We start from the raw sequence: 108881 nt of genomic DNA on the forward strand, positions 1-108881 counted from the left end.
TCCGGGTCTGCTCCAAAACTTGGCGCTGCTGCGCCAGCGATTCCTTGGACTGCCGGATCAGCGAATATTCGGAGCCACCCTGGTAGATCGGCACCTGCAATTGAACGTTGGCCGAGGCGCCGAACGAACGATAGATCTGCAGCGTCTGCTCGTAGGCCTGGTTCACCGAAGCCTGCAGCGCGAGCGTCGGGTACAGCGCGCCTTCGTTGACCTTGACCTGCAGGAAGTTGACATCGACGCCGTACATCGCCGCGGTCACGTTCGGGTTCTGGGTCAGACCCAGTTCAACGGCCGCGGCCAGCGTCGACGGCAAGAAACGATCGACCGGCGACCCCGGCGCGAGATTCTCCGGCTCGTTGCCGATGATCCGGCGGAAATTCGATCGCGTCGTGGTGAGGTTCGATTCCGCAGTGAGCTGCTGGGTTCGACCGGCCGCGAGCTGCGCTTCGGATTGCGCGACGTCGGTCCGCGTCACCTCACCCACGTTGAAGCGATCCTGGGTCTGCTTCAGCGTCTGCTCGAGCACGCGCGTGTTGCTGCGCTGGACCTCGACGATCGCGGAATCGCGAAGATAGTCCATATAGATCGTGGCGGCCTGCAGCATCACGGTCTGCTCAAGCACGCGCAAACCCTCGCGCGCCGACGACACCTGGCTTTCCGCGGCACGCACCCGGGGCGCGGTCTGCGCATTGAACAGCGACTGATTGAGCGTGATACCTGCGCTGCGTGGAGCGTTGAAGCCCCTAAAGTCGGACTTGACGAGATGCGTCGCGTCACCGCCGGTTGTCGATTGGGAGTCAGTATATTGGCTGCCTGCACTCGCCGTCAGCGCGACCTTCGGGCGGTAACCCGAGAGCGCCTGTGGCACGTTCTCGTCGGTAGCTCGGACCAACGCGCGCTGCGCGTTGAGCTGGGGATTGTTTTGGTAGGCCCGCACCAGCGCGGCCTCGATTGTGTCGGCCAAGGCGGGCACCGGGCCCAACTCCGCCAACAGAAGGACCGCAACCGCAGCCGTGGTGACAATCTTCACCCCTCGCATCCCCAACATTCCATTCATTTTGTAGTCGCCGACCCATCATGCCCATGAGCCTAGCGTCGCTTCAGACGAAGTGAGTCCCGCCTCACCTTAGTCCGCAGCTAAGAGCAACGGAACTCCTCCGCAATGTAAAGCGGTGGAAACTCTTCACGTGGGGCAAACGGGCCACACTTCTGATTCAGAATGGGATTTTATCAGGTGCTGCACTGCGGTAGCGGGTGGGGGCGCTCAGAAGACGAAGGCAGGAAGCCGTTCAAGCCCCGGCAAAACCGGAGCCGTGCCGTCGAACAATTCGCGATGGCCGTAGTCCTTGTTGAAGTGGGTCACGAGGCTGACTCGGGGCGGCTGCGACGGGGCGAAGACCCCAACCAGACGGCCGCCTTCCTTGAGCTGGGCATAGAGCCCGGTCGGGATAATTTCGGTCGCGCCGTTCAGGACGATCACGTCGAACGGCGCACCGGCAGCATCTCCATCGGCCGCGGCGGCAGTCCTCACGGTGACATTCTGGGCGCCAAGCTGAGCCAGCGCCGCGGTCGCCTTCGCCGTAAGGGCCGGATCGCTTTCGGTTGCGATCACCTCGGCGGCGAAGCGCGCCACCAACGCGGCGGCATAGCCGGTCGCGCAGCCGACGATCAGCACACGATCGGTGTTCTTGATGTCAGTCGCCTGGAGCATCTTGGCGAGCAGCGCGGGCTTGATCAGGCAGCGCTGGCCCGCCCCCTTCTCAGCGACGTCCAAGTCGAGGTCCAGATAGGCCAGCGCCTGCCTGTCGGCCGGAACGAAAACCTCGCGCGGCACCGTCAACATGGCATCGAGGATTCGCTCATCGGTGACGTCGCTCGGACGCACCTGACCATCGACCATATACTGGCGCGCGGCCGAAAAACCGGACATTGACGGAACCCTGCAAATCACGCGGCAGTGCCGCTGGAGGAGCTAGAACAGGGCACCTTGTGGAACAAGCTCCGCCAAAACGCAACACGCCGTTGACGCGCGCAACGGCGCCGCAGGACGCTCGCGGCGCTCCCCTATTCGATGGTGACGGCCAGCCGGCCAATCAGGCGGGCCACCTCATCGAGATGTTCCGAATCATGCGCCTCGACGGCCTTCGCCAGCCGGCGCAGGCACTCATCATCGCTGATGTCGGGAACATCACCGGGAACGAGCGTCGGCTGCAGCATCGACAGGTCGATCAGTATCTCGGACATGGAAAAAATCACCTCTCAGAACCCGGCGAGAGGAACGTTCGATAGCCATTAAGTCGATTTGACGGCCAATTGAGCCCACCCGCGGCGAGCCACAGGCTTGTGAACGATGATCCGGACTTTGTCGGTGGGGCCAGAGCTGGCTCCCCGGGCTGGATTCGAACCAGCGACCATTCGATTAACAGTCGAATGCTCTACCGCTGAGCTACCGAGGAATGGGCGAACATCTGTTCGCGAGCGGGCAGCGTATAACAAAGCCTTTCGGCCTTGCAAAGAACCAAATGACAGTCCGGGCCCAACTTTAACAGCAGCGTAAACTCGCTGCGAGGCAAGGATTTGCCTGTCTCGCAGCGTGCCCAGCGCGCCCTCCCATCTCCATTGCAGGCGGGGGCCGCGATCAAAGGCACGGGGGCCGAGATCGACGCGGCCGGTTACGACGAGCAGAGTTGTTGGTATCGAGATAGTTTTTCCCGGAATGTGATTTCTTTCACACGAAGCCGTTACTGCCGGACCTAGGGTCCCGACGTGGCAAAGACGAATCTATTTGCTGGGTTCATGCCGGCGTTCTTTAGCTAAAATTCGAACGATCGGCTCAATTCAGACACAAGACAGTTTTGCGACCATGGCGCTCTCGAACCCCGGAGAGCGCGATGAGCGAAGTCGAATTGGATCTGCTGTTGGACGCCGTGCGAACCGCCATCGCGCCTGTTTCCGAGGAGAATTTCTTGGCTCAACCCCTGCCCCGCGTTAAGCCGCCGCCGCGCGCCGCCAACGACAACCGCGCGCCGTGGCCGCTGATTCCGTTTCCCGATGGCTGGCACGCCGCCAGTTAAGGCAGCGTCTTATCTGTTGACCGCAAGTGATTGATGAGAAAGGTGGAGGCCACGACCAGAATTGAACTGGTGTACACGGTTTTGCAGACCGTTGCGTAACCACTCCGCCACGTGGCCCCGACGCGGGGCGATTGATATAGACCCTCAATGGGTTAGGCAAGCCACCTGAGGCGCTGTTCCGCAGATTTCCGAAACTCAAATTCCGTGTGATTTCCGAAACTGGCGTGCCCGGTCTGTTCTCGCTAGGCTGCGCCCATGCCCGAGCTCACCCGACGCCTCGACCCCGACGGCCGCAACTGCTGGCAAATCTGGTACGGCGACATCCATGCCGGCGCGATCGCACGCGCCGTCGGCAATCCCGGCAATGCCGAGCGCTGGAACTGGCATTGCGGCTTCTATCCGGGCAGCGAGCCCGGCGACTGCACGGCGGGGAGTGCCGACACCTTCCCGGAAGCCAGAGATGCCTTCCTCAAGGCCTGGGCGATATTTCTGTCGGAGCGTACCGAGGCCGACTTCGAAGAATGGCGCCACAAGCGGGACTCGACGGCCTGGCTGTATCGAATGTGGGACGAGGGGTTGAGGCTGCCGACGCAGGTCACCTCGGGCCAGGCGCGCTGCTTCTGCGGTGCCGAGATCACCGCGGCGACGATGCCGGCACACATCGATCAATGCCACCGCTTCGGCCAGCACCCATGAAATACGTCGATGACCGTCCCGCCGGGCAGCGCCGGCCCTACGCCAACCCGGAGAAGGCGGCGCGCCGACTGATGGAGCACGCCTTCAAGTTCGAGCCGATCCAGGACGGCCGGATCTATATCGAGGTGATCAACGGGCCGTTCATCCTCGAGGACAAGGCGACGCCGGCCGAATACCGCGCCGGCCTCAATTTCGCGATCGAGCGCGGCTGGCTCGAGCCGGTCCACGAAAGCGGGACGTTCACGAGGATGACGCAGGCCGGCAAGGACCTGTTCGCCTGACCGATTCGCAAAATGTGCCCGGAATCCCTATCTTCCCGGCATGCCCATCACCCGCAAGCCGATCGAAATCTCACCAGAAACCGCGCGCCAGTTCAGGGTTGAGATGCGCGCGTTTCATGCCGAGCAAAGTCCGATCCGGCGCGACGAGATCGCAGCCCGCGTCCGGCATATGCTGCTGCAGGACATGCCCTCCGGCTCAAAGCTGCGACTGTCCGAGGTTCTCGAGCTGTTCGAGCTGATGCGATGACCAAGGTCGCCTGCATTCTCTGCGATGACACCGGCTGGGTCTGCGAGAACCATCCGGACCAGCCCTGGACCGGCAATCACGCCTGCCGGTGCGGCGGGGCCGGTGCGCCCTGCCCGACCTGCAACAGGCCGAAGCCGGACGATGTCCCGCGGCTGCCGCGCGGGTTTCGCAACATGTTCGACAAGGACGACGAATGAAGACGCGGCTGGAGCTGCGCGGCGCGCTCACCGCGATCGCGATGCTCGCCATCCTGGTCGTGGCCGCAGGCCTCTGGCTGGCCCGCTAGGCCGCACAACCCCAGACATAGCCCTCTTGCCAAAATCCCGTAGCGCGGGCACACTGGAACCTTTCCGCCAGTCCATTTCAGAGTACCCGCATGATTAAAGCCAAGAGCATCGTCAAGGGCGCCGCCTCGAACTTCATCCCCCGCTTCAGGCATTCCGGCACCGGCACCGACGGCGCATTCAGCGCCGAGGGGGCCTATGCGATCTTCATGCGCTATCTCTTGGCGCTGTCGCGTGCCGGGACGAGCTTTGCGGACAAGACGGTCGTGGAATTCGGACCCGGCTCGTCGTTCGGCGTCGGCATCGCCGCGCTGCTTGCGGGCGCCCGGCGCTACTACGCCTTCGACCTGATCGACCACACCGATGACGAGCGCAACCTCGTGATCTTCGACGTGATCCTTCGCATGTTTCAGACGCGAGCACCGGTGCCGATTGGCGGCTGGTGTGCGCGCATCTTCCCGCTGATCGATGATCCGGCGTTCCCGGCGGACCTTCTGCCCGATGCGCTGCTCGCAAAGACGCTCGATCCGGACCGCGTCTCGCTGATCCGCCGCGATCTCGCCTCCAAGGGCGGCCTCTACATCCGGCCGCGCTCGTCGGCGAATATCGCCTCAGCCAAGCTCGACGAGCCGGCCGACGTGATCATCTCGGAATCGGTGCTTGAGCATGTCGACGACCTGAAGCCGACCTATGAGACCTTCGCCCGCTGGCTGACGCCCGACGGCGTCATGGCGCACCTGATCGACTATGGCAGCCACAACCTGTCCGACGACTGGAACGGGCACTGGACCTGCTCGCCGAAGACCTGGTCGCTGGTCCGGGGAAAACGCGCCTACCTGATCAACCGCGTGCCGCACCACGGGCATCTGAAGCTGCTCGCGGACACCGGGATGGAGGTGGTGCACAGCCAGTTGCTGCGCCGGGTCGACGGCGCGCTCATCGAAGAGTTTTCGCCGGAGTTTCGCTCAATGGACCCGCGCGATGCAACGACGGCGCTGGCTTCGGTCGTCTGCCGGAGAGCCAGTCCCGCATCGGCTTCTCGAACGCAGTGAAGATCACGATCGCAAGCGCGATCACCAGCACGACCAGGCCCGCCACGTAGACCGGGCCTGGCGCATCCTCCCTGCCCTTCCAGACGAACGTGAAGAAGGCCATCAGCACGAAGGCGTGCAGCATGTAGATGCCATAGGAGGCATCGCCCAGCGTGCGGACGATCGGTCGGTTCAGCGCATGGTCCGGCGTTGCGACCTCGCCCGAGGCCGTGAGAAACACCGCGGCGACGAAGGTCGCGATGATCAGGTAGTCGCTCGCGTGTGCGACCATCAGGATTGCGCCGGAGAGCAGCGCCAGCGCGCCCAGCGCCACGCCGTGGCGGACCTTGTTGTAGACCTGTGCGATGATGATGCCGAGCGTGAAGGTCGGCAGCCCCCGCAGCGGGCTGTAATTTTCGTCCCAGTACGGCGCGGTCATGACGCCGCGGGCCCATAGCACCTCCAGCGCGACGAAGCCGAGGCCAGCGATCGCGACCATTGAGGCAATGCCGGCCCTGCGCCGGCACAGCATAAGCAGCGGGAACAGCAGATACATCGCGAACTCGACGCTGATCGACCACGCCGGATAGTTGAACTGGAGTGGAGCGTTCAGCGGCCAGGACTGCATCAACAGGATCTGGCCCGGCAGCAGCGAGAGTGAATATTTTTCGGGGTTCGGCGGCGCCTTGTGCAGCGCCGCCATCACGGCGATCGCGCCGAGGAACAGGGACAGCGTCAGGAGATGGAGGGGATAGAGCCGCGCGAAGCGGCGGCGCATGAAGGTCGCAATGCCGGGCCAGCTATCGACCCTGTCGGCGTAGCCATGCGCAATCACAAAGCCCGACAGCACGAAGAAGAAGTCGACGAACAGGTTGAACTTCTCCACCCACGGGAAAAGCCGGCCATGTTCGTGGTCGTGCAGGGCGATATGGTAAACGACGACCGCGGTCGCCGCGATGAAGCGGTAGAAATCGAGCGCCACGAAATGGTGGCTGGAGCGATTGGACAACGTAAAAATCCCTGCCTGAAAGTGCGGCAGGATATCAGACCCTGACGGGCCGGCAACCCTTGCGGGACGGAGGGACGCGAGCCCGAAGGCCCGCGTCCAGCGTATGGTGAACGTCTCAGGACGCCGGAGGCGTCTCGGTCGATGCCGCCGGCGCAGCCGGCCCGGTCGATGCGGCCGGCTCCGTCGCGGTCGAGCTCGGCGCCGCCGGCTGCGGCATCGCCGCGGCCATCGCCGAAGTTTCGCCGGCAAGCTTGGAAGAGGCATTCGAGATCGCGGTGATCGCAGCCTGGATCGCGGGCGCATCGCCATTGTTGAGGCCGTTGTTGACGGCATTCTGCAGCACCTGGATCGCGCTCTGCACGGTGGCGTCGTGGGCCGCGATCTTGCTCGCGAGGTCGGTGACGGCAGCAGTCAGTTGGTCGGCGAGTTCGGACATCTTGGTCATCTCCTTTTGGATGGTTGCGAGGATGAATCCATGGAAGCCGCCGAGCGTCGCGACGACGGCCTCGATGAAACGGTCGGAAGGTGCTCCGGAGCGATGGATGAGCAGGTGATCGAAGTTCATGGCGTGGCCCCTTACGTCATGCTGCCGGGGATGAAGCAGTAGGTCATGCGGCCGTAGGCGTTCTCGGTGAACCACCACACCGCGTGCCCGGTCGGGTTCGGGCCCGACAGGACCTTGTAGGCCTCGATGGTGTGGCCGTCGGCCACGACCGAGCCGTCCTCCTTGACGGTATAGTCGCCGAAATAGGCGTGGCCGTCGGCTTCGTTGCAGCACCATTGCCCGACCGAGTTGTGCTGGCTTTCGTACCAGGAGTGCAGCGGCGAATTGGCGTAGCGGCCGTCGGGATCGCGGGCGAACAGAGGCGATGCCGCAAGCGCAAGGGTACCCGCAAGAATGAGAGATTTCAGCATGGCTGATCTTTCAGGATTTGATGGGGAACGCGACCAGCGCCGCACTCGGCGCGACCGGTCAGGTTATCTCGCAGCGGCGCATGCGGCCGGGGTGACCGCTCCGCTGCCGATGCGACGGCAGCGGCGCGGTGATACAAGCCTTGCTACTTCTGCTGCGCATTCCACATGATGTCGTTGTGACGGTTCATCGCCTCGGTCTGCCGCCTGGTCGCTTCCAGAAGCTGCTCCAGGGTCAGTGCCATCTTGAAGGTGTTCTGTTCGATATTTTCCAGTTGCTGGTAGGCGCCCCACTCCAGCCGCTTCTCTTCATCGGTGAAGACGAGACGCACCGGCTGCGGCTCGTCGGCGCCGGCCTCATGGCGGTTGCGGTCCTGCAGGCCTCGGCGCATCGCCCAGAATGCGGCGCCTGCAACCAGAAGCCCGATCACGATGCCCTGCACCACGGGCCACGGCGCCAGTGCCTCAACCAGATCCTTCATTGCCTGCCACCGCTCTGTATGCCACGTCGAGTTCTCCCAGCACGAACATCGACCAGAACGGGATTCCGGGCGACATGTACCCCTGATTGAAAGAGAGCTGGACCAGCGCCAGATCGAACTGCGCCCACATCACCGCGCAGAGCGCGGCCATCGAGGCGCGGATGATCGGGCCGATCCGCTGGCCGCCCACCTTGTGGCCGTTGAGCAAAAGCCCGATCAGCCGGACCCAGCCGACGCCGAACAATGCGGCGACGACGAAGGCCGGCGACATCACGAGCGTCAGCCACTGGAATGCGCTCGCATGGATGATCCCGGGCGAGATCATGATCGCGACCGCGAGCCAAAGCATCGCGATCGTGATCATCCATTCGAAGCGGCGGCCTTTGAGGTAGTAGCCGATCATGAGACGGCGCGCAGCTCCTCGTCTTGCCTAGCCGCTACCCTGCGCCGAAGGCGAGAGCGACGACGGCTGGCTCAGGATCGGCGAGTTCGGCTGGTTGGGCGTGATGTGCTGGATCATCTGGATCAGCGCGGTGAAGGCATCGCCGTTGTTGCCGTCGGCGACCGCTTTCAGCGCGTTCTCGATGAACGGCGCCATCATCACCACGGCCGGGTGCACGATGGCGGTGACGGGGGCAGCACCCGGAACGAAGGAGAGCGCGGTCATCACGATCGGCTCGACCTTCATGACGTTTTCGATGACCTGTTCGGCCTCGGCAGCCGCGGACTTGAGATCCATGTGTCTGTCTCCTAGACGACGTTTGGGGATGGGGATGCTTGCGCGGGGCTTTGCAAAAACTCCCAATCGACGAGCCCCTTGCCATCGATCTGGATTGCGTTGGCGGCAGCAATGGTGAGATCGATGCCGGCTTTGTTGGTCTTGCGGCCGGTCAGGTCGATGCCGCTCTCGGCCTGCGGCCGCGAACCGGTCTGCCAGTACGGGTCCTTGGTGTTCCAGGGACCGACATCGACGATGTCGCAGTCGATGAAGGCCTTGGTTGCGGCATTGGTGACGCGCACCCGCGGGCGCGCGCCGGAGAAGCGATAGGGCAGCGCCACACCCGGGGTATTGTCGTCGATCGCCCCGCCGTAGGCTGACTGCTGGCCGCCGAATACGGTTGCCGTGATGCCGGTCTGTTTGGCGTTGACCGCAGCGGGTGCAGCGCCCGCAGCCGCGGCGGTCTGCATGCTGGTCGAGGATCCGGCCGGCATCATCACCGCGCCGATCGCGGGCAACGCCGCCGACTTCGGCCAGAAGTAGCCGACGAGACCGAAGGACGGTGAATCCTTCGGCAGCGCCTCGATCTGCACCATGTCGTTCTCGTTGCCGCCCAGGGTCCAGATCTGGCTTGCATCCTCGCCGCGGTAGAAGCCGACATGGCCCTGCCCGCTGGCCTTTGAGATCCGCCAGTAGACGACGATGGCGCCCTTGGCGGGCCCTGAAAGCTGGACGAAGTTCGGATCGGTGCGGAACGACTGCGAGGCCGCCGAGCGGGTACCGGCAATCCCCGCCCGCTCCAGCATGGCATTGGCGAAGATCGCGCACCACGGATCGCCTGCCGCCCCGCAATGAGACAGCGCGATGTACTTCTCAATGCCCTGGTTGTTGCCGGTCTCGTGGAAGCCGATCTCTTTCAGCGCTTCCTGATACCAGGCCGGATAGTCGGCGAAGGGACCGGCCGGCGCTGCCGGCTGCGGGGCTGCCGGCGCAGGCGCGGGCTTTGCAGGCGCGGTGACCGGTGGCGCAGGTTGCGCTGGCGTCACGGCCGGCGCCGCCGGAACGGTGCACTGCGCGCGCTCCAGCGCCTTGTCGAGCGAGCGGATGATCATCCACTGCTGGATCGCCTCGCGGATGATGACGACAAGCAGCACGAGCCAGGGAACGGCTGCGAAGAACTCGGCCATTGGAAAATTCCGTGATCTGGAAGAGATTTTTGCGCGAGCGCGGTGCGACGCTTTACGTCAGCGCAGGATTCGGCCAGCTCGCATTGTCGACATCGGCCTTGGTTGACGGATTGAGCGCCTCCTCGACCGCAAAGCAGCCGGCGACGTAGTTGCGCACCGCGGTCGCAAAGGCGATCATCTGGGTGTTCGACAATGGCCCCATCCAGGTGCCGTCCGAGCACTTCCAGGCAGTGGTGAAGCCTGCACCGATCACTTGCGCCGCAACGGCTTCCGCGATGATGTTGCCGCGGCTCGCATCATCGGTTGCGATCGGGTGGCCCTGATAGGTGATGCCGCCCGAGACCTTGTTGTAGCGGACCGCGGCCGCGTAGACCTTCAGGTCCGCGAACAGGCCATAGGGCGACAGCACCGCCTGCAGCGACGCGGTGGTCTGCGCACCGGCATTGTCGCGCGGCCACACTGTCGGGCCGTTGCCCGCGGCCTTCCACGCTGCGAGCTCCGTGTCATCGGTCGCGACGAGCTCCACGCGGGCGGAGGAGAAGATGCGGCCGTCGTCGGCCTGCCAGTACCAGTCGGCCGGATTGTAGCTAGGCATACTGACCTCCATTGGTGGTGCCGGCGACCGTGCCGGGGTAGTAGTTGACGCCGCCGCCGTTGGTCTGGATCATGCCCTGGTAGTCGGACTGGTAGCGCTTGCCGCTGGCGTTGCCGGGATTGGTGGTGGACGCGTAGACGAACTGGACCTCGCCACCCTGATAGGCCCAGACCTGCGCCGTGCTGAACGTGACGGGCACTGTGTAGGTCAGGCTGACCGTCGGCGCCGAGATGTTCAGGCTGTCGACGATGCCGTTGAGGAAGCACTCGATGAAGGCGAGCATATTGCCTGCGATGCGTACCTGACCGTCGAGGCGGACGCGGGCAGCGCCAAGGCACTTGACGCCGGCATCGACGCAGGCGCCCCATTCGCAATTCGTCATCAGGAGCTGGGTCGATCCGTTGGCGATGACGCCGGCCATCTCGTCGGTCGGCGAGCCGCCGTTGGAGGCGCCCCATTTGAAGCCGTTGAACTGATGGACCTTGCTGGCATCGGTCGCGATCAGCGAGGTGCGGTTGACGGTCTGGCAGTTCACGTTGGAAGGCGTTGTCGAGTTGCCGACCCAGAACACATTGCCGCTGCCGCCCAGCGCCTTCAGCGTCAGGCCGTTGGCATAGGTGCCGTTGGCGACGTTGACTGTGATGTTGAAGCCGTTGAGATTGTACTGGGTGATGACGTCCATGGCGTGCTGCAGCGTCGCCCAGGGGCCGACCGTGCCGCTCGTATGGGTTGCGCTGGTGCCGTCGAAGGAATCGCTGCCGAGGCTCGAATTGACATAGAACGTCGCGTTGGCCTGCAGCGGGATCGTGGTGCCGGCCGATTTCGAGGCCGAGGTCAACTGGAAGCTGGTGCCGTCATAGACCAGGCGCAGGATCGCCGCCGCGGTCCACTGGTTCGAGGTGATCGGACTGCCGTCGGGGTTGACGATCGACTTGTTGCCAAGGCCGTTGACGTTGATGACGGAGGCGCCGATCGGCGCCGCGGAGACCTTGACCTTGACCTCGAGCCCGCCGACGTAGGCGAGCGGCGCCGGTGACATCGTCACGACAAGGTTGCTGGCGGTGCCGGAATCGACCACCCAGTTCCAGCCGCCGGTCTGCACGGCGCGCGGCATGTAAGGCAGCGCCGTGTTGACGAACGGCTCGAAGCCGCCGCCGACCTGGACGATGTTGCCGCTCGTGATCTGGGTCGCGCCGTTGGCGACCGTGATGTAGTAGAGCGCAGTGTAGCCCGCATCCGGCGCTGGGTTGACCTGCGTGCCCGTCGTGGCGGCAACGCCGGCCTTCAGCGCCACGGTGCAGACGCAGGTGCGCGTGGTGTTCTGCGAGATGCCGGAATTCGACGGACCGGAGAGTGGGATCGATGGGTTGGCCGAGTTGAAATATGACAGCACCGTCGAGCCGGCGTCGATGTCGGACAGGATCGCCTGCACCAGGAAGACCTGGGAGAAACCGCTGGTCGACGGCGGCGTGATCGTCAGTGTGCCGGTCGCCTCCCGGATCCCCATCTTGTAGACCTGGTTGGAATCGGTGCCGAGATCGCCGTAGGCGGTGGCATCGACCTGATCGACCGAGAAGATCACGCCGGGCCCGACATTGACCTGCAGGCTCGCCGGCAGCGTCGGCGTGCAGGCAAGACCTGCGACGACGGTCGAAGGATTGCTGCCGCTGTTGCCAAGCGTCGCCAGCGCCATGAACGCATCGCCCAACATCGCAAACTTGGACGTATTGAGGATGTCGTTCGCTTGCGGCAAAGCGCCGTCATACACGATCGTGCGATCGGTCATGCTGGTCTGCTCTCAGTTTGAAGGGAGAATGGTTAGGAGCGAAGCGTCGAGACGAACGCGACCCACACGGCGACCGAGGTCGGCCGGGTCTGGTTGATCACCTGGTAGATTTGCGCATCGGTCAGCCCGACCTGTTCGATCGAGGGCCCGATCCATTCGATCGCGCCATGCCCGTAGCCGCCGATCGAGCTGCCATAGCCGTTGACGTTCGGCACGCCGGAGGGCGCCTGGCGCTTGACCTGCATCAGGGCCTGCGCCGGCATGTTCATGTTGCCCCAGCCGCCATGGCCGACGCCGTAACCCATGGTGAAGCCGCCGTAGGAGCCGGTGTCACCGGTATTCCACGGCTCGAAGATCCACGGCGCCGAGCCGTTGAGCTTGGTCAGGATCTGCACCATTGCAGCGCGGGTGACGCGCTCTTGCAGGATGGTCGCCAGGATCAGCGCGCGATATTGCGGATCCTGAAGGGCGCCGCGCGGCAGGTTGCGGCCGAGGAAATCGTAGGAGATCAGGTCGAGCCAGGGACCGGTTGCGGTCGCGATCCGCGTCTGCAGCTTGGCGTAGGCATAGAAGCTGTAGCAGGCCGCGGCTGCATCCGAGAGGCCGCCGATCAGCGCGTCGCGCAATGGCGCGGTCCAGGCAAACCATCGCTTCGGGATGGTGGTCCAGACGCGCCAGGCGTTGTTCGCCGATGAGCCGACCGGCGCGGAATAGCCGTTCTGGATGGTCATGACACCGTGACCGTGCCGGCCTTGATGGTCTTGTAGTTGATGGTCGAAAAGCCATCGAGCGTCGGCTTGGTCGTGGTCAGCGAGGCGGCATCGCCCGACAGGCCGTTCAAGGTCACGCCGGTGACGTTCGTGACGCCGGGGACCGCATAGGCCCAGGAATAGAGCTGGCCGAACTCAAGCGGATTGCCGAGCCCGAGCGAATTGATGTTGAACTGGAGCGCGGCCGCGACCGCCGCGACTACCGTGCTGTGGGTGTAACCTGCCGCGGTCGTGATCTGCATCACGACGTTGGCGGTCACGATGGTCGGGCCAAACACCTGCCCCTGCACGCCGAGCGGCCGCACCGCATCAACCGCCCCTAGCACCGCGTTGAGGAAGGCAGATGACGGAGAGCCAGAACCATCGTCGGCGATCACGAAGAAATAGCCGTAGCGGACCGAGCCGTCGTAGTTGTAGTTCTCGGTCAGGGTCCACTGCACATTGATCGCGGTGCCCTCGATCGAGGAGGCCAGGCCGTAGATGTCGCCGCGGGCAAGACCAAGGATATAGGCCGAGAAGCGAGCCTTCAGCGCAGTGTCGCTCTCCTTGTCGGCGCCGTTGGTGAAGGCGGAGGCATTGACCACATAGTCGATGCCGGTGATCGGGCTCGTCATCACGGTGATGCCGCCGGCTGCAACGTTGCCGGCCGCGCCCGGCACGAGGTTGGCGACCGGAACGACCACGGTCGCGACCGCGGCCGGGAGTGTATAGCCGTTCAGCGTCGCCGAATAGGCCGCATTGGTGGTGTCGACGGTGACCTCAAAATTCTGCGAGCCGTCGGTCGACTGCACGGTCGCGCCGACCGGGATGAAGCACGATGACGGGCCAGCCGTGTTGCGGCCGAAGGTCACCTGCCCGCTGGAGGCCTGGGCGCCTAGCCGGGGCGAGCCGTTCGGCAACGCCGCGGTCTGGCTGCCCGCAAGAACCGGCATGAAGTCGGCGGTGAAGGTGTCGACGTCATTGCCGCTCGAGGTCGACAGCCTCGTCGCCGTGAGGAGCTGCAGCACCAGCGCCTGAAACCACAGGAACAGCCCGGCAAAGCCTTCCGCGACCGCGCGCAAGGTCGAGCCGATCGAGAAGTTGATCAGCTTCGAGGCGCGGCCCTGAATTCCGGCGACGATGTTGGACACCATCGTCTGGAAGCTTTGGGTGGGAAGGGTTGGCATTGACGGCTTCGATCCCTTGCGGGTTAAGACTTTGAAGATGGGGACAACTGCCAGCGGGGTGCGCGGGCCGACCTGTCAGGTTATCTCGCAGGCTCGCGCGCGTTGCCGGGGTGACCGCTCGGTGGCGAGGCGTCGGCAGCGGCGCCTTGAACCAGGCCTTCTTTACGCGCAGCGTCCGCCGATGCAGAACAGAAGGTAAGCGACAAGATAGAGGCCGCCGAAAAAGAGGACGGCAGCGATCGCGCAGCCGAGGCCCGTTGAAAGGTCACGCATGTGATTGCCTCACGTCGTGATCGAGAACGAAACGCTCACCCCGGTCGCCGCGTCCCAATACTGGATCGCGATGTTGACCTGTGCAGCGTTGTTCGGATTGGCCGACACCGTGAGCTGTGCCGGCGGGTTGGGCGCGACTGAAGCCTCGAGCGCGAGCTGCGAGGCGACGATCGAGCGGATCGCGGCCACCGAGAGCACGCTGCCGACCTTCTGCGGCAAGCCTGCCCCATAGTCCTTGTGCCAGACATAGCCCTGCACAGCCGTGAACAGCCGCCGCTCCAGGCGTTGCCGCACCTCGTCATCGCCGTCGACCACGAGAAGGTCGCCGGTCGAATCCACCTGGAAATCGTCGTGCCATTCGAGCGCGAGGTCAGCCATCGATCAGGGACTCCGTCTAGCCCGGCACTTCGAACGGCGGGATGCTGGGCTGGCTGCCGGCACCCGTGACGCTGCCGTCGGAGACATCGCCACCGCCCTGAACCACCACCTTCGAGCCGGCATCAATGCCGGCTGTGCCGCCCGCCTTGATCTCGACGTTGCCGCTAGCCTTGATGCCGGCATCGCTCGAGGCGACCACGGTGAAGGTCTTGCAGTCGATGATCACATTGCCGTTGCCGTCGCACTTGATGGTGGCGCCGTTGCCGTCGGTCCAGGAGATCGAGCCATCCTTCTTGAAATAGATCTGCTGCCCGGTGCCGCCCTGGCCGCCATCGGCCGCATCGGGCTGCGGGCCGCCGGAATTCTTGAACTTGGTCCACAGCATGATCTCGCCGGATTGCACCTGCGGCGGCGTGTCCTGGTCGGAATGCACCCGCTGCACGATCTTGCCGGCCTCGAAGTCGCCCTCCTGGAAACGGACGATGACCTGATCACCCTGGTTGTCGGTCGCCCCGCCACCCTGCGATCCCGCCGGCTGCGCCCCGCCGCCGCCAGGCTGCAGCCCGATCAGGATGCCGTAGCCCTCGCCGATGTGGCCGGTCTCGATCGGCAGCCAACCGGATTCCTGCCCCTCGGGCTGGAACGTGACCTTGGCGAGGTACTTCTTCGGATCGTAGCTCGTGACGATGCCGTGGCGCTCGGAATAGCGCGAGGCCCACCAGCGCTCGACGACGCCGAGCACGAAGTTTTCCAGATCACCGCTCACGAGGCCGATCTCCCGCTCTTGGCGCTGCGCGCCGTGATCGAGGTGCGATAGCCGCTCATGCCGAACTCGTGGTGCACAGTGTCGATCTCGAAGACCTGATCGAAGTACGTCGAGCCGGTCAGTTGCAGGCCCATACCGGCCGAGACCGACGGATCGCCGACCACGGTAGCGCGCACCTGCAATTCATGGCGCGCTTTCTCGGTCGCCTGTGACTTGGCGTACTTTTTGACGTGATCTTCCTGCAGGGTCGGAATGTGGTAGTTGTAGTTGATCGGCCCGCCATTGCCCTCGACATTGGAGGTGTAGGAGAACACCTTCTTCAGTTTCGGGTGCCAGGCCTTCACCGTCGCCGCGATGCTTTTTCCCGCCTGCACGTTGCGATGGATTCTGAGCACCAGACAGTCCGACGAGATCGGCTGGGCCTGCTGGTTGATGAAGATCGAATAGGATCCTTGCGGACTGCCGAGCGGCACATACTGGAACTGGCCGTTGGCATCGACCCACCAGCGCGCCCCGTCGAGCTGGGCGAGTTTGTGGATGATGTAGGCGAACGAGACGTTGTCGGCGAGATGGACGAAGTCCTGCTCGAGCTTCTTGCCCGCCATGATCGCGCTGGCCGCAACGCTGCCGGATAGACCGACCCGGCCGATCAGGTCCTGCACGATCTCGGACGGCTTCTTGTTCAGCCACTTCTCGCTCGCCTTGTTGTCGTGCAGCTTGGCCGACTTGTCGCGCCCGGTGACGTGGATGGTGCGGCCGATGAAGTCGAAGGTGGTGGAATCGACCTCGCCCGTCACCAGCGTCGCGGTTGCCCCACGCACCAAAACCGTGATCGAGGCCTCGTTGTCGCCGAGCGTTGCCAAGGTTGCCGCCGCCCCCGGATAGGACAGCGGGATCGACGCCGAGAACGACGACGACTTGCGCTTGGCCTCCTGGCTGACCTCGCCATGCTCGATCGGCAGGCTGGTGCCGTTGACGATGAGCCAGGCCGCATGCGGCCCGACGCCGGAGGTGATCGCCATTCAGAGGCCCAGGATGCCGGTCGGCTGGCCCGACGGCAGCACCGGCGGAATCAGGATTTCGGCAAGCCCAGTGACCCACGGATCGGTCAGCCCGTTGAGCTGGGCGATCGCAACCCACTGCAGCGCATCGCCGGTTGCACGCATCGCGACGTCGAACAGCGTGGTGTCTGAGACCCGCACGATCTGCGCCGGCACCGTGGAGGCGATATAGCCCGTGCTCATGTCACACCAACTGATCGAGGTTGCTGGCGACGCGCCCGACCACGCCGCGCATCAAGGACAGGTTGCTCGCATCCTCTGCCGCCACCGAGACGCCGAGCACGCCGGTGACGATCGCGGCCGGATCGGATGGCGCAACCCAACTGTCGAGCACGGAGGGCGCCACCAGCGCCGCCTGCACGTCGGCCACGAGCTGGGCGGCATTGAGCTGCATGGCAAGCACGATCGGGCGCGAGGCGCTGGAGAGCGGGCTTGCGGCCTTGACCTGTGCCTGCAGATTGGCAAGTTCAGCCGTGATGGCAGCCGGGATGCTCATAGCGAAGCCGCCAGCGCCAGATCAGAGAGCACGAGGGAATCCATCGTCGAGGGAATGCCGCCGAGCGCTCCCAACATCGGGTTCTGCACCACGGTGCAGGAGACCTCGTACATCACCCAGAGCGGCATCCGGCGCACCCGCGGCAGGAAATGACGGATGATCACGGAGCGGTACTGGCCGCCCCAGACCAGCGGCACCACCTGCCCCGCCGCCCGCATGGCGTCGATCGCGAGCGCACTCGCATAGGCATTGTCACCGAAGAAGAAGCCGAAGAAGAACACGTCGGCCTCGTCAGGCCCGAGCGTGTCGATCACGCGAGCCCCGCCCGGCAGCTTGTGCACGACCATGGCCTGCTCGCCGCCGAACGGCATGTCGCGCGGCGTCGAATACTGGTCGAAGACGATCCCGCCCAGGCTCAAGACATCGGTCGGCATTCGCTACTTGCTCGGGAAGTTGTGGTCGCCGGAATAATATTGCCCGGTGCCGTCGGCGCCGGGCGCTTGCGTCGCAAAGGTGTAGTAGGACTGCAGCACGTCAGAGACCGCCTGCGCCAGCGTGCGGCCGTCGATGTTGAGCGACAGCGAGATCGGCCGCGAGGCCTGCGGCGCGACACCGGGCGCGCCCAGCACGGCGCCCTGGTTGGCACGCTTCAGCGCCTCGACGAAGTCTTCCGTGGTCTTGGAATCCTGCGTCTTGGCCTGCTCCTTCGCGTAGCTCTCCATGAAGCCCGCCGCGACACCGGCGACGCCGCCGATCGCGGCTCCCCCCGCAACGCCGCCGGGGCCGCCGAACAGGCCCCAGCCGGCACCGATCGCCGCGCCCTCCATGCCGCGCTTGAGCACGGTCGAGGAGGTGTCGCCGCCCTTGGCGCCTGGAATGACGTCGCGGATCGACTGCAGCACTCCCTTGAAGTCGCGGAGCGCGCCGTTGACGCCGGGCAGCACATGGGCGCCGATATCCATCAAGGTGATGTTGAACTCGGCCATCGCGGTGCGCGCCTGCTGCACCGTCGAGCCTTGTTGATAGGCCTGGACGAAGCCGCCGTAGCGGTTCTTGAACTCCGCCGAGTTCATCTCCTTCGAGAGCGCCGCGATCTGCTCGCGCACCGCAGGATCGGTGAGAAGGGCAAGACCGCCCGAGCCCTGCGCGCCGAACAGCTTGCGCTCGACGCCAGCCCGTTCGGCGAGCGGGATCTTCTCAAGGTTGGTGCCGGCGGTCTCCAAGAGCTTGAAGATGTCCGGCCGGCCGTTGGTGAACCAGAGCGGTTTTCCCTTGTCGTCGAGCAGGCCGAGCCGCTTCAACAGTTCGTCGTGATGCTCGGCCTTCTTCTCGCTCTCGAAGATCGCCGTGCCCGGCATCGCGCGCAGCGCCATTTCGCGCAGCCACGTGCCCGATTTGGTCGAGGTCGCACCGGCCCGGGTCAAGGCGGTGCCGAGCAGAAGCGTCTGCATCGGATCGATCTCGAGCGAAGACTGCAGGATCGGCACCGCATAGCCCGCGGCGCGCTCGATCGAGCCGAGCGAGCTCGGATTGGCGGTCGACAGGAACGCGAACGCCGGCGCCAGCTTCTTGATCGCCTCCGGATCGTACTGCTTGGTCATATGCGCCAAGCCGATCAACGCCTTCATGGATTCTTCCGGGCTCTCGCCCTTCAGGCGGGATTCGATCGTCGCCGCCCGCAGCATCTCCGGCAGCACCTCGATGCCGCCGCCGGGCGTGCCCTGGAACATGCGGATTTCCTGCTTGGCGCTCTCGGCGACGTCATGCAGCGAATAGCCGCTCTCGGCCATGGAATCCTGCAGGATCTTGCGGAAGCGCGAACGGTTGCTGTCGTTCTGCTCCAGGCCGGAGTGATAGATCAACTGGAAGACCGCATCCTCCATCTGCGCCGCCTCATAGGCGCCGTAGCCCAGAAGACCGGTCGCAGCCGCAGCGCCGCCGCGGAAGCTGACATGGCTGCCGCCGGCAAGTGCAAGCGAGGGTCCGCCGACATGGCTATTGCCGGCAAGAAAGCGTGGCCGATGCCGGCCGCCGCCACCGCCGCCGCCCGGCGCCGTCGGCATCCCGGGCGGTGGCGGAAGCGCCCGGCGCCCCGCCGCGCGCACGGCCGTCATCGAGGTCGCAAGCTGCGTCCAGGCGTTGGCCATCGCCTGCGTCTCAGCGACAGCGGCTGCCCCGGGGCCCGCAAGGGTTGCTTGGCGTCCCGTGGCGCGGCCGATCGCGCGGTTCGCGGCGGTCGCCGACTTTGCGACGTTCTTCCATTCGTCAGCGAGCAGCTTGGTCTCGCTTATCGCGGTCGCGAGCGCTGGCGTGTCGGCAAAGCCCTTGATGGCAAGCTTGGCCTCGGCGATCTGCTTGTTGAGCTCACGGATCGTCGCCAGCATCTTCCGCAAGGCGGGAGAGGCCTGATCCAGAATCTTGAAGACGGCTCCGACTTCAAAGGAGGTAATCATCTGATCAATGCCACTCCCTTGCCGGTCAGAAGCGCAATTGCCGTCTCACCGAAGACGTCACGCGCATAGGGCAACGAATTCGATAGCGCCTTGGCGCAGACCGGGCGCGGCGGGATGCCGCGCGAGGTCCCCATCTCCTGCCACAGCGCGATTTTCTCCGTCGAGCCGATCACCAGCGCGAGCTCGGCAACATCGACCTCCTTGCGATAGGAGGCCGCCATCTCGCCGGTCCGCTTCAAGGGCGATGGCACCGGAAAACCCTTGGCTTGCTTGTCGCGGATGGTGGCCGCGGCAAGCGGCGCCCAGCCCGGCTGTTGGTGCCCCGGATATTCGGCGGCCAGGCTCTCGGCGAGATGCCCGACCTTGTCGAGCCCGATCGCAAGCCGCGGCTTGACCGTTCGCACCGCCGAGGCGAGCTGGCGCTCGAACTCCTCGAAGCTGATCATCGCCGCGCTCCCCACTGCCCGGTCAACCAGTCGAACGAGCCGCCGTTGTTCTCGCCATGCGTGACGATCCAGGCGATGACGAAGTCGTCGTCGACGGAAAACGCGACGTCGAACGGCAGGCCCACATTGGTGGCCGCGACCCGCAACTTGAACGCGGGTCGCTGGCTCAGTTTTTTGCCGCGGCCATCGCTTCGGCAGCGCCATCCGGTTGATCGGGCTTGGCAACCGGCGTGCGCAATTTCTTCAGCGCTTCCCCTGCAGCCGAAATGCCCTCGAAGCCGAGCTGCTGGATCAGGAATTCGACGTCGCGCTCGGTTGCCGGCATCGCGATGTCCTGGGCGTCGATCTTGCGCACCGTACAGGCGATTGCGGCGAGGTCCATCGCCGCATCGTTGCTGGAGGATGCCCCCATGATCTTGGTCAGGCGGAAATATTGCAGCGCATCCAGCGCCTTGGCGACGATCCGCCGCCCCTTGGCGTCGATATGGTCCCCCATCTCTTGGGCGGCCGCTATCAACATCTGCGAGGGCGTTTCGGGTTCCGGGTTTGTCATTTGAGGCCTATACTGGACAGCTTTTGATGGAATCAGGTGATGACAGATACGAAAGAACGAAAACCGGACGGCTCTGGCGTCGCGATCGTCAACGGGTGGAAACTAGCGAACGGACTACAGTTTCTGTCCCCAGAGGCGTGTCGCGATCTCGCCCATCGGATCGATAGCGCACTGGCCGCCGCCCGTGAGGTCGAGATCGGGCCAGGTTTCAGCCCGTTCGATCCGCTCAACAGATAAAGGCAAGAGCGATGGCCCAAGCCACCTTCGTCTATGTGATCTCCGGCGACCACGGCCGGCAGAAGATCGGCGTCTCCGACGATCCCAGGAAGCGGATCCGGGAATTGCAGACCGGTTCGCCGTTCCTGCTGCATTTCGTGTTCATCGGCGTCACCGAGGGCACCGCCTATGACATCGAAGGCGAGGCTCACTTCCTGTTGGACCGCCACAAGGCGCCAGGTGGCGACGAGTGGTTCGTGGTGCCGCCTGAGGTCGCGATCGCCGCCGTGATGGCCTGCGCGCATCGGCTCGGTCACCGATTGAAGCCGATCGACGCCGAGGACATCGGCCGCCACGTTGCGGGACCCGCGAACCGCCGCGCCGAGGTCCTGTTGCCCCGCTGGGTCAACGTCGCCGTGATCGGCGTTGCCGGCCTCTGTGCGCTCGCCGTGCTTGCCGGTGCCCAGCTCGGTCGCTTCGACCTGGTCCAGGTGCTGTTCCTGTTCGCCGTGATCGGCTTTGGCGCCAAGTCGGCGATCTTCCTGTTGGGCGAGATGACGAGGGGCCTGATCGAGATCCGCGACAGCGTGATCGGTGTGTTCGAGCCTAGGGCGCCATCGTCTCCGGATCGAACGTGACATTCTTCGGCGGCTCGGCCTTGGCTTCGCCACCAGATCGCGCCGCATAGCCCGCCTTGCGCCGCGCCAATTCGCGTCCCCAGCCGGCCTCAAAGCTGTCATGGGTCTGCGGACCATGCATCCCTGGATACGGGTTGCCTGCGATATTGGTCATCGCGCCCCTTGTGTAGAAGCCGAGACCCTGCTGGTGCATCAGGTACATCTCGGTGTCGGTCGGATCGCGGCCAAAGTGCTTGCGGAAGGCGTTGCGGTTGGCATCGAACATCCGCGCCGCGCCCATCGCATTCTGCTCGGCCGAATAGACGTTGCCTCCATTACCGAACCGCTCCCATTCGTTCCCCGCGCCGCGGGTTCCGATCTGGTAGAGGCCCTTGTACTGCGTCGAACGATGCGCATTCGAGGCCGGGTTCATGCCGGATTCGATCGAGGCGACCGCGCGCATGAAGTTCGGGTCGAGGTGGTGCGCGCGCGAGGCATCGACGATCGCCTGGTCGACTTCCGCCGAGCCTGCGTGAACCGGGCGGCCGCCCTCGCCATGATAGATCTCGCCGCGCGGCGCGTGCGCTGCCAGCGGCGCATCGGTATCGCCCTCGCCGCCGAATCTGGTCTTGCGCGGCTGGTGCTGGCCGCTGTGGCCGTGGCTGGCACGATGATCGCCGCCGTGACTATGACGGTCACCACCGCCATGATGACCCTGCGACGGCGCGGCCGACGCGCCATCGCCCTGCGGGCTCTCGGCCGCGCGCCCCATCGGCTCATAGCCGTCGAGATTGGGCGTGAAGGTGTCGACGACGTCGCCCTCGGTCCAGGAGACGACGCCGACCTGCTTGCCGTCGACGGTGATGACCCCGATCTGCACGCGCTTTTTCCTTTAAGCGATCTGGACCTTGGTCGAGGCGTAGCCCTCGAGCGACTGCGTCACCACCTTGTCGCGGGCGATGTCGCCGTGGTCGCCCATGAAGATCACCATGCCGGTGTACTGGTAGCGCGAGATCGAGCCGTCGGGGTTGACGGTGGTCTGCTGCAGGTAGCCCGGCTTCTGGATCTGACCGGTGTTGAAGTTCTTCTCGAATGCCACCATGGCATCCTCGAGCACCGAGCCGATCCGGGTGATGGTGAAGTCGATCTTGTAGCCGTCGGGCACGTACCCATAGCGCGGCACGTCGTTGTAGGGCTGCGACTTCACGTCGTGCTTCAGACCGGTGATCTTGACATTCTGCACGTCGCCCAGATTGACCAGCGTGCCGCTGGTGCCGTCGTAATAGAGCAGCGAGTAATCGACGCCGACGTTCATTCCGTTCACGGGCATGGATGTCTCCTAGATGGATGTCGGGTGGGAACGGAGCGCGCGGTCTCAGACCGCGGTGTTGGCCGCCGGGTTGAACTGCGACGGGCTCGGCTGGGTCGTCTGCACCGTGATGGTGACGTTGCCGCCGCCCTGGAATTTGACCACGAAGTAGCGCACCACGTTGAGGTAGCGGACCTGCCAGTACAGGAACAGGTAGCCCAGCGCCTGCAGGTAGGGCGGGTTGTTGGAGAGGTCGCAGACCACCGACCAGGGCGTGTCGATCATGCCCTGCCCGTTGATGCCGAGGCCGACCTCCGGGCTTGCGAGCTGCGCCGAGAAGCCGTCGAACAGCGCTTTCGCCTGCGCACGGGTCTGGTCGTTGGGCTGGATCGATTGCAGCCGGCCGATGAAGGATCCCGCCGCCTTGCTCTGCGCGGCGCGGATCAGGAAGTTCGTCATCCGGGTATATTCGTCGCCGTTCGCCGCGGTGTTGGAGGAGGCGTTGCGGCCGGTCGCGAACGAGAAGTAGTAGCCGCCCGGCGAGGACGACGGCGGCAGGATGACGTCGATGCCGCCGGTATTGATCTGCGACAGCTCGGTGTCGGAATAGGTCTGGCCGAGCTGCGAGCGCTGGGTTGCCGAGATGCCGAGCAAGGGCTTGTTCAGCGCCGACTGCTGCGGCGACAGGTTGCCGTAGATACCGATGCCATAGGCTGACGGATTCACCAGCCGCGACACGCCGTTGTAGTCGTCATAGAAGGTCGGCCAGTCGCCCATGATCAGCTTGAACCAGGGCGTGTCGACCCCGGCATTGATCCGGGTCGCCAGCGCGTTGGCGATCGAATCCCCCTTCTGGGTGGCGTGGATCGCGTACATCGTCTCCGACAGGCCGAACGCCGCGATCGAAGCGTAGTAGGCCGAGGTCGACAGGTCGCACAGCGTGAAGCAGTCGCAGTTCGAGTTGCGCAGCGCATACATGCCCTTGCGCGGCACGATGTCCTGCCCCATCAGCGTCGCGTCGGTGACGCCGGAGGCGCCGTCGGTGCCGCCCGACAGCGTCGTGGTGACGCCGACAACGGGTACGGCGGTCGAGACACCCGCGCTCGCCACCACCGACTGGCTCGGACCGCTGGTGGTGTTGCCGGAGTTGATCACATTGGCAAGGTTGGTCCAGAACGTCTGCCAGGTGCCGGTGCCGCCCGCCAGCGTCGCGCCCGAGAGCGTGATCACGGTTGAGGACTTCGCCAGCGCCAGCGCATTGCCTCCGGTGCCGGCATTCGTGCCGGTGCCCTGCATCTGGTTGGCCGTGATCGAGAGCACCGTGCCGGACAGGCTGTAGGTGCACTTGACGAGCCCGGCGTCAGCCGAGGCCTGCAGCATCGCGAGCAGGTTCGACAGCGTCACCGCAAGGCTCGCGCCGATGTTGACCTGCAGGCCGGTGGCGCCCGAGGCGACGAAGGTGACGGCGCTGCCCGCGATCGTCAGCGTATCGTTCGCTGCGGGATTGGCCGAGAATGACGCGGTGCCTGAGGCCGGCGTCGGGCCGACCACGTTGTTGAACTGCTCCGGCGTGCGGCCGGGGAACGCGACCAGCGCCAGGAACGAGTTGGCGAGGCTGCCGAACTGCAGCGAATAGGTGATCTGGTTGCCGAGCGTGCCGGTGTATTTCCCGGTCAGGGTCAGCGCGCCAGACTGGATCGAGGCGGTGGCCGCCAGATCCGTGCCGTCCGAGACGCGCACGCAGAGAAAGCCGATCGCCCCGCCAACCTTGGAGGCTGCCGAGACGTAGGTCGACATGTCATAGGTGCGGACCACCGGCGGCCCGATCTGCACCGCGGCGTCGACCGGCTTCGACACCGGGATCAGCGCGTTCAGCGGCCCCCAGGAGCCGACGCCGACAAGCCCCTCGATGTTGGTCGGGGTGCCGGCGATGAAGGGAGTTGGCAAAATTATGTCAGCGTATACCCCTGGCACGGTGAGTGCGGCCAAGTTTTGCGCGCCATCAATGAAGACAGGCATTTGAGCTTCCTTTCAGGGGGTTAGCTGGTATCTTCTGCAGATGAAGATCATCACGCGCAGAGAAGCGAAGGCGTTAGGTCTCAAACGCTATTTCACGGGCAAAGCGTGTCCGCGCGGACACGTCGCAGAGCGCCATGTCAATGGCTGCAAATGCATTGAGTGCGGAGCGGAAGAGCGTGCGGCCCGATCGGATTACCAAGCGCAATATCGAGCGCAGCATCGCGACAAAGCGCGCCAACACAATCGCGCATACTACAAGGAGCGAGCCGAAGAGATGCGCGCCTACGCCAAGCGATACAGAACAGAAAACGCGGAACGTGTGAGGGCCAAGGATGCCGAGCGCAGGGTCAGAGAAGCAGAAGCAAGACGCGCGAGAGAGCGACAGCGATACAAGGACGAAGGACCTCGCATTCGTGCAAGAGAAGCGCGTCGGTATCAGCGGGAGAGCGAGATCATCAAAGCCCGCATCTCCAGATATCGCGCAGAAAATCCGGACAAGGTCAGAGAACAACGGCGCCCCGGAGTGAACGCGGCCCGCGCTCGCAAGCAGGCCGCTCCCGGCAAATTCACGAAGGCCGACATATCGAAGTTACTCAACTCGCAGAACTTCATCTGTGCCGCCTGCCCCGTCGACATTTCCGAGAGCTTCCACGTTGACCACATGACGCCACTTGTGCGCGGCGGCACGAACTGGCCCGACAATCTTCAGCTCCTGTGCGGCCCCTGCAACCTCTCCAAAGGCCAGAAGACAATGGCCGAATGGATACGCTGGAAAGCCGAGACCGCCTCGATCAGGATGCTGCGGTCTTGACGACGTGGGTGTGGTTGTGGCTGGCGAGGATCGCGTTGACCTCGGCGGCATCGGTGATGCGCTGGCCCTTGGTGTAGTTGCCGAACTCGTTCACCACCGTCAGGTGATACGGCGAGGTCTCCGCTGGCGCGGTCTGCGGCGCGAGCTGCGTGTCGTCCTGCTTGGCTTGAGCCATGGCGCTCTCCTGTTGTGATCAGGCGATCGCGGTTGCGATCGCGGAAGTTGGGGTGCCGCCGCGGACGATCGAGGTCTGCGTTGACGTGATGACGTAGCCCGGGAATTGCTCGACGGTTGCGTATTCGACGTCGTAGATCAGGTCGCGGCGATAGATCGTCGCCGCCTGATATTCGTCCATCACGTTGGTGCGGTTGTAGCAGACGATCGCCTGCGAGGTGTCGGGCATCGTGACCTTGATCGAGGCCTTGATCAGGTTGTCGATCGCCGATGCAAGTTGCGTACGGACCTGCGGCGTCGGCGCCCAGACCGTCACCATCACCGACTGGCGCTGGCGGTGCGTCACCTTGCCGAGCGTCGCCTTGCCGCCCTGCCGCACCAGCAGAGCGAACTGCGCCGGGATCGTCAGCGTGGTGGCATCGCTCGCTGCCGCCGGATAGTCAGCCTGCGCCTGCGCGGCCAAGGCTGCGAGCAGCGAGGCCGTATCGCCACCGGTCTGCGAATAGACATGTGCGTCGTCGGCGATCACCGTCAGGTATTCGCCAGCCTTCGGCTCGCCGGTCACGGTGACGACGTTGCCGGCAAGCGAAAACGTCATCCCGTAGGACGGCTCGACGATGGTGTAGGTCTCGTCCAGGATCTGATAGACCTGCACGCCGGTGCCCTGCATCGGAAACACCGAGACGTTGGCGACCGGACCATTGGGCCGCACCACCGGCGCCGCCGGCTCGCCCGACAGCATCTTGCCGGCGAGATCGAGATCGAGCTGGTCCGGGATCGGCCAGCCCTCATAGATCCGGCAATCCATCGCCGCGACCGAGGGCGAGCCTATTCCGTTCGGATAGACCGCACTGGCGGCCGCCTGCGCGAGGTAGGCGGTGACGTCGGAAAGGTCGGCCATCAGCGCTGGATGAAGGCCACGTTGCCGTCAGTCGGGGTGGTTCGCACAAGCAACCTCAATGGTCGGCTCCGATGCGAGCTTGCCGCCGAGGCGATCGGCATCGCGCTGCTCGGCAGCATCTGCGGCACGCTGTTGGCTGACGCGGAACTCGTTCAACACATGCTCGGCCATCGCCAGCATCCCTTCCGCGTGCGCGGCCTTGGCCTTCGCCGCCTCGGCCAGCGCCCGCGAGCGGTCGAGCTCGGCACGTGCCTCGGTGACCATGGCGAGGAGATCGTCTTCTGCGAGCATTTACGCCTCCAGCCTGATGCACACGATCCGCCAGCCCAGAATGTTCCAGTAGGCCTGGGCCACTTCGTAGCGATAGGACTCATCGTCGACGATGATGTCGCGGTCGCGCACCGCGCCCTTCGGCAGCGCGCTCTTCGGCACGAAGATGTACCAGGTCGGTGCGAACACCGCGTCGCCGGGCAGGCTCGAGTCCTTCTTGCGGCCGGTCTGCTTGGCCTGGATCGAGGCCGGAATGGCCGTGTAGAGCACGTCCTCGCCGGCAAAGGCCGACGTCGAGGACTGCTGCATCCCCGAATAGGGTGTCAGCCCCACCACGTTGTCCGATGGACCGGCGACGGTGCGCGAGCGGTGCACCTCGATCGTGCGCGGATAGAGCCTTCGCACCTGTGGCGAGCGCACCGAGAACATGGCCCGCGCAGCCGCGCGGATCAGGGTCGCCGCCGCAACCGCCGTGAGCGGCGCAAGTCCCGTCATCTTCGCCTGCGCACGTGCACCGACCCGTGCCGCAGCCGCAAGCGACATGCTGGCCGTCAGACGGCCCTGCACGCTGGTGGCAAGCTGTGTCGCGGCCCCAAGCGCCGTCTTGCGCACGGAGGTCGCGCGTGCCGCGGCCGCGGCCAGTGTTGCCGCCGATAGGGCAACCTTGAAGGCAGCTCCTGCCTGGCCGGCGCTCGAGGTTCGCGTCGCGCCGGCCAGCGGTGCCTTCGCCAGCATGCCGGCCCTCGCCCCCGCAGCCGATTGCACAGCCGCAGATAGCGCGACCTTGCCGACGGCAGCCGCCCTCGCCGAGGCCGTCACCACCGTGCGGGCGAACAGCGCGATCGCGCCGGGCTGCACGATCCGGCCGAAGGTTGCGATCTTCGCGGTCGCTCCGAGCGCGACCTTGCCTATAAGCGTAGCGCCGCCCCGGCTGGCGAGCAGCGAAGCGGCCGCAAGCACGGTCGAGAGCGCGCCTGATGCGCGCGACGACGTCTGGACTAGCGCCTGGGCGCGCAGGACGGCCGCAGCGCTGATCGTTTCACGGGATGCGACCGCAGCATTGCTGCGACCCGCGAGGCCACCGGTCGCGGTCATTGCCTCGCGCGAGGCGACCGCAAGCCGGCTCGCCGCTGCGATATGCGTCGAGCTTTGCGGAGCGGCCAGAAGCTTCACTGCAACCGAGGTTGCGCCAAAAAGCGCGGTGATCGTCGGCCCGGACGGTGGCGGCGTGAACGCCGCCCTGCCCCGCAGATTCCAGGTCGGACCGGCGCCGGGCTTGAACAGGAAGCCCTGCGGCGTGCCGATCTGGACGGTGGGCTGCGGCGCAAAGATGCCGGCACGCCCTGCAAGATCGATCGAGCTGCGTCCGCCGAGCGCCGTGGTGACGGACACTCCAGCGCGCGCGACCGAGCGGAATTTGGCGCTGGCGGTGAGCGCAACCGACGGCGTGACCGGAAGCGGAAAGGCCTCGGTGCGCCGCAAGCCGCGTGCCGGGCCGCCCCGCGCGGCCGGGGTGAACAGGCGCCTGGATGCGGCTGCATCGTTGGGCGCGGCCGCCGATGCCGCCGCCTGGATCGCGTCGACATAATAGAGATAGTCGGACGAATTCGGGGTGAAGCCGACTGCAACGCCCGACTGTACCGACGAAACGATCCCGTACTGACCCTGCGAATACGCCTGCGCGAAATTCGGCGAGCCGGAAAAGCCGGCAATGTTGGCGGTGTCGGAGAAGCCCGCATTGTCGGTCCACGACGTCTGCGAGCCGGTGCCGTTGAAGATATGACCGATGATCGCCGTGTTGGCGTTCGTGGTCGAGATCGTGGCGGAGACCGCGTTCGCCGTCGCGGTCAGGTTCGAGGTCTGCGCCGGCAGCGAGCCGTTGGCATCGAACGGAGCGGCTGTGTTGGCGCCGGAGAACGCGAACACGGTGATGGTGGCGCCGCCGGCAACGCCGCTGAAGGTCGCGGTGACCGCCGAGGAGAACGTGCCGGCCGCGATCGCGTACCAGCACTCAAGGTCCATCTGGTGGAAGCCGGAGTTGAGCCCGGTCTGGCCACCGCGGCGCGTCCAGGTCAGGCCGCCGCCGGAAATGCTCGAAACCGTGAACGGACCGCTGGTGGCGGAGCCGTCGTCGGTGGTCGCGATCATCGCGACGATGACGCAGTTCGCAACCGTCGTCGTGAAGGTGCCGGAGGCCAGCGTGCCGGAGGCCGCGCCGTTGATGAAGCCGGTCGCGACGGTGCCGTTGAGCGCGAGCGCCATATCGTGGACCTGGGCGTTTTAAGGGTGCGTCGGCAGCGCCGGCTGGGTGGTCACATAGGACGAGATGTCGGTCGCTGTCAGGGTATGGTTGGCGATGATCTGGGCGAGATTGGTGCCGTTGCCGGTGCCGCGATAGTTGCCCTGCTTCAGATAGGCATTGATGGCGCTGGTGTCGTAGATCGGCACCCCGACCTGGTTGACGATCTTGGTCAGTGTCGTTCCGTTCTGGCCGAACCAGAGCTCGAAGCCGTCCGATCGGCCGCTGGTGCGGTTGCTGTCGAAGGTGATCTTCAGCAGCATCGCGTACCAGGTGTCGGCGAGCAGCGTCTGCGGCGAGCCCATGCTGGTGAAATCGCCGGGCGCCGGCTCCGCGGACTGCGTGAAGGCCTGGAAGGTGTTGTTGAGGACCGACACGCCGTACATGTCGGGGTCGTTCGGCAGCGCCGAGTTGTCATCCCAATGGACCTGGAAAATGTCCGACCAGACGCAGCCGGATTGATCCTGGAACGGGCCCTCGATCATGAACTGGGCGAACATGAAGCGGACCTGGCCTGGCAGGATCAGCGCATTCGGCGAGCTCCGCTCGGTGCGGTTGGCCGAGGTGATGATGAAGTCGTTGTCGCCATTGCGCGTCTCAAAGCGAACCAGCGGCTTGCCGTTGGTGACGTTGTTGGCGATCCAGCACGACCACGGATAGGAGCCGTGCTGGTTGACCCACTGCACACCCTGCGCATCGGTCGTGGTCGTAAACCACGTGGTGTCGAGCACCGGAGACCAGGTAAATCCGGGCAGCTTGGCGGTCGTCGCACCGGTCTTGCTGAGCCGCACCACGCCGAGCGAAGAATTGTCGGTCAGGAAGTCGGTGACCTGGTCGCGGAGCGTGCTGGTGAGCACCGAGCCGTAGAACGCAAAGCCGCGGATTGAGCCGGCCCACGGGTGCGCGGCGCCGTTATCGGCGCCGAGCGTCAGCTTGGTCGTGGCGGGATAGGTGATGTCGACCGAGCTGCCCGCGGCCAGCATCACGTCCTTGTCGATGCGCAGTTCCAGCGTGTTGCAGTCGAGGTCGTGGATCGACCACTTGCCCATCCGGCACTCGCCGGGATAGCCCTGCGCGGCATAGGTCACAGTCGAGGCGTTCTGCGGCAGTTGCGGTCCGGTGCCGAGGTCGAGATAACCGAGACCGAAACGGCCGTTAGTCTTGTAGTCGCCGGAGGGACCATAGGCGAACAGGCAGCACTCCACCGGATCGGTGTAGCCGGCCGCGCCCGAGCCCGATTGCCCAAAATACGGCCGCTTGGCCACCATGAAGCAGTGGGCTTTCGCGGTCTTGAACGCCGTTGACGAGCTCTCCAGCCAGCGGCTGCCGCCGCTGATGTCGATTTTCCAGATCCCGTCGGTGTCCTTGCTCAACAACGGCATGTTGGCCGTCGTCGCTTGCGTGAAATTTGTCACGCCCATCTGGCCGTAGGCGGTGGTGACGAGGCCGGTCGTTCCCGACAGGAATGAGGTCAGTGCGGCATCGTCGAGGTTCTTGCCGACGAAGCCGATGTCCTGCTGGGCGCCATTGTCATTGCGCACGGCACGAATGGCTGGGCCTGCATAGGACGAGTTTTCCTTGGTCAGGCCGGCATATTCGGTCGGTGCGGCGACGCTCTGCGCGAGATAGAGGATGGGCGCCGAGGCAACCGGATCCGGATAAGCCGCGTTGGTCGCACCGCCGCCCCACATGGCGCGTCGTCTTCTTTAGTTCACTGCTTCGGCGCGGAACTGATGCAGCGTGATCGAGTTCGAGGCGTTCGCGATCGACCAGGTCGCAAACATCTGCAGGATGTTGGTGATGGTGGAATCGAAGCCGATCCCGACTGCCGGCGCAGTGTCCGGCAACAGCGCGGTGCCGGCATAACCGGAGGCCACTGCCGGCGAGCCGATCAAGGCGCGCGACGACCAGGAGCCGACGCCCATCAGGTTGGCGCTGGTGCCGGAGCCGAGCGCGCGCGCGGTGAGCTCGCACTCGAACGACCAGGTCGCGTTGGTCTGCGCGGTGGTGTTGAGGTTCATCGCCCCGCCGTTGAACACGACGATCGGCGAGGCCAGCGTGCCGAGCCGGATGTCGAGCGTCAGCGTGCCGGGCGTAGTCACCACTGTGGAGACGCGCCCGGTGGCGCGGATGCGCAGCGCCTTGCCGACATAGGAGAAGAAGTTTGCCGGCAGCGCCAGGGTTGCCGCCGACGGCAACAGCGTCGTCGCGGTGGTGGTGTTGGTGACCGCAGCGCCGTCGCCCTGGGCAACGATCAGGCTCTCCATCCAGGTCTGCATGCTCATGGATCAGGTGTCCCTTAAAGGTTGGCCGAAAGCGCCAGTTCGAGATCAGGCGGCGACGATGGTGAACGAGGACGCCGCAAAGGATGCGGTGACGCCCTGCGGGATCGACTGCTGGGTGACCTGGCGGATCGCGCCATTGCCGGTCGCCGAGGTGTTGACGCCGGTGACCTGCAGGGTGTCCGTCGCAGCCGCCGCCGCGGTCAGGATGCCGGTGTAGTTGCCGGCCGAGAAGGTCGGCGCGGTGCCGCCATACTCGGTCGTGAACACGAACGAGCCGCCGGTTGGAATGCCATGGGCGTGCGCGGTGATGACGCCGGGCGAGGCCGCCGAGACCGAAGCCGGCATCCAGGCGAAGTTGCCCATATAGTCCCAGAGCAAGAGGTTGCCGGAGCTCGCTGCGTCATAGAGGCCGAAGGCCACCACGGTGCCCCAGTTCGCGGTGGCGGTCGCGAAGGTGACGATGGCGCCGTTCGAGGTCGAGGCCGGCGCGGTGCCGGAGCCTTGCGGGAACGCGGAATAGTTGATGGTGTCGCCGGAGCCGATCGCAAATGGCGTGTTGGCCGACAGCGTGACCGTGGTGCCGGTGGTGGAGGCCACTGTGCCGAGGACGTGGCCGGTGGTCTGATCGTAGGCCTGCATGCCCGCGACCACCCACGCCGGCGTCGAGGCATGACCGATCACCGCGCTCGAGGTCGCGGTCGCCGCGTTGGTGACCGCGCTTCCTGCGATCTGCACCCGGGCATAGGAGCCGCCGGTGACCTCGGTGAAGCCGGTACCGGCATCGGTCCCGACCGCGGTGAACAGCGCCATATAGACCGCCGGCAGCGCCGGCATCGCGGTCTGGCCGGTGACGTAGTTGAGCACATTGTCGGCCGAATAGTTCGTCAATCCGGTCATGGCGGTTGCGATCCTATGCAGGAGGGATGGGACGGACGTCAGGACCCGGTTTTCAACGCGGGATTGGAGTCGACAGGCGCGACGGGCAGGAAGTTGTCGTCGATGCCGAGCGTGAACTGCGGCTGGACCCGGTCGGAATCGCTCTCTTGATTGAGCTTGTCGGTGTTGGAGATGCCGCCGGCATAGGGAAGCCCAGCGCCGGAATTCGCTGCCTGGCCCTCGAAGTCGCTGGCCCGCCGTTCATAGGCTTTGGACATGTCGCTAAAGACGAACTTGGTGTCGCCGGCCGACTGGCTCACCAGGCGGGCGTATTTTGCAGCGAGCGCGCGGCAGCATTCCGCGGCGGCGCCGTAGGGGTTCGGCCGGCCCGACAGGAAATAGGCGATCTCCTCGTCCTGAAGCTGCGGATCAGTTTCGTCGGTGTCGCCGATCAGGAGGCGGACGTTGTCCTTGGCCGATGTCGCAAGCGCGGTGACGTCGTAGGTCCAGGTCATGCGACCATCCCCTACGACTGCGCGGTGACGCCGTCGGCGATCATGTCGACGCGCAGCGTGGTGTTGCCCGCATAGGTGCCAACCGAGGTGTACTTGACCCGCCAGAGATGGCCGATAATGCCGTCCTTGCTGGTGTTGGCGGCAAGCGAACCGTCAGTCGGGGCGTACTGGGTGGTCAGCGGGGTCGCTGAGCTCAGATTGAACAGCGCCTTCGCGGACGAGGTCGTGAAGTGGAAGTTCGCGACGTCGACCCAGCTATTGCCGCCATCGACCGAGGTCTGCACCCAGGCGTCGACCGTGGTGCCGCCCGAGCCGTAAGTGAGGCTCCCCTGCAGCAGCACGGTCGTCGGCGAGCGGTTGCCGCCCGGGCCCGGGCGCAACTGCAGCACCTGCGAGAGCTGGTTGGCTGAAGCTGCTGCGATCGTGACGTTGAGGAGCGCGGACACGTCAGTTCGCCGCGTTCACTTCGAGCCAGTTGAAGACGATGTCGGTCGCAGCCGTCGCGGCATTGCCGGTCACGACGACGTTGATCACGGCGTTCTCGGTCAGGGTCAGCGCCTGCGGTGAGACCAGGGCCGCAACCGCTGCGCCGACCTGCGCCTGGTTGTGGACCGCAAGCTGGGTGTTGGAGCCGCCTGCCCCGTATTTCGAGACGGTTGCGGCAAGCTGCCAGCCGCCGCCATTGGTGGTGACCGCGCCGGTGTCGGCGATTGTGGTGCCGCCGGAGACGGTCGCGCCCACGGTCGGCGCCGCAGCGCCGATGATGATCTTGATGCGCTTCGAATTGGCGGTGGCGCCGAACGATCCGGCCGCGACGATTGCCAGCGTGCGGCCGGCAGCGTCGAACGAGTTGGCGGGCAGCGCATAGACCGCAAGCACCTTGTCCGCCCCCGTCGCCCCCGGATTCACGCCGGTCGCCGAGACCTGCAGGCTGATGTTGCCGTTCTCACCCGCGGCAGCACCACCGGCGCCGAACTGCGACAGCGATCCCGTTGGCGTGAACGTCTTGCCCTTGAAACGCGCCATGAAGCCGTTGGCCATGGGAAAGCTCCTGATTGTCTCGGATTAAAACGGGAAAACGGAGAGCCGATGCCTACTGCAGCGGCCGGGTGGCGAGCTCCTCGGCCTCTTCCTTGGAGAGCGGCCCGTCGGCATTGAGCTTCTTGCCGGCGATGACGTCGTATTTGCCGCCGCCGAGATGCACGATGTGCATCTGGCTGTCGGCATCGTCGGTGCCGACGCTCTGCACCGGACCACGCGGGAAGATCTCGATGAAGCCGGCCTCGCGCAGCGCACGGCGGTTGGCAGCCGGAATCGCCAACACCTCATCGGCCGACAGCATGGTGCCGGATTTCAGCATCTCATTGCCAGAGCGGAACACCCGGCGCACGCGCGCGCCGCCGATATCGGCGTCATCGATCTGCATCGCAGAAACTCCTCGAGAAGGAAGGACGGAGAGGCTGCGCAAATTTGCGCAGCCTCTGGCGTGGCAGACGCGCCCTGTTACTGGACGATGCCCGAGTAGTGGTAACCGAGGTCCGAACCGATGACCTGCATGTCGAAGGCCATCTCCGCCTCGGTGCGCACCGTCTCGAGCCCGAGCCAGGGCATCGGGATCTGGGCGACCCGGATGCCCATCGAGTTCAGACCGGTGAGGCCCGACCAGGCGAAGGTGTAGCCGGCAGTCGGGATCATCAGGCCGGGCTCGGAGGCCGAGTGGCAGAGCAGCGCGTCCTTCGAGGCGATGAAGTTGTAGCTGCCGGTCGCCCCTTCGGTCGCCGCGTTGTAGACCGCCTTGGAGACCACCGAGCGCTCGACGTCGAACGCCGCTGCCAGGAGCTCCGGGGTGATCTTGTTGGCGTCGGCACGCGTCGTGTACTTGATGCGGTCGATCACCAGCGGATGCTTCCGCAGCGCCTGATAGACCGGGTACGAGTACAACAGCGTGTTGGCCTCGAAGCCGGTGTTCTGCAGGATCGTGGTCTGGCCGGTGGCGATGTCGGTGAAGGGATCGCCGTTGGCATCGTCGTTCCAGAACGCCGGCGTCGAGGTGCCCGGCGTGCCCCCGGCCGTGCCGGTGACGTCGGTGCCCCAGACGCTGTTCTTCAGGTACTGGGAGACGAAGAAGCGGTCGCGGCGGATCAGCATCTTCTGCATGCAGAACTTGGTGCAGGCGATGTCCATGTTGACCGCCGGATCGGCGTTGCGCCGGGTCTGGCCGCCGAGGTCCTTGTGATAGGCCCAGACGTCGGCCGAATAGGAGTTGTTGGCCGAGAGGTTGAAGCCGCCGCCCGCGGACTCCGTCGCATCGGCGCGCTGCTGCGCCTCGTCGCGATAGAAGTCGTCCTTGGAGAAGGCAAAATACTTGTCGCTCTGGAATTCGACCGGCACGAGCGGGAACACCTTCTCCGCCACGTAATTGGCCTCACTCTGAACATAGGCGGTCGCGATCTGCGTCAGCGCCGCCTGGACGTGCACCTGGCTAACTGTCGGTTGCGGCATGGGAGAAGTCTCCTTTGGTGACCGCGAAAGCCCTGATCAGGGGCGGATGAAATTCGTCCCGCGAGCGGCGCCCGCCGGCGATTGTTGATCAGACGAGAGGCTGGCTCGCTTACTGCTTGCCGAAATTCTGGACGAACACGGTGATGATCTGGCCCGCGCCGGTCGAGGCCTCGAGCGCCTTGGCGACCGCGAAGTTGCCGGTGGTTGCCGTGATCAGCCGCGCCGAGGTGTCGGTCATGAGCAGCGCACCGGCGGAGAACGAGCCGCCCGCGACCGCCTTGCTGATGCCCATGACGCCGACGTCGGCGACGTAGCCCTGCACCGGATCGTTCTGCAGGATGCCGTCGATCGCTTCGCCGCCGGTCGATGCAAGATTGACCGCGCGGCCGGCGGTGGTCTTGACTGCGAGGAACTGGCCGGCGCCATTCGGGCCAGACAGGCCGGCAGTCGCAGAGAGGTTCGCAGCGGCCGTGCACTGCGAATGACGCATAAGCGGGGACTCGGTTGCCATGCTGGCCTCCGTTGTGAGGAATGGACGATGCTTTCAGGAAAATTGATCCGCCCGGGCTGCAGGTGCCGGAAAACCCACCGGGCGGCGAGAGAACATGGTCTTGCCGGCTTCCCCGTCAGGCCGCGTGCGGCCGGTTCTCTCCGCGCTCGCGCTTGGCGAGGTCGGCGTTGGCCGGATCCTGGTAGACCTTGGCGAAGGCCTGTTCCTTGGTGAGGTTGGGATCCTTCTTGCGCAGCTCCTCGGCCTTGGCGACGAGCTGGGCATAGGCATCGTTGCCGGCGCCACCGCCGTCACGGCCGTCGCCGAGCTCCTTGAACAGGCCGGCCGCCTTGACCTGGGCGACCAGACCCTTGACGACATCGAGGATGGCATCGACCGCGCCCTTGTCGCCCTTGTAGGCCTTGCGCACGACCTCGACCTGATCGGCGCCCATGCCGACATCGGCGACGCGCTTGGCGATGGTTTCGGTCTCGTCCTTCTGCTCGAGCGCCGCGAGGCGCTTCTTGACGTCCTCGGCTTCGGCGAGCTGCTTCCTGACATACTCCGGCAGGTCGTCGCGCTTGGCCATCTTCACGGTGCGCTCGCCCTTCGACAGCGCGCGGAAGGACGCCTTCTCCTCGTCGCTCTTGAGCGCATCGTGATAGGCCTTCTCCTCGTCGCTCATCTGCGCCTTGGCGATCGCGAGCTCGGAAGTCGCAGTCTTCAGCTCGGTTACCATCTTGGCGATGACACCAAGCACGTCGGCAGTCTTGGCGTTGGCGTCGAGCCCCAGCGCCTTGGCAATCTCGGGATCCATGTCAGGGTCTCCGTTCGGGGTGACCGCATTGCCCGCGGCCAGGGCTTTCTGGATCTCCTCGAGCTTGGCGAGGAGCGGTTTCGGGTCGATGTCGAGCGAGACCGTGGTGTCGTCGCGCTTGAATGTGGGGGTGAGCTCGCTCTCGAGCCCAAGCGCCTTGGCGCGGGCGCGGATATGCGCCTTGGTCTTGGCCTTGTCCTTGGACCGGCCATAGGCGCGCATCGCGTTCTTCAGGTCAGAGGCGTTGCTGATCGGATAGCTGCCGTCGGATTCGGCAGCACCGCTCTCGGCGAGCTCCTTGCGCTGCTTGTCCGAGAAGTCGCGCTTCCAGTACGGCTCCTCGGCATCACGCTTGGCCACCGTGGAGAGCAGCTCGTCGAGTTCCTCGGCCGCCATCGACTGGAAGATCTGCGCGCCGGTCTTCAGCCAGGCGCGGAGCGAGGCCGGCACCACCGAACCGTCCTTCTCCGCCGCGGCCTCATATTCCGAAGACTGCATCAGGTAGGCGAGCGAGGACAACAGATCGGCGAAACGGGAGACCTGGTACATGTCCTTGCGGACATCGGCGCGCTTCATGATCACGGCCTTGGCGTGGGCCTGGGCCGGACGGTCGACCGCGGAGATCTCGGAGATCTTCAGCGCGTGCATGATCTTTGCCATCAGGCGACCTCCTCGTCCTTGACGCGCGATCCGCCGATCGAGAAGCCGGTGTAGGTGCCGTCCTTGTACTTGGCGAGCACGTCCTTCGACGGCTTCATGGCGACCAGGAGGCCGGTCTGCTCGGTCTCGATCTTCAGCGCCTTGGCGATGTCGCTCGTCAGCGGGAAGGCGAACACGATCGAGCCGTCGGCATCGCCCTCGTGCATCTCCTTCGAGATCCGCGAGTTGAGCATGAAGTCGGTCGTCGCCTTCAGCATGGCGGTCTCGGTGATGTGATCACCCTGCAGGTCGAAATAGTTCTCGCCATCCTTCTTGCAGACGATGGCAAAGCCGAACACGAGGCCGAGCTCATTGTCGACCTTGACCACCTGCGCCTTGTCGAATTTCGAGGTCACGATGCCGTCATCCTGTCCTTCGATGCCGCCCTGCCCGTCATCGGCGCTGTCATCTTCCGACTGTGCCGCCGTCTCGACCGCAAGAGCGCGCTGCTTTCTGCGCCGCGTGGCGTTGCCGATCGCGGTCGTGGCGTGGACGCCGGTTGCGGTGACGTCCTTGAAGAGGTCGGTGAACCAGTTCACGTCACTTCACGAGCTTGCCGTTGATCGTAAAGCCCTCATCACCGCCCGGGCCCATCATCGGGCGGCCGAGGAATTCACGGCCGGCGGTGACAAAGTCCGTGTTGGCGAAGTCGAACGGCTTGGCCTCCGGGCCGCGCGGCGCGACATAGAGGTCGATCTTGGGCGCAGGAATCGTCGGCAGGCCCTTCATCTGGCGCAGCCGGTTGTGTGCATTGCGGAAGGCGGGCGACAGCCTGGCCCAGTTCGCTTCCTCATAGGTCTTGCCGTCGACAAGAGGCAGGCTCATTTGGCGTCTCCGCGTCGTTTCTTGATTTCCTTGGCCATAGCGGCCAGCACCATCTTCTTCAACGTCTCGGTGCCGCCCTGCTGCCTGGCAACCGCCATCGCTTCCGGCGAGGTGATCTCGGGCAGACCTGCCGCATCGCGCAGGAAGGTCTGCAACTCCTCATCCGGAAACAGCGGCATGCCGGCGGCAGCAAGATTGCCGATGAAGGCTCCGAGCCCGTCGAGGTCGATGCGCTGCGCCAGATCCGGCTGGAACTGCGGCATCAGGTCGGGGTTGAGCGCGTTCATCGTCCACAGCCGCGGCAGCGCATAGCGGTTGAGCACGCCCGCGATCGCGTTGAGCCAGCCCTCGATCGCGCCGTAGAACATGTCGACGCGGGTCACCGCCAGATTGTTGGTGCCCCTGACCTCATGGCCCATCATGACGAAGTCGCACAGCACCGTCATCAGGATGTCGACCTTGTGACGCCCGATGGTCTTGTCGACGTCGACGCCGCTCTTGCCGTGCTCGGGCGTCAAGAGCTTGAAGTCGTACATCTTGACCGAAGTCGGGGCGCCATTGCTGTCCCGATAGGGATCCGACGGCAGGATCGCGCCCATCTGCTCGTCGATCCGCACGTTGGTGACGAGCTTCTTGTAGGCGTTGAGCGCCTGCTGGGCGACCGGATCCGGCATCGGCGCCAGCGCCTTCTCCAGGAGCTGGTTCGGCACGTAAACGACCGGAAAACCGGCCATGCGCTCGAACAGGATCGCTTCCAGTTCCTCGAGTCGCTTGACGAAGTAGTACGAGCGGTAGGCGTTGCGCAGGACCGAGCGGCCCTCCGGATTGTTCTTGTGCTGCGTCGGGCGGAACAGCAGCATCTTCTCGATCGGGATGTCGATCAGCGAGCCGACCCAGGGCTGCTGGGTGACGCCCTGCACCTGGCCGTTGGGGTCGAAGAACCACTTGATGACGGTGTCCTGACCGCGGATCGGCAGGCGCCGCCAGCCGATCCGGCCGTCGGAGAACTTCGAGGACGGAGTCTCGTCGATCTCATTCGGCTTGTTCGGCTGCGGACCGAGGCGGCGCTTATACACCAGCTCGTGCAGCGAGAAGCCGTAGCCCAGCATCGAGAGCGCTTCGGCGACGAAGTCCTCCCAGGTGTGGGACATGTCGTCCATCAGCGACTGGACGAACTGGGCTTCCGCCTTGCCGGCGCCGCGGTCGGAGGCCGGTGCGACCCGCCACTCGACCTTGCGCATCGACTGCTGGATCGCGAACATCATCGAGCCGACGGTCGACGAATTGTCCAGCATCTCGCGATAGACGCGCGAGGCCTCGCGGCCGACGAGCTGCGGGAGGAATTCCTCCCTGATCCAGCCGCCGTATTGCCGCAGACCGTAGGAGCCGTAATCGCGGAAGTTCAGGCCCCAATCGAGGACCGGAGCCTTCCAGCCGGCCGAGCCGTCGGTATACGGGTCAACAGCCATGCGCGCGGGCCTCTCTCAAAGAAGCCGCTACTGCACAGCGCGGCGCAACGCCTCGATGAAGCGATCGACCGCGATGGAGCGGCCCGGGCCGTGATAGAACGCCTTGATCAGGGTGCCGGCGGAGAGCGCGGCGCCGTCGAGAAACTCGCGCACCGACAGGCCCTCGGCCGTCTTGGCAATGCGCCCCGCAATCGACTTGACGTTGGCGACGCGGGCATTGCTCTGGTCGTCGAGGATGGTCAAAGCGGTCTCACCTGACATCAAGAAATCAGCGGACTGGCGATCACGACGCCATCGGACTGCCCCGGAATCGCCCGCGGCGTGCCGGTCACGAAGGGCGCGATGATCGGTGCCTCGGGCTCGCCGATCAGCGCGTTGAAGGCTTCACTGGTGGAATCCGCGTCATCGTCGTGCTTGACGTCGGGGCCGAAAGCTTCGAGCGCCCCGAACCAGTGCTCGTTCCACGCCCCCCGCAGCACCAGGACGTTGCCGGCCTCGGCCTGCGCCGAGAAGGGCTTGAACCTCGTCACCTTGTCGCCGGTGACGGGCTTGACGCGAACGTCGTACCCGGCGAGCAGCTTCACGAGGTTGGCCGCCTGCGCCTTGCCCGCCGCGGCGGGATCCTGCGGCAGCGCGATGCCGACGCCCTTGCCATCGCTCGATGCGGTATTCTTGAGCTCTACCTCGACTTGCCCCGGACTGCCGTACATGTGCGTGTTATGCAGCACAATGAAGCGGCCGTCGGCGAGGCGTGCGATCTTGGTCGATGATGTCGCGTCCGGATCGTTGTTCTCGGTCTTCTCGGTCGCCGCGAAGTCCCAGCCGCGCTTCACACTGACGAGCGGCGGACAGACGTCGACGACCTGACACCAGGAGCGCTTGAAGAACAGGCCTGCGGCCGCCCGGATCTTCCAGTTGCCGCCGAGCAGCCGCTCGCGGTCGACGAAGTTGAGCGCGAGCAGGTTGGCGCGATAGCCCGGGTCGCGGGCCATCAGGATCGCATTGTCCTCGAGCTTCGCCGCGATGAAGGTCACCGACTTGGGTTCGCTTCCCGGATGCTTTTGCCTGAGCTCGGCGTCGGTGTCGGCCCAGACCAGGCTGTCGGTGACGCGGATGAAGTAGCGGATCCTCCCCGAACGCTCGGGGATCGGCAGCCCCGTCTCCTGGTCGATCCACCAGGCGATGAAGTCGGCAACCCAGCTCTCGGCGTCCGGGTTGCAGGTCGCCCGCACATAGGGACGGATGCCGCAGGTCGAGCGGTTGCGCGAGAGCATGTAGAAGAACTGCGCGCGGGAGAAGTGCGTGAGCTCGTCGAAGCCCAAGAGCGGAATCTGCGCGCCCATCCAGTCGAGCACGGTCTTTTCGTGCTCGAGATGGCCGAAGGCGACCTTGGCCCCTGAAGGAAACCGCCACAGGATGTCGCCGGCCTGCCGCAAGGTCGCGCCGAACTGACCATAGAGCGGGATCGAGGTGTCGAGCAGCGAGCCCTGCTTCTTCACGTCGACCAGCGAGCGGCGGAAGATCACCGCGCCGAACTCGGCGACATCGATGTGGCGCAGGCATTCGAGCAGCAGCGCGTAGGACTTCCCGCCGCCGGCCGCCCCGCCATAGATCGCAATGTCGGCCGGCGAGGAAAGAAACTGTTCCTGCGGCCCTGCCTGCGGCTTAACGCGTGTTGCCGGGGAGCTCGAGGCTTGGCTGGCCTGCCGCTGGCTCTCCTGCGCCTGGCGCAGCGCGGTCCGCCGCTCGATCTCCGCCCTCACCTGCCTCAACGTCCCCGGCGGGAGCGGCGGCGGCAAGAATGCTTTCGAGCTGGACGAGCTGGTCATTCGTCAACTTGGTTACATCGATCGTCTGCACCGGTCCGCCGCCCTTGCCGGTCAGCTCGGTGCGGCGCGGCGCGCGGAAGCCGTACATGTCGCGAAGCTGCGAGATCGCCTGTAGCGGGTCATCGCGGGTGAACTCGGTCATCACGCCGGTCTCGCGATCGAACTTGAAGCCGGTGATCGCGACCGCGCGGTCGGAATGCTTCAGCGCCTTCCAGTCGATGCCGACGACGCGGGCGACCTTTCGGCCTCCGACCTCGACGTGACCGAGGATGGCAAACTCCGACAGCACGTTGAGCGAGGCGGAGGCCACCAGCCGCTCGTGCACCATCAGCCGCGCCGCCGCGATGACGTCGGCGTCATCCTTGGCAAGATAGGCCTTGCGCGCGATCACCTCCGGATGGCGATCGAACCTGGGCGCATTGCGGTGCGTCACCGGCAACCCTGCCTCCTTCGCCGCCTCCTTGCAGCCGACCCCCATCACGCGCAGCCGCGCGAACCGCTCGTAGCGCTCGTCAGCAAGCGGGACGGCGGGATCGAATCTGTCGGGGAGTGACGCTGGCAGGGACACGGTGAATCACTCTGAATCACATCCGTTCATCAATGCGGCGGAAAGGCGAGAAAACGGGCCGCTTGCGACATGAGGCACAAACGGCCCAGTCAAGGGAGGAAACGCCCAAGGAGGGCAGCGATAGCCCGGTCAGGAGCTACCGCACACCCTAAGCAAACAAAAACGCCCGCCACGGAGCATCGTGACGGGCGCAGTTTTTCCAGATCAAACCAACCGAAGGTTAGTACTTAAAGCAAAACGCCCGGCACGAAGGCCGGGCGCTTGAGAACAGAATGAGAGTTACGGGTTGGTTCACATGATGGTCTCGGGGGACAGTGAGGGCTGCGCGGACAGAGCTTTCTCTGTCCAGTCCACCATCTCGGAGACCACACCCGCTCACTTAACTGGGTGGCTGCTGCGACGAGAGGCCAAGCGCGGACAGGAGTGTCTGATTCCGTCCTGCGTCGTCAAGCATCGATAGCGCATCCTCAAACGCCGACCACGGACGACAGGCCACGATCTCTGCCGCGCTCTTCAACTCCTTTTCATAGCGTTCGCGCCGCTCTTTTCGCCATCTCCTGCGCTTTTTCTTCGAAACATACAGGCTGTTATCGATCACAATGGTCATGGGTCGCTTCGAGTTCTCCACAGCTCTGATTCTGTCGATCAGGGCGTCGGTCAGGACAACAGCCTCTCCCGGCTCCCCTTCCGGGGTCGGCGGATGACGCATGATCCGCGTCACGCCCGGAATGACCTCCAGCCTGGTCTTGTGCGCCAAGATGTCCCAAACAAATACGAAAACGTAGCCTCTGAACATCAGCCGGGTGACATGAAGCTTGCGGCCGCGGCGGATGATATCTTCCTCGGTCTCCGGGACGAAGACGCCGAACCGTCGCGCGATCAGGTGCGCCGCCACAGAGCGCTCGTGATTGGGTTGAACCTCCAGCACGTGCCAGGCTGGCGAGACACCCGGCACGATCTGGGCGGCCAGCGGATCGCCCGGATCAACGATGTCGACGACATCGCCGACCTGCACCGCGGCGAGTGCCGCCCTGACCTCTCCAAGATTGCCTTTTGTGGTCGCGATCATATCCATGTCCGCCTCGGTCTATTCACTGGAAATCCTTGAAATCTTCGGCCGTCATCAAGCTGTCGGGCGGCCCAGTCGGCGATAGCGTGCCGTCCTTGCGCGGCGGCCACGGCCAGGGCGCAAGCGAGCCATCGCGCAGGCGATTGCGGGCGGACACCGTCACGCCCTCCGACAGCAGGTGCTCCCATGCGGCAGCCTGCTGGCGATCGAGCGCGACCCACTCCTCGCGCTTGGGGGCTGTGGCGAGTGCAAGCAGCTTTGGCGTGATCTCGCCCCGGTAGTACAGCGTCTCCCCGCGCAGCATGAACCGGTGGAAGGCATCGGTGCAGCCGGCGACGTCGTAGAGCACGCGGACCGCCTTGGTCTCGACGCTGTCGCGCGGGTACTGACCGGCCGGCGCCGATGACCCGTCAGGCTTCACGTCGAGCAGCGTCCAGCGCCTTTCCTCGACGTAGGTCGATGCGGCCGGCGTCGATTGCCGGCCTTTTCGCTTCAGTGCAGCGAGGAACGGCTCGATTCCGGCGATGCACGCGGCCTCCTCCTCGGCGGGCAGGCCTTCGAGGGCGTAGTTCAGCCGCTGCTGGCTGTCGGCTGCGACATCCGGCCACTTCGCCTTGAATGCTGCCTTGAACTTTTCCTTCGCATCGCGCGCGCGCGCATCTCTCTCACGTTCAAGGGGGGGACGTTCTAAGGGGACGTTCTTGGTGCCAACGTATGTATTGGCACGCGTGCCAACGCATGGGTTGGCACCCGGGTGCTGATCGACTGGCACTGGGGTGCCAACCGGTTGGCACCCCCCCTCTTCGGATGCGTTTTCTGCATGGCTCTCGGCATCGTCGTCCGGCGCATCGCGGTTGATACTTTCGAGGGCATAATCGTCGCGATCGAGCAGCACGCGGTAGGCATAGGAACGCGACGGATGTTTGCCGGCATCCTCGACCTCGGTGTCGAGCCGCTTCTTTTCCACCCAGCCGGCCAGCACCAGGCGATCGAGCGAATTCTGCAAAGACCCGCGCGAACAGGCGATCTCGCGGGCCATTTTCACCTGACTGCGGACGCACCATCCGGCCTTGTCGGTGTGGCGGCCGAGCAGGCAGAGCACTTGCAGGTCGCGGGGTTCCAGCGAGCGGTCGGTGACCGCGCCGGCGGGAATGATGGAGAGACGGGGAGCGTTCAAGGTCGAGCCTGTGCAAAAGTCGGAAAACGAGGAGAGATACGCGTCCGCAAGCCATCGCAGGGCGATGACATCGCCTTGCAGTGGCAGGATCGGACTGTGGAGGAGTGCGTCATGGCGCGGGCGCCGCGCGGCGTTGATCGAGCGCACTGCGGCCGGGAGGCGGATCGCCGAACACGCCGCCGGTCAGGCCGCATTCGAGGATGCGAAGGCGCAGTTCGGCGCGCTCGCGCAAGGCGGTGAAGTCGAATTTGGGCGCGGTGGGTGCTGCGCACTCCGTCGGAGCATCAGGCCCGGCCGGCGCGAGATGGCGAAACCCGCGCGCGGAATATTCGACCTCGCAGGCCCCGCTGCTGCGGCCCGGCAACGTGATTTGCGCCCACGGCCGCTTCTCGACCTCGCGCATGTAGCGGAGCTTGCGGTGCTCGATCTCGGTCCAGCGCGGTCCGCGGCTCATGCTGGTGCTTTCTCTCGGGATTCAGGTGATGCTGCCCAGCGCTCGAAAACGTCGCGGTCTCCGTTGCAGCACAAGAACCGAGGCCAGAGAGGTCCGATTAACTGGTCATCACGGATACCAGACCGATCGATCCGGCATTGTGCGGGCGCGATCTTCATGCCCGGGAAGTCGAACGACACCACGACCTGTTCGACCTGCCATGATCCCCTGCGCTGCGCGGCATAGGCGTGCGGCGCGTTGTTGCCGTCGGCGCGGATCGTCACAGCGGGGAAGCGCTTGCGGACAAAATTGCTGAGGGCCTCGATCGCGCGACGCTGATGGTCAGCGCGGATTGCTTGCTCCAGCCTGTCTTCGGCCTCGCAGATCGCCGAGCAGTAGACGAGGCTGTGCTGCGTCCCGATCACCCCCTTGAGCGGCAGGTCCTCATCATAGAGGTAATCGCTGTCGATCCGCGCGCCGCAATGACCGCAGTCGAAGTGCCAGCCGTTGTCGATCATCACCCACGCCGGCACGGGTTGGCCTTCGAACTTGTCCGCCCACGGCGCGCGCCGGCAAGTGATGCCGCTCAGCTCGCCGTCGTTGTATTCGTCGGCACCGCGGCGGCGGGCGACGATGGCGTGCTCGGCGAAGATGATCTCGCCCGTGTTTTCCTGATCTTCGGTGACTGCGAAGGCCTTCATGCTGCAGCCTTTCCCGCCAGCTCGGGCGCCTTGTCGCCGAGGGCATCGACCAAGGCCTGCCGCAGCAGCTCGTACCGGCCTTCGGCCTCTTCGCGCTTCTTCAGCTCCTCGAAGCGCTGCTTGTCGGCCCAATGCTCTTCGGCCTTGATCTCGGCGATCTGCGCCATCAAGTACGCGGTAACGTCGGCCATGCCGATGCGCAGGCTGATCCAGCCGTCCTCGAAGGAGACTTCGCCGCTTTCCCGGAGCTGGTCGACAGTCGCCTGCACCTCTTCGCGCTGGTCATGCTCCGGCTCACCGATGAACATCGAGCGGTTGACCGCATCGAACAGCGTCGCATCGCTGCATAGCTTCATCGCGAAGCCGGGGTCGGCGTCGATCTTGTAGAAGATCGCCATCGAATGCGGTTCAAGCCGGATGATGTTGGCCATCACAGCATCCCCAGCGCCTGCATATACGTCTCCAGGATCGTCTCGGCTTCCTGCCGCTCGTTCGGATCCTGCTTGCGCATCCGCACGATGGTGCGCAGCGCCTTGACGTCGAAGCCGTTGCCCTTGGCCTCGGAGTAGACTTCGGAGATGTCGTCGGAGATCTGTTTCTTGTCTTCCTCCAGCCGTTCGATCCGGTCGATGATCGATTTGAGTTGGTCCTTGGCGAAGCGGGTTGCGGGCTCTTCCTTGACGGCTGCGTTTTCTACACGCGCGAGCATGGGCGCGGTCTCCGTGGTTTGACGGTTACAGGGGACGCGGGGACGCAACGATTACAGGATGGGGACAACTACTAGCGGGGTGCGCTGGGCGACCGGTCAGGTTATCTGGCCGTCTTTGCTTAGCTTAGACTTCAGCGCGCGAATACGAGGCGCCGCCGCGATTGCTTGGTAAGGACCTTCACGATTGCATTGATCGACCACGGCGGCGCATTGCTCGATGACCACGTCCCGGTCGCAGCCGATGCCTTCCTTCTCCCATGCGAAGAACCATTGGAGGGCTTCGAACTTGATATCGACACGCTCCTTAGCGCTCAGCAGGCCAAAGTCATGTCGATACGAAAGGCACGCGCTGTTGATCTGGGCATCGGTCGGCCTTCGCATTAGTGCAGCATCTTCCGCTGCGGGGTGACCGCTCGATGCCGATGCGGATTCAGTGGTGCCTTGATCCATATCCATCTCTCCCTTCACTTCGGCTCGATCTTGTAGCCGGCCAGCTTCAGCGACATCAGCACCAGGCGCACCATCGGCCCATCAGGTGAGACCAGCCGCGCCGGTCCCGGCTGGGTCATCGCGAGCGCGATCGCAACCGCCTCGTTGGGCGCGATCAGCGGATTGGCCGACGGCTTGCGGAGCGAGAGCGCAAGTTCGTCGATCAGGACGCGCTTGGGTTTCCTACGCATGCTCCGCCTCCGCTGCGACCGGCACGCACACCGGCGTATGCTTGCCCTCGATCTTCTCGCCGTCCCGAAAGAACTCGACCCAGTGACGGCCGCCCTGGTGGAAGGTGACCTTGATGGTGCCGCAGCCCCGGGTGCATTCGCGCTCGGTCTTCTGCGCGAGGCGGTTGGGATCGCCCCAGCGGTGACGGAGGGATTGCGTCATGCATCAGCCTCCGTCAGGTCGTCGCTGGGGGGGGTATTGGCCGCATCGAACTGCGCCAGGTCGAACAGCTCGGGCGTTGCCATCTCGTCTTCGGCCGCCCGCAGGTAGTGCACGCCGTCGACGAAGTAGGTTGCCGCCAGTTCGATCCCGACGCCGCGCCGCTTCTTCAAGAGCGCCCGATACGGCGTCGTCATCAGGCCCCCAAAGGGATCGAGCACCAGCTCGCCTTCGTTGGAGTAGCGCTCGATCAGCCGGTCGACGATGTCGAACTGCAGCGGGCAGAGGTGCATCTCGGCGCCCTTGCGCTGCTGCAGCATGTTCAGCGTGCGCATCCGGTTGACGTCGTGCCAGACGTCCGGATGGTGCGAGCCCGGCGCGATCGCCATGAACGTCGCCGGCAGCGTTCCCTGACGCTCCAGGTTTTCGCCGATCTTGACGTGGGCCTCGAAGTCATAGACGCGCTCGGCGCTGATGCGAGAGAAGAGCTTCGCGTGCTCGGCGGAATCCAGCATGGCGAATTCCTCCGGTGTCAGATGGCGGTTGCCGCTCGATCGCCAATAGGCGTGCGCGTCGACCTGCCAGCGCGCCCGCGAATATCCCTCGCTCGGCTCGCCGCCATCCCGGGGCTTCAGGTCGGCATTGACCTTGGTCACCGGCTCGTCGGCATAGGACCGGGTCCGATCTGATTGCGGCTTGCGCATCAACAGGATGTATTCCGGGCAGCCGACGCCCATCTTCGAGGAATCCTTGGCGTTCTCGCTCCAGCCCAGCCGATAGGTCTGGTTGTTTTCCCGCACCACATCGGTGACGACCGTGATCATGCCCATGTACTGAAAGCCGTGGGCCCGGTAGTGCATGATCGCTTCGGCGTGGAACGGCGAGATCGTCGGCACCCCCTGCCCGGTCACGGCACCGAACAGCACGCGGTCCTTGACGTGGATGCAGGCAAGGCGCCCGGGCTTGAGGATTCGGAACAACTCGCAGGTCAAGAAATCCATCTGCGACCAGAAATGGCCGTTGTCGTCGGTGTGGCCGAAATCCCGGTAGCTCGGCGAATACTCGTAGTGGTTGGAGAACGGGATCGAGGTCACCATCAGGTCGACGGCGTTCTCCGGCCAGGCGCGCGTCTCCGCGACGCAGTCGTTATTGATGGCGGTAAAGTTCTTGCCCTTGATCTCGACGCGGTGCACGCCGATCGTGCGCAGCAGCGCATCGCGCAGCGGCAGGGTGTTGAGCCCATGCGCCCGGATGATCTCCGACATGCGGCGCCGCATCTCGGTATCGAGCGCCCATTTCTCTTCGAGGGCGGCCCGGCCGGCGCGCTCGTCCTCGCTGTATATAATGTCGACCTCGACCGGGAAGGCCTGCCCGAAGCGCTGCAGGCGGTAGAGCGACTGAATGAAGTCGTTGAACTTATAGCCGTAGCCCGGCATGGCGACATAGATCGCCTTGTGACAGTGATACTGGAAATTCGAGCCGGAGCCGGACAGGACGGGCTTGGTCGCGAAGTATTTGGTGCGGCCCTCCTCGAAGTCGTGCAGCCGCTCTTCCCGGGTGTCGATGTCCATGCCGCTGCCGGTGATGGTGACGACCTCCGGCAAGGCCTTCTCGATCGCCTCGCGCTCGGCCTCGAGGTCGTGCCAGATTAACCGGTGCGAGGTTGGATCCTGCGCGATCAGCTCCATCATCTTGGCAATGCGCGCCGGCAGGCTGTCGCGGCGCGATTTGGCGGCATCCTGCAATGAGTTGGCGACATTGCGGAACATGACGCCCTGCCCGTCGCGCTCGGGCTCGGCCTTGGTGTGATCGGCCGGGACTTCGTGCCAGGTCAGCTTCAAGGGCGGTAGCTCATAGCCGTCATCGCTGTAGCCGAGCTCCGACGGCTTCTGCAGGAAGGCTGCCCAGGAGTGCACCCACATCCAGAATTCGTCTTCCTTGTGGGGATAGAGCGTGAGATCGCCGGCCTTTTCCGAGTTGCGCTGGAAGAAGCGGGTCAGCGCCAAGCCGGTGTCCATCACCCCGAGGAAGCCGGAATAGTGGATCAGTTCCTTGTAGCGGTTCGGCGAGGGCGTTGCGGTCGCGACCAGCTTGAACGGCACTTTGGAGAACAGCGGCAGGAACTCCTGGAAGGTCTTCGAGCCATAGCTGCGCAGCACGCTCGCCTCGTCGAGCGAGCAGGCGCCGAACACGTTCGGGTCGAGCTTGCCCTCGCGGATCGATTCATAGTTGGTCAGGAAATAGCGGACGCCCTCGCAATAGAGGTCGTCGAATTCCTCGGTGGTGCGGACGAAGCGGACATCCATGCCGAGCTGCAGCGCTTCCTTGATGAAGCCGTGCCGAACGCCGAGCGGCACCACGCACAGCGACGGCTGGCCGATGTACTTGACCAGTTGCCTACACCATTCGAGCTGCATTGCGGTCTTGTGCAGGCCGAAGGAAGCGAAGATCGCGGCACAGCCGAGCCGCAGCGACCAGACCACGAGGTCCTTGCAATGCGGCTTCAGGTACGGGTGCAGGTCATCGCGCGCGACCTCGATGCCGCGCAGCGGTGCGGTGACAACCTTGTCTTCGAGGAAGGCGTCATAGGACGGCCATTCGATCGAAAGATCGTCACCATCGTCCGGCGAGGTGGCGACATTTTCGGGTGCGCCAATTGGCGCAGGCTGGCAGGCGGCGCACTGTTCATCGGGCTCAACCTTGTTGAGCTTCTGCGGGCGCCAGACGCCGAGCTTCCATCGTGTCGCGTCCAGGTCGAACAGATGCCGCAACGCGTCGACCCGATCCGATCCGGCCTGGGTCGGGCCGTAGCCGCGGGATCGATCGGCGAGATCGATCGCAAAGATCAATCCGCGCGCGATCAGGTCGCCCGCGACCACGTCATCGATCGGTCGGCCCCAAGCGACCGCCCATAGGGCCTCCCAATCGAGGCGCTCGGCCTCTGATGGTGCGGGTGTGCATCCGTCTTCGCCTGCGCAAATTTGCGCAGGCTCGGAAAGGGGTGAGCCCGCGTCCGCTTGGGGTGGTTGGGCGCGTTCGGACGCGGGCTCTCGTCGCGATGCGCTAGCATCGTCGACAGTCCGCACAGGCTGGGGCACCTCTGCGGATGGGGTTGCGCCCGCGTCGAGCGAAGGTGATGGAGGCGACGCGGGCGCTGGCGCGGAAGGCCCTCCGGCGCCGTTCTGATCTGACGGGCCGGTCGCTACGCCGGCTCTCCGTTTCCTTGGCCTTTGTACTCGGGAGGCACCCTCCGACCCTGCGGGACCTTCACCCTCAGCGGTGCTGCTTTCCAGCAGCTTCGGATCATCAACGGGTCGCGGGTTTCTGCTTTCAACGCCGCCGTCAGAACTCGTTCGCTTGCGCGATTTCTTCGCCGCCTGCGGAATCCGCGAGGCATCGCCCGGCACGATCGGCTTTCCCATGCCGTCGACCATCGGGCCATAGGCGTTGCGCGACCAATGCGCCTCGATCGCCGCATTCATCCGCAAGTAGTCGTTGGAGCCGAACCGGAAGACGACGTCGCCGCAGGAGCAGGTTGCAACCGATACGATCCGGCCGTCATCGACCTCGGTCGTCATCGAGAAGGTGTGCTTGGCCGGGAACTGCTTGCGCTTCTCGTGCTGCTCGACCAGGTAGCGCACGATCGGATCGCTGATCTCGGCGCCCTTCTCGATCGCGGCATAGCCAGCCTGGTCAGCCTGGTCGACAATTTTAGGCTGGTTCAAGGCGCCACTGAGATCGCCTCGCGCGTCATCGGTCACCCCGGCTTCGGGGGATGCATCGGCATCGTCGAAGGCATAGAGGTGCGGATTGAACTTGACGTCGAGCACGCCGAGCCGCTGGGCGCCCTTCTCCGTGAGAAGCAGCCTGTCGAGCGCATTCTTGATGATCTCGCGCTTGACCAGGCCTAGCTCGATCAGGCGCGCGATCGCGGGTCCATCGACCTTCACGCCGGCATCGATCGCGCCGAGTGCCTTGTATTCCGTTCGCTCGTCGAGCGGAGCATCAGGCGAATTGGTTGCCGTCTCTCCGGCTGTCGCGTCCATTCTCTCAGACGTTGCAGTCGATGACCGCCCATCGACAGGCCTACTAACGGGCTCCGCAGCGGCTTCGCATGATCGTCCCGCCACTGTTTCAACACCCGCGTTCGCTTGGGATTCACCATCGAGGAAGGCCCGGCCCTCCTCGGTCAAAACAAGCCTGGTCGTCGTCGCATGGACGAGCCCCTCGCCGACCAGCGCGCGCACCATCTCCCGATCGGCGACCTCTTCGCCGCGCGAGATCGCGACCAGGGCGGCGCGGCGCTCGTCGACAAGACAAGCATTCGGGTCAGTTTGCGAATTTGCGCAAACTTGCAAACTGCCGGGGTGACCGCTCGGTGGCGCGGCAGCGGCAGCGGCCCCTTGATTCATATCGTCCTGCGGCAGCAACGTCCGCAGCCAGCGGATCACCTGATCCGCATAGTCCCGCGTCCAATGCGTGCCCTCACCTTCAGGGGTGTCGGCATATTTCTCCGCCTTCCTGATCGCGGCATCGACCGCGAACCGCAGCGCCTCGCCCCTCGATGCGAACGGGGAATAGTCCGTCCGGAACCCCGGCGGCATCGCCAACCACTGCCCGTCGCTCAGCTCAAGCACGCCCACTTTCGTCAACGGCGAGCGGTACCGCGGGTTGTCGTGCTCGAAGACCTCGCCCTGGTCGTCGCGGAAGGCGAGGCCACCTGTGCCGAGCGGCGGCTCGCCGGAGGCGGTGCGGAGGATGGGCGTTGCGGATTTAGCTGCGGTAGCGGTCATGCCGTTCCCCGGTGCGGTTGCTGCGCCATCACGCGAGGGTGCGCCTGCCATTTCTTGCGAGCGACGATCAGTTCATCCGCGAACCGCTTTGCTGACTTGGTCGGAACATGAGCCAACAGTTCGGACATGACTTCGCCGAGCGCGATGATCGCCTCGTTGATATCGACCTCGAAGGGCGCCGCCGGGTTGCCGCCGCTCAGCGCGGCGCGGATACGGCATTCGAGGCAGTTACATTTTTGCTCAACCGCCGATGCGCTCATTCCGCAGCCTCCAGAAACTCCGGCGCAGGCTCGGCTTCCTGCGGCACATAGTTGGCCTTCACCAGCGCGGCCGCGATCGGCGGGCAGACGCTGTTGCCGCACTTCGAGACCTGATCCGTTTTCGAGATCGGCTTGCCATCCGGACGGCGATCGATGACGTAGCTGTCCGGAAATCCCTGCGCGCGGAACAGTTCGCGCGGCGTCAGCATCCGCATGCCGATGTCGGTGATGACGTAAGGCTCGCCGTCGATCTCGACGGTAACGAGGCTGAAGCGGTCCTTGGTGGTCGCCGTGTGCAGGGGTTCCTCGAGCTGGGGATCCTGGTCGACGCCGTAGTATTTCTGCAGGAAGGCGCGGGTCTCAGCGACGTGGTTGCCTTCGGCGAGCACCGCGGACGCGGGACCCTCGACGTTGCGATCGCGACGGTCTTCGCCCTTCAGGATCGCCAGGCCGGCAGAGACGACCGCCTGCGTCGACCCCTTCCCGACGATGGTCGACACCGGTTCGCGCGCGTCATGGCCCGGCTCGAGGTAGTTGTGCTGGGCCATGAAGGCGGCGACCAGATGCATCCGCGCCCCGCCCGACGTCACGGTGTGCGCTGGCTGACCGGCGCCCTGGAATGGCTTCTCGGCATTGCGCATGGTCATCAGGTGAGGCGCGACCAGAGAGCCGCCGTTCGCCGTCGGCACGATGACGGGCGCCGGCCTTTCGACGGACCGGGATCGAGGCTCCTGCGTCGCCCGCTCGCCATAGCGTGGCACCAGAAACGGCGCGATGACCTGGTTCTGATCTTTCCGCGACGCGGTGATCGTGTGCAACGGCTCATCGGCGTCGCGGCTGCTGCCACCCTGTTGGGCCGCGCTGACTAAAGGTGCGACGACCGCAAGGCCGCCAGCCGCCGTCACCGTCCGTGCAGGATCATCGACATCGTGCACGCCCGCGCGCCTGGCGCTCGCATGGTCGGTGCGGACAATGAACGGCTTTGCCGCATCCAGCACGTACCGCTTCACGCCCTTGGCGATCCGTGCCATCGTCGCGGGCTGCAGCGGACGGACCGCGCGCAGGCCGTATTCCGCCATGATCTCTTCCGACGTCGCGAAGATCGACGGGCACGGCAGCGACCAGTCGATGATCTCGGCCGCCGTCCGCCAGGGCAACAGCAGGCCCTGCTTCACCTGATCCGACTTCGGATCGCCATGTGTCGGCTCGGGCCAGACGATCGGTCGGCTGTCCCTCCTCGCAATCAGGAACAACCGCTTACGGATCGTCGGCGCGCCATAGTCGCACGCCCGCAGCTCGCGCCATTCGACGGCGTAGCCGAGCTTGCGCAGCTCGCCGACCCAGCGCTCGAAGGTCTCGCCGCGGCGGATGCTACACGGCTTGTTGTCGGGCCCGAGCGGTCCCCAGGTCTGAAACTCCTCGACGTTCTCGAGGATGATGACGCGCGGCGCGACGACGTTGGCCCAATGCACCACGACCCAGGCGAGGCCGCGGATGTTCTTGTCGACCGGCTTGCCGCCCTTGGCCTTGGAAAAATGCTTGCAGTCCGGGGAAAACCAGGCAAGGCCGACCGGCCGGCCGCCGGTCGCGGACAGCGGGTCGACGTTCCAGACGTCTTCCGTCAGGTGCAGGGTCTGCGGATGATTGACCTCGTGCATCGCGAGCGCGGTCGCATCGTGATTGATCGCGATGTCCGGCGAGCGGCCGAGCGCCATCTCGATGCCGGTTGAGGCACCCCCGCCGCCTGCGAAGCTGTCGACGATGATCTCCATCACGTCGGCACCCCGCAATCCGGGCAGCCGTGCAGCCATTCATTGGCGATCTTGCGGACCTTCCAGCCCTCGCGCTGCATGATGGCGCGGGCCTCGGCGAAGTCGGAGGTGTCGGTGTCGAGCACCTCCTCGCAGCTATCGCATTCGACGAGGATTTTGCCGTGCTGGCGTTCGATCATCGGGCCGCCTCAAGCTTCCTGACCAGGCACTTCGACAGCGCCTCGACCAGGAGCCCCTCGAATTGGTCGACGGATGACGATCCCTTCAACCGCGCAGCCGTGGCGGTCGCCCGGCGCCAGGTCTCGTCGAGATCGATCGTGTCGAAGGCGGCAAACAGCGCCTTCTGATCCTTGCACCACTCGGGGTGATCGTTCAGGACCTCGATCGTCCCCCAGATGATGGTCTTGTTGAGATTCCCCGCATTGCCCCCCCCCGGTCGAGACCAGCGTCTTCAGGCCGAAGGTGGTGATCTTCGCTCCAAAGCGCGCGATTGCCCGGCCGATCGTGTTGACCACGACCGTCTCCCCGACCTTCAACAGTTCAGCCTGCGTCGGATTCCGCACGATGGTGACACCGGCCTTGCGGCAGACTTCAGCGATCACGACCGCCTTCTCTTCTCCGGCCGCGACCGCTGCATGGTGCAGGCTGATCGTATGCATGCGCGTGACGTTGCCGTTGATCGCCTTGAAGGCGCGGGCCTGGATGGACCGGCCGACGTCGATGATGGCGCAGGGCACTCGTTCGATGCCGCAAAGGGCCGCCGCCGTGGTGCGGTGCTGGCCATCGACGATCGCAAACCGGTTGCTCCCGGCCGGCGCAACGATCACCGGCGCGAACATCGACCAATCGAAATGGCCGGCGATGCGCCGCACGTTGGTGCGGCCGCGGGCTGTGATCTCGCGCTGATATTCCGGATCGACCACGAGATCGGCGATCGACAGCCAGGTGAGCTTAGGCGTCGGACCGAACGAGGCCGGTACCGCGATGTTGGCATAGTCGCTGGTTTCGATCGTGCGGAGCGTCATTCCGCCGCCTCCGCAATTGGTTTGATGTCGACCGGCGCCTCATGCCATTCGAGCGCGCAGCCCTGGAACGACTTCGGCAGCACGAAGCCCGCATCATTGGCCGCCCGGATCACCTCCGGCTTGGCATAGACGTGCAATTCGCCTGCGCCGATCGTGATGTAGAAGTCGCCGCGCCTGACGTTGTGATCGTTGACGAGCTCGGCCGCGAGGCGGGTCGCGGCGCGGTCCATGCGGTCGCGCTGGCGCTCCGCCTCCTGGTGATGCTTGGCCTCGCAGTCGGAGGCGACCAGCGCGCCGAAGAATGTCAGCCAGTAATGTCCATCGTTGCAGGGCCCGACGATGCCGGCGGCATCGAGCGAGGGATCGCAGGCGATCACACCATCACAGCAGACGACAGCGTGATTACCGCCGCTGCGCGAGCGGCCGCGCAGGATGTAGACCGGCTTCGAGACCGGGTTGGCGACCGCGATGAGCTGCAGAATCTGCCCCAGGTCATCCTGCCCGCGGAACGGCACGCTGATGGTGACGAAGCCGCGCGCGTTGAGCCAGGCCTCGATCCGGCCGTGCGCGAGCTCGCTGCCCTCTTCATAGGCGGAGGCGTCCATGAAATGCGGGACATCCTTCGCGTCCATGTCGAGCACGATCGCGATCGCCGTCCTGTGGCAGTCGCCGTAGATGCCCTGCTCGGGGAGATGGCGGTTGAGCTGCTTTTGCGGCTTCATGTGACCTGTTGCCCCCCTTACTGCCCGGCCAGCGTCACGCTGAGCACGCCGACGCAAAAGCCGATGATGATGCCGAGCAGGAGCACGCCGACCCGGTCCATGTGCCTGAGCTCGGCCGCCCGCATGAATTCGATTTCCGTCATCAGAATGCCCTCCGTCCCCGGCCGCGCTTACGGTCCCGGTCGAACTTCTCGCCTTCGGCGATCCCGAGCGCGCAGCCGCGCACCAGATCGCGCCGCACGCCCTTGGGCTTGAACCACTCGCCCTCCCACGGCCAGGTGTGCGGCACCGTTTCCGAGGCGGTGCCGGCGTGCAGCAGGTAGGTGGCGCCGGCCTCCGCCAGCTCGCCGATCCGGTGCGCATCGTCGTGCGCATTGTCGAAGCCTTCGCGCGCCTCGTGGGCCTGCCGCTCGGCGATCACCGCCTGGATGAACGGCGACAGCCGGTGCCGCCAGCCCATCGCCTCGAACACGCGCTCCAGCGCATAGCCGCGGGCGATCGAGACCGCCGTCATGATCGCGGCGAAGGCAAGGTTTGCATGCAGCGGCACCGGCGCGCCGATCAGGACCGGGAGCAGCAGCCACTGCAGCAAGAGCGACAATGAGAAGCCGACGGCGGTTGAAACGACACTCTTTAATAGAGAGGTCGAGCGGGACTGTTTCATGCTGCACCTTTCTCGGTTTCGGCGAGCAGCGCGCACAGGCGATCGACCTCGGCTTCGAGGTGGCGTCTGTTTTCCGGGATGGGCCCGAGCGCGATGCGAAGAGCTTCGATGTCGCTCATGCCGGCTGGCGCAAGGAAATAGACTGCGCCGCCGGCCGCGGCATGGGCGAGGCGCTCTGTGTAGGACACCCTCGACCGCGGGTCCGCGGGATCAATCAGCTTGACATCTTCCGTCGAGCCGGAAAGCCCGATCACCGAGCCGTGCCGTGGACCGCCAATGCAGCGCAGGTTTTTCATGCGCGGCCCTCGCTCTTGCCCATGAGCTGCTCGATCACCTGCCGATTTCCGACCTCGAGGTTCTTGGCGACGATCGCCATCGCCTTCTCCGGCGTCATCACGCGCTGGTCCTGCATCGCCACGAGCTTGCCCAGCATGTTGGCGGCGACCGCCAAGAGCTCAGCGGGCGAGAGTTTGCCGGCATGCTTTGCGACCAGCGCGCAGAGGTCCTGATAGGCGACCTGGTGCTCTTCCTTGGCGAGATGGACGCTCATGTCCCCACCCGCTGGTCAGGATTGTCGACCCAGACGAATTCACCGTCGGCGCCGACCGGCAGATGCTTGCCGCAGCCGCAACAGAAGGTGCCGCCATAGAAGTTGGGCGATCGCGCATAGGTCTCGGCGATTGCATGCCCCATGGTGGTGACAGCGCCGCAGCCCTTGTCGACGGCATCGAGCATCGCCTGCGTCCAGAACCGGCCGCAGAGCGGACCGCGCTCTGGCGGATAGTCCTCATATTTGAGGTAGCCGTATTGATCGTATTGCCGGTGCTCGTCGGGTGTCAGATCGCGCAGCGGAAATTGCGGTCCCGGCCGGCCAACGTGCTGATATGATCGCCGCACCGGCCGCACGAAGCCGCGCGCCCGCTCGGCATCGCTGAGCACGACGTAGCCCTTCTGCTGGCCGTTCGCCTTCAGCTCGCGATGATCGTCGGTAACCGGCGAGCCATCGGTCAGCGTGCGCTGGGACTGATCGACCGGAGGCGTGCCGCCGGCGTTGCGGATGATGTCGTCGACCTGTTTGGTCATGCTGCCGCCCTCATGATGCGCGCGCAGCTCCGCTCGGCCGCGAGGAACATTCGCCGCCGCGACCATGCGAGCCACACCCGGATGTCATCTCCGCTTTTTGGATTCTTGATCAATGCCTTGAAGGCGTTGACGCTCATCGCGCCCTTGAGCGAATTGCAATCAAGGCAAGCCGCCTTGATGTTCTCGCGCTCCGTGGTGCCGCCGGCCTTGCGGGATCTCCGATGATCGGCCGTCGCCGTCCGCTTCGTTAGCGGACAATGGCAATACGCGCAGGCACCGCGCTGTTCGGTTACCGCCTCGACGCGGAAGGCGCGGAGCCAGGCCTGCTCGCTCACACGGGAGAAGACGTTCATGCCGCCTCCTCCTCGTTGTCGAGCGACAGTGTCGACTGCTCCGGCGCTTCATTGCCCCACTGAATCCACCCGGCCCGCGCGCGCCGCGCGTTGAGCTCGATCTTCGGCAGGGTCGGGAAATAGTGCTCCGCGATCTCGTACTGGAAATCCGGCTTCTCGGAGTGCGCGCCCTTCGGCGCCTCGATCGCACTGTCGAACTGGTCACCCATCGCCGGACACGGAATCTTGCCCTTGACGCCGATCAAGAGGAGCTCGTGCCGATCGCGGACCCAGAAGCCGGTGCCGATGCCGGGCTTGATCCAGACGAACTGCGACACGTAGGTGAAGCCCTGCAGCTCCATCACCCTGATCGCGATTGCATTGAAGGAGGCCGGGCACCACATCAGATGAATGCAGTCGTCGGCTGCGACCCTCATCCGCTCGCGCTGGCGCTCGACGATCGCCTCAGCCGTATCACAGTCCGCTGCGGTGACGTAATGATTGGCGGCATGGCGGTCCATGCCGGTCTCCGCCGAGCGCACCTTGAAGTGCCATTCGAAGTCGGACAGGATCAGGCCGGCCTTGACCTCGGGCAGCGCGCGGATCTTGGCGCCGAGCTTGGCTTCCCTCTCGTCGCGCTTTCTCTTTTTCTCCGCCTGGTCCTCGGCACGGACCTCCTTGGCGATGGCGCGAACCTGTTTCTTGGCCTCCGGCGTCAGCTTGCCGGTCTCATCGCGCGGCAGCGCATCGAGGATGGCCTTTTGCTCCTCGGGCGGACGTTCGGCGATTTTTGCCGCCGCCGACGGCGCAATGTTGCCATTCTTGACCTCCTCGAAGACCTCGGGCGCCTTTTCCTTCACCAGCATCGCGCTCTGCACGCTGCGCCGGCTGACATTCATCATGTCGGCGGCTTCCTGCTGCGACACGGCAGGCTCGGGATCCGGCGCGGCATGCTCCGGCCCGAAGTCGAGTGAGGGTGCGCAAGTTTGCGCACCCTGATTGCCGCTATGCTGGTTGGCACCGAGCTTGAGCGTTGCGATGTTCGCCGCGACCGCCGCGCGGACGCCTTCCTTGAGATGCCGCCGCTTCAGGTTCTTCGAGACGACCCAGTTCAGGGCCTCGCGATCGCTGCCCTGGAAGACCTCGGTGCGGACCGGCAGATTGAACCTGAGGCAGGCCATGTACCGGTTGCGGCCATCGAGGATCGTGCCCTTGTGCAATTTGACGGTCTCGACCTGCCCGTTTTCGCGAATGTCGTTGCCAAGGTCTTCCAGCTCGGTCTCCGACAGCATCGGAAACAGATTGGCCAGCGGATGGAATTTCAGCGGCGCGTGGCCCGGCATCAAGGTCGTCATCGGCGTCCCCCCATCAGCAGCGCCCGGCACCAGGTGAAGACGACGACCGGCCACCAGACGATGACCGCAACAGAGGCCACAACCATCGCCGACGTCGACGACTGCCTGCGGGCCTGCACCTCATTGATCAGCCCGCTGCACCACAGCGCGAACCAGACGAGCGAGCCGGCCAGCAGCCAGGAAAGAACGGCGGTGATCAGATGATCCAGCGTCATCATGCCGCCTCGCTCCGCTGTGACCGGGAGGCGGCCATGATCTTGTGGGTCAGGTGCTGGCCCATGTCGGTCAGCCGGAAGTACGGCCCGCGCGGCCGCTCGCCCGGCAGGTGGCGATACCAGATCTCGACGATCTGGCGCCGCCATAGCGGCACCATCGCCTCGCGCTGATCGCGGGTCAGTGTGACCTGCCCGCCGCCATTGCAGACCATGGCGAGGTGCTTCAGCGTTTGAATCTGCCGATTGCTGAGACGCTCCTTGGTCATAGGCACTCTCCGATGACCTCGCGCGTCAACGCGCCGACCTTATCGCCATCGGTCTGGACCTCACCGATCAGGGCGACGATCCACCAGCGCTCGCCTTGCCACTTTGGCGGGATGAAAGTCGCATGCAGTGCGCGCATGGTGCAGATCTTCAGCGGCCCTGCGATCGTCTCGACCGTGCCAGGCTGAACCGGTGTGTTCCTGCCGCCGTTGCAAGCCCGGCCGTCCTTGTCCGATCGCCAGAAGGCGATCGTGGCGCCCTGCGCTTCAAGCTCGCGCAAGCGAGCTTGCAAAGTGTCTGGCCACTTCCGTGCGAAGCACGGAATAGTGGACAGCCAATATTGCTTGGAGCCGGAGCCGTCGCCGTCGCCGTAGCCGTAGCCGGAGCCGTCGCCGTAGCCGTCGCCGTCGCCGTAGCCGTAGCCGTAGCCGGAGCCGTCGCCGGAGCCGTCGCCGTAGCCGGAGCCGTCGCCGTCGCCGGAGCCGTCGCCGTAGCCGTCGCCGTCGCCGGAGCCGTCGCCGTAGCCGTAGCCGTAGCTAAAGAGATCGGAGTGCGGGGCTGTGCCCCGCACGAGTTTTGCTTCGCTGATTACTTCCACGGCGCAGCCTCCCATGCGGCAACGGCCGTGGAGCTGCATTCGGCGACGCAGGTGATATCGCGCAGCTCGATATCAGCGGCGGGTCCGACGCGAGCGCCCTTCAATGGCCCCATCGACGCGAGGCCGAGGAAGCCCTTGTTCTCGGTCGGCCAGTAGAGACAGTTGCGAGCGCCGCGAAGCTTGATGATCTCGCCGTCGGTTTCCGTGGCGTATCCAAAGAACACGCCGCGGTGCGATGTGGTGACGAGCACGGCCCGCTCGGTCGGCTCTGCAGGCTTCTTGCGGTTCGGATGGTTGATCATGGTCGTTCTCTCTCCTGCCCCTGGGAAATCGCCGAGGCGCGCGAACGCTAAAGACAAGACGGCTCACGCTCGGAAATGACCGGGCGCGCGAGACTGCTTGTCGAATGTCAGGGATACGCGGTGACGCTACAGATACAGACTAGCGAGGAACTGGCGGCCTAGTGCCGTCGGCGCACCTCGCGAAACCTAAGATCAGGCCAGCGGACATAGCGGCCATGATTGAGCCAGGCGAACACCAGCGCATTGAGCGCGAGCCATGCGACGATGATGTCGGCCAGGATCCTCATGACCGCCTCGCGATGATCTCGACGATCGGCATCAGCTCGGCGGCGCGCAAAAATTCCGGCCGCGGCGCCGACAGGAAGACCGGCGCCGGCTCGACCGCGGCCATGAAGGCCTCCTCATCGAGCACAAAGCGATGATCCGGATCGGTGACGAACGGGCTCAGCGGAAGCGGTGTCGTCAGTAGAGCGGTGCCCATGAATCCCTCCCCTTTCTTCAAGCCTGTCCGGCGCGCTCGTGCGGCGGCGCGCTCTTCGGTCCGTCCGGCCAGACCGGCCGTTTTCCGATTACTTCCTCGATCAGGTCGGCGACCGCTTCCTGCATCATCTGCATGAAGGCGCGGTGCCGCTCGGGATGACCGACCACGAAGCGCATCGCGATCGAGCCCAAGAAGATCGCGCCCTCCATGGCGTCGGGCATCGCGTAATAGGCGTTCCAGTTCACGCCTTCGTGGCGGAGCGCAAGGCGGCCGATGTTGGTGACGGGCTTGGTCATCGGGTCGCCCTCCGGACGCCAGTCGAAACGAAATCATTTCTCGGAAAGCCACAGCGCGTTGACGGCGTGGATGGCGCGTGCAGACGGCTCCTGCTCGCCGGAGATGTAGTAGGCCGCGGTGCGCACCGAGCAGCCCACGATGGCGGCAAGCTCCTCGGCGGTTTTGACCGGCCACATCCCCTTGCAGGCCTTACCGAATAAGGAAGCACTGCAGATTGTTGCAGTCCCCTGCAGGATGCTGCGCTCGATTTGCCGGGCCCGATCGACCCGCCTCTGCAATGTTCCCTGCATGGAACCGCTCCACTCAACGCAACTGACACTGAAATCGAAAACGAGGACACCATGTCGGCCGAGCTTGAAGCGCTCCTGCGCAACGTCGTCTGGCTGTTCACGCGGCCCAGATCGGGACATTGACGGCGGTAATCGGTGCGTGAGCGCGAAAACTTTTCGGCAACTTGTTGAGAGTTCCAGTAGTTTTCCGGCGCACTGCTACGAAGAAATGTATTGCCATGCCTCACGCGCGGCGTGTGTAATCCCTGCCTTTCAGGCGGGGATGGAACGTGCGGCAGGCGAACAGAATGCGCACATCCTCGTGCAGCAAACGGGGATAGTGAATGACTATTGTGATCGATTTTCCGAAGCGGCGTCGTCATGTCCGGGCCTCCGCGGAACCGTCGGCCGGCCACAAGTCTGGACGAAGCGAACCGCGCGAGACCCCGGTCTCCCGTTCGATCGGCAAGACAAACTCGGGGTCGTGTCCCCATTGGTGGTGTAGCTCGGTAGAGCAAAGCCGTCCGCACGCGCGCCCTCCCATGGCGCCGTAGCGGGCGGGCGGCTTTGCGGTGGTCACCGGCAGTTCGCCGGTAGGGTCGGGTTGCTGATACCAACCTGATTCGAGGAACCACCGATGACCGATGAGATGATGAACCTCCGCACGCTCGTGGAGAAGACCCCTGATGCCGATCTGCTGCGCGAGATGATCGGCTTTGCCGCCCAGCGCCTGATGGAGCTGGAAGTGGAAGGCCAGACTGGGGCCGCCTATGGCGAGAAGAGCCGAGCGCCTGGCGCAGCGCAACGGCTACCGCGACCGGACCTGGGAGACCCGCGCCGGCACGGTCGAGCTGCGTATCCCCAAGCTGCGCAAGGGTTCCTACTTCCCCGGCTTTCTGGAGCCGCGCCGGATGGCCGAGAAGGCGCTCACCGCCGTGGTGCAGGAAGCCTATGTGCAGGGCGTCTCCACCCGCTCGGTCGACGACCTGGTGCAGGCGATGGGCATGAGCGGCATCTCCAAGAGCCAGGTCTCGCGGCTGTGCGCGGAGATCGACGACAAGGTGAAGGCGTTCCTCGCTCGCCCGATCGAGGGCGATTGGCCGTATCTGTGGATCGACGCCACCTACGTGAAGGTGCGCCAGCAGGGGCGCATCGTGTCGGTCGCGGTGATCGTCGCGGTCGGCGTCAACAGCGATGGCCGGCGCGAAGTTCTCGGTATGGACATTGGTCCCTCGGAGGCCGAGACATTCTGGACGGCGTTCCTGCGCAAGCTCGCCCGCCGCGGCCTGCGCGGCGTCAAGCTGGTCGTCTCCGACGCCCACGAGGGCATCAAGGCGACCGTCGCCAAGGTGCTCAACGCCAGTTGGCAGCGTTGCCGCGTGCACTTCATGCGCAACGCGCTGGCCCATGCCGGCAAAAGCGGACGGCGTGTCGTCTCCGCCTTCATCGCCACTGCGTTTGCCCAGGACGATGCCGAAGCCGCACGAGCGCAATGGCGAAAGGTCGCCGATCAGCTCCGCCCCAAGCTACCCAAGCTCGCCGGCTTCCTCGACGAGGCCGAGACCGATGTGCTGGCCTACATGACGTTCCCGCCGCAGCACCGCACCAAGCTGCACTCGACCAACCCGATCGAGCGCCTCAACGGCGAGATCAAGCGCCGGACCGAGGTCGTCGGCATCTTCCCCAATGAGGACGCCATCGTCCGCCTCATCGGCGCGATCCTGCTCGAACAGAATGATGAATGGGCCGTCCAGCGCGCCCGTTACATGACGCTGGAAACCATCGCGCCGTTGAGCGATGATCCAACCGTCAGTCTCCCGGCTATCGCCAGCTGACCAGTCCGGCTCTTGCCGGCGAACGCGGTGTCCCACCGCCAGTTACACCACGCTCAGGGACACGATCAAACTCGGCAGGGACACCCTTCTTGGACTTGGTTAGCCAGTACCAGACCTGCGACTGCGTCGTGCCGATCCGTCCCGCCAGCGGGGCCTGTCCCCCGGCGCGCTCGCAGGCAAGCTTCAAGGCCTCTCGCGGGCAGCTCGGAATCGGTGCGTCATCGGTCATGGAATCAACCTACCCATTTTTAGGTAATTTTCAACCTAGAACTCTGTCGGAGACCAATAACCGAATTTTCGGTAGGGTTCCGGGCATGGTCGACACCTCCTCCCAGGGCATCGGAAATCGCATCCGCAAGCGCCGGAAGGCGCGCGGCTTGAGTCAGACCAAGCTTGCGAAACTGCTGAACATTCCCCAGCAGACCATCGGCGGCTGGGAGACCGGCAAAGCCGAGCGACCGCGCTACCTGAACGAGGCCGCAACAGCGTTGTGGACAACGGAAGCGTGGCTGCTCAGGGAAGAGGGTCCGGAAGAGGTTTTGCCCGCGATCACCAAGGAACAGCTTCACGCCGAGATCGAATCACTCGATCAGAGTAAGCTCGAAGAAGCCTTCAATCTGTTGCGACGCCTCAAGGGCGAAACCGGCACAAGGGCTGCCTAGGCATACACCCGTGAGAAACGACCTCGCTTTCGCAGGTTTGACGCTCCTCCTTGGCCTTGGAGGGGCGTTTTATTTTTCGGGTGCCTCCGACAGCCTGGTCGCCGGGCTCGAGCATCAAGCCGCCCTGCCCGCATGCGATTCCTCCCATGGCGTGGATGATGCCAAAAAGGCGATCGAAAACAGCCCGGCAGCCAAGTCATCATCGCTCACTGTCGTCGCCTTGACCGACGCGAAGAGCCTCTTTGTGAGCGACAGCAAGGTCGAATGCACCGGCGTCGTCATTCTCAACAGCGCCCGGCGCGGCACCATCAATTACAGCTTCACGAAGGATCCCTCGCTCGCAGCGGGAACCTACCTGATCAACGCAGCGCTGGACCTGCCGAGCTTCAAACCCTACCCATAATTTTGTGGCTACTTATTTTTAAGTTGACTTCTACCTAATTCTCGGTAGAGTGGCTCCATTCTCACCACATGGAGCCGCCCATGTTCGCCGCCACCGAAACCTCCCCCGCCGTCCTTGCTGTTCCCGCCTCCAGCAATTCGCCGTCCCGCAACCCGTTCGAGGTCGCCCGCTCGGCGCTGATCAAGCGCCTGGTCGACATCGAGGTGCCGCGCGAACTGTCGCTGCGCACCCGCCCGCTCGAATTCTCTGCGCTCGCCGATCACATCCGCGAAGCCGCCAACATCTTCGACGAGTGGCTGTTTGCGATCGGCACCGAGGTCGCCGACAACGCCAACCGCACCGTCGACCTGCGGCTGTTCACCGGCGCCTTCCTCGGCGCCGTCGACGGCAACGCCACCTATGCGACCGAGACCGCGCCGTTCGCCTCCGATGAGGAGGGCGTGTGATGGCCCTCGGCAACTGCGATATCTGCAACAAGTTTCGCCCCGGCTCTTCCGGTACCGCGCAATGCGGCACTGAAGGTTTCTTCTGCCACGTGTGCCGCGGCGACACGCTCGACCCTTATTGCGAGATCGAGGACGAAATCGAAAGCGTCGAAGCGACGCTCGCGACTTTGATCGGAAGGGCGGAGACCGGCGCCCACTGGGCCGAAATTGCCGCCGTGGAAGTTCGCGACCTCGCTCCGCTCCTCGCCTTGCGAATGGAGGCAGCACATGCGTGACAACACAGATCACAATCGCCTCGCCGAGCAGCTCGCTGCGCGCCTGCGTGATGAAGCCGTCGAGCACGGCATCGCCAATATCGCCGATTTCGAGAAGAAGGCCCGCGGAGAGACGCCGCGCCGCACCAGGCGTGCGGCCGCCAAGCCCGAGCCCGTCATCCCTTCCGAGCCGGTCCGCCCGGAGCCCGCGCGGCCCGTGGCGACCGTCTCAGAAACTACGGCTGCGACCGCCGCCGAGGTCGCGTCACCGAGGAGCACTCCAACCATGTCCAACCTACGTTTACTGCGTCCCGCAGAGCCTACATCCGCCTTCCTGAAAGCCGGCTTCATGGGCTTTCAGGGTTCCGGCAAGACCAAGACCGCCACGCTGACCGCGATCGGCCTGGTCCAGCATCTGCGCAAGCTCAATTTGCCGGGCGCCGACAAGCCCGGCGCGTTTCTCGATACCGAGACCGGCTCGGACTGGGTGCTGCCGGACTTCAAGCAGGCCGGCATTGCACTGGCCACCAGGAAGTCCCGTGCGTTCGCCGACCTCCTCGAGGTGATCGACGAAGCCAGCCGCGAATGCTCGTTCCTGCTGATCGATTCCGCGACGCACTTCTGGAAGGAGTTGTGCGACAGCTATCAGACGAAGCGCGCCAAGGAATTGAAGCGGACGACCTATCGCCTGCAGTTCCAGGACTGGGCTTATCTCAAGGGCGAATGGGCCAAGTTCACCGACCGCTTCATCAACTCTCCGCTGCACATGATCGTGTGCGGCCGCGCCGGCTTCGAATACGACTATTTCGAGGAAGACGACGGCACCAAGCAGTTGCAGAAGACCGGCATGAAGATGAAGGCCGAAGGCGAGTTCGGCTTCGAGCCCTCGCTGTTGGTCCAGATGGAGTTCTGCCAGAAGATCGAGGGCAAGGCCGTCACGCAGACATGGCGCGAGGCCCATGTCGTGAAGGATCGCTCGACCCTGATCGACGGCAAGACCTTCACCTTCCATGGTCACACCGACAATGGCGATCAGTTGCCGCTTGAGACGCTGGTGCGCCAGACCTGGACGGCCTTCTCGCCACACATCGGCCGGCTCAACCTTGGCGGCCGTCACCTCGGCGTCGACACGAGCCGGACCTCCGAGCACATCATCGCGACCGACAAGAAGGACTGGAATCCGACCCAGAAGCGCATCGTGCTGGACGAGGTGCAGAACCTCTTCATTACCCATATCCCGGGGCAAACCGCAGCCGAGAAGCAGCGCCGCGTGGCGCTGATGAAGAAGCACTTCAACGCGGGCTGGGTCGAGATGGAAGAGGCCATGAGCCTGTCCGACCTGCGCGCCGGGTTCGACAGCCTGCACATGGAATTGGAAGGCAGACCGTCGCGCTATGCGAGCGCGATCGCTGCCGACGTTGTTCCGCCGCTCGCTGACGACATCCCCGACCATTCGAAGGCGACGACGACCAAGCTCGGGACGGCCGCGGCGGCCGTCCTGGATGACGCCCTGCCGGAACGGCTGGCGGCGGCCGCCGGGTAAGGGCGGAACGCGGGCGGCGGCTGGTAGCGCGGCTGCCGCCCGCACCTTCTTCCTCATTCGCAACCAGGACCTTTTCAGCCATGGGCTTCCACCGCCAGATTCAGCCGGACGCTGCAACCGCGCTGCGCGCCCAGACCGCCCGCGCGCTACAGCGTCTGATCCCGCTCGCCGAGATCGCCCGCCTCGAGGCCGAGGCCTCCGACCCGTTCGGCATCGAATGCTGCCCCGTCAACCGCTCCGGCCCGCACCAGATGACCGCCTCCTGCGGGCACGTGGTCTGCGTCCACTGCGCGAGGATCTTCGGATGACGCGGCCGATCTCGCTGTTCCGCTTTCTCGACGGCCCCTTGATGGACCAGGCGACGCGACGCGAAGAAGTGATCCGCCGCATGGCGAAGGATCTCGCCGAGCACAACGCGTTTTCCTGCGAGCGCGACGCGATCCGCGTGCTGATGACCGCAGGCTATCCGTCCTACGACGTCATGGCGCTGGTCGGAGAGGCCCGCCAGGTCGCGCAGCAGGAGCTCGTCGCGGCGCAGATGTCGAGGGTGCCATGAGCGAACCGCTGCGCCGCGACTATCTCGACATCTTGCGGGTTCATATCGCCGAGGGCGGACCGGTCAGCAACCGCAACGGCCTCGACCTGTTCGGCGAGATCGATCGCCTGCGGGCGATCGTCAACAAGGCGCGCGACCTTCTGCATGAGATGGCCTACGCGACTGCACTCGATTCCGTGCGCGGAATCGTTGCCGGATGGAACGGGGAAAATCGCCCCGATGGGCCGTTCCAGCCGCATCCGCGTGAACTGGGTGCGCAACTGCCCAAGACCACTTGCGGCGCGATTTATGATCTCGACAAGGCGATGCGCGAGGCCCGTGACCTGCTGCATAGCATCCGCACCGGGGCGACGCCGCTATGACCCGCCTCCGCGAGGACATCAACGGCTTTAGCTGGCGCCACCATCCCAACGTCTGCCGATCAGACCAAGAATTGCTGATCAGCGGAATCCCGACCGGCGTCTGGATCGAAGCTCAACAGCATCCGACAGCCCTGCGGCCATACTGCATCGTGATGGGCGATGGACGTATTCTAGAGCGGAAGTATTCACGCCTCGAAGATGCCAAGCCGGCCGCGATCGCGGCTCTCCTCGCGGACCTCGCAGAAGCATGGGGATCGGCATGACCATCACCCGCCCCCAGCGCATCGCCCCGCCCTCACGCCCCGGAGCCCTGCTCAAGCGCTTTGACCAAGTCCAGCCCCGGACAAGGCGCCATGAGCAGGGCGATGGGCGCGATCCGCAATATCTCGCTCTGGTGCGGTGCTGCCCGTGTTTGAAGTGCGGCATGGAGCCCTCGGAGGCGGCGCATGTTCGTTTCGCGTCGGCCGCCTTCGGGAAGGCTAGCGGCCTGCAGAAAAAGCCCGAGGATAAATGGGCGCTGCCGCTGTGCGCCGGCTGTCACCGCCTGTCGCGTGATGCGCAGCACCAGGGCAGCGAGCAGGCGTTCTGGCACGCGCTCGGCATCAATCCGCTGATCACGGCCGAGCGGCTCTACGCGCAGGCCGGCGACCTCGTCGCGATGCGGGCGATTGTTATCACCACTATTGCAGAGAGAGGCCGATGATGGGTCCAGCCGACGCACGCGAAGATCTCCATTTGGCCGCCAAAGCGGTCGGGCCCGATGCGAGGCCAACCGGACGCCTTAGGATGCTACGATCATGGGACCTCAAGGTCGGCCGTCTGCAGCAAGAATGGTCCGGTGCGTTTGGCGCCGTGTGGCTCGACATTCCCTTTGCCGATCTCGAAGGTGCGCTTCCGCCTAATCAGTTCGGGAAGGCGCCATCAGATTTGGGTCGGGGAGATATTCCCGAGCGCGAGACGCACTGGCTGATCCAACGTCGCGGACTCTATGCCACGAGCCGCGGTTGTCGTCCGGGTTGGTCGCCGGACCCGTGGCGAGCTCAACGATATGCAACAGCAAGAGACGCGGACAATGCGCGGCTCCTGGTCTCGATCGACGACTTTCGCGACGATTCCACGGTCGTTGAGCACGTCTTCATCAACAAGATGCCGCGCACAACCGCGGATTCCACCGCCTAATAACCAGACCGGAGCGCCCGCGGGTGACCCCGGCAATTGTCCCCATACTTAAATCGTACAGGAGCATCACCATGAAACCGCTGCACCCCGACCTTTCCAAGCAACGCCCCTCGACCGCCCAGCGCAAGCGCGAGCACGCGATCCAGACCAACCGGCTGTTCCTGTTGGCGCTGGCCCGCGCCGCGCGGCGAGGCCTCGAGCACGCCACGTTCGGCACCTTCGTCGACCCGACGCCGCCGATCGGCGCCAAGCGCTACCAGCCGGAGATGGTGCTGTCGGGGTGTGGCTCGCCGGCCGAGATGTGCACCAGGGCGCATGTCCACGCGATCGGCTCGCGGGCGTTGATGAAGTAGAGAGGCTGCGCAAATTTGCGCAGGCACAGCATGCTTCCCAAACTGATCTTTGTGATCGCTCTGCTCCCGCTCGCCTTCGAGGCCGCGCTGATCGCGACCCGGGTGCGGGCGGATATCGAGACCGAGGACGAGGAGCGATGACCCATCGTCCGGCCGCCACAGTTCCCGGCGTTTATCCCCCGCGGCAGCCGGCCGCGATGGCCGCAGGCTATTGCGGTGAGGTCTCGGTTGAGTCTTTCTTGCGCCAGGTGAAGGCGGGAACCTACCCGCCCCCCGCGATCAAGAAGGGACGGCGCCAGATATGGCTGACGGCGGAGCTGGACCGGGCGATCGCCCGGACCGACCAGCCTTGCGCAAACGAAACGGCGGCGGACGTCGAGGCGGATTTGTGACCCTCACCCGCCCGCTGCCGCGCTTTGTCCGCACGAAGGAAAGCGCTGGCGTCACAAGGTATTATTGGGCGATCCCAACCTATTACAAAAAGCTCGGCTGCACCCTGCACAAGGAGCACGATTGCGCCCTCGGCGCCGACTATGAGGCCGCATGCGGACCCGACGGTGCTGGCGGGAAGGCCGCCATTCTGAACGGCCTGTTCGACGATTGGGACCGGATGCGACTGGGCGAGCCGCCAAAGCCCAAGACCGAGGTCAGGGTCGGCACGGTCGACTGGCTGTTCAAGACCTACAAGGCGTCGAACGACTGGAAGGAGCGCGTCTCCGTCCGCACTGCCGGCGACTATGAAAACACCATGGACCTGATTGCCGACATGACCCGAAAATCCGGAGTCCGGATCGGCGACACCATGGTGGTCAACATCACGCCGGTCGTCGCCGACAAGCTCTATGCGAAGATCCGTGAAACGCCGTCCCGCAAGGGCAAGACCGAGCGGCCGCGCACAGCCGAAAAGGCCGTGGTGCTGTGCCGGCGTGCCTGGCGCGTCGTGCATCGGCTACACCCGGCGCTGTTCATCCAGGGCGCGCAGGCGACCGACGAGGTGCCGGTCTGGAATCCCTGGGAAGGCGTTGCGATGCGACGCCGCAAGCACGCCACCAAGCCTGCAGCGACGCGCGAGCAGGTCTACGCCTTCGCCTGGGGCGCGATCGCGGCCGGCCAGGTGCAGCCGGCGGCGGCAGCCGTCATCTGCTTTGAGTGGCTGCAGCGGCCAGAGAACGTGCTGGCGGGTTATGTGACCTGGACAGGCTACCGCGGCAAGGATCACGCCAGCCAGATCAGGATCGAGCACCACAAGACAGGCGAGATGGTGTTGCATCCGCTCGAGGAGACGATCGAGGGCGAGCGCGTGCTGTTCTACGAGGAGGCCGAGCAGGTCCTGAGCCACCTGCCCAAGCTCGGCACTGGCCTGATTATGAAGTCCGGCCGGACGGCAAAGCATGTCGCGACGCCCTTCACGATCCACACCATGGACCGCCACGTGCGCAAGCTTCGCGAACTGCTCGGCCTGCCCGACACATTCACGCTCGACGCCTGCCGACATGGCGGCATGACCGAGCTCGAGGAGGCCGAGCTGACCGACGGCCAGGGCCGCGCTCTCTCTGGCCACAAGTCGAAGGCCTATGAGGGCTATGCCAAACGGACCGAGAAACGCGCGCTGGCGGCGACGCGGAAGAGGCATGCGCACAGGATCGCGATGGAGGCCGCGGCCGATGAGCCGGCGGCGGAGAATTCCGAAACTGGAAAATTCCGCAGCGGATTCAGCGGTCAATAGACCTGCCAAAACCGGTCAATTTTCGGAAAGTGCATTGATCTGCCAGCATTATCCTATTGCTTTGCAGACCGTTGCGTAACCACTCCGCCACGTGGCCCCACGTGCCGCACTCATATACGGCCTCAGTCCGATAGGCAACCGAGCCGGACCGCAATCGCGGCGGTCCTTTCGTCACCAGGCGCTAGCCTCGCCTCCGCCTGCGATAGTCCCGCTTCTTTGGTTTTGGCGCCAATTCCGGTATGTTCGCCTGCACCTCGCGGAATCTCGCCAACATTCGCTCGAAACTGGCGATCAGGGCCACGGCAATGTCCGGCCGCTTCTCCAATCCGGCCAGCAGCATTGCCGCCGCCTCGATCGTGGATAGGCCGTCGCGCCGCGGTTCCCGGCGCAGTTGGCCATACCGCGAGGGCCGCTTCGGTCCGAGAATCACGCGCTGGCATTTCAGCATCCAGGCATTGCGCCACCACAAGGCCTTGGCCTGGCTCCAGGTGCCGTCGAGCAGCACGATGCCCTCGATGTCGGCGAGGACGCCGCGCTGATCCGGCTCCAGTTCCCCCTTGCGGTTGATGGCGACGATCTCGGCATCGGTATCGAGGTCCTCGGCCCTGGCCGAGCCGAGATAGAGCACCGCCCAGCGTGACGGGTCAGCCACCGGCCGACCGAGTGCCTTCGACAAGCTTGGCCAGGAGAGCCCGATCCGGACGACGGCGTTCTTGAAATGTCGCGCGGTTAGCCGCGCCGTGCCGAGCACCCTGTCCTGCTCCTGCGGATGCTGCAGGATCAGAAGCTGGATCCGGCTCGCGATCGGCGTGACACTGTCGCAGATACACAGTGGCAGCGGCTTGCCGCAATGCGGGCATTCCGCGAGCGTCCCGAGCGCAATATCGGTCTGTGAGTCCGTCGGTTCCGACATGGGTTCGCTATACGCCAGGGACGGCGCAATTCAACCTATTCCGCCGGCGCCGCCACTGCTGATGGTGCCGGGCGCTGGCGCAGCCGGTCGATCAGCAGGTAGATCACCGGCGTCGTGTAGAGCGTCAGGATCTGCGACACGAACAGGCCGCCGATGATGGTGATGCCGAGTGGCCGCCGCAGCTCGGTACCCGGGCCGGCAGCGATGACCAGCGGTATGCCGGCGAACAGCGCCGCCATCGTCGTCATCAGGATGGGTCGGAAGCGCGCCCGGCAGGCCTCGAAGATCGCGTCCCGCGATGACAGTCCCTGATGGCGCTCGGCCTCCAGCGCGAAGTCCACCATCATGATGCCGTTCTTCTTCACGATGCCGATCAACAGGATGATGCCGACAAAGGCGATCACGGTCAGTGGCGTATTGGTGACCTGCAGCGCCAGCAACGCGCCGAGCCCGGCCGACGGCAATGTCGAGATGATCGTGATCGGGTGCGCGAGACTCTCATAGAGCACGCCGAGCACGATATACATCGCTATCAGTGCGCCGAGGATCAGAAGCGGCTGCCGCCCGCTGGTCTTTCTGAAGTCGCCGGCATTGCCGTCGAAGCTGCCGCGGATGCCCTCCGGCATGTGCAGCTCATTGACCGCCTGCTGGATGTTTGACGTCGCGACCTCCAGCGGCACGTCCGGCAACAGGTTGAACGACACCGTGGTCGAGGGGAAGCCACCCGAATGATACACCGCCAGCGGCGACAATCCCCGCTGGTAGTGCACCACACCCGACAGCGGCACCTGCACGTCATTGGCGCCGGCAACATAGATGCGCTCCAGACTCGATGGGTCGTTCTGGAATTTCGGGTCGATCTCCAGCACCACCATGTACTGGTTGCGCTGGGTGTAGATGATCGAGATCTGCCGCTGCGAGAACGCGTTGTTGAGCGCATTGTCGATGTCCTGGACGCGGACGCCGAGGCTCGATGCGATCTTGCGGTCGATCACAAGATTGAGCTGCAGGCCGCCCGGATCACGGTCGGAGGACACGTCCGTGATGCCCTCCACCGTCTCCATGCGCTTGGCCACGATCGGCGCCCATTTCTGCAGCAGTTCGAGGTCGGTCGAGGACAGCGTGTACTGGTAGTTGGAATCGCTCTGCCGGCCGCCGGTGCGGATGTCCTGTGCCGCGAACATGAACAGGCGGATGCCCGGCACCATGAACAAATTGCGGCGCAGCCGGTCGATCACCTGTGCGGTCGTCAGGCCGTCGCGCTGCTCCGGCGGCTTGAGACTGATGAACATGAAGCCGCGGTTCGCGGTGCTGCCGCCGACCGACGAACCGATACCGGCAACCGCGGGATCGGCCATCACGATGTCGGCGAGCTGCTGCTGCAGCGAGAGCATCGCCTGGAACGAGATATCTGCGGATGCGCGGGTCGAGCCGATGACGAAGCCGCTGTCGTCGGTCGGGAAATATCCTTTCGGCGTCTTGATGTAGAGCGTCACCGTCAGCGCGATGGTGGCAAAGAACACCAGCAGCGTCAGGACGGGATAGCCGAGCACAATCCGTAGCGTCCAGGTGTAGAACGCCACGACCCGAGACAGCGCGCCCTCGATGGCGCGGTCATACCAGGTCGCGTGATCGGAGGTCGCTTCCTTGATGTAGTGTGCGCAGATCATCGGCGTGACCGTCAACGACACCACGGTCGAGACCACGATCGCGAAGGTCAGCGTCAGGGAGAATTCGCGGAGCAGTCGGCCGACGATCCCGTCCATGAAGATCAGTGGCGTGAACGCCGCGATCAGCGACAGCGAGATCGACAACACCGTGAAGCCGATCTGCTTGGCGCCCTCCAGCGCGGCCGGAAACGGTGCCATGCCCTGCTCGAGATTGCGATACATGTTCTCGATCATCACGATGGCGTCGTCGACGACGAAACCAACGGAAATCGCGAGCGCCATCAGCGACAGATTGTCGATCGAAAAGCCCGCAAGCCACATCCCGCCGCAGGTGCCGGCCAGCGCCAGCGGCACCGAAACGCCGGCGGCAATCGTCGGCACGCCGCGGCGCAGGAACACGAACACCACGACCATCACCAGCACGACGGTCGCGAGCAGCGTGAGCTGCATGTCAAGGACACTGGCCCGGATGGTGCCGGTTCGATCGACCAGCGTCGAGATCTCGACCCCGGCCGGGATCCATTGCTTCAGCTCCGGGATCAATGCACGGACGCGATTGACGGTGTCGATGACGTTGGCATCGCCTTGCTTGGTGATCTGGATCAGCACCGCGGGCTGCTTGTTGAACCAGGCAATCGAGCGGGCGTTGCGCACGGAGTCCCTGATTTCAGCGACATCCGAGAGCCGCACGAAATTGCCGTTCGTGCTCTTGATCATGATGTCGCGGAACTCGGCCGCAGTCCGCATCTGCTTGTTGATCGACAGCGTCTCGCTGAGCCTGTCGCCGTTGAAGATGCCGACCGGGCCGAGCGGATTGGCGTTGATGATCGCGGTGCGGACGTCGTCGGTCGAGATCCCGGCGTTCACCAGCGACACCGGGTTGAGCGAGATGCGCACGGCGGGCTGGTCGGCGCCGCTGACGGTGACCTCGCCCACCCCGGGGACCTGCGAGATGCGCTGCGCCAGCACCGTGTCGGCGACGTCGTACATCGCGCTGGTCGAGATCGTCTTCGAGGTCAGCGCCAGCACGAAGACCGGGGCCGCAGCCGGATTGGCTTTGCGGAACCTGGGCAGCGACGGCAGGTCGCTCGGCAGATCGGCCAGCGACGCGTTGATCGCGGCCTGGACGTCGCGCGCCGCGCGGTCGATGTCACGGCCGATCGAGAACTGCACCTGAATGCTGGACGAGCCCAGCGAACTCGTCGAGGTAATCTGGTCGATGCCGGCGATCTCGCCGAGCTTGCGCTCGAGCGGCGCCGCCACCGTTGCGGCCATCACCGACGGATCAGCGCCTGGTCTGCTTGCCTGCACCCGGATCATCGGGAAATCGACGTTCGGAACCGAGGACACCGGCAGGAACTGGTAGGCGACCAACCCGATCAGGAACAGCCCGATCGCAAGCAGCGTGGTGCCCACCGGCCTGCGGATGAAGGGCTCCGAGATCGACATCACTGCATGCCCTCGGTCGCGCCCGCGATCGGGGGGCCGTGCGGACCTGCCTCCGGCACTGCTCGCCCGATCCGGCGGTTGAGCCGATCGAGCGCCAAATAGATCACGGGTGTGGTGTAGAGCGTCAGCAACTGACTGAGCAGCAAACCGCCGATGATCGAAATACCGAGCGGGAAGCGCAGCTCCGAACCGGTGCCGCTTTCGATCGCGAGCGGCAGCGCACCGAACAGCGCAGCGAGCGTCGTCATCATGATCGGACGGAAGCGCAACAGGCAGGCCTGTACGATCGCGTCATAGGACGACATGCCCTGGTGGCGCTCGGCCTCCAGCGCGAAGTCGATCATCATGATCGCGTTCTTCTTGACGATGCCCATCAGCAAGATGATGCCGATCAACCCGATCACCGAGAGATCCTGTCCGCACAGCATCAGCGCGAGGATCGCGCCGACGCCGGCCGAGGGCAGCGTCGATAGGATGGTGATCGGGTGGATGTAGCTCTCGTAGAGCACGCCGAGCACGATGTAGATCGTGATGATCGCGGCAAGGATCAGCCAAGGCTGTCCGGCGAGCGATCGCGCGAATTCGGCGGCGTCGCCGGAATAGATGCCGACGATGCTCCCGGGCATTCCGATGCGGGTCTCGATCGTCTTCAGCGCCGTGACAGCATCGCCCAGTGCCTCCCCGGGCGCCAGGTTGAAGCTGAGCGAGGCCGAGGGGAATTGCGCCTGGTGCGAGATCGCCAGCGGCGCCGTGGTTCGCGTCAGCGTCGCCACCGCGGACAACGGCACCTGCGCGCCGTTCGCGCCGGGCAGATAGAGCTTGTCCAGGATCGACGGGTCGCGCTGGTACATCGGCAGCGCTTCGAGCACGACCCGATACTGGTTGGCCTGGCCGTAGATCGTCGAGATCTGCCGCTGCGCGAAGGCGTCGTTCAGCGTGTCGGTCACACCCTGCAGGTTGACGCCGAGCTGGCCGGCGCGCTGGCGGTTGATGTCGAGCGCCGCGCGGAGGCCGCCGTCCTGCGCCTCCGAGGAGACGTCGCGGAAAATCGGATTGCGCCGCATTTCGGTAACCAGCTTTCGCGCCCATTCCGACACCTCGGCCGCATCCGTTCCGGTCAGCGTGTACTGATATTGCGACCGGCTCGACTGGGTCGAAATCTGCACGTCCTGCACCGGCTGGAAGTACACGGTCATGCCGGGGATCGTCGCGACTTTCTGCTTGAGGCGCGCGGTCACCGCCGCCACGTCGTCGTGCCGCTGGTCGCGCGGCTTCAGTGTCATTACCAGGCGCCCGACATTGGTGGTCGGATTGACCGAACCGGCGCCAATCACTGAGACCACGCCGGTCACATCAGGATCAGCCTTGATAATATCAGAGGCCGCGGTCTGCCTGCGCTGCATCTCCGCGAACGAGACGTCGGGGCCAGCCTCAGTGACCGCGGTAATCGAGGACGTGTCCTGCAGCGGCAAAAAACCCTTCGGCGCGAGCACATACATGACCAGTGTCAGCGCAATCGTCGCAAACGTCACCACCAGCGTCGCGCGCTGGCGCCGGAGCACCCAGAGCAGCGTGCGATGGTAGAACGCCACCATGCCGTCGATGAAGCGGCTGACCGCGGCAAGGCCCGGAACCGCGATCTCCTCGTGGATGTTCTTGAGCAGCCGCGAGCACATCATCGGGGTGAGCGTCAGCGATACGATCGCCGAGGTGACGACCGCGATCGTCAGGGTCAGCGCGAACTCGCGGAACATGCGGCCGACCAGGCCGGACATGAACAAGAGCGGGATGAACACGGCGATCAGCGACACCGTCAGCGAGATCACGGTGAAGCCGATTTCGCTGGCGCCCTTCAGCGAGGCCTCCATCACCGTCTCGCCCTCTTCCATGTGGCGGACGATGTTCTCGATCATGACGATGGCGTCGTCGACCACGAAGCCGGTCCCGATCGTCAGCGCCATCAGCGACAGATTGTCGAGGCTGAAGCCGGCGAAATACATGATGCCGAAGCTGGTGATCAGCGACAGCGGCAGCGCCACCCCGGCGATGAGCGTGGCGCGCAGCGAGCGCAGGAACAGCAGCACCACCAGCGTCACTAGCACCACGCTCAGGATCAGCGTGAACTGCACGTCGTGGACGGAGGCGCGGATCGTCACGGTGCGGTCGGAGACCACGGTCAATTTGACGCCGGCCGGGATCGCGCGCTGCATCCGCGGAATTTCAGCGCGGATCTGGCGGACGACCTCGATCACGTTGGCGCCGGGTTGTCGTTGGATATCGATGATGACGGCCGGCGTGCCCTGGTACCAACCGCCGGTGCGGTCGTTCTCCAGCCCGTCGACGATTTGCGCGACATCACCGATCGTGACAGGCGAGCCGTTGCGATAGGCGATGATGATCGGCTTATAGGCATCGGCCGCCGCGATCTGGTCGTTAGCGGCGATGGTGTAGGATTGCTGGGCGCCGTTGAGCGATCCCTTCGGCCCCGACACATTGGCGCCCGCGATCGCGCTGCGCAAATCCTCCATCGCGATGCCGTAGGCCGCGAGCCGGGCCAGATCGGCCTGCACGCGCACCGCCGGCTTCAGGCCGCCGAGGATTGAGACCCGGCCGACGCCGGAAATCTGGCTGAGGCGTTGCCCCAGGATGGTGTCGGCGAGGTCGCTCATCGCCCGCAGCGAGATCGTGTCTGAGGTCAGCGCCAGTGTCATGACCGGCGCGTCCGCCGGATTCACCTTGGCGTAGACGGGCGGATACGGCAGCGTCTTCGGCAGGATGCCCGCCGCCGCATTGATCGCGGCCTGCACGTCCTGCGTCGCACCGTCGATGTCGCGGTTGAGATCGAATTGCAGCGAGATCTGGCTGACGCCGAATGAGCTCGTTGAGTTCATCGACGACAGCGACGGGATCTGGCCGAGTTGCCGCTCCAGCGGTGCCGTGATCAGGGACGCGACGACATCGGGGCTCGCGCCGGGCAACTGCGTCGTGACCTGCACGGTCGGAAAGTCGACCTGCGGCAACGCGGAGACCGGCAGCGCCCAGTAGCCGAGCGCGCCGCCGATCATCAGCGCAATGCCGAGCAGCGAGGTCGCAATCGGACGGCGGATGAATGGTTCGGAGACGCTCATGGCTGCGTCTTCGTCGCGCCGCCTGACTGTTCAGCCCCCACCGATGGTGGCACCGGAGCCGGCCCAGTCTGCCCCTTCTGATCGCCCTCGCCATGCTCATGGCGGCCGCCATGCTGTACACCGCCCTTGCCCTGCCCCTGGCCGCCGCCCCTGCCGTCGGGACTACGGCCGCGCTTATGTGGCGCCAGATCGGCGGCGGGTGCTTGCGTGTCCTTGCCGATGACGACCTTCGAACCGTCCGCGAGGTTAGCGAAGCCTGTCGTCACGACGCGGTCGGATGTGGCCAGGCCGCTTGCGATCACGGCGTCGTGCTCGTTCTGTTGCGTCACCGCGACGGCCTTCGCGGTCACGATGTCGTCTGCGCCGATCACATAGCTGAAGGTGCCAGCCGGTCCGCGCTGCACCGCCGAGGTCGGCACCACGATCGCCTGCGCCAGCGTCTCCACCTTGAGGCGGACATTGACGAACTGGCCGGGCCAAAGCTGGTACTTGGCGTTGGGGAATTCGGCCTTCAGCTTCAGCGTGCCGGTGGTCGGATCGACCTGGTTGTCGATGCCGGTCAGCTTGCCGGTATCGATCACGGTGACGCCGTCGTTGCCGAACACGTCGACGCTGAGCGTGCCCATGGCCGCCGCCGCATTCACCCGCGTGATCTGCTGCTGCGGCAGGCTGAACCACACCGCGATCGGGTGCAACTGCGTCAAGATGACAAGTCCGGTGGTGTCGGAGGCGTGGATGATGTTGCCCTGGTCGACCTGGCGCAGGCCGGCCCGACCCGAAATGGGCGCGATGATCTTGGTGTAGCCTAGCGTCGCCGCCGCGTTGTCGATGGCGGCCTGATCGGCCCTGACCAGCGCCTCCTGCTGTGCCACCACGGCTTTCTGGGTATCCGCCTGCTGCTTCGAGCCGGCATTGGTGGCCGCGAGTTGCTGGTAGCGTGCGAGATCGATCTTCTGGTTGGCGAGCAACGCCTCGTCCTGCGCCTTCTTGGCGACCGCCTGATCGTATTGTGCCTGGTAGATCGCGGGGTCGATCTCGCCGAGCACGTCGCCCTGCTTGACATCCTGGCCCTCGACGAACTTGACCGCGATCAGCTTGCCGTCGACCTGCGAACGCACGGTGACCGTGTTCAATGCCTTCACCGAGCCGACGCCGTCGAGGTAGACAGGCACGTCCTGCACACGCGGCGTGGCCGCCAGCACCGGTACAGGAAGATCGGGCCGCATGCCTGCACGGCCGCCACCGGCGCCCCCCTGCTTCTGCTGGAAGGCGAGCCAGCCGAGATAGCCAAGGCCGCCGAGGATCACGAGGGTGACGATCAGCGACACCATGCGCTTGAGCAGCCGCGAGACCAGCCCGGGCTTGCGAGCCGCGCTCTTCTTGTCGTCCTTGGTGTCGGGCTTAAAGAGCATCGACCGGTCTTTCCATCTTCGGTTCCCAGCCGCCCCCCAGCGCCTGATACAGGCTCACGATCGCCAGCAGCCGGGCCAGTTGGGCCTGGGAGTAGGCATCTTCAGCCTGGAACAGCGTGAGTTGTGTGTTTAGCACAGTTACGATATCGGCGGTTCCGGCCTTGAGCTGCTGCTCGGCCAGATCGAATGCGCGCCGCGACGCCGACAGCACGTCGCGCTGTAGCTGCAGCTTTCGCGTGGTCTCGCGGATCGCGACTAGCGCGTTGTCGACGTCGGTGAAAGCCTGAACCACCGTCTTGCGATAGGTCTGCAGCAGCTCGTCCTGCTTGGCCTTGCTGTATTCGAAATTGCCGAGGATTCGGCCGCCATCGAAGATCGGCTGGGTCGCGCTGCCGACCAGGCTGAAGAACGCGGCATGCGGCTGGAACAGCGAGACCAGCGCCTGACTCTGGTACCCGCCCTGCCCGGTGAGCTGAATACTCGGAAAGAACTGCGCCCGCGCGCTGCCGACATTGGCGGTCGCAGAAGCGAGCTGGGCCTCCTGTCTGCGAATATCGGGGCGCTGGGTCAGCAAGTCCGACGGCAGGCCCGGCGTGACCCTCGGGATCGCGACCGAGTTCAGCGTACCGCCCGAAATGCGCACGCTCTCCGGCGGGCGCGACACCAGTACGGCGAGCGCGTTGACGTTCTGATCGAGCGTTTGCCGGAGTGGCGGCACCAGCGCACGCTGGTTGGCGAGCACGCTCTCCTGCTGCGCGACATCGAGGTCGGTGCCGGTGCCGGCTTTGAAGCGATCCTTGATGGCATTGAGGATGCGCTCGGCGCTGGCGATGTTGCGCTGGGCGGTGCGCAGCCGATCCTGGGTCGACAGCACCGTGAAATAGGCGGTGGCGACGGTCGTCAGCGTTGTCAGCGCCGTCACCTCGCGATCGAACCGGTTGGCGACGGCCGTCTCCTCGGCCGCCTGCGCGGCGTCGCGGTTCTGCCCCCAGAAGTCGAGCTGGTAGCTCGCGCTCAGCGCCGTGTTGTAGTTGACCACCTCGCGCCCACCATTGGTGAGGCCGCTGGCGCTGGAGCCGGAGGTGCGTGAATAGGTCTCCGATCCGTTGAGATTGAGCGTCGGCAGCAGCGGCGCGCCAGCCTGCCGCGCGAGTGCATCGGCTTGGCGGAACCGGGCAACGGCTGCGGCGATGTCGAGGTTGACGACCTGGGCCTCCTCCATCAGTTGCGTCAGCTCGATTGAGCGGAAGGCCCGCCACCAATCGAGCGCCGGCAACGCATCGGCGGAACGCCCGTGCCCCGCGGCCTTGTAGCCTTGCGGGATATCCAGCGCGGGATCGGGGATATCCTGGGTCAGGATGCAACCGGTGGAGCTTGCCACGAGGCCCAGCGCAACGAATGATCGGCCCGCCAGCCGTCGCATGCGAACGACGAGGCCGAGCCGACCTCCAAGCACCATTACGGAAGCGGGTTGGGTCACACCCGTTCTCCGCCACACACAGACCTCGCCCCTGGCGCACAAATGACGCGATGGGAGTGGGTCTGTGGGGTATTCAAGGGTGATGCTTCCAATGGAACTGGACTGCCATATTACCCTTGTGCGGATGGTGCGGACAGCCCTCGCAAGGTCCGCCGATGTCGCATCCGGTGCGATTGCAAGCCTTCGAGACCGCGATTTTCCCCAGTTTTTCCGGCTTTCCCAGACAATCCGGCCGCCTTGCCGGCACCATGATTCTTACAAAGATTTCATGGGATTTCCGGGTCCCGTTGTACCGAATCCGCAACTCGACGAGTTGAGATCGATCTCGGCGACTTGGATCTGTACGCACCAGGCGTGAGCGCGCCGCTCCCGCGGATGAACGATCTGCGGGTAGCTGGATAGGTGCCTGCCATCGTCCCGCTGATATGCGGTCGCGGGTCAATCATCGCGAATTGATCGTCGAAGCGCTCGCGCACCAAACTCATGACGAACATGAATTCCACAGAAGTTTTTGCCAGCAGTTGGGAGAGCCGCAAAAGCGCGTTCTACGCTTTCCGTGACATGCACCATCTCTGATCGGCGGAGGTAAATTCGGCCGCTTCGCCGCAGTGCAAAAACCTTTCCCTTTTGCGATCAGCGCACTACGTTCCCGCCAAGCAAAAACATCGACCGGCAAAGATCATCCCCGACATGGCATTCAACAAAGACGTCGTCGAAGCAATCGGCAATACCCCCCTCATCAAGCTCGAGCGCGCTTCCGAACTGACCGGCTGCACCATCCTGGGCAAGGCCGAGTTCATGAATCCGGGCCAGTCGGTCAAGGACCGCGCCGGCAAGTGGATGATCCTGGAGGCCGAGAAGCGCGGCGACCTGAAACCCGGCGGACTAGTCGTCGAATCGACGGCGGGCAATACCGGAATTGGGTTGGCCGTCGTGGCAAGCGCGCGCGGCTACCGCACCCTGATCGTCATTCCGGAAACCCAGAGCCGGGAAAAGAAGGATATGCTGCGGCTCTGCGGCGCCGAGCTCGTCGAGGCGCCGCAGCTCCCCTTCTCCAATCCGAACAACTATCAGCATCTCGGCCGGCGTCTCGCCGAGCAGCTCCGCAAGACGGAGCCGAACGGCGTGTTGTTTGCCGACCAATGGAACAACCTCGACAACCCAAAGGCGCATTACGATTCGACGGGGCCGGAAATCTGGCAGCAGACCAACGGCAAGGTGGACGGCTTCATCTGCTCGGTCGGGACCGGCGGCACGCTCGCCGGCGTCAGTCGCGCCCTCAAGGAGAGGAACAAGGACATCGTGATCGCCTGCGCCGATCCGCACGGATTTGCGATGTACGAGCTGTTCAAGAATGGTCAGGTCAAGTCGACGCCGGGCGACTCGATCACCGAAGGCATCGGCCTCGGACGCAAGACGCCGGTCATCGAGACCGCGCAAGTCGACGACGCGTTCCTGATTTCGGACGAAGAAGCCGTGACGACCATCTATGAGCTTCTGCAACACGAAGGCCTGTGCCTGGGCGGCTCAACCGGCATCAACATCGCGGGCGCGATTCAGCTCGCCAAGCAGCTCGGCCCCGGCAAGACCATCGTGACGATCCTCTGCGATTCCGGCAATCGCTATCAGTCCAAGCTGTTCAACCCGGACTTCATGCGCTCGAAGAATCTGCCGGTGCCGGAATGGCTGGAGAAGCGCAGCAAGATCGAGCTGCCGCTGGTGTGAAGGGCGTGAGCCCGCCACACTTGCCGACCTCATCCTGAGGAGCGCGTCAGCGCGTCTCGAAGGATGGGCCGCGGGCCTCATGGTTCGAGACGCGCGCAAATGCGCGCTCCTCACCATGAGGGGCGATATCATCTCAATATTTGGCTCAAGAACAGCCTCGACCGGGCGTGCTGCGGGTTGGCGAAGAACTCCTGCGGCGTGTTCGATTCGATGATCTGGCCGGCATCCATGAACACGACGCGGTTGGCGACCTCGCGGGCAAAGCCCATTTCGTGGGTCACGACCAGCATGGTCATGCCCTCCTTGGCGAGGTCCACCATCGTGTCGAGCACCTCCTTGACCATTTCAGGATCAAGCGCCGAGGTCGGCTCGTCGAACAGCATCACCTTCGGATTCATCGCCAGTGCGCGGGCAATCGCGACCCGCTGCTGCTGACCGCCCGACATCTGGCCGGGAAACTTGTTGGCCTGATGCGGAATCTTGACGCGTTCGAGGAACTTCATGGCGGTCGCCTCGGCGTCCTTCTTGGGAATGTTGCGGACCCAGATCGGCGCCAGCGTGCAATTGTCGAGGACTGTGAGGTGCGGAAACAAATTGAAGCTCTGGAACACCATGCCCACCTCACGGCGGACCTCGTCGACGCGGCGCAGGTTCGGCCCGAGGTCGATGCCGTCGACCACGATCTCACCCTCCTGAAACTCCTCCAGCGCGTTGATGCAGCGGATCAGCGTCGACTTGCCGGAACCGGACGGGCCGCAGATCACGATGCGCTCACCCCTGCCGACCTCGAGGTTGATGTCGCGCAACACGTGGAAGTCGCCGTACCATTTGTTGAGACCGGAGATGTTGACGATCGGATCTGTGGACATGATGACCTTCAATGACGGCGGTGAGCGTTAAGGCGGTTTTCGACGAACAGCGAGTAGCGCGACATTCCAAAGCAGAACACGAAGTAGATCATTCCGGCAAAGGCAAAGCCAGTAAAGGCGGTGGTCGGGGTCGACCAGGTCGGATCGGAGAACGTCGCGTGCAGCGATCCCAGCAAGTCGAACAATGCCACGATCGAGACCAGCGAGGTATCCTTGAACAGCGCAATGAAGCTGTTGACGAGGCCCGGAATGACGTGGCGCAGCGCCTGCGGCATCACGATCAGCGAGGTGGTCTTCCACCAGGACAGGCCGAGGGCACTTGCCGCCTCTCCCTGCCCGCGTGGAATCGCGGCAAGGCCGCCGCGCACGACTTCAGCCTGGTAGGCACCCGCAAACAGCGCGATGCCGATCAGCGCACGGACCAGACCGTCGACATTGAAATTGCCTGGGAGGAACAGCGGCAGCATGTAGGTCGCGAAGAACAGCACAGTGATCAGCGGCACGCCGCGCCAGAACTCGATGAACGCGATCGAGAAGATCCGGATCAGCGGAATAGTCGCGCGGCGGCCGAGCGCCAGCGCGATGCTGATCGGCATCGAGGTGACGATGCCGGTGACCGAGACCACCAGCGTCACCAGCAGGCCGCCCCATAAGCGGGTGTCGACCACAGCAAGCCCGCCACGATCGAGCCCCATCAGCTTGATCACGGCGGCGATGCCGGCGAAGGTCGCGAGGGTGCCGGCCAGCGCCCGCAGCCCGGTCTGCATACCGCCGCCGAGCACCAGGACGATCAGCGAGACGATCGCCGCAGTCGCCGCGAAATCGACCCACAGCGGCTGACCGGATGCCTGGAGCAGGTCGCGCAACCACCTCAGTGGCAGGATCAGCCAGCCGGTCACGCTGCCGAGCAGCAGGATGATCTTGCCGATTCCCCAGAGCAGCGGGCCGATCGCCGAGCCCTGGCTGAGACTGACCAGGATCTGACCGGCATTGACGATGCTGTCATCGAACAGGCCCACCAGGCCGGCCACCCAGCTCACCCCGAAACCGGAGAGCCCGCCACCGCGCAGCAGGAAGAAGGCGACTACCGGAAAGGCAAAGAAGAACAGGCCCGCGTTCACGCCTTTCGCCGGCAGGCGCGGGATGAGCAGCGGCAGCAGCAGTACCGCCGCGAGAGCAAAGGTCAGGTTGACGCGCCAGCGTTCCGCTGCCGGATAGAAGCCGTAGATCAGTTGGGTGAGCTTGGCCTGGATATAGGGCCAGCAGGCCCCGACCTGGTGGCCGGCATTGTCGGCAAGGCACGCATTGCGGTCGTTGCCGCTCCAGACTGCGTCGACCAGCAGGAGTTTGAGCGCAGGAACGATCGTGTACCACAGCAGCGCCAGCGCCAGGATCGTGAGCAGGATATTGGTCGGCGAGTTCAACAGCCGGGCGCGCACGAAGCCGAACAAGCCGGTGGTCTTCACCGGTGCCGCGCGCTCGGGGACAAGGTCCCGCCGGACAAAGGATGACGCGGTAATATCGGTCATGCCCCGAGGCTCCGACTGATGCGCCAGCCATACACGCTCATGATCGCGCTGGTGACGAGCGAGAGCACGAGATAGACGCCCATGGTGATGGCGATGATCTCGATCGCCTGGCCGGTCTGGCTCAGCGTCGTACCGGCGAACACCGAGACCAGATCGGGATAGCCGATGGCGACCGCGAGCGACGAGTTCTTGGTCAAGTTGAGATATTGATTGGTCAGCGGCGGAACGATGACGCGCATCGCCTGCGGCATCACGATCAGCCGCAAGGTGGCGCCGCGTGAAAGGCCGAGCGATGAGCCGGCCTCCATCTGTCCCTTGTGAACCGACTGGATTCCGGCCCGGACGATCTCCGCGATAAAGGCCGCGGTATAGGTCGACAGCGCAACCACGAGCGCAACCAGCTCCGGAATGACCCGCGATCCGCCGGCGAAGTTGAAGCCCTTGAGTTGCGGCAGTTCGAACGTCAGCGGCATCCCGAAAATCAGCATTGTCAGGAGCGGCAGTCCGATCAGCAGGCCGAGCACGTGAGGCCAGATCCGGATCGCCTGCCCGCGCTGGAATAGCGCCCGCCTGGCGTAGCCGCGCAACAGCAGCGAGCCCAGTATCCCGATAGCGACCGCCACGAGAAATGGATCGAGACCGGCCTCGCCGATCGGCCGCGGAATTACCAGGCCGCGATTGGAGAGGAAGAAGGCATTAAACAGGCTGATGCTCTGCCGTGGCGCCGGCAGTGCCGCCAGCACTGCGAGGTACCAGAACAGCAACTGGAACAGCAGCGGCAGGTTACGCACGATCTCGACATACGCTTCGCCAAGCCGCGACAAGAGCCAGTTCGGCGACAACCGGCACAATGCCAGGACGAATCCGATGATGGTGGCGAATACGATGCCGATCACCGACACCAGCAACGTGTTCAGCAGTCCGACCAGGAACACCCGCGTATAGGTGTCCGATCCCGTATACGCAATCAGGTTCTGGCTGACGTCGAAGCTGGCGGTGTTCCTGAGAAAACCGAACCCGGAGGCGATGCGCTGCGTCTCGAGGTTAGCCCTGGCGTTGGCCACGATCTCGTAAGCCGTCCAGGCCAGCACTGCGGCGAACGCGACCTGCACGACAAGACCGGTCCAGCCGGCCTTGCCGCCGAGCGCCCGCTTCAACCGGAGGACGTATTGCGGCGGTGGATTTCGGGGCTCGGTGGTCATTGCCGCAGCCGCCTCGTCGCCGATCAGCGGATCGGCGGCGCGTATTGGATTCCACCCTTATTCCAGAGCTGGTTGAGGCCGCGAGCGATCTGCAACTTCGATCCGGCGCCGACATTGCGATCGAACATCTCCCCGTAATTGCCGACGGCCTTGATGATCCGGGCGAACCAATCCTTGGTCAGGCCGAGCTGTTCACCGAGATTGCCGTCGGTGCCGAAGGCGCGCTTGAGATCGGGCTTGTCCGACTTGGCCATCTCGTCGACGTTCTTCTGGGTGACGCCCATCTCCTCGGCGTTGATCTGCGCGAACAGCACCCACTTCACGATGTCAAACCACTGATCGTCGCCGTGACGAACCATCGGGCCGAGCGGCTCCTTGGAGATGATTTCCGGCAGCACGACGTGATCGGCCGGACTACCGAGCTTCAGCCGCATCGCGTAGAGCTGGGACACGTCCGAGGTGAACACGTCGCAGCGGCCGGTCTCGTAGGCCTTCAGGGTCTCGTCCGCCGAGGCGAACGCGATCACCTCGTACTTCATGTTGTTGCCCTTGAAATAGTCGGCGAGGTTCTGCTCGGTCGTGGTGCCGGTCTGCACGCAGACCGAGGCACTGTTCAATTCGAGCGCCGAGTTCACCTTGAGCGACTTCTTCACCATGAACCCCTGCCCGTCGTAATAGGTCACGCCGGTGAAGTTGGCGCCAAGCGATGTGTCGCGCGACAGCGTCCAGGTGGTGTTGCGCGACAGCACGTCGATCTCGCCCGACTGCAGCGCAGTGAAACGGTCCTTGGCCGACAGCGGCACGAACTTGACCTTGGTCGGGTCGTCAAAGATCGCCGCGGCGATCCCGCGGCAGACGTCGACGTCGATCCCGGTCCAGTTGCCCTTGTCGTCCGGCGAGGAGAACCCCGGAAGGCCGCTGCTGACGCCGCAGGATAGCTGGCCCCGATCCTTGACCGTCTTCAGAGTTTGCGCCGAGGCGGCCTGAACCGACAAGGCGGCGGCAGCGGCAAGGGCTAGGGCCAGGGGAACGCGTTTCATGGGCTTGGGCCTTTCAGGGTCGTCCGCGGACGTTGTTTTTGGTCACCTGACGCTCACCGGGCCACCCGATGATCCACCTTGCAGCAAATAATGCTGACCTGACCGGCAGTTTGACTGCAAATCGGTCAGGCAACGGGATCGAAGGTCGCGGCAGGCCCCTCAACGTGCGGCGACTGGAAGTTGCGGCGCATCACATAGCGACTGGCGTGCCGGGTCAAGGGGTTGACGCATGTCTTCCGCGTCCTGTTAGTAACACTCCCCAGCGTAGCTCTGCGCTTCCGATGCGTTACGGCTGCGGCAAAAAGTCTAACGGCGACGACCATGACCTCCTCCGACAATTCCACGCCCTCCCGTCCACAACACGCCGCCACCCGGCTGGTCACGGCCGGCCGCGACACCAAGGCTCAAAAGGGCTTTGTCAATCCGCCGGTCTTCCATGGTTCGACCGTGCTCTATCCGACGGCGGAGGACCTGCATGCCCACCGGGGCGAATTTACCTACGGCCGCCACGGCACGCCGACCACGCGGGCGCTGCAGGACGTGCTGATGGCGCTCGAGGGTCCGCAATGCGTCGGCGTCGGGCTCGCGCCGTCAGGACTGGCAGCGATCTCGACCACCCTGCTCGCGGTGCTGAAAGCGGGCGACCATCTGCTGGTCTGCGACAACGTCTACCGGCCGACGCGCAATTTCTGCAACGGCATGCTGGCGCGCTACGGCATCGAGACCACATATTTCGATCCATTGGTCGGCGGCGGCATCGAGGCCCTGTTCAGGCCGGACACCCGCGCGGTGCTGGTCGAGGCGCCGGGCTCGCAGTCCTTCGAGATGCCGGACGTCCGTGCGATCGCCGCGGTAGCCCACGCGCGCAGCGCGCTTGTCATCGACGACAACACCTGGGCCACCCCGCTCTATCATCGTTCGCTCGAGCAGGGCGTCGACATCAGCATGCAGGCCGCGACCAAATATATCGGTGGCCATTCCGACATCATGTTCGGCACGATCTCGGCGAACGCGGCGGCTTGGCCGCTGGTCTCCGAGGCGATCCGTCTGCTCGGCGTCTGTGCCGGTCCGGATGACGTGTACCTCGCGTTGCGCGGCGTGCGCACGCTGTCCACCCGGCTCGCGCAGCACTATCGCTCCGGGCTCGAGATGGCGCGCTGGCTTGCCGCCCGGCCCGAGGTCGAGCGTGTGCTGCACCCTGCCCTCGAAACCGATCCTGGACATGCGATCTGGAAGCGCGACTTCACCGGCGCCTCGGGTTTGTTCAGCATCGTCCTGAAGCCGGTGCCGCAACAGGCAGTCAATACCATGCTCAACACGCTCACGCTGTTCGGCATGGGCTTTTCCTGGGGCGGCTTCGAGAGTCTCGCGATCCCGTTCGATTGCAACGAGTATCGCACCGCGACCAAATGGGCGCCGGGCGGGCCGACGCTGCGGCTGCATATCGGGCTCGAAGATGTCGACGACCTCAAGGCCGATCTCGAACGCGGATTTGCGGCGCTGAAGGCGGCTGCCTGATTCACTTGCAATGGTGTGCATGCGGGTGCCGAGCCGCGGCCTCGCGTATGGCGATCGACGCTGCTCGTCTCGATCACTTAAGCCCCGGGGTTTTGCGGGGTTGTGACGGCGTCGATAACCCGCCGTTCACCATCCCCGCCAATCCCCTGATCGGCCAGGCCCAGTAGCAAGTTCCCTTACACTTTTGCCGCCGTAGTGATGCTCCCGGGAAGGGCTGTCAGCGCCGCGAGGCTGTGACCGCCTGGCGTAAGGGCATTCAGTCAGTCACATGAAGACGGCACGTATCGTGGTCCTGGCCATCGCCGGCGTCGCAGGCCTCGCGGCCACGTATCTCGCGAGCAGCAGCACCACCGATCACAAGCCGGCGCCTGTCGCGCCGGTCGCGCAGTTGCCGACCGTCGAGGTGCTGGTGGCCAAGTCCGACATCGGGCTCGGTCAGTCCGTCAAGCCCGAGGACGTGCAGTGGCAGCGCTGGCCCGCCGAGACCGCGAGCAGCGGCTTCATGCGCCGCGACACCAATGCCGACGCGATGAAGGACGTCATCGGTTCGATCGCGCGCGCCCCCTTCATCATCGGTGAACCGATCCGCGAGCAGAAACTGGTCAAGGCAAACGGAAGCGGCTTCATGGCCGCGATCCTGCCGGCAGGCATGCGCGCGATCTCCACGGAGATCACGCCGGAGACCGGCGCCGGCGGCTTCATCCTGCCCGGCGACCGCGTCGACGTGATCCTGTCCAAGCGCGACAAGAACCCCGATCGCGTCGGCTCCGACGTCGTCGTCACCGAAACCCTGCTGTCCAATGTCCGCGTGCTAGCGATCGACCAGGCGCCGAAAGAGAAGGACGGCAGCAACTCGCTCGTCGGCAAGACCGCGACGCTCGAGCTGAAGCCGGAACAGGCCGAGACGCTCGCGCGCGCCCGGCAGAGCGGCACGCTGTCGCTCGCGCTGCGCAGCATCGCCGACATCAACGACAATACGGTCGAGACCTCGACCAACGACCAGGCCCCGAAGCGGGGCGAGAGCATCAGTGTGGTTCGCTACGGCGTCCTCAGCTCTCAGACGACACAGAAGTGATGGGGGCTTCGCAGATGATATCAGGTGCAACACAACTGAAGGCGCGGACCGCATTGGTCCGTACACTGTCATTTTCGGCGGTCGCGGCGCTGATTGTCATCCCGGCCCTGTCTCCTGCCGCTGCGGCCGATCCGGACAAGAACGCGGATGTCGCGGTCACCAACAGCATCCCGGTCAAGACGCGCTTCCTGGCGCTCGGCGTCGGCAAGTCTGTCGTGATCGACCTGCCCCGGGAAGCCAAGGACGTGCTGGTCGCCGATCCCAAGATCGCCAACGCGGTGATCCGCTCGGCGCAGCGCGCCTACATCATCGGCGCCGCGGTCGGTCAAACCAATGTGGTGTTCTTCGATGGCGACGGAGCCCAAGTCGCTTCCTACGACATCGCGATCAAGCGCGATCTCAACGGCCTCCGCGCCGCGCTCAGACAGATGCTGCCGGGCGTCAATATCGAGGGTGTCGGCGACAGCGTCGTGCTGACCGGCTCGGTATCGAGCCCGGTCGAGGCCCAGCAGGCCGGCGACGTCGCCGCAAAGCTGGTAGGCGGCCCCGACAAGGTCGTCAACTCGATCGTGGTGCGCGGCCGCGACCAGGTGATGCTGAAGGTCACCGTCGCCGAAGTGCGGCGCGATCTGGTCAAGCAACTGGGCATCGATCTCAGCGCCAACATGAACTACGGCACCGCTGCGGTGGTGTTCAACAACAACAACCCGTTCACCGCGAACAACGGACCGCTCGTCTCCGGCAACGGCTTGGCCGGGGCCGCCCTGACAAAGGCCGGTGTGCCGTCGGTCACCGCGACGCTGCGCGCGATGGAGAGCGCGGGTGTCGTACGGACGCTGGCCGAGCCGAATCTCACGGCCATCTCCGGGGAGTCCGCGACATTCGTTTCCGGCGGCGAATTTCCAATTCCAACCGGCGTGACCTGCCAGACAACGACATCGGGCACCATTGGCAACTGCGTTCAGACCGTCAGCTTCAAGAAATTCGGGATCTCGCTCAACTTCACGCCGGTGGTGCTGTCTGAGGGACGCATCAGCCTGAAGGTGATGACCGAGGTGTCCGAGGTCTCGATGGAGAACGCGTTGACCGGCGGCCAGGGCGGAACGACGATTCCGTCGATCAAGACCCGCCGCGCCGACACCACGCTGGAGGTGCCTTCCGGCGGCTCGATCGCGATGGCCGGATTGATTCAGGAGCAGACCAAGCAGGCGATCAACGGCATGCCCGGTGTCGATCAGATCCCGGTTCTGGGACAGCTCTTCCGGAGCCAGGACTTCGTCAATTCCGAGACCGAGTTGATGGTCATCGTGACGCCCTATGTGGTGCGCGCCGTCGCGCAAAAGGACTTGTCTCGACCGGACGATGGATTTGCCTCGGCCTCCGACTCGGAGTCGGCGCTGCTCGCGCGCATCAACCGCATCTATGGCGTCGCCGCCCGCGCCGAGCCGATCGGCGCCACGCCGGCCAATTTCGGCTTCATCATCGACTGACGCGGGCTTGAGGGTTGGGGATCGAACGATGACACGCAACACACTCAGCAGGCGCTCGACGATACGACCGCTGTTCAGCGTCCTGCTCATGGCGATGGCACTCGGCGGATGCAATACGGCGACCACCGACATCGTGACCGGGACCGTGCCGGACGACTACCGGCAGCGCCATCCGATCGCCGTCACCGAAGGCGAGCAATCGATCGTCGTATTCGTCGGTTATGCTCGTGGCAACCTGACCGAGACGCAGCGCGACGACGTCGTGGGGATCGCCCGCGGCTGGCGCCGCGAGGGCACTGGCGCGATCGCGATCGATGTGCCGGTTGATACGCCGAATGCGCGTGCGGCCGGGGCGATCTATCAGGAGATCCGCGGCTTGCTCGCATCGATGGGCGTGCCCGGCCATGCCATCACCAGGCGCGCCTATCACCCCGACGATCCGCGCGCGCTTGCCACCATTCGCGTGAGCTATCCCAAGATGGCGGCTGTTGCCGGTCCCTGCGGGGTGTGGCCGGCCGACCTCGGCCCCTCGCTCGACAATCCCGCCTATATCCAGAACAAGGAATACTACAATTTCGGCTGCGCCACCCAGCGTAACCTGGCGGCGATGGTTGCAAATCCGTCCGACCTCGTGCAGCCGCGCACGGAGACTGCTGCCTACACGCCGCGCCGCTCGATCGCGTTCGACAAATACCGCAAGGGCGTCACGACCGCGACAACCTATCCTGAAGCTGACAAGGCCAAGCTGAGCGACTAAGGCAATGACCGCCGAACAACAAGACGAGCAACCGCAGATCGACGACTATATCGCCCCGGCGCCGCGCATTTCGGTGCAGGCCTTCTGTGCCAGCGTCGCAACCGCCACGACCGCGCGCGCCGCCGCCGAGGATCGTCGTCTCGCCAAGGCTCACCTCTCCGTCCATATGGGCGGCATCGCCGCCGCGATCGAGGCCTATCATAAGGCGCCGACGCCGAACGTGATCATCCTGGAAACCGAGCCGGGCACGGATTTCCTCGCCGGCCTCGACGACCTCGCGGCGGTGTGCGATCCCGGCACCCGCGTCGTCATGCTCGGAAACGCCGCCGATGTCGCGCCCTATCGCGAACTGGTCCGCCGCGGCGTCAACGACTATGTGGTCGGCCCCGTCAAGGTGCTCGACATCGTGCGCTCGATCTGCAGCCTGTTCTCGGCAACGGAAGCGGTCTCGGTGGGCCGGTTGATCGCGGTCGCCGGCGCCAAGGGCGGCGTCGGCGCTTCGACCGTTGCCCACAACGTCGCCTGGACCATCGCGCGCGATCTCGGGCTGGATTCCGTCGTCATCGATCTCGATCTTGCGTTCGGCACCGCCGGCCTCGACTACAACCAGGATCCGGTGCAGGGTATCGCGAACGCCGTGTTCTCTCCCGAGCGCCCCGACACCGCCTATATGGATCGCCTGCTCGCCAAGTGCAGCGACCATCTCAGCCTGTTGGCGGCGCCTGCGACCCTCGAACAGGTTTATGACTTCGGCGCCGATGCGTTCGATGCAATCTTCGATACGATGCGCATGACCACCTCCTGCATCGTTCTCGACGTTCCGCATCAATGGACGGCCTGGACCAAGCGCACGCTGGTCGGTGCCGATGACATCCTGATCGTCGCCGAGCCCGACCTCGCCAACATGCGCAACACCAAGAACATGGTGAACATGCTGAAGGCGGCGCGCCCCAACGACCGGCCCCCGCTCTACTGCCTGAACCAAGTCGGCATGCCGAGGCGGCCCGAGATCGAGGTCAAGGAGTTCGCCAAGACCATCGAAAGCGTGCCGATCGCGACAATTCCGTTCGACAGCCGACTGTTCGGCGAGGCCGCCAACAACGGGCAGATGATCGCGGAAGTGTCTGCGCGCCATCGCACCACGAAGACCTTCCTACAGATCGCGCACCGTCTGACCGGCCGTCCCGATCTTGCCGAGCAGCGCGGCTCGCTGCTGACGCCGCTCCTCAGGAAGCTGCAGGGTCATCGCGACGGCAGGCGCAAGGCCGCGGGTTGATTGCGCGGAAGTCGCCAGCGGATGGATTTGGTCGCGGTGGAGAAATGCAAGCGCGCGTGTGCGGGTGTTGCACTCAGCGACGTCGAAACGTGATCGTGCCCGCGATCTAGTCGTGATGATTGGCCGCGACCGGAATCCGGCCGGTGTCGGTCCGGCTTGCGTCCTTCCGCGCCAACAGCCGCTTCAGCGTGGCGACGTTGGCCGAGCCCTGCTCCGGCGGCAGATTCGCCTTCATGATGCCCTCGGCCTCGGCCTCACGGCCCTGCAGCCCCACCACGACGGCGAGATTGGTTCGCACGCGCATGTCGCCGGGAGCGCGCTCGCGGGCGCGACGCAATGTCGCCTCGGCCTTCGGCAGATCTTTCGACAGCAGGTAGGACAATCCGAGATTGGAGAGCACCGAAGGATCGTCCGGCCGAATCTTCAGCGCGCTTGCGTAGTACTGGCGCGCCTCGTCATGGCGATCGAGTTGATCGAGCACGGCGCCCTGCGCAGACAGGATACGCCAATCCGGATCGTCGGGGCTGTGCGCGCGACCGAGCACGTCGAAGGCCTGCTGGAAATTGCCGTTGTCGGCGAGCGCGCGGCCGTAGCCTGCGAGTAGCGGCTTGTTGCCGGGCTGGGCCAACACGGCCTGCTCTAGGACTGCGACCGCCTGCTCCCGCTGGCCAGTGGCCCGCAGTGCCTTGGCGTATTTGAGCGCGGCATCGGCATCCCTGGGATTGGTGCGGACGCGCTCCTTGTAGGTGTCGAGGTCGCGCCGCGGATCGGCGGACGCCTGGCTCGGCTCTGCCGTATCGCCCAAGGACCCGGTGATGTCTCCGGCAATGTCTGAGGACGTCTGGCAGGCCGACAATCCGACCAACAGGACGGCAGCCGATGCTGCGCTCGCGAGACGGTTCACGCGGCTTATGTGTCGGGGTGATTTCTGGAACATCAACGGGGACTCAGAACAGCGAAGGTTCCCGGATGCTCACAGCTTAACCCTAATGGCGGGTTAAGGTCGGTATCGTGTTCAGGTCATGCCCGCGCGAAGCGAGAGTTGGATGGTTGGGCGTGCCGGATTAATCGATAAATTGGGCGCCGAATTCGTGCCCGATCCGCCAAGCCAGACGGCATTGGCGTGGGCTGCCGGTCGAGAAGATGATGGTGAATTCCGGCGGGACTTCCAGATATTCGGCTATCACCTTGACACCACCGGCAGAAATATCGGTGATCATGCAGTCCCGAGGCAGTGATCCGGTCCCGATCTGGATTTTGGCGACGCTTCTGCAGACGCGACGTTCGCTCTTGCGGCGATTGACAAACATCCTGATCCCCAAGCACGGCTGGACGAGTTTCTGGTTGCCGCAGTCGTAGCGCGGAAAGATTGGAAACTGCCTAGCGGAACCGCTCGCAATTGATCGGTTGCCTTCCAGCTTCATTTACTTCTGACGATTCCTCGCCCGCACCGCCTCCAGAGACGCGTTAGGCCGCTTTTTGGCCCGATCCCGTCTCGCCGCCGGGTTCCGGTGAGAACAAAAAGGGGTTGATCCGCGGTCGATAGGCGGTAGCCTGACCCGTTCGACTCGATTTGCCGGGATACGGAACAGGCATGGGAAGCATGGTCCTACTTGATCTGATGGGTGGCGTCGCGCTGCTGCTGTGGGGCCTGCATATGGTGCATAGCGGGATCCTGCGCGCCTTCGGCCCGGACCTGCGGCTGCTCCTGGGCAAGGCGCTGCACAACCGGTTCAGCGCCTTCGCTGCTGGCCTCGGGCTGACCGCCCTGCTTCAGAGTTCGACCGCGACCGCCCTGATCACCAGTTCGTTCGCCGCGGAAGGCCTGGTCAACCTGGTGCCCGCGCTTGCCATCATGCTGGGGGCCAATGTCGGCACCACCCTGATCGTCCAGGTGCTGTCGTTCAACGTGGCAGCGGTCGCGCCGGTGCTGTTCATCCTCGGCCTGGTGGCCTTCCGGACCGGACCGCGCTCCCGGATCAAGGATCTCGGCCGCGTCTCGATCGGCCTCGGCCTGATGCTGCTAGCGCTGCACATCCTGCTCGACACCCTGGCGCCGGCCGAAAGCGCCCCGGGCGTGCGCGTCTTCATGAGCGCGATCACCGGCGATCCCGTGCTCTGCATCTTCATCGGCGCGGTCGTCACCTGGCTGGTCCATTCCAGCGTCGCCAGCGTGCTGCTGGTGATGTCGCTGGCTTACTCCCAGTTCATTTCACCCTATGCGGCGCTGGCGCTCGTGCTCGGCGCCAATCTCGGCAGCGCCATCAACCCGCTGATGGAAGGTGCGCGCCGCGATGATCCGGCGAGCTATCGCCTGCCGGTTGGCAATCTCGTCAACCGCTTCGTCGGCATCCTGCTGGTGGCGCCGTTCCTGCGCCCGATCGCCGAGCACATCCAGGTGTGGCAACCCGATCTCGCCAAGGCGACGGCGCTGTTCCACATCGCCTTCAACGTCGCGACCGCGATCCTGTTCATCGGCGTCCTCGACGCCCTGGCGCGGCTGCTCAATCGGCTCCTGCCCAAACGGGTGCAGGAGACCGATCCGTCACGGCCGCGCTATCTCGACGAGAGTGCGCTTGAGACACCCTCGCTCGCGCTGACTGACGCCGCGCGCGAGGTGCTGCACATGGGGGATCATGTCGAGGCCATGCTGCGTAACGTTATGGCGGCGATGATGACCAACGACCGTGCCCTGGTCGACCAGGTGTCACGGATGGACAACACCGTCGACAGCCTGAACGAGGCGATCAAGCTCTACGTGACCAAGCTCACGCGCGGCAGCCTCGACGAGCGCGAGGGACAGCGTGCCATGGAGATCGTCGCCTTTGCGATCAATCTCGAGCATATCGGCGACATCATCGACAAGAATCTCAGCGAGCTCGCCACCAAGAAGATCAAGCGCCGCCTGCAATTCTCGAGCGAAGGCGCAGAGGAATTGTCGGCATTCCACAAGCGGACCATCGACTCGCTGCGGATCGCATTCGGCGTCTTCATGTCGGGCGACGCCAGCGAGGCGCGCAAGCTCCTAACCGAAAAAGCCGCGTTGCGCGCGGCCGAGTTGGCTGCCGTCGAGCGTCATCTCGAGCGCCTGCGTGAGGGTCGCCCCGAGACCATCGAGACCACTTCGCTGCATCTGGACGTACTGCGCGACCTCCGCCGCATCCACTCGCATATCTGCTCGGTGGCCTACCCGGTCCTCGATGCAGCCGGCGAGACCGCGGCCTATCGCGAGAGCGCCGTCGAGGCCGCAGATCTTCCGGCGCCGGCCGCCGGAAGGCCGTGATCAGCGGTCGAGCGTCTTCGACGCCTTGCCGCGGTTCTTCACGATCAGCATGATGTTGCGGATGTAGATCAGGGTGGCGAGGCCCTGCCCCAGGATAATCACCGGCTCGCGCTTGGCGAGGCCGTAGATCAGCGTCATCAGGCCGCCGCCCATCGAGAAGAACCAGAACGCCATCGGCACTACGCTCTGGCCGGCGCGCTCACTCGAAATCCACTGCACCAGGAAGCGTGCAGTGAACAGCAGTTGCGCGACGAGGCCGAACGCCAGCCAGAAGTCGAACTTGGCGACGAACACGTCGTAGAGATAGGCGTTCAGCGCCTGGCCGTACTGAATCAGCATCACCTTACCTCGGTCACATCAGGCGCTTCAGCAACATTAGTCACCTCAGTAACGACCGGTGTCGGCTTCTTGCGGCGGATCAGCCACCACACGCCCACGAGATCCATGATCCCGATCCAGAGCCGGTCAAAGAATCCGTAGTTCGAGACCCCGGCATGGCGCGGGCGATCGATCACGTCGACATAGGCGATCGCAAAGCCTTCGCGGCGGACCAGCGCCGGCAGGAAGCGATGCAGCCCGTCGAAATAGGGCATCGACAGGAACACGTCGCGCGGAAAGGCCTTCAGCCCGCAGCCGGTGTCACGGGTGCCGTCGCGCAGGATCGCGGCCCGTACCGCATTGGCGATACGCGACTGCATCTTCTTGAATCCGGTGTCTTTGCGCCCCACCCGCTGGCCTGCGGCGAGGCCGACGCGGCCATTGCCGCTCTCAACCGCCGAGATCAGGTTCGGCAGGAAGACCGGGTTATTCTGTCCGTCGCCATCGAGCGTCGCCACGATCGCGCCGCGCGCCGCACGCACCCCGCTCCGCACCGCCGCCGACTGTCCCGTCGAGACGGCATGTCGAAGCTGTCTGAGATTGCGCCGCTGCGCCATGATCGCTGCCAGCCGTTCGGCGGTGTCGTCGGTCGAGCCGTCATTGACGTAGATGATTTCGTAGGCCCAGCGGCCGTCGAGCGCGGCTGCAATCTCGGTGATCAGCGGCGCGATATTGTCGGCCTCGTTGCGCACGGGCACGACGATGGAAACGGCGACCGGCGTCTGGTCGGGAAGCGGCAAATCAGCACTCGAGGTTGGCGTTGTTTCCGGCTGGAACCGGCCCGATCCGGCCGTCGGGCGACCGCTTTTATGGGGCGAAAGCGTTCCTCGCAACCCTTTTGAGGCGCCCCTCTGACGGTCCGGGCAACGCTACGACGGTGCCGTTGCGATGGATGGCGAAACCAAGGCGGCGGGCAGCGAACCAGTACCGCACACCCATTGCACCGATCACGCCAACCAGCGCACCGGCCACCACGTCGCTCGGGTGATGGGCCAGCAGCACCAGCCGCGTCGCGATGATCATCAGCGCGTAGAGCAGCATCACGATCCGCGCCCGCGGCCATACCGCCGACACCGCGAACGCCAAAGCGAACGCGGTGATCGCGTGCCCCGAGGGGAAGCTCGAATAAGCCTCGGTGCCGGCGAAATGATGGAAGTTGAAGGCGTTGGCCTTGCCGCCGACAAAGGGCCGGCCGCGGCCGACGACCCATTTGATGACTTCGCCCACGGCCACCGAGAACGCGACCGACAAGAACAGATATTGCAGCCGCGTTCCGAGGCTGAGCAAGGTCGCATGAGACACGCCGCGGGCTACAGGCGCCGCCAGCGCGACCGCAATCAGCAGACCCCCAAGTGCCCATAGCACATGCGTGTCCTTGCCGAAGTCGGTCAGGATCCGCGCCCACCACAGGCTCGGCGTGCCGCGCGGCGGCATCAAGCTGATCTCCTCGGCGTCGACGAGATACATCAGCGTGATGATCGTGGCGCCGGTGACGACGACGAGCAGCAGCACATGACGCGCCGAGCGCCTTGCGGCCTCGGCCCTCCGCGAATGTGACGGCGCGCGCACAAGCTGCGCGAACGATAGCCAGACCAGCGTCAGCAATCGGCCGAAGTAATTTCCAGTGTCCTGGGACGCGGGCAGCAACGCCATCTCATTCCGTTCCTTCGGAGCGGAAGATTGCGATCGAGACCGCCTTACCCTGCGAGATGTTATAGCCCTCGATCCGCACCATCGCGTTGTAGCGCAGCCCGATCGCCTCGGCGCGCTGGACGAAGGAGCGCTCGGAGCGCTGTTCGACCAGCGCAAAGCGGCAGGCACCCTGAGCCAGGAAATCGGCGGCGCCCGATCCGTCGGTCAGAAGTGTCGACGTGTCCGTCATGAACACGAGGCTCGGCTCGAGGAAACCTGCCGCGGCCGCTTTCGGGCCGACGCAAGTCACGGTGCGCAGGGCGCGCGCCACCTCCTGGCTCGGAAATACCGTCGTGAGCCGCGGCAACACCACGCCGTAGGTGCCCGCCGCCATCAACACGGCGGCGACGGCGGCGTTGAGCAGCGAGCGCTCGGCGCGGCTGTCCTCGAACAGCCGCCAGGCAACCAGGCCGAACACCATCGCGACTGCAAACAACGGCCAGGCCGGGAATACCGGCTGATGAATGGCCTTGATGGCCCCGACGATAACCAGCACCGAGCCGGCGGCAGGGATCGCAAACCACCAGGCCGAGCCGCGCGTAAGCCAAGGAGAGCGCGACAGCACGCGCCGCTCCAGCGCGCCCGCGGTCAGGATCGCGATCGCCGGATAGAGCGGCAGCACGTAATGCGGCAGCTTGGTCAGAACGGCCTCGAACACGATCCAAGACGGGATCAACCAGGCTAGCAGAAACTGCGCGCCGGGCTGCCGCCGTGCGCGCCAGACCGCGGGCGCCGCCATCGCCGCCAGCGGCGCACCGGGCCAGAACGTGATCCAGAACAGCAGAAGATAGATGCCGGGCGGCGCGCCATGGGATTCCTGCGCCCCGAGCTTGCTCAACATGTCGCCGCCGACCGAGTCGGCAAAGAAGGTGTCGCCGGCGCGCAGGAAGATCAGCACGAACCATGGCAGCACCAGCACCAGCAGCCACATCAGGCCCCAGACCGGACGCATCCGCCCGAACCAGGCGAGCGACCTGTCGAAGAAGGCGAGCACCGCCATCGCGAGCCCGACGAACATCAGGATCAGCGGCCCCTTGAGCAGAATGCCTCCCGCCAGCGCAGTCCAGAAGATCGCAGGCGGCCCCCACGACGGACGTGCCGGATCCTCGCCGCGCTGCCACGACAGATAAACCCGCGCCATCGCGCCCATCGCCGCGGTCACCGTGAACAGCAACATTGCGTCGGTCTTAGCGAGCCGCGCCTCAACCCCGAGCAGCACGCAGCTTGCCATCATCAAGGCAGCCAGCGCTGCACCCTGCCGGGTCACGAAGGCCAGCGCCGTCCAGTAGGTCAACAGCACCGCGCCGATCGCGCCAATCAAGGATGGCAGGCGATAGACCCAGATGCGCACCTGGGCGCGCGGCACGCCCAGCGCGGAGACCGTCTTCAGCGCCGCCGCCTGCATCCAGTAGATGCCAACGGGCTTCTTGTAACGAACATCGTCCTGGAAGCGGATGTCGACGAAGTCGCCGCTCTCGACCATCTGCTTGGTCGCCTGGGCAAAGCGCACCTCGTCGCGGTCGATCGGCGGGATCGTGAAGAAGCCCGGCAGGAACAACACCAGACAGGCCAGTGTCAGGAACAGGACCGAACGCCAATGGCTGGCCGTTGCGAACTCGAACGCCATGAACAACCTGCGGCTCGAATGCGCAGGTTTTACAGACTGTTGCCCTGCTCCGAAGCGCCGGGGTTGGAGGCCATCCACCATGGGTTTCGCATACGATGAAACCGCGGCGCAAACAACTGTGCAGTTCCGCTTTCCCGCGCCATCATTGCACGCGGATCACAACGGTATCCGCAGCGCCCATGGCATCGATCACGGTCAGGCGCGCGAAGCCCGGCCCGGGCGGATCGATCAGGCGCTGGCGCCGACTGTCGATGTCCCCGGCTGAGACACCATTGATCATGACTGTCAGCGGCAGCACGCCGCCCGCGACTTTCACGGGCATGGCCGCATTGCGGCCGCCCTCGGAATGGTCGACGTCGATGCGTGAACCGTTCAGCGGAAATTGGATGTGCGGCGCCTGGTCATTGCCGCTGCGGATGAGCTCGCCGAGCGGGCGGAAACGTCGCAGCGGCGGCGGCAACTTCGCGTTGCTCGCGATCAGCACGCCCCGCGGTGGCTTCGGCAGCGCCGCCGGGATCTTGCCGGTGCGCGCGAAGGCGTCGAACAGGATCGGCGCCGCGGCGGAGCGGCCGACTAGGCCCGGTACCGGTGAGCCGTCCGGCCGGCCGACCCAGACGCCGATGGTGATGCGGCTATCGAAGCCGATCGACCAGGCGTCGCGATAGCCGTAGCTGGTGCCGGTCTTGAACGCGATCCTGTTGGGCACGCCGTTCTCCGGCGGCGGCGTGCCGAGCAGGACGTTGCCGACCTGCCAGGCCGCGGCCTGATCCATCAGCCGCATCGCGTCGCGCCGGTCATTGTCCTGCATGATCTCGCGCAGCGGCTTGGTCGCCCCGAGCCGCGCCAGTCCCGAATAGAGCTGCGCCAGATCCTGCAGCGTCACGCCGACGCCGCCGAGTCCCATCGCCAGACCCGGCGCCTCGTCCTTGGGCAGCACCAGATTGGTTCCGGCCTGTCGCAGCCGCGACGACAGCCGGCTGGCGCCGACCCGGTCGAGCAACGCGATCGCCGGCACGTTGAGCGAAAACTGCAATGCCCTGCGCACCGGCACCGTGCCCTGGAACGTCATGTCGAAATTTTCCGGCGCATAGGTGCCGAAGCGGATCGGGCGGTCCTCGATAAGACTCTCCGGATGCACGAAGCCGTCCTCGAAGGCGAGACCATAGATGAACGGCTTCAGCGTCGAGCCGGGCGAGCGCACGGCGCGGGTCATGTCGACCTGCCCTGCCCGCCGCTCATCGAAATAATCGGCTGAGCCGACCCGCGCGAGCACATCGCCGGTCGCATTGTCGACCGCGATGATCGCGACCGAGATATCGGGCCCTAACGCGACCGCGCGATCGCGCGCCAACGCCTCGAGATTCTTCTGCAAGATGGCATCCAGCGTCAGCTTGATGACAGGAGCGTCCTTCATCGTCGCGATCGCCTGATCGGCCGAGTGCGGCGCCAGGATCGGGATCTGCCTGCGCATCTTCGGCACCGGCACGGCCTTGGCCTGGGCGGCATCGTCCTTCGACACCGCGCCTTCCTCGACCATGCGATCGAGCACGCGGTCGCGCGCAATGTGCGCCGCCTGCGGATAGCGGTCGAGCCGTCGCCGCTCCGGCGACTGCGGCAGCGCTACGAGCAGCGCAGCTTCAGCCAAGGAGAGGCGCTTCGGCTCCTTGCCGAAATAGGCGATCGATGCCGCGCGTACGCCTTCGAGATTGCCGCCGAATGGGGCGAGCGCGAGGTAAAGGTTGAGGATCTGATCCTTGGAGAACTGCCGCTCCAATTCCACCGCGCGCACCATCTGTCGCAGCTTGGCGTAGACCGAGCGTTGATGCCGCGGCTCCATCAGCCGCGCGAGCTGCATCGTGATGGTCGAACCGCCGGAGACAATCTCACCACGCGTGACAAGCTGGAATGCGGCGCGCGACAGCGCCAGCGGGTCGATGCCATGGTGCTCGTAGAAGCGCTTATCCTCATAGGCGAACAGCAGCTTCAGGTAACCCGGGTCGACGTCGGTCTTGGCGTCGACTGGCAGGCGCCAGCGACCATCGGCCATCGCATAGGCGCGCAGCAGCTTGCCATTACGGTCGACGACGGTGGTCGAGACCTGCTCGGCCTGCGCAATCGGCAGAGGCGGAAGCGACCGGACCCAGGCGGTGAAGGCGCCGGCGATCGCGATAAGCGCGACCGCCATCGCGGCGGCGACGCGAACCGCCCATCTCCTGCCATCAGCGTCCTCCTCGCGCGCCGCGGACGTGGATTCCCGGGTCGTCTGCGCGACGACGAGCTTCGCGCTTTCGCCCGCGCCTGACGACTGATGCTGGTTCACCACCTCGCTCATTTCGCCGACGTCACCTCGACCGTCCCGGTGCCGCTGCGGCCGTAGCGCGAGGGATTGTACATGTCCTCGACATAAGCCTGCGGCAGCACGTATTTGCCCGGCGACACCGCGCGCACGACATAGGCGACAGTGAACACCGACTTGTCGTTGGCGGCACGGTCGATCGCCGCGGTGAAGCGGTCATCGCGGAACTCGGTGTTGTTGGCCTCGACGCCGTCCTCGATCCAGTCGAGCGTGCCGGAATCGCCCGACGACACCAGGTGCGGATTGTCGATCTCGAATCCGGCCGGCAGATAATCGGCCACCATGATGTGCCCGAATTCCGGCTTGGCCTCCGTGACCTTGAGGACGACAGCGAAGCGATCATTCTGCCTGGCCTTGGTGACATCGGCCGGCTTGCCGTCGAGCGTGAAATAGCTGCGCTCGATCTTGAAGCCGTTGGACGCCGCGGGCTCCGGCGTGATCGGCGAGCCCGACACCGAGATCACCGCCTGCACCGGCGCATCGCCGGTGTTGGTGATCTTGAGCGGCTGGCCCGCCATCTCCTCGGCCCTGTAGCTGCGATAGACCGCCGTCCTGACCGGCTGGCCGTTGATGTCGAGTGCCAGCGTCTCCTTCGCGAGCGCGCGCGCCGCCAGCACCATCCACGCATTCTCCTGCGTCGAGGTGTAGGGCGAAAGCCCCCGCGCGGCCTCGACCCGCAGCACCGCCTGCGTCAGCGTCGCACGCGGCGCGTTGCCTTCGCCGGCGAGCGAGACCAGCGCCGCCGCATCGCGCAGCGCCGAGCCGTAATCGACCCGGCCGAACTCGAGCACCGGCTTCGGGTTCAGCGCATCGAGCGCGGCACCATAGACCCGCTCGGCGCGGGCCTTGTCGCCGACCAGCGCCAGCGCCGCGGCAAGCTGCGCCTTGGCGATCGGCGTCGCCAGATTGGTCAGCTTGGTATCGGCGAGGTAGCGCAGGTCGCCGATCGGGGCTGCGCCATTGCGGGCGAGCACGTAGAGGCCGTAGGCGAGATCGCGGCCGCCGTCCTTCTCGGGCTCGTTGGCGTTCACCACCGAATTCCTGACGCGGTCGAGCGCGCTCTTGAACAACACGTCCGGCACCGCAAAGCCCTTTTCGCGGGCACGGGTCAGGAAATCCGTGACATAGGCGTCGAGCCAGGCATCGTCGCCGCCCGCCGACCACAAGCCGAATGAGCCGTTCGAGCCCTGCCGCGCCAGCAGCCGGTCGATCGCGTCACGAATGCGCTGGTCGACCGCGGTGTCCATCGCGAGATGTGCGCCGGCGGCAAGATCGTTGACATAGAGCAGCGGCAGCGCGCGGCTCGTGATCTGCTCGGAGCAGCCATAGGGATAGCGGTCGAGCGCCTTCAGGATCGTCGCGGCATCGAGCGCAGTGGAAAGGCTTGCAGAGATCGATACGCCGCCGGTGCCCGGAACGAGATCGGAGAACATGTCAGAGGTCAGCGTCAGACTCTCGCCCTTCGCCAATGTCCGGATCGAGCGCCGCGCCAGCACTTGCGTTGCCGGCTTGACGTCGAGCGCATAATGCCGTGCCAGCGTCAGACCGTTCGGCCCGGAGATATCGACATCGAATTCCGCACGTCCCGCAGCGCCAGCCCCGAGGCCGAAGGACAGCGACGTGCGCTGCTTGGCGTCAAGGCGGACGGTATTCTCGAGGGTCGCCACGCCGTCCCTTGTCATCAACATCTTTGTCGCGTTGCCCGACAGCTTCGCCGGTCCCGTCGCCTTGACCCCGAGCGTATAGTCTCCCGGCGCGCCTTCCACATTGTCGATCTCGAAGTTGACAGTGCCCTCGTCACCCGTGAGCAGGAAACGCGGCAGCGTCGCGGTCAGCACGACTGGATCGCGCACGATCACATCGGTGGTCGCACGACCGAGCTTGGTCGCGCTCCACGCCACCGCCATCACCCGCGCGGTGCCGGCGAAGTCGGGGATGTCGAAACTCACTTCGGCCGTGCCGTCGGCACCGACTGTGACGATGCTGGAATACAGCGCGAGCGGCTTCTGCGTCGGCGGCGAGCCCTGCAACTCGGCGCCGCCGGCATCACCGCCGGTCCTGATCTGGCCGCGCGTGCCCTGCATGCCATCGATCAACTGGCCGTAGAGGTCGCGGATCTCGGCGGTCAGGCGCCGCTGGCCGAGATAGTAATCATCGGGCGCCGGCGGCTTGTAATTGGTCAGGTTGAGGATGCCGACGTCGACGGCTGCGATTACCACCTTGGCGTCCTCACCCGGGTTGAGCCCACCGAGCTTGACCGGGATATTCAGCGTGGAGCCCGGCCGCACCAGCGCCGGCGGCGACAGCTCGACGGCGAGCGTGCGAGGCTTCTTGTCGATGCCGAACCATTTCAGCCCGATCGCGCGGCCCGGCATGCGCCCGGCGGCGACATCGAGCGGACGGCGCAGCGTCGTCATGACGTAGGCGCCGGTGCCCCAGTCCTTGCCGACCGGAATCCTGACCTGCTGGGTGCCCTCCTTGACGTCGACGCTCTGCGTCGTGAGCAGGCGGTCGCCGAGTACATAGACTGAGAGCTTGCCGGCGGTGCGCGCGTTCACCGACACCGTCATGGTGTCGCCGGAAGCGTATTCCGGCTTGTCGATCGAAGTCTCCAGCAGATCCGGCGTATCGGCGCTGCCGTCGGAGTACCAGCCGACGTCGAACTGTACCGAGGTCAGCGGGCCGTCGGCGTCGGTCGACTTGACGTCGAGCCGATAGCGGCCGGGCTGCGGCTGGAAGGTCAGCCGCATTGGCTCGTCGGCCGCAAGGTTGACGTCACCGTCAGCGACGCGACGTGTCGACTTGACCGGCTCGTAGTCCCAGGACGAGTTCTGCCGATACCACTGGTAACGGGACTCCAGCTTCAACAGCTCATAACGCAGCCCGTCACGTGGCAACTGCTTGCCGTCGGGTGCGACGAACACGACGTCGAACTCGGCCTTATCGCCCTCGGCCACGCTCTTGTCGCCGAACAGCGGCTTGACGCCGATCAGCGAGGTCGCGGGCGCCACCGGCAGCACGATCTTGCGCTCGACCGCGCGGCCGCCGGTCTCCGCCATGCGGATGAAGATCTGGGCCTCTTGCGGCCGGGTCGAGGTCGGCGTCTTGTCGAGCTTCACCGGGAAGGTCGCCGCGCCGTTGGCATCGGCCTCCGGCAGGTCCTCGATCGGGGTCCGCTCGTTGCTTGCGGTCTCCTCGTCCTCGACGCCGAACTGGTAGCCGGGATAGCCCGGGCGGCCCGAGGCCGCGGGCGCGACCAGCATGTCGCCTTCGAGCTGCAAGCCCGAGGCCGGCGCGCCATAGAGGAAATGGCCGCTCACTTGAAGTTCTACCGGAACTTCAGCCTTGATCATCTTGTCCTTGGCGGTGAGATCGAATTCGATCCGCTCGGGGATATAATCTTCCACCATGAAGGTGGTTTCCCCGACCGAATTCCCCTTGGGGTCGGTGAAGACCCGGACCCGCCAAGTGCCCGCCGGCACCGCCGAGTTCAGCGCCACCGCCAGCGTGCGGCCGCCGGCGCCCTGATCTGATAGCACGGCGCGGCGGAATTCGACGCCGTCAGGCCGCTCGATCACCATGGTCAGCGGCGTCCCGGTCAGGGCATTGCCCTGCCCGTCACGCAACAGCGTCGTCAGATAGACCGTCTCGTTGGAGCGGTAGACGCCGCGCTCGGCATAGACGAAGGCGTCGGCGCCGGCCGGAATCGCACGCCCCGCGACGCCGCGATCGGTAAGATCGAAGGCATTGGTCTTCAGGTTCAGAAAGGCATAGTCCGCCTTGTCGCTGGTCACGGTGAGCAGTGCCGGCGACAGCCCGCCCTCGCCGCGCGCGAGCCCGGACTCGAACAGCACGTGGCCGGCCGCGTCGGTCCTGCGGGTCGCCAGGATCTCATTGTTGCGGGCGACGAGCTTCACCTCGGCGTTGGCAACAGGATCGGTCGAGGCCAGCGAGTTGACGAAGACGTGAATGCCGTCATTGCCGGAGAAGGCCGATAGCCCCATGTCCGAGACGATGAACCATTGCGTCGCCAGCGTGCCGTCGTCATCGCTGCCGGGCCCCTTCGCGGCGGCGGTCATGACATAGACGCCCGGCTGCAGGTCGCCGAGCGCCTGATCGACCGGGAATGCAGTGACCACGTCCTGGTTCAGCGTGGTCGCCGTCGCAAGCTCGCCGGACCACACCTTGACGCCGCGCTGGCCGCCGAGTTCGGAGAGCTGGTAGCGGCTGAGCGCGCTCTGGAAGTCGGAATCGATCACCGTGTTGATCAGGTTGCGGTCACCAATTCGGAACACGTCGATCTTGACTGCCGGCGTGTTGACGCTGACCACCGGGATACCGCGCTGTCCCGTGCGCGGCAGCACATAGGCGCGCCCGGTGAAGCGCACGAACGGCTTGCGGTCGCGGACATAGATGTTGAACTCGGCCGACTTCGGCAGGCTCTCCTTGACCGTCGACGGCAGTCCGGCGCGCAGAGTGATGTTGTAGCGCTCGCCATGCTTCAGCCCGTCGACGCAGAGTTGCTTGCCCTCGGCCGACAGCGCCGGCTTGTCGGTGCCGGCCAGTGCCAGGAACGGCGCGAAATCGACCCGCTTCGCCAGCTCCTCGGAGAACTGGAAGCAGGCCCGCGGCGAGGCCGAATCGGAATCAACGGAATAATCGAGCAGCCGGAAGCCGTGCTCGTCGCGCATCTTCTCATACTGGCCTCTGATGTCGGCGACCTCGCGCAGGTCGAGCGACAGGCGAAGCGCATCGAGCGCCGGCCGCCACAGCTTGCGCTCCGACAGTGCTCTGCCGAGCACGGCCAGCGCATCCGCCTCCTCGCCCGGATTGCCGGCACGCTGATAGGCGATGTAGGCCGCGGTCGAGGCGCGCTCCAACAGGAAGGTCTGTTCGCTGGAGCTCGCCGAGCGGATCTGGAAGATGGTCTTGGCCAGCCGCAGCCAGTTGCCCCCGTCCTCCGGCGTGGTCGCGGCGATCTGGCCGAGGATTTGCAAGCCCGAGCGGACGTCATTGCGCCTGAACGCTGCGTCCGCGTCCGTGCGGAGGGTCGCGGACGACTTGTTGACCGGCCCTGCCTCGCTCTTGATCTGGGCCTCCAGCTTGATCGCGGAATCGGCCAGGTCGTCGCGCGTGAAGGCCTTGTCCGCGGCCAGGACAGCGCCAGAGCCAACGCCGATCGCCAGCGCGGCGCAAACTGCGGCGGCACGAACCAAACCGATCATGATGGAGCTCCTGAAAGGGCCCGCGGACAAGCGTCGCTCGGCCCTGAAAAGTGCGCGAAAAGGTGACGGAGTAAAGGCGCCGAAATGACCGAACAAAACCGTCACAAACTGCATTGCCAGCCGTCCTTTGACCAGTTCCAGGCGACGGTATCCTGCCGGCACGGCGTACTGGGACAAGCGGACCGGGCGGCCCCCTGCTCGCCTTTGTCGCCCGACCACAAAAATCGGTTCGGACGGACTTGGCGGAAAAGCGGATTTTTCATATTGGCGGTGCTAGAAGACGGCCACGGTCCCGTAGCTCAACTGGATAGAGTAGCGGATTTCTACTCCGCGGGTTGCAGGTTCGAATCCTGCCGGGATCGCCAAATTTTCTTCCAGAAAATCAAAATCTTGGACGCGTTGTGGCTTCGTTCTCGAGGCCAATCCGTGTTGCGCGCAGTTGCAAACGGCTGACAGGAATTTCAAGGCGTTACCAACCATTACAAACTGCTCCGCGCAACACGGCAGCAACATGGAGATTCGCAGTCTGTTCACGGAGGTGAGCAGATGACGACGCTGATCATAATCGGGGCCGCGATCGCGCTGGTGCCATTGTTTCTTTTCGTTGGGCTCGCATTCATCTCTGCGAAGGTGAACAGCTTCGGTGACCCGGGCTGAGGTTGCCAGCCGCGTTGCGAGCAGACAGCGCCTCTGACAGCCTGTACGGTGATACGATTCAGTAGCTCATCAGTGGCCCATTTGCAGGAGCGGAGATGCAGGCTGCGAAGGTTTTGTGGCATCCCATCGGAGAGATGGCTCAAGCAAAGGACCCGACTGTGTTCGGCGGGAACGAGCGAACATTTGATAGCGTCGAGCGGGCTGTCATCTTCGTGATGGAGCAAATACCGCTGCCCGACCGCATGTCGGCAATGAT

General features: G+C 64.9%; 126 protein-coding genes, 3 tRNA genes and 1 pseudogene (2 of these 130 running past the window's edge). 33 read left to right on the forward strand and 97 right to left on the reverse strand.

Annotated elements, in window-relative coordinates; translation table 11 throughout:
• From P6U25_RS18600 to P6U25_RS18615, 4 genes are all read right to left on the reverse strand, one after another.
• A protein-coding gene (locus tag P6U25_RS18600; protein ID WP_407152555.1) for a TolC family outer membrane protein crosses the window boundary here: on the reverse strand, positions 1–1039 show its 5' portion. It extends 365 nt beyond the left edge of the window; the window shows 1039 of its 1404 coding nt (coding positions 1–1039); the start codon lies at positions 1037–1039; its stop codon lies beyond the left edge, outside the window.
• A gap of 225 nt (positions 1040–1264) precedes the next feature.
• The gene (locus P6U25_RS18605) at positions 1265–1930 is read right to left on the reverse strand and encodes a protein-L-isoaspartate O-methyltransferase family protein (protein WP_407146209.1); all 666 of its coding nucleotides are present in this window, start codon (positions 1928–1930) and stop codon (positions 1265–1267) included.
• 134 nt (positions 1931–2064) lie between these two features.
• Positions 2065–2244, reverse strand: a complete 180-nt coding sequence (locus P6U25_RS18610) for a hypothetical protein (protein ID WP_407146210.1) — start codon at positions 2242–2244, stop codon at positions 2065–2067.
• 137 nt (positions 2245–2381) lie between these two features.
• A tRNA-Asn gene (locus tag P6U25_RS18615) sits at positions 2382–2456 on the reverse strand.
• A 435-nt stretch (positions 2457–2891) separates the two neighbouring features.
• On the opposite strand from P6U25_RS18615, the gene P6U25_RS18620 reads away from it, so the two are divergent.
• Positions 2892–3074 (forward strand): hypothetical protein, encoded by a 183-nt coding sequence (locus P6U25_RS18620; protein WP_407146211.1) that lies wholly within the window; start codon positions 2892–2894, stop codon positions 3072–3074.
• A gap of 43 nt (positions 3075–3117) precedes the next feature.
• Here the strand turns inward: P6U25_RS18620 and P6U25_RS18625 are convergent.
• Positions 3118–3191: transfer RNA gene (locus P6U25_RS18625), tRNA-Cys, on the reverse strand.
• A 138-nt stretch (positions 3192–3329) separates the two neighbouring features.
• Here P6U25_RS18625 and P6U25_RS18630 point away from each other — a divergent pair.
• From P6U25_RS18630 to P6U25_RS18650, 5 genes are all read left to right on the forward strand, one after another.
• Positions 3330–3770: a hypothetical protein gene (locus tag P6U25_RS18630; protein ID WP_407146212.1), complete on the forward strand. Its 441-nt coding sequence runs from the start codon at positions 3330–3332 to the stop codon at positions 3768–3770.
• Positions 3767–4051 (forward strand): hypothetical protein, encoded by a 285-nt coding sequence (locus P6U25_RS18635; protein WP_407146213.1) that lies wholly within the window; start codon positions 3767–3769, stop codon positions 4049–4051. The genes P6U25_RS18630 and P6U25_RS18635 overlap by 4 nt, the downstream gene beginning before the upstream one ends.
• Before the next feature lie 40 nt (positions 4052–4091).
• On the forward strand, positions 4092–4298 hold the full coding sequence (locus P6U25_RS18640; RefSeq protein ID WP_407146214.1) for a hypothetical protein: 207 nt from the start codon (positions 4092–4094) through the stop codon (positions 4296–4298).
• The gene (locus P6U25_RS18645; protein WP_407146215.1) at positions 4295–4495 is read left to right on the forward strand and encodes a hypothetical protein; all 201 of its coding nucleotides are present in this window, start codon (positions 4295–4297) and stop codon (positions 4493–4495) included. Before P6U25_RS18640 ends, P6U25_RS18645 begins: the two co-directional genes overlap by 4 nt.
• 179 nt (positions 4496–4674) lie before the next feature.
• Positions 4675–5634, forward strand: a complete 960-nt coding sequence (locus tag P6U25_RS18650) for a methyltransferase domain-containing protein (RefSeq protein WP_407146216.1) — start codon at positions 4675–4677, stop codon at positions 5632–5634.
• Here P6U25_RS18650 and P6U25_RS18655 read toward each other — a convergent pair.
• The 21 genes from P6U25_RS18655 to P6U25_RS18755 all read right to left on the reverse strand — a co-directional run bounded on the left by P6U25_RS18655 (position 5519) and on the right by P6U25_RS18755 (position 20631).
• On the reverse strand, positions 5519–6622 hold the full coding sequence (locus P6U25_RS18655; RefSeq protein WP_407146217.1) for an acyltransferase family protein: 1104 nt from the start codon (positions 6620–6622) through the stop codon (positions 5519–5521). The genes P6U25_RS18650 and P6U25_RS18655 overlap by 116 nt on opposite strands.
• Positions 6623–6737: 115 nt before the next feature.
• Positions 6738–7187 carry a hypothetical protein gene (locus P6U25_RS18660; RefSeq protein WP_407146218.1) on the reverse strand — a complete coding sequence of 150 codons (450 nt, stop codon included), beginning with the start codon at positions 7185–7187 and terminating at the stop codon, positions 6738–6740.
• Between the two features lie 11 nt (positions 7188–7198).
• A complete protein-coding gene (locus P6U25_RS18665; protein ID WP_407146219.1) occupies positions 7199–7537 on the reverse strand; it encodes a hypothetical protein in 339 nt (112 codons plus the stop codon).
• Between the two features lie 143 nt (positions 7538–7680).
• Entirely contained in the window at positions 7681–8016 is a 336-nt protein-coding gene (locus tag P6U25_RS18670) for a hypothetical protein (protein WP_407146220.1), read from the reverse strand.
• Positions 8000–8419, reverse strand: a complete 420-nt coding sequence (locus P6U25_RS18675; protein ID WP_407146221.1) for a hypothetical protein — start codon at positions 8417–8419, stop codon at positions 8000–8002. Before P6U25_RS18675 ends, P6U25_RS18670 begins: the two co-directional genes overlap by 17 nt.
• A gap of 27 nt (positions 8420–8446) precedes the next feature.
• Positions 8447–8755 carry a hypothetical protein gene (locus tag P6U25_RS18680; protein ID WP_407146222.1) on the reverse strand — a complete coding sequence of 103 codons (309 nt, stop codon included), beginning with the start codon at positions 8753–8755 and terminating at the stop codon, positions 8447–8449.
• 11 nt (positions 8756–8766) lie between these two features.
• Entirely contained in the window at positions 8767–9921 is a 1155-nt protein-coding gene (locus tag P6U25_RS18685) for a TIGR02594 family protein (protein ID WP_407146223.1), read from the reverse strand.
• Between the two features lie 52 nt (positions 9922–9973).
• Positions 9974–10516 carry a DUF4376 domain-containing protein gene (locus tag P6U25_RS18690; RefSeq protein WP_407146224.1) on the reverse strand — a complete coding sequence of 181 codons (543 nt, stop codon included), beginning with the start codon at positions 10514–10516 and terminating at the stop codon, positions 9974–9976.
• Positions 10509–12302 carry a hypothetical protein gene (locus P6U25_RS18695; RefSeq protein ID WP_407146225.1) on the reverse strand — a complete coding sequence of 598 codons (1794 nt, stop codon included), beginning with the start codon at positions 12300–12302 and terminating at the stop codon, positions 10509–10511. The genes P6U25_RS18690 and P6U25_RS18695 overlap by 8 nt, the downstream gene beginning before the upstream one ends.
• Before the next feature lie 32 nt (positions 12303–12334).
• On the reverse strand, positions 12335–13033 hold the full coding sequence (locus P6U25_RS18700) for a hypothetical protein (protein WP_407146226.1): 699 nt from the start codon (positions 13031–13033) through the stop codon (positions 12335–12337).
• The gene (locus tag P6U25_RS18705) at positions 13030–14238 is read right to left on the reverse strand and encodes a baseplate J/gp47 family protein (protein WP_407146227.1); all 1209 of its coding nucleotides are present in this window, start codon (positions 14236–14238) and stop codon (positions 13030–13032) included. Before P6U25_RS18705 ends, P6U25_RS18700 begins: the two co-directional genes overlap by 4 nt.
• A gap of 282 nt (positions 14239–14520) precedes the next feature.
• Entirely contained in the window at positions 14521–14889 is a 369-nt protein-coding gene (locus P6U25_RS18710) for a hypothetical protein (RefSeq protein ID WP_407146228.1), read from the reverse strand.
• Positions 14890–14905: 16 nt separating this feature from the next.
• Positions 14906–15655, reverse strand: coding sequence for a hypothetical protein (locus P6U25_RS18715; RefSeq protein WP_407146229.1), 750 nt, complete (start codon positions 15653–15655; stop codon positions 14906–14908).
• Positions 15652–16677, reverse strand: a complete 1026-nt coding sequence (locus tag P6U25_RS18720; protein ID WP_407146230.1) for a hypothetical protein — start codon at positions 16675–16677, stop codon at positions 15652–15654. Before P6U25_RS18720 ends, P6U25_RS18715 begins: the two co-directional genes overlap by 4 nt.
• Positions 16678–16899, reverse strand: coding sequence for a hypothetical protein (locus P6U25_RS18725; RefSeq protein ID WP_407146231.1), 222 nt, complete (start codon positions 16897–16899; stop codon positions 16678–16680).
• Between the two features lies 1 nt (position 16900).
• Positions 16901–17212 (reverse strand): hypothetical protein, encoded by a 312-nt coding sequence (locus P6U25_RS18730; protein WP_407146232.1) that lies wholly within the window; start codon positions 17210–17212, stop codon positions 16901–16903.
• Positions 17209–17646 carry a hypothetical protein gene (locus P6U25_RS18735; RefSeq protein ID WP_407146233.1) on the reverse strand — a complete coding sequence of 146 codons (438 nt, stop codon included), beginning with the start codon at positions 17644–17646 and terminating at the stop codon, positions 17209–17211. Before P6U25_RS18735 ends, P6U25_RS18730 begins: the two co-directional genes overlap by 4 nt.
• 3 nt (positions 17647–17649) lie before the next feature.
• Positions 17650–19665 carry a hypothetical protein gene (locus tag P6U25_RS18740; RefSeq protein ID WP_407146234.1) on the reverse strand — a complete coding sequence of 672 codons (2016 nt, stop codon included), beginning with the start codon at positions 19663–19665 and terminating at the stop codon, positions 17650–17652.
• The gene (locus tag P6U25_RS18745) at positions 19662–20111 is read right to left on the reverse strand and encodes a hypothetical protein (protein WP_407146235.1); all 450 of its coding nucleotides are present in this window, start codon (positions 20109–20111) and stop codon (positions 19662–19664) included. Before P6U25_RS18745 ends, P6U25_RS18740 begins: the two co-directional genes overlap by 4 nt.
• Entirely contained in the window at positions 20108–20257 is a 150-nt protein-coding gene (locus P6U25_RS18750) for a hypothetical protein (RefSeq protein WP_407146236.1), read from the reverse strand. The genes P6U25_RS18745 and P6U25_RS18750 overlap by 4 nt, the downstream gene beginning before the upstream one ends.
• Before the next feature lie 20 nt (positions 20258–20277).
• Positions 20278–20631, reverse strand: coding sequence for a hypothetical protein (locus P6U25_RS18755; RefSeq protein WP_407146237.1), 354 nt, complete (start codon positions 20629–20631; stop codon positions 20278–20280).
• 72 nt (positions 20632–20703) lie between these two features.
• Between P6U25_RS18755 and P6U25_RS18760 the strand changes: the two genes are divergently transcribed.
• On the forward strand, positions 20704–20901 hold the full coding sequence (locus P6U25_RS18760; protein ID WP_407146238.1) for a hypothetical protein: 198 nt from the start codon (positions 20704–20706) through the stop codon (positions 20899–20901).
• Between the two features lie 11 nt (positions 20902–20912).
• Positions 20913–21518, forward strand: a complete 606-nt coding sequence (locus P6U25_RS18765) for a GIY-YIG nuclease family protein (RefSeq protein ID WP_407146239.1) — start codon at positions 20913–20915, stop codon at positions 21516–21518.
• On the opposite strand, the gene P6U25_RS18770 is transcribed toward P6U25_RS18765, so the two are convergent.
• From P6U25_RS18770 to P6U25_RS18780, 3 genes are read right to left on the reverse strand one after another with little or no spacing between them, the layout of a single operon-like run.
• Positions 21487–22377, reverse strand: coding sequence for a hypothetical protein (locus tag P6U25_RS18770; RefSeq protein WP_407146240.1), 891 nt, complete (start codon positions 22375–22377; stop codon positions 21487–21489). The two genes, P6U25_RS18765 and P6U25_RS18770, sit on opposite strands and share 32 nt — an antisense overlap.
• A 12-nt stretch (positions 22378–22389) precedes the next feature.
• On the reverse strand, positions 22390–22827 hold the full coding sequence (locus P6U25_RS18775; protein WP_407146241.1) for a hypothetical protein: 438 nt from the start codon (positions 22825–22827) through the stop codon (positions 22390–22392).
• 45 nt (positions 22828–22872) lie between these two features.
• Positions 22873–24825: a hypothetical protein gene (locus P6U25_RS18780; protein ID WP_407146242.1), complete on the reverse strand. Its 1953-nt coding sequence runs from the start codon at positions 24823–24825 to the stop codon at positions 22873–22875.
• Between the two features lie 40 nt (positions 24826–24865).
• Here P6U25_RS18780 and P6U25_RS18785 point away from each other — a divergent pair, with 40 nt between their 5' ends.
• The gene (locus tag P6U25_RS18785) at positions 24866–25636 is read left to right on the forward strand and encodes an HNH endonuclease (protein WP_407146243.1); all 771 of its coding nucleotides are present in this window, start codon (positions 24866–24868) and stop codon (positions 25634–25636) included.
• Here the strand turns inward: P6U25_RS18785 and P6U25_RS18790 are convergent.
• From P6U25_RS18790 to P6U25_RS19035, 50 genes are all read right to left on the reverse strand, one after another.
• On the reverse strand, positions 25617–25811 hold the full coding sequence (locus P6U25_RS18790) for a hypothetical protein (protein ID WP_407146244.1): 195 nt from the start codon (positions 25809–25811) through the stop codon (positions 25617–25619). The two genes, P6U25_RS18785 and P6U25_RS18790, sit on opposite strands and share 20 nt — an antisense overlap.
• 18 nt (positions 25812–25829) lie before the next feature.
• The gene (locus P6U25_RS18795; protein ID WP_407146245.1) at positions 25830–26711 is read right to left on the reverse strand and encodes a hypothetical protein; all 882 of its coding nucleotides are present in this window, start codon (positions 26709–26711) and stop codon (positions 25830–25832) included.
• 27 nt (positions 26712–26738) lie between these two features.
• On the reverse strand, positions 26739–27002 hold the full coding sequence (locus P6U25_RS18800; RefSeq protein ID WP_407146246.1) for a hypothetical protein: 264 nt from the start codon (positions 27000–27002) through the stop codon (positions 26739–26741).
• Positions 27003–29243 carry a hypothetical protein gene (locus P6U25_RS18805; protein WP_407146247.1) on the reverse strand — a complete coding sequence of 747 codons (2241 nt, stop codon included), beginning with the start codon at positions 29241–29243 and terminating at the stop codon, positions 27003–27005. It lies immediately after the preceding gene.
• A gap of 18 nt (positions 29244–29261) precedes the next feature.
• Complete coding sequence (locus P6U25_RS18810; protein WP_407146248.1) at positions 29262–30971, reverse strand: hypothetical protein; 1710 nt, start codon at positions 30969–30971, stop codon at positions 29262–29264.
• 15 nt (positions 30972–30986) lie between these two features.
• Positions 30987–31565 (reverse strand): hypothetical protein, encoded by a 579-nt coding sequence (locus tag P6U25_RS18815; RefSeq protein WP_407146249.1) that lies wholly within the window; start codon positions 31563–31565, stop codon positions 30987–30989.
• 45 nt (positions 31566–31610) lie between these two features.
• The gene (locus P6U25_RS18820; protein WP_407146250.1) at positions 31611–32462 is read right to left on the reverse strand and encodes a hypothetical protein; all 852 of its coding nucleotides are present in this window, start codon (positions 32460–32462) and stop codon (positions 31611–31613) included.
• A 38-nt stretch (positions 32463–32500) separates the two neighbouring features.
• Positions 32501–32956 carry a hypothetical protein gene (locus tag P6U25_RS18825; protein WP_407146251.1) on the reverse strand — a complete coding sequence of 152 codons (456 nt, stop codon included), beginning with the start codon at positions 32954–32956 and terminating at the stop codon, positions 32501–32503.
• Between the two features lie 11 nt (positions 32957–32967).
• Positions 32968–33402 (reverse strand): hypothetical protein, encoded by a 435-nt coding sequence (locus P6U25_RS18830; protein WP_407146252.1) that lies wholly within the window; start codon positions 33400–33402, stop codon positions 32968–32970.
• A gap of 1 nt (position 33403) precedes the next feature.
• Positions 33404–33997: a hypothetical protein gene (locus P6U25_RS18835; RefSeq protein WP_407146253.1), complete on the reverse strand. Its 594-nt coding sequence runs from the start codon at positions 33995–33997 to the stop codon at positions 33404–33406.
• Positions 33998–34049: 52 nt separating this feature from the next.
• The gene (locus P6U25_RS18840; RefSeq protein ID WP_407146254.1) at positions 34050–34382 is read right to left on the reverse strand and encodes a hypothetical protein; all 333 of its coding nucleotides are present in this window, start codon (positions 34380–34382) and stop codon (positions 34050–34052) included.
• A gap of 77 nt (positions 34383–34459) precedes the next feature.
• The gene (locus P6U25_RS18845; protein ID WP_407146255.1) at positions 34460–35458 is read right to left on the reverse strand and encodes a hypothetical protein; all 999 of its coding nucleotides are present in this window, start codon (positions 35456–35458) and stop codon (positions 34460–34462) included.
• A gap of 109 nt (positions 35459–35567) precedes the next feature.
• On the reverse strand, positions 35568–35969 hold the full coding sequence (locus P6U25_RS18850) for a hypothetical protein (RefSeq protein ID WP_407146256.1): 402 nt from the start codon (positions 35967–35969) through the stop codon (positions 35568–35570).
• A 115-nt stretch (positions 35970–36084) separates the two neighbouring features.
• A complete protein-coding gene (locus tag P6U25_RS18855) occupies positions 36085–37425 on the reverse strand; it encodes a hypothetical protein (RefSeq protein WP_407146257.1) in 1341 nt (446 codons plus the stop codon).
• Entirely contained in the window at positions 37425–38003 is a 579-nt protein-coding gene (locus P6U25_RS18860) for an XkdF-like putative serine protease domain-containing protein (RefSeq protein ID WP_407146258.1), read from the reverse strand. Before P6U25_RS18860 ends, P6U25_RS18855 begins: the two co-directional genes overlap by 1 nt.
• Position 38004: 1 nt before the next feature.
• Positions 38005–38289, reverse strand: a complete 285-nt coding sequence (locus P6U25_RS18865; protein ID WP_407146259.1) for a hypothetical protein — start codon at positions 38287–38289, stop codon at positions 38005–38007.
• On the reverse strand, positions 38286–39758 hold the full coding sequence (locus P6U25_RS18870) for a hypothetical protein (RefSeq protein WP_407146260.1): 1473 nt from the start codon (positions 39756–39758) through the stop codon (positions 38286–38288). The genes P6U25_RS18865 and P6U25_RS18870 overlap by 4 nt, the downstream gene beginning before the upstream one ends.
• Before the next feature lie 27 nt (positions 39759–39785).
• The gene (locus P6U25_RS18875) at positions 39786–40019 is read right to left on the reverse strand and encodes a hypothetical protein (protein ID WP_407146261.1); all 234 of its coding nucleotides are present in this window, start codon (positions 40017–40019) and stop codon (positions 39786–39788) included.
• Entirely contained in the window at positions 40019–41521 is a 1503-nt protein-coding gene (gene terL, locus P6U25_RS18880) for a phage terminase large subunit (RefSeq protein WP_407146262.1), read from the reverse strand. The genes P6U25_RS18875 and terL overlap by 1 nt, the downstream gene beginning before the upstream one ends.
• Entirely contained in the window at positions 41424–42155 is a 732-nt protein-coding gene (locus tag P6U25_RS18885) for a hypothetical protein (protein ID WP_407146263.1), read from the reverse strand. Before P6U25_RS18885 ends, terL begins: the two co-directional genes overlap by 98 nt.
• 379 nt (positions 42156–42534) lie before the next feature.
• Positions 42535–43230 carry a transcription termination/antitermination protein NusG gene (locus tag P6U25_RS18890; protein WP_407146264.1) on the reverse strand — a complete coding sequence of 232 codons (696 nt, stop codon included), beginning with the start codon at positions 43228–43230 and terminating at the stop codon, positions 42535–42537.
• 16 nt (positions 43231–43246) lie between these two features.
• The gene (locus tag P6U25_RS18895) at positions 43247–44548 is read right to left on the reverse strand and encodes a helix-turn-helix domain-containing protein (protein ID WP_407146265.1); all 1302 of its coding nucleotides are present in this window, start codon (positions 44546–44548) and stop codon (positions 43247–43249) included.
• Complete coding sequence (locus tag P6U25_RS18900) at positions 44511–44855, reverse strand: hypothetical protein (protein ID WP_407146266.1); 345 nt, start codon at positions 44853–44855, stop codon at positions 44511–44513. The genes P6U25_RS18895 and P6U25_RS18900 overlap by 38 nt, the downstream gene beginning before the upstream one ends.
• Positions 44852–45535 (reverse strand): hypothetical protein, encoded by a 684-nt coding sequence (locus tag P6U25_RS18905; RefSeq protein WP_407146267.1) that lies wholly within the window; start codon positions 45533–45535, stop codon positions 44852–44854. Before P6U25_RS18905 ends, P6U25_RS18900 begins: the two co-directional genes overlap by 4 nt.
• Positions 45532–45966 carry a hypothetical protein gene (locus P6U25_RS18910; RefSeq protein ID WP_407146268.1) on the reverse strand — a complete coding sequence of 145 codons (435 nt, stop codon included), beginning with the start codon at positions 45964–45966 and terminating at the stop codon, positions 45532–45534. The genes P6U25_RS18905 and P6U25_RS18910 overlap by 4 nt, the downstream gene beginning before the upstream one ends.
• A complete protein-coding gene (locus P6U25_RS18915; protein ID WP_407146269.1) occupies positions 45966–46244 on the reverse strand; it encodes a DUF2312 domain-containing protein in 279 nt (92 codons plus the stop codon). The genes P6U25_RS18910 and P6U25_RS18915 overlap by 1 nt, the downstream gene beginning before the upstream one ends.
• A gap of 96 nt (positions 46245–46340) precedes the next feature.
• Entirely contained in the window at positions 46341–46694 is a 354-nt protein-coding gene (locus P6U25_RS18920) for a hypothetical protein (RefSeq protein ID WP_407146270.1), read from the reverse strand.
• Between the two features lie 14 nt (positions 46695–46708).
• Positions 46709–46924 (reverse strand): hypothetical protein, encoded by a 216-nt coding sequence (locus P6U25_RS18925; RefSeq protein ID WP_407146271.1) that lies wholly within the window; start codon positions 46922–46924, stop codon positions 46709–46711.
• Positions 46917–47126 carry a hypothetical protein gene (locus P6U25_RS18930; protein WP_407146272.1) on the reverse strand — a complete coding sequence of 70 codons (210 nt, stop codon included), beginning with the start codon at positions 47124–47126 and terminating at the stop codon, positions 46917–46919. Before P6U25_RS18930 ends, P6U25_RS18925 begins: the two co-directional genes overlap by 8 nt.
• Positions 47123–51916, reverse strand: a complete 4794-nt coding sequence (locus tag P6U25_RS18935; protein ID WP_407146273.1) for a DNA methyltransferase — start codon at positions 51914–51916, stop codon at positions 47123–47125. Before P6U25_RS18935 ends, P6U25_RS18930 begins: the two co-directional genes overlap by 4 nt.
• Entirely contained in the window at positions 51913–52176 is a 264-nt protein-coding gene (locus P6U25_RS18940; RefSeq protein WP_407146274.1) for a hypothetical protein, read from the reverse strand. Before P6U25_RS18940 ends, P6U25_RS18935 begins: the two co-directional genes overlap by 4 nt.
• A complete protein-coding gene (locus P6U25_RS18945; protein ID WP_407146275.1) occupies positions 52173–53987 on the reverse strand; it encodes a DNA cytosine methyltransferase in 1815 nt (604 codons plus the stop codon). The genes P6U25_RS18940 and P6U25_RS18945 overlap by 4 nt, the downstream gene beginning before the upstream one ends.
• A complete protein-coding gene (locus P6U25_RS18950; RefSeq protein ID WP_407146276.1) occupies positions 53948–54127 on the reverse strand; it encodes a hypothetical protein in 180 nt (59 codons plus the stop codon). Before P6U25_RS18950 ends, P6U25_RS18945 begins: the two co-directional genes overlap by 40 nt.
• Before the next feature lie 9 nt (positions 54128–54136).
• A complete protein-coding gene (locus P6U25_RS18955; RefSeq protein WP_407146277.1) occupies positions 54137–54973 on the reverse strand; it encodes a ParB N-terminal domain-containing protein in 837 nt (278 codons plus the stop codon).
• Complete coding sequence (locus tag P6U25_RS18960; protein ID WP_407146278.1) at positions 54970–55695, reverse strand: hypothetical protein; 726 nt, start codon at positions 55693–55695, stop codon at positions 54970–54972. Before P6U25_RS18960 ends, P6U25_RS18955 begins: the two co-directional genes overlap by 4 nt.
• Before the next feature lie 17 nt (positions 55696–55712).
• The gene (locus P6U25_RS18965; RefSeq protein ID WP_407146279.1) at positions 55713–55838 is read right to left on the reverse strand and encodes a hypothetical protein; all 126 of its coding nucleotides are present in this window, start codon (positions 55836–55838) and stop codon (positions 55713–55715) included.
• Positions 55838–56359, reverse strand: coding sequence for a hypothetical protein (locus P6U25_RS18970; RefSeq protein WP_407146280.1), 522 nt, complete (start codon positions 56357–56359; stop codon positions 55838–55840). The genes P6U25_RS18965 and P6U25_RS18970 overlap by 1 nt, the downstream gene beginning before the upstream one ends.
• Positions 56356–56655: a hypothetical protein gene (locus P6U25_RS18975; protein WP_407146281.1), complete on the reverse strand. Its 300-nt coding sequence runs from the start codon at positions 56653–56655 to the stop codon at positions 56356–56358. Before P6U25_RS18975 ends, P6U25_RS18970 begins: the two co-directional genes overlap by 4 nt.
• Positions 56652–56909 carry a hypothetical protein gene (locus tag P6U25_RS18980; protein WP_407146282.1) on the reverse strand — a complete coding sequence of 86 codons (258 nt, stop codon included), beginning with the start codon at positions 56907–56909 and terminating at the stop codon, positions 56652–56654. Before P6U25_RS18980 ends, P6U25_RS18975 begins: the two co-directional genes overlap by 4 nt.
• Positions 56906–57442: a hypothetical protein gene (locus P6U25_RS18985; RefSeq protein ID WP_407146283.1), complete on the reverse strand. Its 537-nt coding sequence runs from the start codon at positions 57440–57442 to the stop codon at positions 56906–56908. Before P6U25_RS18985 ends, P6U25_RS18980 begins: the two co-directional genes overlap by 4 nt.
• Entirely contained in the window at positions 57439–57795 is a 357-nt protein-coding gene (locus P6U25_RS18990) for an HNH endonuclease (protein WP_407146284.1), read from the reverse strand. Before P6U25_RS18990 ends, P6U25_RS18985 begins: the two co-directional genes overlap by 4 nt.
• On the reverse strand, positions 57792–59129 hold the full coding sequence (locus P6U25_RS18995; RefSeq protein ID WP_407146285.1) for an MT-A70 family methyltransferase: 1338 nt from the start codon (positions 59127–59129) through the stop codon (positions 57792–57794). The genes P6U25_RS18990 and P6U25_RS18995 overlap by 4 nt, the downstream gene beginning before the upstream one ends.
• Positions 59126–59347 carry a hypothetical protein gene (locus tag P6U25_RS19000; RefSeq protein ID WP_407146286.1) on the reverse strand — a complete coding sequence of 74 codons (222 nt, stop codon included), beginning with the start codon at positions 59345–59347 and terminating at the stop codon, positions 59126–59128. Before P6U25_RS19000 ends, P6U25_RS18995 begins: the two co-directional genes overlap by 4 nt.
• On the reverse strand, positions 59344–59610 hold the full coding sequence (locus P6U25_RS19005; protein WP_407146287.1) for a hypothetical protein: 267 nt from the start codon (positions 59608–59610) through the stop codon (positions 59344–59346). Before P6U25_RS19005 ends, P6U25_RS19000 begins: the two co-directional genes overlap by 4 nt.
• On the reverse strand, positions 59607–60206 hold the full coding sequence (locus tag P6U25_RS19010) for a hypothetical protein (protein WP_407146288.1): 600 nt from the start codon (positions 60204–60206) through the stop codon (positions 59607–59609). Before P6U25_RS19010 ends, P6U25_RS19005 begins: the two co-directional genes overlap by 4 nt.
• Positions 60197–60508 (reverse strand): DUF6948 domain-containing protein, encoded by a 312-nt coding sequence (locus tag P6U25_RS19015; RefSeq protein WP_407146289.1) that lies wholly within the window; start codon positions 60506–60508, stop codon positions 60197–60199. The genes P6U25_RS19010 and P6U25_RS19015 overlap by 10 nt, the downstream gene beginning before the upstream one ends.
• Before the next feature lie 158 nt (positions 60509–60666).
• Entirely contained in the window at positions 60667–60795 is a 129-nt protein-coding gene (locus P6U25_RS19020) for a hypothetical protein (protein WP_407146290.1), read from the reverse strand.
• On the reverse strand, positions 60792–60989 hold the full coding sequence (locus tag P6U25_RS19025) for a hypothetical protein (protein ID WP_407146291.1): 198 nt from the start codon (positions 60987–60989) through the stop codon (positions 60792–60794). The genes P6U25_RS19020 and P6U25_RS19025 overlap by 4 nt, the downstream gene beginning before the upstream one ends.
• A gap of 17 nt (positions 60990–61006) precedes the next feature.
• Positions 61007–61285: a hypothetical protein gene (locus P6U25_RS19030; protein ID WP_407146292.1), complete on the reverse strand. Its 279-nt coding sequence runs from the start codon at positions 61283–61285 to the stop codon at positions 61007–61009.
• Between the two features lie 33 nt (positions 61286–61318).
• Positions 61319–61576: a hypothetical protein gene (locus P6U25_RS19035; protein WP_407146293.1), complete on the reverse strand. Its 258-nt coding sequence runs from the start codon at positions 61574–61576 to the stop codon at positions 61319–61321.
• 616 nt (positions 61577–62192) lie between these two features.
• Here P6U25_RS19035 and P6U25_RS19040 point away from each other — a divergent pair.
• Positions 62193–63390: pseudogene (locus P6U25_RS19040) on the forward strand (IS256 family transposase).
• Here the strand turns inward: P6U25_RS19040 and P6U25_RS19045 are convergent.
• The gene (locus P6U25_RS19045) at positions 63377–63619 is read right to left on the reverse strand and encodes a YdaS family helix-turn-helix protein (protein ID WP_407146294.1); all 243 of its coding nucleotides are present in this window, start codon (positions 63617–63619) and stop codon (positions 63377–63379) included. The pseudogene P6U25_RS19040 and the gene P6U25_RS19045 sit on opposite strands and share 14 nt — an antisense overlap.
• 85 nt (positions 63620–63704) lie before the next feature.
• On the opposite strand from P6U25_RS19045, the gene P6U25_RS19050 reads away from it, so the two are divergent.
• The 14 genes from P6U25_RS19050 to P6U25_RS19115 all read left to right on the forward strand — a co-directional run bounded on the left by P6U25_RS19050 (position 63705) and on the right by P6U25_RS19115 (position 70874).
• On the forward strand, positions 63705–64052 hold the full coding sequence (locus P6U25_RS19050) for a helix-turn-helix domain-containing protein (protein ID WP_407146295.1): 348 nt from the start codon (positions 63705–63707) through the stop codon (positions 64050–64052).
• A 10-nt stretch (positions 64053–64062) separates the two neighbouring features.
• On the forward strand, positions 64063–64455 hold the full coding sequence (locus P6U25_RS19055) for a hypothetical protein (RefSeq protein WP_407146296.1): 393 nt from the start codon (positions 64063–64065) through the stop codon (positions 64453–64455).
• A gap of 80 nt (positions 64456–64535) precedes the next feature.
• A complete protein-coding gene (locus tag P6U25_RS19060) occupies positions 64536–64901 on the forward strand; it encodes a hypothetical protein (protein WP_407146297.1) in 366 nt (121 codons plus the stop codon).
• The gene (locus P6U25_RS19065) at positions 64901–65176 is read left to right on the forward strand and encodes a hypothetical protein (RefSeq protein WP_407146298.1); all 276 of its coding nucleotides are present in this window, start codon (positions 64901–64903) and stop codon (positions 65174–65176) included. The genes P6U25_RS19060 and P6U25_RS19065 overlap by 1 nt, the downstream gene beginning before the upstream one ends.
• Complete coding sequence (locus P6U25_RS19070; RefSeq protein WP_407146299.1) at positions 65169–66698, forward strand: AAA family ATPase; 1530 nt, start codon at positions 65169–65171, stop codon at positions 66696–66698. Before P6U25_RS19065 ends, P6U25_RS19070 begins: the two co-directional genes overlap by 8 nt.
• 80 nt (positions 66699–66778) lie before the next feature.
• On the forward strand, positions 66779–67006 hold the full coding sequence (locus P6U25_RS19075; RefSeq protein WP_407146300.1) for a hypothetical protein: 228 nt from the start codon (positions 66779–66781) through the stop codon (positions 67004–67006).
• On the forward strand, positions 67003–67254 hold the full coding sequence (locus tag P6U25_RS19080) for a hypothetical protein (RefSeq protein WP_407146301.1): 252 nt from the start codon (positions 67003–67005) through the stop codon (positions 67252–67254). The genes P6U25_RS19075 and P6U25_RS19080 overlap by 4 nt, the downstream gene beginning before the upstream one ends.
• Complete coding sequence (locus P6U25_RS19085; RefSeq protein ID WP_407146302.1) at positions 67251–67616, forward strand: hypothetical protein; 366 nt, start codon at positions 67251–67253, stop codon at positions 67614–67616. The genes P6U25_RS19080 and P6U25_RS19085 overlap by 4 nt, the downstream gene beginning before the upstream one ends.
• Positions 67613–67879: a hypothetical protein gene (locus P6U25_RS19090; protein ID WP_407146303.1), complete on the forward strand. Its 267-nt coding sequence runs from the start codon at positions 67613–67615 to the stop codon at positions 67877–67879. Before P6U25_RS19085 ends, P6U25_RS19090 begins: the two co-directional genes overlap by 4 nt.
• Complete coding sequence (locus P6U25_RS19095; RefSeq protein ID WP_407146304.1) at positions 67876–68319, forward strand: hypothetical protein; 444 nt, start codon at positions 67876–67878, stop codon at positions 68317–68319. The genes P6U25_RS19090 and P6U25_RS19095 overlap by 4 nt, the downstream gene beginning before the upstream one ends.
• 149 nt (positions 68320–68468) lie before the next feature.
• Positions 68469–68795: a hypothetical protein gene (locus P6U25_RS19100; protein WP_407146305.1), complete on the forward strand. Its 327-nt coding sequence runs from the start codon at positions 68469–68471 to the stop codon at positions 68793–68795.
• Positions 68796–68866: 71 nt separating this feature from the next.
• Positions 68867–69148: a hypothetical protein gene (locus tag P6U25_RS19105; RefSeq protein ID WP_407146306.1), complete on the forward strand. Its 282-nt coding sequence runs from the start codon at positions 68867–68869 to the stop codon at positions 69146–69148.
• Positions 69149–69285: 137 nt separating this feature from the next.
• Positions 69286–69540, forward strand: a complete 255-nt coding sequence (locus P6U25_RS19110; RefSeq protein WP_407146307.1) for a hypothetical protein — start codon at positions 69286–69288, stop codon at positions 69538–69540.
• A complete protein-coding gene (locus P6U25_RS19115) occupies positions 69537–70874 on the forward strand; it encodes a hypothetical protein (RefSeq protein WP_407146308.1) in 1338 nt (445 codons plus the stop codon). Before P6U25_RS19110 ends, P6U25_RS19115 begins: the two co-directional genes overlap by 4 nt.
• 181 nt (positions 70875–71055) lie before the next feature.
• Here the strand turns inward: P6U25_RS19115 and P6U25_RS19120 are convergent, their stop codons facing one another.
• From P6U25_RS19120 to P6U25_RS19140, 5 genes are read right to left on the reverse strand one after another with little or no spacing between them, the layout of a single operon-like run.
• Positions 71056–71787 (reverse strand): tRNA-uridine aminocarboxypropyltransferase, encoded by a 732-nt coding sequence (locus P6U25_RS19120; protein ID WP_407146309.1) that lies wholly within the window; start codon positions 71785–71787, stop codon positions 71056–71058.
• A 35-nt stretch (positions 71788–71822) separates the two neighbouring features.
• Complete coding sequence (locus P6U25_RS19125; protein ID WP_407146310.1) at positions 71823–74909, reverse strand: efflux RND transporter permease subunit; 3087 nt, start codon at positions 74907–74909, stop codon at positions 71823–71825.
• Positions 74906–78034 (reverse strand): efflux RND transporter permease subunit, encoded by a 3129-nt coding sequence (locus P6U25_RS19130; protein WP_407146311.1) that lies wholly within the window; start codon positions 78032–78034, stop codon positions 74906–74908. The genes P6U25_RS19125 and P6U25_RS19130 overlap by 4 nt, the downstream gene beginning before the upstream one ends.
• Positions 78031–79446 carry an efflux RND transporter periplasmic adaptor subunit gene (locus P6U25_RS19135; RefSeq protein WP_407146312.1) on the reverse strand — a complete coding sequence of 472 codons (1416 nt, stop codon included), beginning with the start codon at positions 79444–79446 and terminating at the stop codon, positions 78031–78033. The genes P6U25_RS19130 and P6U25_RS19135 overlap by 4 nt, the downstream gene beginning before the upstream one ends.
• Positions 79436–80869: an efflux transporter outer membrane subunit gene (locus P6U25_RS19140; RefSeq protein ID WP_407152556.1), complete on the reverse strand. Its 1434-nt coding sequence runs from the start codon at positions 80867–80869 to the stop codon at positions 79436–79438. The genes P6U25_RS19135 and P6U25_RS19140 overlap by 11 nt, the downstream gene beginning before the upstream one ends.
• Before the next feature lie 747 nt (positions 80870–81616).
• Here P6U25_RS19140 and P6U25_RS19145 point away from each other — a divergent pair.
• Positions 81617–82651 (forward strand): cysteine synthase A, encoded by a 1035-nt coding sequence (locus P6U25_RS19145; protein WP_407146313.1) that lies wholly within the window; start codon positions 81617–81619, stop codon positions 82649–82651.
• A gap of 128 nt (positions 82652–82779) precedes the next feature.
• On the opposite strand, the gene P6U25_RS19150 is transcribed toward P6U25_RS19145, so the two are convergent.
• The 4 genes from P6U25_RS19150 to P6U25_RS19165 are packed head-to-tail and all read right to left on the reverse strand — an operon-like array spanning position 82780 to position 87291.
• On the reverse strand, positions 82780–83520 hold the full coding sequence (locus P6U25_RS19150) for an amino acid ABC transporter ATP-binding protein (protein ID WP_407146314.1): 741 nt from the start codon (positions 83518–83520) through the stop codon (positions 82780–82782).
• A gap of 8 nt (positions 83521–83528) precedes the next feature.
• Positions 83529–85049, reverse strand: coding sequence for an amino acid ABC transporter permease (locus tag P6U25_RS19155; RefSeq protein WP_407146315.1), 1521 nt, complete (start codon positions 85047–85049; stop codon positions 83529–83531).
• Positions 85046–86251 (reverse strand): amino acid ABC transporter permease, encoded by a 1206-nt coding sequence (locus tag P6U25_RS19160; protein ID WP_407146316.1) that lies wholly within the window; start codon positions 86249–86251, stop codon positions 85046–85048. The genes P6U25_RS19155 and P6U25_RS19160 overlap by 4 nt, the downstream gene beginning before the upstream one ends.
• A gap of 23 nt (positions 86252–86274) precedes the next feature.
• Positions 86275–87291, reverse strand: coding sequence for an amino acid ABC transporter substrate-binding protein (locus P6U25_RS19165; protein ID WP_407146317.1), 1017 nt, complete (start codon positions 87289–87291; stop codon positions 86275–86277).
• A 321-nt stretch (positions 87292–87612) separates the two neighbouring features.
• Between P6U25_RS19165 and metC the strand changes: the two genes are divergently transcribed.
• The 5 genes from metC (at position 87613) to P6U25_RS19190 (ending at position 93407) form a co-directional block, all read left to right on the forward strand.
• Complete coding sequence (metC, locus tag P6U25_RS19170; RefSeq protein WP_407146318.1) at positions 87613–88809, forward strand: cystathionine beta-lyase; 1197 nt, start codon at positions 87613–87615, stop codon at positions 88807–88809.
• 268 nt (positions 88810–89077) lie between these two features.
• Positions 89078–89884, forward strand: a complete 807-nt coding sequence (cpaB, locus tag P6U25_RS19175) for a Flp pilus assembly protein CpaB (RefSeq protein ID WP_407146319.1) — start codon at positions 89078–89080, stop codon at positions 89882–89884.
• Between the two features lie 14 nt (positions 89885–89898).
• Positions 89899–91374, forward strand: coding sequence for a type II and III secretion system protein family protein (locus P6U25_RS19180; protein ID WP_407146320.1), 1476 nt, complete (start codon positions 89899–89901; stop codon positions 91372–91374).
• A gap of 28 nt (positions 91375–91402) precedes the next feature.
• On the forward strand, positions 91403–92131 hold the full coding sequence (locus tag P6U25_RS19185) for a CpaD family pilus assembly protein (protein WP_407146321.1): 729 nt from the start codon (positions 91403–91405) through the stop codon (positions 92129–92131).
• A gap of 4 nt (positions 92132–92135) precedes the next feature.
• The gene (locus tag P6U25_RS19190; RefSeq protein WP_407146322.1) at positions 92136–93407 is read left to right on the forward strand and encodes a CpaE family protein; all 1272 of its coding nucleotides are present in this window, start codon (positions 92136–92138) and stop codon (positions 93405–93407) included.
• 106 nt (positions 93408–93513) lie between these two features.
• Here the strand turns inward: P6U25_RS19190 and P6U25_RS19195 are convergent, their stop codons facing one another.
• Together P6U25_RS19195 and P6U25_RS19200 are read right to left on the reverse strand one after the other, a co-directional pair.
• Positions 93514–94344, reverse strand: coding sequence for a tetratricopeptide repeat protein (locus tag P6U25_RS19195; RefSeq protein WP_407146323.1), 831 nt, complete (start codon positions 94342–94344; stop codon positions 93514–93516).
• A 127-nt stretch (positions 94345–94471) separates the two neighbouring features.
• The gene (locus P6U25_RS19200) at positions 94472–94717 is read right to left on the reverse strand and encodes a PilZ domain-containing protein (RefSeq protein WP_407152557.1); all 246 of its coding nucleotides are present in this window, start codon (positions 94715–94717) and stop codon (positions 94472–94474) included.
• 284 nt (positions 94718–95001) lie between these two features.
• Between P6U25_RS19200 and P6U25_RS19205 the strand changes: the two genes are divergently transcribed.
• Positions 95002–96690 (forward strand): Na/Pi cotransporter family protein, encoded by a 1689-nt coding sequence (locus tag P6U25_RS19205; RefSeq protein ID WP_407146324.1) that lies wholly within the window; start codon positions 95002–95004, stop codon positions 96688–96690.
• On the opposite strand, the gene P6U25_RS19210 is transcribed toward P6U25_RS19205, so the two are convergent.
• The 6 genes from P6U25_RS19210 to P6U25_RS19235 all read right to left on the reverse strand — a co-directional run bounded on the left by P6U25_RS19210 (position 96691) and on the right by P6U25_RS19235 (position 107968).
• The gene (locus tag P6U25_RS19210; RefSeq protein WP_407146325.1) at positions 96691–97029 is read right to left on the reverse strand and encodes a lipid-A-disaccharide synthase N-terminal domain-containing protein; all 339 of its coding nucleotides are present in this window, start codon (positions 97027–97029) and stop codon (positions 96691–96693) included.
• Positions 97029–97808, reverse strand: a complete 780-nt coding sequence (locus tag P6U25_RS19215; protein WP_407146326.1) for a glycosyltransferase — start codon at positions 97806–97808, stop codon at positions 97029–97031. The genes P6U25_RS19210 and P6U25_RS19215 overlap by 1 nt, the downstream gene beginning before the upstream one ends.
• Positions 97809–97875: 67 nt before the next feature.
• Complete coding sequence (locus tag P6U25_RS19220; protein WP_407146327.1) at positions 97876–98721, reverse strand: phosphatase PAP2 family protein; 846 nt, start codon at positions 98719–98721, stop codon at positions 97876–97878.
• 1 nt (position 98722) lies between these two features.
• The gene (locus P6U25_RS19225) at positions 98723–100387 is read right to left on the reverse strand and encodes an ArnT family glycosyltransferase (RefSeq protein WP_407146328.1); all 1665 of its coding nucleotides are present in this window, start codon (positions 100385–100387) and stop codon (positions 98723–98725) included.
• Between the two features lie 142 nt (positions 100388–100529).
• Positions 100530–102572, reverse strand: a complete 2043-nt coding sequence (pbpC, locus tag P6U25_RS19230; RefSeq protein WP_407152558.1) for a penicillin-binding protein 1C — start codon at positions 102570–102572, stop codon at positions 100530–100532.
• A gap of 143 nt (positions 102573–102715) precedes the next feature.
• On the reverse strand, positions 102716–107968 hold the full coding sequence (locus tag P6U25_RS19235) for an alpha-2-macroglobulin family protein (protein WP_407146329.1): 5253 nt from the start codon (positions 107966–107968) through the stop codon (positions 102716–102718).
• A gap of 288 nt (positions 107969–108256) precedes the next feature.
• Between P6U25_RS19235 and P6U25_RS19240 the strand changes: the two genes are divergently transcribed.
• Positions 108257–108333, forward strand: a tRNA-Arg gene (locus tag P6U25_RS19240).
• A gap of 387 nt (positions 108334–108720) precedes the next feature.
• Positions 108721–108881: the 5' portion of a hypothetical protein gene (locus tag P6U25_RS19245; protein ID WP_407146330.1), read on the forward strand. It continues 91 nt past the right edge of the window; the window shows 161 of its 252 coding nt (coding positions 1–161); it begins with the start codon at positions 108721–108723; its stop codon lies beyond the right edge, outside the window.

The sequence above is a fragment of the Bradyrhizobium sp. ORS 86 genome, from assembly GCF_045571475.1.
In the GTDB taxonomy this organism is placed as follows: Bacteria; Pseudomonadota; Alphaproteobacteria; order Rhizobiales; family Xanthobacteraceae; genus Bradyrhizobium.

Excerpts from the sequence above, each read along its gene's own strand:
- P6U25_RS18605 (WP_407146209.1), bottom strand. The coding sequence starts at position 1,930 with ATGTCCGGTTTTTCGGCCGCGCGCCAGTATATGGTCGATGGTCAGGTG.
- P6U25_RS18610 (WP_407146210.1), bottom strand. The coding sequence starts at position 2,244 with ATGTCCGAGATACTGATCGACCTGTCGATGCTGCAGCCGACGCTCGTT.
- P6U25_RS18620 (WP_407146211.1), top strand. The coding sequence starts at position 2,892 with ATGAGCGAAGTCGAATTGGATCTGCTGTTGGACGCCGTGCGAACCGCC.
- P6U25_RS18630 (WP_407146212.1), top strand. The coding sequence starts at position 3,330 with ATGCCCGAGCTCACCCGACGCCTCGACCCCGACGGCCGCAACTGCTGG.
- P6U25_RS18635 (WP_407146213.1), top strand. The coding sequence starts at position 3,767 with ATGAAATACGTCGATGACCGTCCCGCCGGGCAGCGCCGGCCCTACGCC.
- P6U25_RS18640 (WP_407146214.1), top strand. The coding sequence starts at position 4,092 with ATGCCCATCACCCGCAAGCCGATCGAAATCTCACCAGAAACCGCGCGC.
- P6U25_RS18645 (WP_407146215.1), top strand. The coding sequence starts at position 4,295 with ATGACCAAGGTCGCCTGCATTCTCTGCGATGACACCGGCTGGGTCTGC.
- P6U25_RS18650 (WP_407146216.1), top strand. The coding sequence starts at position 4,675 with ATGATTAAAGCCAAGAGCATCGTCAAGGGCGCCGCCTCGAACTTCATC.
- P6U25_RS18660 (WP_407146218.1), bottom strand. The coding sequence starts at position 7,187 with ATGAACTTCGATCACCTGCTCATCCATCGCTCCGGAGCACCTTCCGAC.
- P6U25_RS18665 (WP_407146219.1), bottom strand. The coding sequence starts at position 7,537 with ATGCTGAAATCTCTCATTCTTGCGGGTACCCTTGCGCTTGCGGCATCG.
- P6U25_RS18670 (WP_407146220.1), bottom strand. The coding sequence starts at position 8,016 with ATGAAGGATCTGGTTGAGGCACTGGCGCCGTGGCCCGTGGTGCAGGGC.
- P6U25_RS18675 (WP_407146221.1), bottom strand. The coding sequence starts at position 8,419 with ATGATCGGCTACTACCTCAAAGGCCGCCGCTTCGAATGGATGATCACG.
- P6U25_RS18680 (WP_407146222.1), bottom strand. The coding sequence starts at position 8,755 with ATGGATCTCAAGTCCGCGGCTGCCGAGGCCGAACAGGTCATCGAAAAC.
- P6U25_RS18685 (WP_407146223.1), bottom strand. The coding sequence starts at position 9,921 with ATGGCCGAGTTCTTCGCAGCCGTTCCCTGGCTCGTGCTGCTTGTCGTC.
- P6U25_RS18690 (WP_407146224.1), bottom strand. The coding sequence starts at position 10,516 with ATGCCTAGCTACAATCCGGCCGACTGGTACTGGCAGGCCGACGACGGC.
- P6U25_RS18695 (WP_407146225.1), bottom strand. The coding sequence starts at position 12,302 with ATGACCGATCGCACGATCGTGTATGACGGCGCTTTGCCGCAAGCGAAC.
- P6U25_RS18700 (WP_407146226.1), bottom strand. The coding sequence starts at position 13,033 with ATGACCATCCAGAACGGCTATTCCGCGCCGGTCGGCTCATCGGCGAAC.
- P6U25_RS18705 (WP_407146227.1), bottom strand. The coding sequence starts at position 14,238 with ATGCCAACCCTTCCCACCCAAAGCTTCCAGACGATGGTGTCCAACATC.
- P6U25_RS18710 (WP_407146228.1), bottom strand. The coding sequence starts at position 14,889 with ATGGCTGACCTCGCGCTCGAATGGCACGACGATTTCCAGGTGGATTCG.
- P6U25_RS18720 (WP_407146230.1), bottom strand. The coding sequence starts at position 16,677 with ATGGCGATCACCTCCGGCGTCGGGCCGCATGCGGCCTGGCTCATCGTC.
- P6U25_RS18725 (WP_407146231.1), bottom strand. The coding sequence starts at position 16,899 with ATGAGCACGGGCTATATCGCCTCCACGGTGCCGGCGCAGATCGTGCGG.
- P6U25_RS18730 (WP_407146232.1), bottom strand. The coding sequence starts at position 17,212 with ATGAGCATCCCGGCTGCCATCACGGCTGAACTTGCCAATCTGCAGGCA.
- P6U25_RS18735 (WP_407146233.1), bottom strand. The coding sequence starts at position 17,646 with ATGCCGACCGATGTCTTGAGCCTGGGCGGGATCGTCTTCGACCAGTAT.
- P6U25_RS18740 (WP_407146234.1), bottom strand. The coding sequence starts at position 19,665 with ATGATTACCTCCTTTGAAGTCGGAGCCGTCTTCAAGATTCTGGATCAG.
- P6U25_RS18745 (WP_407146235.1), bottom strand. The coding sequence starts at position 20,111 with ATGATCAGCTTCGAGGAGTTCGAGCGCCAGCTCGCCTCGGCGGTGCGA.
- P6U25_RS18755 (WP_407146237.1), bottom strand. The coding sequence starts at position 20,631 with ATGTTGATAGCGGCCGCCCAAGAGATGGGGGACCATATCGACGCCAAG.
- P6U25_RS18760 (WP_407146238.1), top strand. The coding sequence starts at position 20,704 with ATGACAGATACGAAAGAACGAAAACCGGACGGCTCTGGCGTCGCGATC.
- P6U25_RS18765 (WP_407146239.1), top strand. The coding sequence starts at position 20,913 with ATGGCCCAAGCCACCTTCGTCTATGTGATCTCCGGCGACCACGGCCGG.
- P6U25_RS18775 (WP_407146241.1), bottom strand. The coding sequence starts at position 22,827 with ATGCCCGTGAACGGAATGAACGTCGGCGTCGATTACTCGCTGCTCTAT.
- P6U25_RS18780 (WP_407146242.1), bottom strand. The coding sequence starts at position 24,825 with ATGCCTGTCTTCATTGATGGCGCGCAAAACTTGGCCGCACTCACCGTG.
- P6U25_RS18785 (WP_407146243.1), top strand. The coding sequence starts at position 24,866 with ATGAAGATCATCACGCGCAGAGAAGCGAAGGCGTTAGGTCTCAAACGC.
- P6U25_RS18790 (WP_407146244.1), bottom strand. The coding sequence starts at position 25,811 with ATGGCTCAAGCCAAGCAGGACGACACGCAGCTCGCGCCGCAGACCGCG.
- P6U25_RS18795 (WP_407146245.1), bottom strand. The coding sequence starts at position 26,711 with ATGGCCGACCTTTCCGACGTCACCGCCTACCTCGCGCAGGCGGCCGCC.
- P6U25_RS18800 (WP_407146246.1), bottom strand. The coding sequence starts at position 27,002 with ATGCTCGCAGAAGACGATCTCCTCGCCATGGTCACCGAGGCACGTGCC.
- P6U25_RS18805 (WP_407146247.1), bottom strand. The coding sequence starts at position 29,243 with ATGGCGCTCGCGCTCAACGGCACCGTCGCGACCGGCTTCATCAACGGC.
- P6U25_RS18810 (WP_407146248.1), bottom strand. The coding sequence starts at position 30,971 with ATGTGGGGCGGCGGTGCGACCAACGCGGCTTATCCGGATCCGGTTGCC.
- P6U25_RS18815 (WP_407146249.1), bottom strand. The coding sequence starts at position 31,565 with ATGAGCATGCAGACCTGGATGGAGAGCCTGATCGTTGCCCAGGGCGAC.
- P6U25_RS18820 (WP_407146250.1), bottom strand. The coding sequence starts at position 32,462 with ATGACCGGATTGACGAACTATTCGGCCGACAATGTGCTCAACTACGTC.
- P6U25_RS18825 (WP_407146251.1), bottom strand. The coding sequence starts at position 32,956 with ATGACCTGGACCTACGACGTCACCGCGCTTGCGACATCGGCCAAGGAC.
- P6U25_RS18835 (WP_407146253.1), bottom strand. The coding sequence starts at position 33,997 with ATGGCCAACGGCTTCATGGCGCGTTTCAAGGGCAAGACGTTCACGCCA.
- P6U25_RS18840 (WP_407146254.1), bottom strand. The coding sequence starts at position 34,382 with ATGCAGATCGATGACGCCGATATCGGCGGCGCGCGCGTGCGCCGGGTG.
- P6U25_RS18845 (WP_407146255.1), bottom strand. The coding sequence starts at position 35,458 with ATGCCGCAACCGACAGTTAGCCAGGTGCACGTCCAGGCGGCGCTGACG.
- P6U25_RS18850 (WP_407146256.1), bottom strand. The coding sequence starts at position 35,969 with ATGGCAACCGAGTCCCCGCTTATGCGTCATTCGCAGTGCACGGCCGCT.
- P6U25_RS18855 (WP_407146257.1), bottom strand. The coding sequence starts at position 37,425 with ATGGCAAAGATCATGCACGCGCTGAAGATCTCCGAGATCTCCGCGGTC.
- P6U25_RS18865 (WP_407146259.1), bottom strand. The coding sequence starts at position 38,289 with ATGAGCCTGCCTCTTGTCGACGGCAAGACCTATGAGGAAGCGAACTGG.
- P6U25_RS18870 (WP_407146260.1), bottom strand. The coding sequence starts at position 39,758 with ATGGCTGTTGACCCGTATACCGACGGCTCGGCCGGCTGGAAGGCTCCG.
- P6U25_RS18875 (WP_407146261.1), bottom strand. The coding sequence starts at position 40,019 with ATGTCAGGTGAGACCGCTTTGACCATCCTCGACGACCAGAGCAATGCC.
- P6U25_RS18890 (WP_407146264.1), bottom strand. The coding sequence starts at position 43,230 with ATGGATATGATCGCGACCACAAAAGGCAATCTTGGAGAGGTCAGGGCG.
- P6U25_RS18900 (WP_407146266.1), bottom strand. The coding sequence starts at position 44,855 with ATGAGCCGCGGACCGCGCTGGACCGAGATCGAGCACCGCAAGCTCCGC.
- P6U25_RS18905 (WP_407146267.1), bottom strand. The coding sequence starts at position 45,535 with ATGAAGGCCTTCGCAGTCACCGAAGATCAGGAAAACACGGGCGAGATC.
- P6U25_RS18910 (WP_407146268.1), bottom strand. The coding sequence starts at position 45,966 with ATGGCCAACATCATCCGGCTTGAACCGCATTCGATGGCGATCTTCTAC.
- P6U25_RS18915 (WP_407146269.1), bottom strand. The coding sequence starts at position 46,244 with ATGCTCGCGCGTGTAGAAAACGCAGCCGTCAAGGAAGAGCCCGCAACC.
- P6U25_RS18920 (WP_407146270.1), bottom strand. The coding sequence starts at position 46,694 with ATGGATCAAGGCACCACTGAATCCGCATCGGCATCGAGCGGTCACCCC.
- P6U25_RS18925 (WP_407146271.1), bottom strand. The coding sequence starts at position 46,924 with ATGCGTAGGAAACCCAAGCGCGTCCTGATCGACGAACTTGCGCTCTCG.
- P6U25_RS18930 (WP_407146272.1), bottom strand. The coding sequence starts at position 47,126 with ATGACGCAATCCCTCCGTCACCGCTGGGGCGATCCCAACCGCCTCGCG.
- P6U25_RS18935 (WP_407146273.1), bottom strand. The coding sequence starts at position 51,916 with ATGACCGCTACCGCAGCTAAATCCGCAACGCCCATCCTCCGCACCGCC.
- P6U25_RS18940 (WP_407146274.1), bottom strand. The coding sequence starts at position 52,176 with ATGAGCGCATCGGCGGTTGAGCAAAAATGTAACTGCCTCGAATGCCGT.
- P6U25_RS18945 (WP_407146275.1), bottom strand. The coding sequence starts at position 53,987 with ATGGCTGCACGGCTGCCCGGATTGCGGGGTGCCGACGTGATGGAGATC.
- P6U25_RS18950 (WP_407146276.1), bottom strand. The coding sequence starts at position 54,127 with ATGATCGAACGCCAGCACGGCAAAATCCTCGTCGAATGCGATAGCTGC.
- P6U25_RS18955 (WP_407146277.1), bottom strand. The coding sequence starts at position 54,973 with ATGACGCTCCGCACGATCGAAACCAGCGACTATGCCAACATCGCGGTA.
- P6U25_RS18960 (WP_407146278.1), bottom strand. The coding sequence starts at position 55,695 with ATGAAGCCGCAAAAGCAGCTCAACCGCCATCTCCCCGAGCAGGGCATC.
- P6U25_RS18965 (WP_407146279.1), bottom strand. The coding sequence starts at position 55,838 with ATGACGGAAATCGAATTCATGCGGGCGGCCGAGCTCAGGCACATGGAC.
- P6U25_RS18970 (WP_407146280.1), bottom strand. The coding sequence starts at position 56,359 with ATGAAACAGTCCCGCTCGACCTCTCTATTAAAGAGTGTCGTTTCAACC.
- P6U25_RS18975 (WP_407146281.1), bottom strand. The coding sequence starts at position 56,655 with ATGAAAAACCTGCGCTGCATTGGCGGTCCACGGCACGGCTCGGTGATC.
- P6U25_RS18980 (WP_407146282.1), bottom strand. The coding sequence starts at position 56,909 with ATGAGCGTCCATCTCGCCAAGGAAGAGCACCAGGTCGCCTATCAGGAC.
- P6U25_RS18985 (WP_407146283.1), bottom strand. The coding sequence starts at position 57,442 with ATGACCAAACAGGTCGACGACATCATCCGCAACGCCGGCGGCACGCCT.
- P6U25_RS18990 (WP_407146284.1), bottom strand. The coding sequence starts at position 57,795 with ATGAACGTCTTCTCCCGTGTGAGCGAGCAGGCCTGGCTCCGCGCCTTC.
- P6U25_RS18995 (WP_407146285.1), bottom strand. The coding sequence starts at position 59,129 with ATGACGACCTTGATGCCGGGCCACGCGCCGCTGAAATTCCATCCGCTG.
- P6U25_RS19000 (WP_407146286.1), bottom strand. The coding sequence starts at position 59,347 with ATGATGACGCTGGATCATCTGATCACCGCCGTTCTTTCCTGGCTGCTG.
- P6U25_RS19005 (WP_407146287.1), bottom strand. The coding sequence starts at position 59,610 with ATGACCAAGGAGCGTCTCAGCAATCGGCAGATTCAAACGCTGAAGCAC.
- P6U25_RS19015 (WP_407146289.1), bottom strand. The coding sequence starts at position 60,508 with ATGATCAACCATCCGAACCGCAAGAAGCCTGCAGAGCCGACCGAGCGG.
- P6U25_RS19020 (WP_407146290.1), bottom strand. The coding sequence starts at position 60,795 with ATGAGGATCCTGGCCGACATCATCGTCGCATGGCTCGCGCTCAATGCG.
- P6U25_RS19025 (WP_407146291.1), bottom strand. The coding sequence starts at position 60,989 with ATGGGCACCGCTCTACTGACGACACCGCTTCCGCTGAGCCCGTTCGTC.
- P6U25_RS19030 (WP_407146292.1), bottom strand. The coding sequence starts at position 61,285 with ATGACCAAGCCCGTCACCAACATCGGCCGCCTTGCGCTCCGCCACGAA.
- P6U25_RS19035 (WP_407146293.1), bottom strand. The coding sequence starts at position 61,576 with ATGCAGGGAACATTGCAGAGGCGGGTCGATCGGGCCCGGCAAATCGAG.
- P6U25_RS19045 (WP_407146294.1), bottom strand. The coding sequence starts at position 63,619 with ATGACCGATGACGCACCGATTCCGAGCTGCCCGCGAGAGGCCTTGAAG.
- P6U25_RS19050 (WP_407146295.1), top strand. The coding sequence starts at position 63,705 with ATGGTCGACACCTCCTCCCAGGGCATCGGAAATCGCATCCGCAAGCGC.
- P6U25_RS19060 (WP_407146297.1), top strand. The coding sequence starts at position 64,536 with ATGTTCGCCGCCACCGAAACCTCCCCCGCCGTCCTTGCTGTTCCCGCC.
- P6U25_RS19065 (WP_407146298.1), top strand. The coding sequence starts at position 64,901 with ATGGCCCTCGGCAACTGCGATATCTGCAACAAGTTTCGCCCCGGCTCT.
- P6U25_RS19070 (WP_407146299.1), top strand. The coding sequence starts at position 65,169 with ATGCGTGACAACACAGATCACAATCGCCTCGCCGAGCAGCTCGCTGCG.
- P6U25_RS19075 (WP_407146300.1), top strand. The coding sequence starts at position 66,779 with ATGGGCTTCCACCGCCAGATTCAGCCGGACGCTGCAACCGCGCTGCGC.
- P6U25_RS19080 (WP_407146301.1), top strand. The coding sequence starts at position 67,003 with ATGACGCGGCCGATCTCGCTGTTCCGCTTTCTCGACGGCCCCTTGATG.
- P6U25_RS19085 (WP_407146302.1), top strand. The coding sequence starts at position 67,251 with ATGAGCGAACCGCTGCGCCGCGACTATCTCGACATCTTGCGGGTTCAT.
- P6U25_RS19090 (WP_407146303.1), top strand. The coding sequence starts at position 67,613 with ATGACCCGCCTCCGCGAGGACATCAACGGCTTTAGCTGGCGCCACCAT.
- P6U25_RS19095 (WP_407146304.1), top strand. The coding sequence starts at position 67,876 with ATGACCATCACCCGCCCCCAGCGCATCGCCCCGCCCTCACGCCCCGGA.
- P6U25_RS19105 (WP_407146306.1), top strand. The coding sequence starts at position 68,867 with ATGAAACCGCTGCACCCCGACCTTTCCAAGCAACGCCCCTCGACCGCC.
- P6U25_RS19110 (WP_407146307.1), top strand. The coding sequence starts at position 69,286 with ATGACCCATCGTCCGGCCGCCACAGTTCCCGGCGTTTATCCCCCGCGG.
- P6U25_RS19120 (WP_407146309.1), bottom strand. The coding sequence starts at position 71,787 with ATGTCGGAACCGACGGACTCACAGACCGATATTGCGCTCGGGACGCTC.
- P6U25_RS19130 (WP_407146311.1), bottom strand. The coding sequence starts at position 78,034 with ATGAGCGTCTCCGAACCATTCATCCGCCGTCCGATTGCGACCTCGCTG.
- P6U25_RS19135 (WP_407146312.1), bottom strand. The coding sequence starts at position 79,446 with ATGCTCTTTAAGCCCGACACCAAGGACGACAAGAAGAGCGCGGCTCGC.
- P6U25_RS19140 (WP_407152556.1), bottom strand. The coding sequence starts at position 80,869 with ATGCGACGGCTGGCGGGCCGATCATTCGTTGCGCTGGGCCTCGTGGCA.
- P6U25_RS19145 (WP_407146313.1), top strand. The coding sequence starts at position 81,617 with ATGGCATTCAACAAAGACGTCGTCGAAGCAATCGGCAATACCCCCCTC.
- P6U25_RS19150 (WP_407146314.1), bottom strand. The coding sequence starts at position 83,520 with ATGTCCACAGATCCGATCGTCAACATCTCCGGTCTCAACAAATGGTAC.
- P6U25_RS19155 (WP_407146315.1), bottom strand. The coding sequence starts at position 85,049 with ATGACCGATATTACCGCGTCATCCTTTGTCCGGCGGGACCTTGTCCCC.
- P6U25_RS19160 (WP_407146316.1), bottom strand. The coding sequence starts at position 86,251 with ATGACCACCGAGCCCCGAAATCCACCGCCGCAATACGTCCTCCGGTTG.
- P6U25_RS19165 (WP_407146317.1), bottom strand. The coding sequence starts at position 87,291 with ATGAAACGCGTTCCCCTGGCCCTAGCCCTTGCCGCTGCCGCCGCCTTG.
- metC (WP_407146318.1), top strand. The coding sequence starts at position 87,613 with ATGACCTCCTCCGACAATTCCACGCCCTCCCGTCCACAACACGCCGCC.
- cpaB (WP_407146319.1), top strand. The coding sequence starts at position 89,078 with ATGAAGACGGCACGTATCGTGGTCCTGGCCATCGCCGGCGTCGCAGGC.
- P6U25_RS19180 (WP_407146320.1), top strand. The coding sequence starts at position 89,899 with ATGATATCAGGTGCAACACAACTGAAGGCGCGGACCGCATTGGTCCGT.
- P6U25_RS19185 (WP_407146321.1), top strand. The coding sequence starts at position 91,403 with ATGACACGCAACACACTCAGCAGGCGCTCGACGATACGACCGCTGTTC.
- P6U25_RS19190 (WP_407146322.1), top strand. The coding sequence starts at position 92,136 with ATGACCGCCGAACAACAAGACGAGCAACCGCAGATCGACGACTATATC.
- P6U25_RS19195 (WP_407146323.1), bottom strand. The coding sequence starts at position 94,344 with ATGTTCCAGAAATCACCCCGACACATAAGCCGCGTGAACCGTCTCGCG.
- P6U25_RS19200 (WP_407152557.1), bottom strand. The coding sequence starts at position 94,717 with ATGTTTGTCAATCGCCGCAAGAGCGAACGTCGCGTCTGCAGAAGCGTC.
- P6U25_RS19205 (WP_407146324.1), top strand. The coding sequence starts at position 95,002 with ATGGGAAGCATGGTCCTACTTGATCTGATGGGTGGCGTCGCGCTGCTG.
- P6U25_RS19210 (WP_407146325.1), bottom strand. The coding sequence starts at position 97,029 with ATGCTGATTCAGTACGGCCAGGCGCTGAACGCCTATCTCTACGACGTG.
- P6U25_RS19220 (WP_407146327.1), bottom strand. The coding sequence starts at position 98,721 with ATGGCGTTGCTGCCCGCGTCCCAGGACACTGGAAATTACTTCGGCCGA.
- P6U25_RS19225 (WP_407146328.1), bottom strand. The coding sequence starts at position 100,387 with ATGGCGTTCGAGTTCGCAACGGCCAGCCATTGGCGTTCGGTCCTGTTC.
- pbpC (WP_407152558.1), bottom strand. The coding sequence starts at position 102,572 with ATGGCGGTCGCGCTTATCGCGATCGCCGGCGCCTTCACCGCCTGGGTC.
- P6U25_RS19235 (WP_407146329.1), bottom strand. The coding sequence starts at position 107,968 with ATGATCGGTTTGGTTCGTGCCGCCGCAGTTTGCGCCGCGCTGGCGATC.